Genomic DNA, 115,343 nt, shown 5'->3' with positions numbered 1-115,343 from the left:
GAGGCCAGAAACCACCCGCACCTGCTTTGATAGGCAGGAACAGTACACCCGCGCCAACAGCAGTACCGAAAAGTGATAGCGCCCATGTTACGTCTTGATACGTCCATCCTGCTTTTGCAGCAGTAGTCGCTGCGGTGCTTGTAGATGTTTGCATGATTATATATCCAAAGTTAATTACGGAACGGAAATTAGGAACGGAGCGCATTTTCGTGATTTATTGCAGGAAAACTTTGATCGAGATCTCGTTCTGTAACGGGGCTAAATTGCAATACAATTTAGTGTGACTTGGGTCACATTGAGTGGCGGGGTAAAATTAGGGCGATTAACGTGTCAGATTAGATTTTCTCATACCAAAGCTGATCTGACAGTACTTTGAGCATTTGGGCTGTAGCCCCCCAGATTGAATACTTGCTGAATGGAATTGAATAAATATTGTGATTATTGCCTCTGAAAGTAACTTTTTGTATCCGTATATTCATCGGGTTTAATACGTGCTCAATAGGTGCTTCGAACAACTCATCAACCTCGTTAGGATCCAGCTGTGGCCTGTAATCTGGTGAAATCACCGATAAGTATGGTGTGACGATATAACCGCTGATTGTTGGTAAGCTTGGTAGCTGTCCAATAATACTGTCACGGTTGCATAAAATGCCAATCTCTTCTTCTGTTTCCCGTAACGCAGTATCAATTAAATCAATATCTTGTGGCTCATATCTACCGCCAGGAAATGAAACTTGTCCCGGGTGGTGTTTTAGGTGGTCAGCCCTACGGGTGAAAATCATACTGAAAGAGCCGTGGCGGGGAACCAGAGGGATCAAAACAGCAGCAGGTTTTAACGGACGGTTTTCAAGGTTGTACTGGCGAACACGAAGCGTGTGGCTTTTATCGTAGTTGGCTTGCGGGGCCAATAAGAAGCGGGTGATGATCTGTTGTTGAAAATTCATAAACCTTCCGTGGTGTCGCTATTACGGCATACTAATAACTATAGATGTTGCAACAGCCACTTAGCGAATTTCTTTTGACTCATTGTTGTTTCAGCGCTGCGGATCCATGCAGCTTTGGATAAGCAAGACTATAGATAAAAATGTGCAAATACAAACAAACCCACCGATAACCAAAACGAAAAGACCAAGACAAACACAGTGTTTTTCTTGGTCTTTATTTTGTTCTTAGTCGGTGTTTTTTGCTCAGACTAGTTTTCGAGTACAGGCAGGATGCGGCTCAGTTTGTCGAGTGTTTCCTGGTACTCGCTATCGACCTGGCTGTCGGCAACAATGCCACCACCAGCCCAGACATGGAGTAACTGGTCATTAGCAACCAAGGTGCGGATTGTGATGCTGGTATCCATCTGTCCGCAACGGCTGATATAGCCAATACTGCCACAGTAAGCACTTCGACGATTTGGTTCTAGCTCTTCAATGATCTCCATGGCCCTGACTTTCGGTGCCCCGGTAATCGAACCTCCTGGGAAGCAGGCTCGCAGCAGATCGGTAGCTGTATATTGCTGATCAAGCTTGCCAGTCACCGTGCTTACCAAGTGGTGAACAGCAGGAAAGCTTTCGATATCGAAGAGTGACGGGACTTTCACTGAGCCTGGTTTGGCAACACGGCCGATATCGTTTCGCAGCAAATCGACGATCATCAGGTTTTCAGAGCGATCTTTTTCCGCAGAGCGTAGGTCGTCTGCCAAAGCTTCATCAACAGATGGGTCTGTGTTCCGTGGTCGGGTTCCTTTGATCGGCTTGGTTTCAATATAACCATCTCGATGCTGAAGGAATCTTTCCGGTGATACAGAAAGGATGGCGCTGTCACTGGTGCGGAGAAAACCTGAAAAAGGTGCTCCGTTGCGCTCTTCCAGTAACCGATACGCCTGCCATTCATCACCCTGATAACTGGCGGAAAAGCGCTGGGTTAAATTGATTTGGTAACAATCCCCTGACAGCAAATACTGCTGGATACGGTCGAATTTGTTGCAATATTCGTCTTTATCCATGTTGGCTTGCCATGGCGATGTTAATGCAAAAGCAGCAGGCTGTTGCGAATTCGTCGCAGCGGTTGTTTGCTCTACAGATAAGCGGTGCTGTTGCAGCCATTGCATGCGATCACTGCCTTCCGGACAGACGAGGTAAAGCTGCTCGGTTTGATGATCGGCAATAAGCGCCCAGTCGTAAATGCCCACAGCCATGTCAGCGGTGGCAATATCATGCTGGGCTGTGGTTGCTATTTTTTCGACCCGCCGTCCTAAATCATAGCTGAACAAGCCAATGGCACCGCCGATAAAAGGGACATCTTTCAAAGGGGTTGTCGATGGAGCTAACTGTGATTGTATCGCTTGGATTAGAGTGAATGGGTCGTCGTTGCTCGTTTTTTCATCACCATTTGAAAAAGTAATACGGGTTGTTTCACCATATGTCTCTAAAGTGGCCAAAGGATCAGCAACTAATATGTCGAATCGATTATCAGGATGATCCGAAGCTGCTGAGCGTAATATCATAGCCCACGGCAGTCCCGCAAACGATTCAAACCACGTTAGCGAGGCGTCTTTGTGGTACTCGAGTTGTTCAATACTCAGTTCTGGATGTGATTTACAAATCATTTTCTTTTTTGTGACAGGTGTACGTCTGGCGCATGGCGCGAAATTATTCGCAAGAGTATCATAAACACAGAATTTAATCCGACGCCCAAGGACGTCCTGAAAGCATTATTTTTAGTGAGTAGCACTTAAATAAGCTGAATGGAGAAATGCCATGAGGATCATGGCCGTGTGGTTGCATTTCATTACTGAGAATGTGAATCACAACCTACACTGGAAGCAGAAAATCGGGCGCCAGGGAATGATAAAAAATCAACGAGGGCAGATATGACCGTCATCCATAAACAAGATGTAATTAGTAGTGTGGCCGATGCGCTGCAGTACATTTCTTACTACCATCCGCTCGACTTTGTTCAAGCTTTGGAAAAAGCTTATAACAAAGAGCAGAGCCAAGCTGCGAAAGATGCGATTGCTCAGATCCTTATCAACTCGCGTATGTCAGCTGAAGGTCGCCGACCAATCTGTCAAGATACCGGTATTGTGACCTGCTTCGTTAAAATTGGTATGAATGTACAATGGGATAGCGATCTAACTGTACAAGAAATGATTGATGAAGGTGTACGCCAAGCGTATACCAATCCGGAAAATCCGCTACGAGCCTCTGTCGTAGCCGATCCAGCCGGTAGCCGAAAAAACACCAAAGACAATGCGCCTGCTGTTGTGCATATTGATATGGTTCCGGGCGACAAAGTTGAAATTCAAGTCGCGGCCAAAGGGGGCGGCTCTGAAAACAAAACCAAGATGGTGATGTTAAACCCGTCAGATGATGTGGCTGAGTGGGTTGAAAAAACAGTTCCTCTAATGGGAGCTGGTTGGTGTCCTCCGGGTATGCTGGGTATTGGTATCGGTGGTACTGCTGAGAAAGCAGCGGTATTGGCGAAAGAATCCCTAATGGAGTCAATCGATATCCACGAACTGCAAGAGCGTGGTGCGCATAATGCAGAGGAAGAGCTGCGTCTGGATATTTACAACCGAGTGAATAAGCTGGGTATTGGTGCACAGGGCCTTGGCGGTCTAACAACTGTGTTGGATGTCAAAATCAAAACAGCGCCAACACATGCAGCCTCTAAACCTGTTTGTATGATCCCTAACTGTGCGGCGACTCGCCATGTACACTTCACGTTAGATGGAACGGGTCCTGCTGATTTGTCTCCACCTAAGCTGGAAGATTGGCCTGAAGTGACATGGGAAGTCGGTGACAACGTTCGCCGTGTTAACCTTGATGAAATTACTAAAGCAGACGTGCAAGATTGGCGCTCTGGCGAGACCGTACTGCTATCAGGAAAAATCCTGACCGGCCGTGATGCGGCACACAAGCGCATCCAGGATATGTTGGCCAAGGGTGAAGATTTCCCGGTTGATTTCAACAATCGCTTTATCTACTACGTCGGTCCTGTTGATGCAGTTGGTGATGAGGTTGTCGGCCCTGCTGGTCCTACGACATCGACACGTATGGATAAGTTTACCGATATGATGCTTGAGCAAGCCGGTCTTACCGGCATGATCGGTAAAGCTGAGCGTGGTCCTGCTGCAATCGAATCGATCAAGAAGCACAAGGCGGTTTACCTGATGGCTGTTGGTGGTGCTGCTTACCTAGTGGCTAAAGCAATCAAACAGGCGCGCGTGGTCGCATTTGAAGATTTGGGTATGGAAGCGATTTACGAATTTGACGTCGTAGATATGCCTGTCACGGTTGCGGTTGATGCTGAAGGGGTAAATGCTCACCAAACTGGTCCAGATACCTGGAAAGTGAAAATTGCAGAGTTTGAAAGTTAATAGTTTAACCCTAGAAGGTTAGTACACGTATTTTCATCTATTTAATAAGGAGCCGAAAGGCTCCTTTTTTGTTATCCGTGTTATTGGTTCGTATGACGTCCACTATTGAGTCATACATGAATAGCTATACCAACAGACATAAATACTGTTCAACTACTTATCCAGATTGGTATTAAGCCTGCTTCAAAAAATCAACGAATCGTTTGTATTTAGATTTCTTAACCTGATTTTTTCTGACTTCTGCTGATTTCGTTTTTTGCCTCTCGTTGTCGTCTAACGCTCTGTTAGTTTCGTTGCTTTGTTTAATAAGCTGTTTTTTTGTTGTTTTTCTGATGTTTGTTTAATTTTTGTAGCGATATGTGGGCTATAGTATTAACAAGCATTTTGGTGTTATGTGGTAGCGCTTTGCGTGATTAGCATCATAAATAAATACAACAATAATGAAGAAATACAGAGGATTTTATGGGACGCGTGATGTGGGCCCCGGCCTTGCTAGCATTATTGGTACAAGGATGTGGGGACAAAGAAGTCGTCATTCCTGAACCCGACTCTAGGCCTGTCAAGCTTGAGGCTGTATCAGTAGGCAATACTGAAAGTTTTCGGACATTCCCCGCGGTTGTAGAAGCGGGAGATAAAGCCGTACTGGCTTTTCGAGTATCCGGACAATTAGACAAGGTCAACGGCAAGCCTGGTGATGTTGTCAAGCGGGGACAGGTCCTCGCTCATCTTAATACCGATGAACTAAGCCTTAAGCTTGAACAGGCAATGGCCGATTATGAATTGGCCTATGTACAATACAAACGAGACAAAGAGTTACTCAAAACCAATGTGGTATCGGAACTGGACTTCGACCGCTCGGAAGCTGAATTAAATCAGGCTAAGGCCGATTTAGACAAAGCCAAAGCCAATCTCAATTATGCTAGCTTGGTTGCGCCATATGATGGAACGTTGTCACTTTCTTTGGTGGAAAACTACGAATATATTACGGCTAAGCAACCAGTGATGCACATTCAAAGTGCCGGTTTGATTAACGTGACTTTCCAGTTACCGGATCAGTTGCTTGCCCGTTTCCAGCACCATTCTGACTTTGAGCGGGATCCCACCGTAACCTTCGATACTATTCCCGACCAGACTTTTTCGGCAGAGTTTAAGGAAATCGATACCGAAGCCGATGAGAAAACCTCAAGTTATAAAGTCACCCTATTTATGGAACGTCCACAAGGCTTCAACTTGCTACCCGGTATGGCTGGGCATGTACGTGTGATTATTCCGCTAAATGCCAGTGGTTCAATTCCTTCTCGAGCGATTTTGACCGAAGGCGAAAGCACGTTTGTTTGGCATGTTGATGACCAAGGGATTGTCTCTAAGGTGCCAGTCCAGCTTGATGATAGAAGAAGGGTTTTAAGTGGCTTGAACGACGGTGACTTGATTGCGACATCTGGCGTACAGGAGCTGCAAGAGGGACAAAAAGTGCGTAAGTGGGTCAAGGAGCGGGGACTGTAGGATGAAGATGTTAACGCTAATACCTTTAGTGCTGGGAGTGACACTCGTTACTGGTTGTGAAAAGGCAGCCGTAGAGCCTCGCACCGTTGTTGCACCCGTAGCCATTGCTGAAGTGCACATGGCGCAGTCGGCGCCTCAGTTGATCTTTCCGGCAGTAGCGGCAGCAGCAGATAAATCGAGCTTGTCATTTAGGGTACAAGGCGAAGTGAGCTTTATCGGGGTACGCCCCGGCGATCAGGTTAAAAAAGGCCAGTTATTGGCCCGCATTGACCCGACAGATTACAAGCTAGAAGTAGATGATGCCCAAGCCAAGTTCAATGTGTCTGATAGCCAATACCGTCGTTCGGCCAAACTGGTCAAGCAAGGCTTTTTGCCGCAATCGCAATTTGATGAGTTAAAAGCACAGCGCCGGATCGCCAAAGCCAATTTGGATTATGCCAAGCTCAACCTCGGTTTTACTGAACTTAAAGCGCCTTTTTCAGGAGTGATCTCACGGGTGCCCGTTGAACAGTTTGAGAGTGTACAGATAGGCCAGTTAGTGATGAACCTGCACCTTGCTGACAAGGTCGATATCATCATTCAGGCACCAGATCTGATTTATTCGCAAAGCACGGCGGTGGAAGTTCAGGAGTCTCAACCGGGAGCGACAATCTTGCTTGAAGATGGCTCTGAATTTAAAGCCTATTTGAAAGAGTTCACCACCGAGCCTGATCCTGATTTGGGCTCATTCCTTGTTACGTTATCTATGCCGATGCCTAAAGATCGCTTTATTCTTGATGGAATGGCTGTTGAGGTGAAAGCGGATGCCCAAAAGTTAAAAGTTTACCCTAAGGGAGAAGCGGTCATACCGCTTGAAGCCATCTTTAATGAGGATGGTGATGATTTGGCGATGGACAATAAATTCGTCTGGGTTGTTAACGACGATAACACAGTGACCAAACGCAAAGTTGTTACTGATAAGGTGGTGCCAGAAGGTGTTCGCCTGTTGGAGGGACTAGAGACAGGCGAGCATATTGTTGTCGAAGGGGCAAACAGATTACGTGAAGGCCAGTCGGTCACCATAGTAGACAAGGAGGCAGGCTGATTATGAAACAGGATATTGCAGCTTATTTTATTCGCAACAAAGTGATCAGCTGGATGCTGACACTGATTTTCCTGATTGGCGGGACCATGGCCTTCTTCGGGCTGGGGCGTTTGGAAGACCCGGCATTTACGATTAAAGATGCTATGGTGATCACAGCTTACCCAGGGGCGACACCTCTGCAGGTTGAAGAAGAGGTGACTTATCCGATAGAAAAGGAGATCCAGCAGCTGATCTATGTTGATGAAGTCAATTCGGTTTCCAGCCGCGGGCTTTCTCAAATCACCGTCACCATGAAAAACAATTATGGACCGGATGATCTTCCGCAAATCTGGGATGAAATGCGGCGTAAGGTCAACGATCTCAAGCCTTCATTGCCGCCGGGCGTGCAAGAGCCCTCGGTGGTGGATGATTTTGGCGATGTGTTCGGTATGCTGCTGGCCGTTACAGGTCAGGGCTACAGTTACAAAGAGCTGAGCGATTATGTTGATTATCTGCGTCGTGAAGTTGAACTGGTGGATGGTGTCGGTAAGGTATCGGTTACCGGTACCCAGCAAGAACAGGTGTTCATTGAAATATCGATGCAGCGCTTGAGTAGTTTGGGGATTTCGCCGCAAACAATCTACAGCACGCTCGAGACCCAGAACCTTGTCACCAGTGCAGGGGCGGTGCGTATCGGGTCTGAATATATCCGCGTCCATCCAACCGGTGAGTTTCAGAATGTCGATGAACTGGGTGATTTGATCATTACAGATAGCGGCGCCGAAGGATTGATTTACCTTAAAGATGTCGCCGAAATAAAGCGGGATTTCCAAGATGTCCCGAGTAACTTGATCAATTATAACGGGCGGCAGGCACTCCATGTTGGGATTTCCGCTGTTGAAGGGGTCAATGTTGTTGAAGTCGGAAAACGGGTTGAACAACGGCTACGTGAACTCAAAGAGCAGCAGCCCGTCGGTATCGATATCGGGGTGGTGTACAGTCAACCGACAGAGGTCGACAAATCGGTCAGCGGCTTCGTCATCAGCCTAGGTCAAGCCGTTGCGATTGTAATCATTGTCTTGTTGTTCTTTATGGGGTTGCGTTCTGGCCTGTTGATTGGCTTGATCTTGTTGCTGACCGTGTTAGGCACATTTGTCTTTATGAGTTGGCTGGCGATCGATTTGCAGCGGATCTCATTGGGGGCACTGGTTATTGCGCTGGGTATGCTGGTGGATAATGCGATAGTGGTGGTCGAAGGGGTGCTGATCGGCATGCAGAAGGGGCGAACCCGGATGCAGGCGGCTTCAGATATAGTGACCCAAACCAAATGGCCGCTGCTTGGCGCGACGGTGATTGCCGTGATGGCGTTTGCACCGATTGGCTTATCTCAGGATTCAACCGGTGAGTACTGTCGAACGTTGTTTACCGTCTTGCTGGTTTCACTCATGCTGAGCTGGTTTACGGCAATCTCACTGACGCCGTTTTTCAGTGACCTGTTCTTCAAAAGTGTTAAGACCGGTAATGATGACCCTGATGCCGACCCTTACGCCGGCAAGCTTTTTGTTTGGTATAAGACCTTCCTTGAGTTCTGTATGCGCCGGGCGTGGATGACCGTGATAGTACTGATTGCCATGCTAGGGGCGAGTTTGTATGGCTTTACCTTGCTTAAGCAGTCTTTTTTCCCGTCATCGACGACACCTATGTTTATGGTGGATGTTTGGTTACCGGAAGGCACTGACATCCGTGCTACCAATGCGACGTTGAAAGAGCTGGAAGGTTTTGTGGCGCAGGATGAGCGGGTCGATTACGTCAGTACCAGTGCTGGTAAGGGCTCACAGCGTTTCATGCTGACTTATACGCCAGAGAAGAGCTATTCTTCTTATGGTGAGCTGGTTATTCGGGTTAAGAGCTTCGAAGATGTGTTGCCGGTAATGGCGACTATCGGGGAGACGCTGGATACGAAACATCCTGAGCTTGAATATAAGCTCAAGCAGATCATGCTGGGCCCATCATCCGGTTCGAAAATCGAGGCACGCTTGGTTGGACCTGATCCTACCGTACTACGGACCCTTGCCAAACAGGTTGTGGATATTCTCAATGCTGATCCTGGTGCATTTAATATCCGCCATGACTGGCGTGAGCGTAATAAGGTTATTGAACCTATCTTTAACGAAAGTCAGGCCCGTCGCTACGGGATCACCAAAAAAGATGTCGATGATTTGTTGCAGATGTCCTTCTCTGGTTTAACTGTCGGAATCTACCGAGACGGGACGAACTTGATGCCGATTGTCGCTCGTTTGCCTGACGAAGAGCGAGTGGATATCAGCACTATTGAAGGGATGAAGATTTGGAGCCCGGCAACGGAAGGATATATCCCTCTTCAGCAGGTGATTAATGGCACAAATGTGATTTGGGAAGACCCATTAATTGCACGAAAAGACCGTAAGCGAATGCTTACAGTGATGGCTGACCCTGATCCATTAGGTGACGAAACTGCTGCAACCGTGCAGGCTCGCATCCAGTCGAAGATTGAAGGGTTGGATTATCCTCCAGGTTATTCGTTGGAGTGGGGCGGTGAGTATGAGTCATCGGCTGATGCGAAAGCCTCTCTGTTCCAAACCATGCCAATGGGCTATTTGGTGATGTTCTTGATCACGATTTTCTTGTTCAACAAGGTCAAGGAAGCCCTGATTGTCTGGGCGACAGTACCGTTGGCAGTCATTGGGGTAACGACAGGCTTGCTGTTGCTCAATACACCATTTGGTTTTATGGCCTTGCTCGGTTTCCTCAGTTTATCAGGCATGTTGGTGAAAAACGGAATCGTCTTGTTGGATCAAATCGAAATCGAGATAGCCAGTGGTAAGGAAAAATACCGAGCGGTTGTAGATGCGGCTGTGAGTCGTGTCAGACCGGTGTGCATGGCGGCCATTACCACCGTTTTGGGTATGGTGCCATTGCTACCGGATGTGTTTTTCAAACCAATGGCGGTGACCATTATGTTCGGCTTGGGCTTTGCTACGGTACTGACGCTAATCGTGGTGCCTGTGCTTTATCGCCTGTTCCACCATTTGCCGTTGCCGGGTACCAGCCCTGCAGCGCCGGAGCCAGTACCTAGCTAAATCCAATTAGGATTTAGCTAGGTTGAATGAACAAAAGGGGCGCAATATGCGCCCCTTTGTTGTTTAGCAGATTGTTTGCTGAAGAGTCTTCGACAGCCTGCTTGTCTTATTTTGTCTGACTGCAGGTTAAGCCGTTACTGTCCACGTCATTTCTTCGCCAGCGCGAATCGGTACCACGACATCGTTACCAAAAGACATGGTCTCAGGTACAGCCCAGTTTTCTTTGGTCAGTGTGATGGTATCGGCGTTGCGAGGAAGACCATAGAAATCCGGACCGTTGAAGCTGGCAAATGCTTCCAGCTTGTCTAATGCGCCTGCTTGTTCGAAGACTTCGGTGTATAACTCGATGGCAGCATGCGCCGTGTAAGAGCCAGCACAGCCACAAGCCGATTCTTTGCGCTCTTGGGCGTGTGGTGCCGAGTCAGTACCTAGGAAGAACTTCGGGCTACCGCTAGTGGCTGCTTCTACCAGCGCCTGCTGATGGATATTGCGCTTAAGGATTGGTAGGCAGTAAAAGTGCGGGCGGATCCCGCCGACTAGCATATGGTTACGGTTGAACATCAGGTGGTGTGCCGTGATGGTGGCAGCCACATTAGGGCCTGCATTGTTAACAAACTCTACCGCATCTTTGGTGGTGATATGTTCAACCACGATTTTTAGGTTTGGCATCTGTTTAACGATAGGGCCCAGCACTGTATCGAGGAATTGCTTCTCGCGGTCGAAGATATCGACATCGTGAGTGGTTACTTCACCGTGGATCAGCAGAAGCATGCCTTCTTCCTGCATTGCTTCGAGCGTCGGTATTAATTTGTCGATGGATGTGACACCCGAATCGGAGTTAGTGGTTGCACCTGCAGGGTAAAGCTTGGCGGCATAGATATGTCCGGTTGCTTTGGCTTTGCGAATTTCGTCTGGCGTGGTGTTGTCGGTGAGGTAGAGGGTCATGAGAGGAGAGAAATTGCCTTGAGGCTTTTCGGCAAGGATACGATCTCGGTAAGCAAGAGCTGCTTCAGTATCGGTTACCGGCGGAACCAAGTTTGGCATGATGATGGCTCGACCCATATAGCGGCTGGTATCGCGAACAGTGTCATTAAGCACGTCGCCATCCCGCAAATGTAGGTGCCAGTCATCAGGACGTGTAATCGTAATAGTCGTCATTGTTGCTTCCCTCCCAAAAAAAATCGACCGATTCTAAAACCTCAGCTGGAGCTTGTAAAGCGGCATCTTCAAACTATTGAATTAATTGACGCAGAAAAGAGCAAACGATTGCTTACTATAGTTAATTCAACGGTTTTTTTTGACTATACAGATGAATCAAAAGCCAGCGGGATTGAACTGCCCCCCAATAGTTGGACAACCATTATTGGGGGCTTTTTATTGAGTTAAGAAGCAAATGCTAGAGCTTGAAACGGTGAACTAGGTCATTTTGCTGGTGAGCTAGGTGATCAAGCTTGCCACTGGCTTCAGCAACATCCTCCATGGAGCGGTAGTTTGAATCGGCTATATGGCTGATATCTTCCAATGAGCGGGCAATAGACCCTGTCGTACTGTGCTGCTCTTCAGCTGCTTGGGCGATTTGGGTGCTCATCTGGCTGATTTCGAGAATAATCGCTTGGATCTCTTCCATCGCGCTATTGGCATCTGACGCTTGGGTAATGCTGTTATCCATTTCACTGACACAGCTCTGCATGACTTCGACAGCTTGTCCCGAGCTGGACTGTAGACGCTGGATCATCTGCTCGATTTCTGATGTTGAGTCGGTTGTCCGCTTGGCCAGTACCCGCACCTCGTCAGCGACCACGGCAAAACCTCGACCTTGCTCACCAGCTCGTGCCGCTTCAATGGCGGCATTGAGTGCTAGCAGATTGGTTTGATCGGCGATATTACGGATCACATCGAGGATCGAGCCGATATTGCTGCTCATCACCTGTAGATCTGAGACGGCGTGAACCGATTTATCCAAACGCGTAGAGAGCTGGTGGGTTGTGTTGATATTGCGGCTCATGACTTCGCGGCCGGTGCTTGATGCTTTCTCAACCTCGTGGACGCGCTCCATGGTGATCTGCGCGCTGTGGGAAACGTCAGCGACAGACTGCTCCATCTCGGTCATCGCAGTGGCGACAGAGGCCGTCTGCTGGCGTTGCTCAAGCAGTCGATTCTTGGCCTTGGTGGTTGTAGATTGGTTTTCTTCAGCGACAGCCGTGAGATCACTGGAAGCCTGGCTGAGCTTGCCGAGGATCTCTTGCAGGTTGTCGGCAAGTGTATTGATGTAGTTACCCAGTTTGCTGAACTCAACGAATTGGTTCACTTGGCTGCGTTTGGTCATATCACCTTTTGCTAATGCTTCAAGGGTCGATAATGTTGCATTCAGCGGTTTGCGAACGCTTTGTGCGAGATACCATCCGATGAACAGGGCAAACAGGGTGGTACCAACCCCAAGTAAGGTCGCATTGCGGTAACCTTGACTGTAGGTCCTGTCTGCATTGGTGATAGCGGTATCCATTTGGGTACTCGCCTGAGCACTGAAACTACCAAGCAACTCCATCGCTTGGTCTATTTCATTCGCAAGGATGGCAATATTCTCATAGAGGCGGTTGCGTGCTTCGATATACTGGAAGTGTGTATCAAGCACACCGCCGGATTGGCCAATATCCTGGGTGTACTGAGTTATTGGCTTATCAAATATCGGTTTGAGCTCAGGCATCATTGCCAGCAGTGAGCGGTAGGCATTATTGAGGTGATTGATATTACGCCTGTTACTTTTCATCGCTTTATCAATGATATCTATATCTTCTGTTGCCAGTGCATCTGAAGTGACGACTTCGGTTTCCTGCAGTTTGACAAAATAGTTCTTGGCGATCATTTTGACCGAAATGCTTTCTTGATCGTCAACATAATCTTTCATCCTGCTATTGAGACTACCGTGCAGCTGCTGGAAGCGTCGGGCTGATTGCTGGCGCTCTGCTTGGGCAATCAGTTGGGTCCGGTAATTGTCCATCGCAGTATGAGCTTCGCGAAAGTAACGATTTTCCAGCGCGATAAGTGCTTCAAGCTGGCTGCTGAGAGCCATATTATCCTGCGCGGCACTTTCGAGCTGTTCAAAGGCATCGAGAAATTGTTGGTGAGCGTGGCCGAATTGGTTTGCATAAGTATCCATTCGCGCCAGATCTTGGCTGGTGAGATAATCCTTGTAGATTTTATCGGCAGCTAAAAGCCTGACACTGACTTGGTTTGACAATGATACCAAGGGTAAAGATTGGTTGGTGACGATTTGGAGTTGTTGATGGATCCGACTGGTGCCGTCGAGCATCATTACCAGTGTGGCAGCAAAAAGCATGACCATGACGGCGATACCGGTATACATACGTCGAATGACGGAGGTCTGTTTCGTTGTCTTCATAATATCCCTAAAAAAATACAAGCAAGCGACAGCCGATCTTACTTATGGCAATGTAATACGAAGTTAGAGTTATGGTTTTGGTCTTCGTACAAAATGTGACGCTTAAATTTTCGGAAGCAAAAAAGCAGCCTAAAATGCGTCAAAATTGACTCTGTTGAGTAATAAATCCTTGATATGGTTCTTGATGTTCGTGCCAAATAGTAAATGATTTCGCTTCTTACATTCTTTGACCGCTGCATCAAAAAATAACTTTGTTATCTAGCCTGTTGGTATTTGTTCAAGGCTACGTTCGATGGACGACGAAAGGTGTTTGGAGTAAGTGAATGTGACGGATAGAAAAAAATCACTGGAAAAAAGATTAAAAACAACGTTCAATATTGCTCTTGTTTATCTAGTCGAGCATACTGCAAGTGTAGATTCGATAACGATATATGGAGCAAGACATGGCTGAAGAGACCATTTTCAGTAAGATTATTCGCAAGGAAATCCCAGCTGATGTTGTGTATCAGGACGATTTAGTGACAGCTTTTCGCGATATTAACCCGCGTGCACCAAGCCACATACTGATCATCCCTAATAAATTGCTACCGACCGTCAATGATGTGGAAGCAGAAGACGAGTTGATGATGGGGCGCCTGTTTACCGTTGCCCGTAAATTGGCAGAGCAGGAAGGTATTGCTGAAGACGGTTACCGTTTGATCATGAACTGTAATCCACATGGCGGCCAAGAGGTTTACCATATTCATATGCACCTGTTGGGCGGTCGCCCGCTAGGGCCAATGCTTGTGGGTTAACACAAGACTTGGTTAGCCAGCGGGCTAACTGAGGACGCGTGAACTTCTGTTCCAAGTTGAAGTCTGAGTGCGTGTATTTATACCAACCCACATACATATTTGATCAGTCTTGCTGGTTAAAATCGCTGTTCTCTGCGTTAGATATTTTGTAATTAGAGCCACTAGTGACTGCAATATCTGCCTTGATAACAACGATTTTTCCAGTGCAAATACTTGATCAACGACTTATCCAGATTGGTATTACGGCGATTTTGCCGGTGGTAAGGGCACTCAGGCTTTTTATTAGGGTTAGTTATAAGATGTTGAAACATGCCGTTGTTGCGGTACTGTCTTTGGGGTTGGTCGCTTGTGCGAACCTGTCGACCCAGAGCTTATTTAGTCATTATAGTGCGGCAAACAGCAAGACCCATCAGGCAATGCAGCAGGGCTTGTACCAGCAAGCGTTGGACGTATTGCCTGATGCGCCTGCAGGTGAAATCCTTGATGGAATGGAAAAAGGGCGGGTCGGTTTTGTCGCTGGCCAGTATCCGCAAAGCTATGGTGCACTTCAGTCTGCTGACAATGCGGTAAAAGAGCAGCAACGCCAGGCCAGTATCCAGATATCGGAAGGGTTCAATCAGGTTGGCTCGTTACTGACCAACGACAATATGATCACCTACCAGCCTGCGGACTATGAGCTGGGTTTTTTGCATTTATATTTGGCGCTTAATTACCTGCAACAACGTGATCTTGGTGGTGCTTTGGTCGAAGTACGACGGGCTAATCAGGTACAAGAAGCTGCCAAAAGACTGCGGGAAGCTGAACTCAACAAAGCAGCGAAAGAAGCACGCCGCAAAGGGATGGAGCAAAACCTTGGAGCCGTTTTGGCTCGGTACCCGGATGTTGGTAGTCAGTTAGGCAACATTCAGAACGGCTACTTGTTTTTTCTCTCAGGGGTGTTGTACGAAGCCGACGGTGATCTGAACAGTGCATACATCGACTATAAGCGGGCACTGGCCGTGGCACCAAACAACCCGTTTGTTGCCGAAACAGTACTGCGTTTGGCAACACGTATGCGTATGGATCAGGACCTACCATCTTTGCAAGCGCGATATGGCATATATCAAGCACCTTCTGCCAGTACTGGCAGGGTGGTCGTGTTTGACGAACAAGGTGTGGTATCGGCAAAAGACGGCTGGCGTTTGCCTATTTGGCTGACAGACAGCCGAGGTGATGGTGTCATTTACAATCTGGCGTTGCCTTATTATGGAAACCCGTCCAAAAAAGTTTATTCGCCATTGCAACTCAACGGCAAACCGCTGGTTGACAGCACCGTCGCCAATGTCGATGGGATGGCACGTTACAGCTTACAGGAAGATCTACCCGTGATTGTGCTCCGACAGGCTTTGCGAGTCGCAGCCAAGAACGAAGTGCGCAAAACTGCGGCGAGGAAAGGGGATGATATCGGCAACGTGTTGACCAATATTTTCAATACCCTAACTGAACAGCCAGATACTAGAAGTTGGCAAAGTTTGCCGGCCTCGGTAGCAATTGCTCAGCAAGATATCGCGGCAGGGCAGTATGCTCTTGCTTGGAATGGCCATCAGATAGATGTTGATGTAAAAGCAGGCAGAACAACCATGGTTTGGGTGTCACGCCAGGGAAATCAGCTGACCGGTTGGTCAGTCTTATTGGGGAATAACTAATGAGAATATTACTTGTATTAGGGATGGTTTTGGGCTTAGCCGCTTGTTCCACGACAACCTCCGGGATCAGCATTGAAAGCAGTAACCAAAGCGTGGTGATTGGCAACTCTCACTTGGCCAGTCGCCTATCGATTGAACAAGCCAGGATTTCTGACGTCAACGGACTGATGAAGGCAGGGGTGCCGGTGACCAGCCAGATTGATTCTGATCTCAACCTGCAATACCGCTTTTATTGGTATGACGCTCAGGGCCTTGAGGTTAGCGGTAGCGATACTCCATGGCGCCAGGTTGTGCTGCACGGTAAAGATACAATGACATTACAAGCGGTTGCCAGACATCCTCAGGCAACGCAATACCGGATTTATATCCGAAAAGCAGACTATTAATTTTGGGATTAGCACCGTAGTAAGTGCTGTTTGACTGATAAAGGTAAGACAATGAAAAAAAGCGTAATCGCATTAATGGGTGTGGCTGCACTGATGGGCGGCTGTGCCCAGAAGGTGAGCTATGGTGATGCTCAGCAGGCTGAAACAACCACTATTGAGTTTGGTTCGACAGATTTACAAAAGATTGCTGAAGAAATGACAGACAGCATGCTGACATCTGGCTCGGTTGCTTACATTACCGGTAATGGCCAGCGCCCAATCATTGTTGTTGATAGCATCAAGAATAAAACCAGCGAGCATATTGATACCGAGTCGGTAACCGACTCGGTCAGTACGCGTTTGCTAAACTCGGGTAAATTCCGTTTTGTGGACATGACTCGTGTCGAAGATGTACGCAAACAGCTTAACTTCCAGAATAACGATGAGCTGGTTAACCAGAGCACAGCTATTCAGTTTGGTAAAATGGTCGGTGCGGAATACATGCTTTACGGTAACCTGTCGAGCATTGTGAAGTCAGCGGGTAGTGACAAAGATGTTTACTACAAAATGACCATGCGCTTGATGGACTTGGAAACTGGCCTGATTGAATGGGCTGACGAAACCGAGATCCGTAAGCAGGAGTCGAAGAGCCTTCTGGGCTGGTAACATAGGCCTTCCGGTGACATGAGTATCGAAAACTTACAGGCTCTGCTTGGAGCTAGGATGCCGGAGTACCATTTAGACAGAGCCAAACCTCTCAGCGGCGGTCTCAGCAACCGCTGCTGGCAGGTCGTTATTACGCACTGTCAGACCGGGCGGTGCCAAACCCTTGTATGGCGGCCTTGCTCTGCGTCATCAAAGGCTTTTGGAGTATCACGCCAGCAAGAGCATGATGTACTCCAGGCCATTTCCCCTTATGGCAAACATGATATAGCACCGCGCCCCTTTGCCCTTCTCGCTGAGGGGCTATTCGTTGAGTGGGCCGACGGTCAAACCGCTACACCAGATCTCCCTGTTAAAACCGTCATGGACTTATTAGGGACTATACACCAACTTCCTTCTCCTTCGTGGCGGCTGGACTGTCAGCTCCGGGGTGCACATTATTGGCAGTATGTCGGTGGTGCAGTGGAGGAGTCTCAACTTTGCCGTATCCATGCTTATTTCCAATCTCTGCCTATTAAGACATGGTTTGCTGACACGTGCTGTCATCATGACTTGGGGTGGTATAACGTGATTGTTGCACCAAACGGTCAGCACCAAGTGATTGATTGGGAGTATGCGGCCGCAGGCGACCCGTCATTGGATTTAGCGCTGACTATTGCAGCCAATCAGCTTGAAATATCAGAGGCTATCTCTCGCTATTGTCAGTGTATGGGCATTACCGATGCTACCGAGCAGGCGCGGTGGTTGTCGGCCGTTACGTATTGGCAGCCATGGTGTGATTATTTGGCTATGCTATGGTTTTACGTTGGATCACAATATTTTTCTGACCAAGAGCAACCCGATGAAGGCTATCTTTCGCAAGCTCGATTATTACAAGAAAAGCTGTGGAACGATCTGCAATTATCTGATTAGTTGATACTTTTAACTTTCCTTCGTCTACAATCAGAAACGGTAAGTAATTTGTGTCCATAGGGCTTGTATACTGTAGTAATGATTCTATATGACGTTCAGCTGCGTCATTTCGCTAAGTGGGTACTAAGCATCAAGGTTCGATGAGGGGAATGTGATGAGTACGAAGATCCCAAAATGGGCAGCGTTCACCTTGAGTGTGGTAATGGTTGCGGGGTGTACCACTCGCTTGGCCTATAACAACCTCGATGTATGGTTAAGCTACCGTCTTTCTTCATATGTGACGCTTAATTCTTCCCAAGACTCGACATTTGACCGTGGATTGGATCGTGCTCTAGCACTCCACCGACGGCAGGAGCTACCCAAAATCCACCGTGCGATTGATCGTCTGCAGGCTGATCTGCTTTCTCCCATGACATACGGTCAGGTGCAGGAATACTACACAGTGTTTACCCAATTGGGGCAGGACTCGGCAGCAATTCTGGCCGAGCCTTTAGCGGATGTATTCTCCCAGTTTAGCAACACTCAAGTTGCGCAAGTTGAAGCGAGTTTGCGCCAGCGTTTTGCTAAATTTGATCAAGAACGCAGTAAATTAAGTGACTCTCAAAAATTAGCCAAACGCGTAGATCGGCTACAAGATTTTACCCAAGACTGGGTAGGATCACTGACTAGCAGGCAAAAAGAGTTACTGACAGAATTGGCAGGCTACCAATTGGAAATGGCGCCAATCTTTCGCTCAATGCGCAACGGCTATTTTGAACGTTGGCAGCAATTGATGAAAAACCGTACCCAACCTGAGTTCAAGATACAACTGACTAAGCTGGCACGAGACATGATGGCGCTGAACAGTCCACAGTATCAAAGTGAGATCCGCTTCTACCTCAATCGCCGCTTTGAGCTAATGCGACGCCTCAACCATACCATGTCGCCGTCACAGCAATCTTACCTGAACCGTAAGCTGGTCGACCTACGGAAGGATGTTGCATTGCTGATCAATCAATAACGGATATTTACTGTGAAAGTAGTGTCAACAAACCCTACAAAACGTGGTAGATTGATTTTACTGATAATCACAATAGGGAAGAATAATGATTATTTATCTGCATGGCTTTGACTCAACAAGCCCGGGGAACCATGAAAAGGTATTGCAGCTTCAATTCATTGATCCTGACGTACGTTTTGTGAATTACAGTACCCTGCACCCCAAGCATGATATGCAGCACTTACTCAAAGAAGTGCTCAAGCTAAAGGAAGAGTCTGCTGATAAGCAACCGCTGATTTGTGGCGTGGGACTTGGCGGATATTGGTCTGAGCGCGTTGGCTTTCTTTGTGGCATGAAGCAGGTTATTTTCAACCCAAACCTGTCCCCAGAACGCAATATGGAAGGTCGCATCGACCGCCCTGAAGAGTATGCTGATATTTCCACCAAGTGCGTAACAGATTTTCGTAGCAAAAACGCAGGTAACTGCCTGTGCATACTGTCCACAAATGATGAAGTCTTAGACAACAATCTCACTAAAGATGCGCTAGGTGACTTTTATCAGATTATTTGGGACGAGAACGAAACGCATAAATTCAAGAAAATTTCTCAGCACCTGCAAACAATAAAAGCATTCAAAGAAGCCTCCTAACTTCTATTTGTAAGCAGACGGTATGTGTCCGTCTGCTTTATGCCTGTCCTATCTATGTCAATTGTGGCATCTACTGCTCGCTTCTTTCGTCAACAAATTAGCATGGGTGTTATTTGCCGTGCCTCAGTACGCCATACTATGCTCTGGGGAGCATGGCGAACCCGATTGTGCTGCTAGTTTTGATCTTAATCAATTATTTCTTGCCTTGAAATAATATTTGCTTATAATGAAAATCTTAACTTTTTTTGAGATTAATCAAAAAAAGTTAAGATAACCAAATAAAGAAGGTGCAGTAAGCATCCTGAGTGTACCTGAACTTAAATTATTGATAGTAAAGAATTATACTGACTGGATTTAGTTCGGGTCAGCTTGAATTTGTAAGTTTTTAAATTTGTGAAAGGAAGTAGTGATGACACGTATTATTGTTGTCGGTGGTGGTGCTGGTGGTTTGGAGCTAGCAACTAAGCTGGGTCGTACCTTGGGCCGTAAAGGCCGTGCTAAAGTGACGTTGGTCGACCGTAAGGGGAGCCATTTGTGGAAACCACTGTTGCACGAAGTCGCAACAGGCTCTATGGACGCAGGTGTTGATGCGCTTAGCTATCGTGCACATGCGAAAAACCACTCGTTTGATTTCCAAATGGGTAGCCTGAAAGATATCGACCGTGAACGTAAAGTGATCACACTTGCTCCATTGCATGACAAACAAAATGAATTGCTGATGCCTGAGCGTGAGCTAGAGTACGATATCCTTGTGCTGGCTATCGGGTCTACTTCTAACGACTTCAATACTCCTGGCGTGCGTGAGAGCTGTATTTTCTTGGACAGTCCAGAGCAGGCGCACCGTTTCCGTACAAAAATGAACAACCAGTTCTTGAAACTGCATGCAAACAAAGAGCAAAAAACGGTTGATATCGCAATTGTCGGTGCCGGTGCAACCGGTGTTGAGCTCTCTGCTGAACTTCATAATGCAGTGCAAGAACTTAAAAACTATGGTTTTGGTGATCTGGACAGCTCACGCTTGAATGTTAACTTGGTTGAAGCTGGTGAGCGTATCTTGCCTGCACTACCACCGCGTATTTCTTCAGCTGCCCACAGTGAGCTAACCAAGCTTGGTGTAAATGTTCGTACTGCGACTATGGTAACCAAGGCTGATGAAACTGGCCTGACAACCAAAGATGGCGAGCATATCCCTGCCCAAATCATGGTATGGGCGGCAGGTATCAAGGCGCCTGATTTTATCAAGGATATCGCCGGTCTTGAGACTAACCGTATCAACCAGTTAGTGGTTAAGCCGACCCTGCAGACAACGCGCGATGACGATATCTACGTGATTGGTGATTTGGCTTCCTGTGCACAGGAAGACGGTAGCTTTGTCCCACCACGAGCTCAGGCCGCTCACCAGATGGCAAGCCGTTGTTTCTCTAACATTGTGGCAAAAATGACAGACCGTGAACAGAAGCCATATACCTACAGTGATCATGGCTCGTTGGTTTCGTTGAGCCGCTTCTCAACGGTTGGTAGCTTGATGGGGAACCTGACCAAAGGCTCGATGATGGTTGAGGGACGCATTGCTCGCGTGGTGTATATTTCCCTTTACCGCATGCACCAAATCGCGTTGCACGGTGTGGTGAAAACCAGCCTGATGATGCTGGTTGGTCGTATTAACAGGGTTCTTAGGCCTAACCTCAAATTGCATTAATCGATATAAAGTTACATTAATCGCAATTACATCAGAACCGGAGCGGCTGCTCCGGTGATGTTTTATACCTCATCAAATACACAGTCGCTTAATTGGGGACGATGATTATCGTCCATCCGTTACTTGAAGCTCTACCTTGGATGTAATTGCTTCTAATGATTCATAGTAATAACGTTCTAATGCGACTGGCGTTTCTAGGCCTGACATAATTGATTGATATCGAGATGCATCACCTTGTGCAGATTGAACAATCTCTTGGTACTTGGCTTTACTTTGTAGTTCTATTTGATTAATGGCGCTTCGTGCCGCGACTTGTGCTGTTTCCCTGTTTGCCAGGGCTTGTTCTATCCGCTGCATTTTTTCAGCGGGTGCGGCCTGGACTCTATCAAAAGCGCGTTTGGCAGAGCTAGGGGGCTCCAACCGGCGAATGGTAATCGAGTTAACTCGTAACCCCATCTTTAAGTCATCAGCCATAAATTGCACATTATCACGCAGTTCTGATTGCAACTGAGAGCGGCCCGTTGTCAACAAGGTTTCAAAATCTTGTTTGGTCGTGTAGTAGATAGTCTTTGACATGGTGACTTGCTTAAGCAAGTTCTCAACATCATCTGCAGCGTAATAAAAGAGTGCAGGCTCTGCGACGGTGTACTGTATTTCCAAGCGCATGTTGACTAAATCTCCCCCACGGGTGGTCAACTCCGATTGCAAATAGGCGGCTTGATACTCTCTAGAAAAGTCGATAACGAGTGATCGCAGTTCAGTCACCGAGATTAATTCAACGTCATCAATCGGGTAGGGTATACGGTAATGCATACCTGGCAATACATTGTCATTGATTACTTTTCCGAGACGTGTCACCACGCCTCGTTGTTCGGCATCAATCAAATAAAAACCGCTTAACAGATATATGACCGGAAAGGCGGTCGTTATAATCATCAACCAACGCCGAGCCGATTGAAATGTGTGAACGATATCATGACGCAGGTTCATCTGTACCTCCAGATGGGCGATTGAAGAGTGGTTCAAACATTTCCAGATCTGCAGGTAACACTATGCGGCTTCCTTCGCCAAACATAGATTGATAGGCTTCCATAGAGCGGATAAGTCGGTATAGTTCTGGATTACTCTCAAATACATCCGTAAATAATTCGGCCGCTTGCGATTCGGCTTCACCCAATAAATGCTGATCATCACGGTAGGCTTTCGCTCTCATCTCTCGTATTTCAAGCTCTGTTTCCGCCTGAATCTTCGAGGCGGTTTCCATTCCTTCTGCACGATATTGCCTTGCGAGACGATCCCATTCTGATGCCATACGCTCGTAGATAGCTTGCAAGTTTTGGATTGGATAACCGAACTGATAAGGCGCCACAGATACAACCTCAATGCCAAGTTCGCGCATTGCTTTGGTCGTGACGGATTCAGTGACACGCTCGAACAGTGCATCGATCTGGTTATCTGTTGCATCGGCACTGAATATGCCTGAGATTGGAACCGATGCTATCTCAGAGCCAATTTCACCATTGGCCAGTGTTTCTAAGCGCAGTTGTGCAACTTCAATACTACGAGCACTTGTTAGAAAATGAATGGGATCTTCGATACGCCAGACGAGATAAGCACCCATCACCACATTTCTACGGTCACGAGTACCGTATTCCGTCGATGGAAGTGACAATGTTTGTAATCGCTTATCAAGGCGTACTGTCGTTTCAATCGGATCAGGCCATTTTAAGGCGGGACCAGCGCTAGAGATAACCGAATTAGGCCGACCAAATTGACTAACGATGACTATCTCAGACTCTTTGACTTGAATGATGCTCGATATTACTGCGATGCCTGTCAGTAAAAATAGAATCGCAATAGTAAGGTACTTGTTCATGGTTATTCTGTTTCCGGTAATGACAATGGCGTACGTAAGTCCCACTTGTCGACATCTGGATGTAAGAGGGTGATAAAGGCGTCTTCAAAGCTATTCTCTAGCGTATCTGCAAGCAAGTTAAATGCGAAGGCATCAGGTTTAGCACGCTGGATGTCGCCGAGAGGCTTAAGTTTGGCAATCTCTCCATCTGCCTGATAAATCCTTTCAGCGGCAATGGCTTGGTTGCGCTTTTGTTGCAGAACGAGTTCAGATCGAGCAATCGGTATGTCGTGTAATCGCGAGGCAACGGCTTGGTTAACCATATCTCTGCTTTCATGAAATGCATTGTGAACATCTCTATACACATCGGCCAATCCTGCTGGGGGCTGTAAGCGATTGATGGTCACACTTATAATTTCAATGGGTAGCGCTAGGTTAGCTAGGTTCTGCTGAATTTTATTTGCGACTTTCGTGTTGAAATCAGAATAACGTTGACCAACGAAGTGTGATTGCCTTTCGATGGCTACTGACTGCCACAGTGCATTGCTCGCAGTCATTTTTATTAGTGACTCAACACCAGCCACATTTCGTTCTACGCTAATAACATCACTGATACGGTATTGCACTTCAACCTGTACGAACATCAGCGATTCGTCACCGGTTAATAGGTAATCGGTTCCATCGCTGCTATTGGCTTGGTTTTGAGTCTGTAGCCACAGGTTTTCACCAGGCGCTCGCGCTCCATTGCCTATGACCGAACCGACTTGAATCGATAGTACTGAGCCATCTTCCCATTTTTGTAATACACCTAGTGGGTATGGCAAATTATATTGCAGTCCCGGCTCTAGGTACTCATTGATTGGTTTTGATAAGAAATATGACACACCGGTCTCACCAAGGTTTACTAGGGAGAAGCCTGAACATAAATAAATACTGATACTTGTAATGTAAATATGTTTTGAGTGTTCTTGTATATGTTTTTTCGCTAATAAATATCTATTCTTTACTCTACGAAATTGCAGCCTGTATTTAGATCTTAAAGAATGAAACCTATGTAATCCCAATCCGAAAAAAGAATGTAACGATGAGTATAATAATTTCAATCCAGAAAGTGTTATTAGCAATAAAATAACAGAGGCAACGTATTTGTCTATGTTAAGGCTGACCATTTCACCGATTAAGGAAAGTAGCACTGCAACAGAGGTCAGTAAGTCCATATGACTGTGATGAGCATCGGCCTCTAGCGCTAAAGAGCCTGTTTGTTGTCCTACATACCACTTGAATTTTGATATTAATAATAAAGCAATAATAACGACGATGGTGCCAACTATACCAATAGCGGGATTAGTGATCTGTTCGCCTAAACCTGCTCTTAATTGTCCCCATAAATAAAAAGGTGCTGATAGCAATAATATTGCAACACCCATAGACAATAAAGATTCTAGCTTATCAGCTCGTTGATCTGCTCTATCACGGCACTTGGAGTGCAAGTAAGTCCGGTAGAGAAGCCCCGCCAGTAGTACAATAGAGACGAAAAGGTCACCTCCAGAATGTATTGCATCAGCCCATAATGCAGCACTCGTTGTGATCACCGCTAATCCTAAACGTAGGATTGTTAGGAATAGGTCTGTTCCAATAGCAATCAGCGAAGTTCGTATACGTCGGTCAAACATAATTAATTCAAATGAAATGTGAGAAGCGCATGTTAGTTATCTATTGTGAAGGAAATATTACGATTAATTAAGTTTTACTATATTTATCGACAATATTAATTGTGTCGGTAACTGTTTGTTGGTTTGATTTTATGCTCGTAATTATGCTCGTAATTATGCTCGTATTGTTTCGGCGGTTGTATATTTTTAACATCATAGATTTATCTGTATTATAAATGAAGTAAAACTGAAACTATTTTTGTATACGATTACATCCCGCAATATCACGCATAAGTTGTAATCATTTAGGGAATATAATGAAGTTTCAATTGTCAACCATCGCAGTATTAACTGTTGCGCTTCTTGCTGGGTGTAATTCTAGCTCTGACTCGTCAACCAATACCGTCATTCGTGATGGAGATCCTATCACTCCAGATATGAAAATTGGATTATTGGCTGATACCCAAGGATTCACATCCACTAATGGCCACGGTACTGCCATTGCCCAGCTGACAGAAGTTCTGCAATTATATAAGGATAATGGCGTTACTCATGTTATTGCGGTTGGTGACTTGACCGATTGGGGTTCAATAAATGAATATGAAGATTGGATACGATTAGCAAAGGATTCGGGAATGAAATTCCTATCTCTCGCAGGTAACCATGAGCAAAATGGTGGTAGTGCGGGGGATATGACGCCAAAAGAACGTTTTACGCACTACATGAAGCCATTTATTGATGATGTCGTAGCTGATGGCGGAACACTAGTGCATTACGATGATGAACAGCCGTATTACTCTTATGCAGCAACCTTCGGTAATGCCATGGTAATTAACCTATCTTGGGGTGATTTCACGGGCGCTTTTGAGTGGGTTAAAACTCAAATTGAGAATCGTCCGGAACATATTCAGCATGTGTTTGTCGGCTCTCATGAAACATTCCTTGGTGGCAACCGTGGAGGTATGGCATGGAGTGCGCTAAATGGTGGCGGTATCGCAGAGAACTTCGATAACTGGCGCCAGTTGTTTGCCCAGAACAACGTAACACTTGTGACCGGACATGACCATATTTACAGCCGTTCGGCTATTTGGACTGAAGGCGCGGCAGAGCAAGGACTTAACATCGGTCAGGGTGACTATTTCACGGAAATCGTCGCTGGTAGTGCATCTGATAAAGCTTATGTTTATGAAAAACAGCAAGAGCGTCTGCAAAGTACTATGATGGCCCGTAACCTATTGATTAATGGTTGGGGAATCGGCGGTGATATGAGAGATGACTGGGATGCTGATATCTTCGCTCAGGAAGGTTTGAAACCTACTCAGCAACAGGTTAACGCATCCTGGTTTACGATCACTAATGACGAACTAAGTTTTGAAGCTTATTACGATGATTTTGAACAGTCTCACACATGGCAAGATATGGGTGTGACGTGGAAAATGCTAGATCGCTTCACCGTGGGCGGTGAACGTTGTGAAAAACTGGTTCACCCTAGCCACATTGGAGAAACCGTAGCGGAGCAAGGGTACTATGACTTCCGCTACACGACTGAAGATTGCTGGTCACCAGAAGGCACTAAAGCCAGGCTCATTGATGGTAGTAATGAGGTCTATAGTCGCATTAACAGTATGCTCGCATACGCTCGTAATCAGTCTGGCAACAAGGGCGATACGTGGATAGAAAACTGGTATGACTGGATGGTTTATGATGCCGAAATCCCAATTGGAAGCAACAATAATTCAGGAAAGCACTACCAAGTTGATGTAACTAAGCCATTCAATACAGGCCATCCAAAATTTACAGAACTAATGACTACAGGCCAGGACTTGAATGATCTTTACATGATCTCTCAAACTCATGATATGAAAAAGCTAGTTCAGCTTAGCTGGTCGGCACAACAAACCAATACCGTGAGTGAAGTACTAACCATCAGTGGTATTCAGGGTCAAACAGGTAGCTTTGCTAACTCTTCTGGTTATGCACTAGATATTACTCAAGATCGTGCTCGTCACGGTACAACCGTTGTTGACGGTGGTGACCCACAATATATGGATGTGACCAATAAGCCATTACTTGATCCGACTTTGCTAAATGAAAAGTCACCTAATCGCACTAAGACAGGCCATGAGTGGGAACTTGACCATGATATGCGTAATGGTTTCCTACGCGCCGATGACTACGTGTTTGAATTCAGCATTCCTGCTGGTCTTGATGCACAAGATGTGACACTTGCGCATTTAAGCATTGATAACAAGTGGGTACCGTTACTTGATAGCGATCAGTGCTTGAGCAAAGAGAGTTACTCTTCAGAATTCTTGAGCGTCCTCCCTAACGACATCGCGAGTAACGGTTGTAGCCAAGATCTCGTTATGGGCTTAAAAGACAACACGTTCTGGGCGAAAGTCGATTTCGAAGGTAAGTTTGCGATCGTAAGTAAATAAGCATTGTTCTTTACCGAGTAGCCACCTGTGATGTGCTACTCGGCATTTCCGTATATTTGAAGATATAAGAGTTTTTTGATGAAAAATAAAGTAGCTTTGGCAGTTTCATTAGCTTTAGTTGGCACATTGGCTGGCTGTAACAGTTCAAGCAGTGATAGTGATGGTAGTTCTAACTTATCGGCACCATTTGATAAGCCTGTAGATTTAGTCATTGTTCCAGGTATGGAGTTGAGTGTCGAAAATTGTACGCCACGTGCAAAGTTTGAACACAGAGTATCCCTTGCCCACTCTGTTGCAAGCGAAATGGCTAACCCTGTATATTTTGTAACAGGAAAAGGCAATAACGAAACAAGTGTAAGCTGCTTTGATACCTCTGAAGCGGAAATTATGCAAGATTGGTTAATCACCAACTATAAAGTTTCACCTGACCGTATTGTTATGGATGCCGAGTCAATTTGGACTGCGGATAGAGCTGCCGCCGCGAAGCAGTTTGTAGATGAGAAAGAAAGTCTTGGTGCTGAATTTTCGTCTCTTCAGCTGGTTTCGAGCCATGCCCACCTTTATCGTGGACGCAATACCGGTGTTGACTCCTCTGCAATGCTTATTTTTAACAATGCATTTGGTCATGATGCGTTTAATTTTGAAAATAGCCATGCATCTAGTGCGTTTGGCGCCGATGAGGAGTGGAGTGATGAGTTCTCTACTAGTAATGGGTGGACTCCCACTAATACGAAATTTGTATTAGCTGATGTAACCAATAACGGTCTTGACGACTTAGTTGCTATCAGAGATAGTGAAATATTCGTTGCTCCCTCTGACGGAACTCAGTTTATGCAAGGTGAGGCATGGCTACAAAACCATTTACCTCCTCAGGCAGCAATGTGGTCTGATACGATGACCCGGCTACTTGGCGATGTAAATGGTAATGGGTTTGTCGATCTAGTATCCATAACGAATAGTGGCGTTTATGTCAACTTTGGCAATGGCCAGCACTTTGGTGATTTTTTTGCTCAATGGAGTGACGAGTTTAAAACATTAGGCTCTGAGCATACGCCACACACTGATGATGCGTGGGATGCCCGTAAACATCAATTCCAGTTAGTTGATATGAATAATAATGGCATGGCAGATCTCGTTGCTTTCGGTGATGACGGTGTTTACGTAGCCTATTCTGAAGAAGACAAGTTTTCTAGTATTATTAAAGTACATGATAACTTTGGTGCCGATCAGCCATACCACCCCGATTCTGATGTCACGTTTGATGAAGACCGAATTCAAGACGATCGCGTCATTAGGACAATTGTTGATGTTGATGGTGACGGGTATCCAGATATTGTGGTTCATGCTCAGTTCGATATGCTGGTTTCTCTTAACGATGGAAACGGTAACTTTGGTGAAGCTAAACCATGGCTGATCAACGATGATGGTGAAGGTCATATTACGGGAACAGAAGGACGTGATTTTATTCATGGTCCTAATGATATGTTCTTTTCAGATATCGTAGATATGACAGGTAACGGTCGTGGCGACATGCTTGGCATGCTTGAATATGGTATTTTTGTTGGAGACTCTACCGGCAGTCGTTTTGAAATGATTGATGTCAATAACTATTCTACTCGTGACCGGATCGCAGAAGTTGCTGATGAAAACAATCAGTTTGTAATGAGAGCTGATTGGAAAAAAAGCAGCCACTTCTGGTTGGTTGGTGATGTAACCGGTAATGGCTTGAATGATATCGTTGGTGTTGGTGAAGATTACACCTACGTTGCTCCTAACCTAGCACCATAATCTTTAGACTAAGCGATTAAGCTGGTAAGTGTAGTGATAACAACCCGTCAATACTGGCGGGTTGTTTCGTAAATGGTGAAGCTATTTCTGGAAGATAGCGGCTATCGTATCTCTTACAAGTAAACACTTCGTTAGTCAAAAAAACGCCAATCAGGCGTTTTTTATTTTTAATGCGGTGTTATACCAACCTATAAATATTTGAGAACTGCGATTAGTTGATTTTAAACAGCTCAACATCAAAAATCAGCACGGAGCCTGGTGGGATAGATCCAATAGCGCGGTTGCCATAGGCTAGGTCGGCCGGGACGAAGAAACGTGTCTTCTCACCCTCAACCATCAACTGCACACCTTCTGTCCAGCCCTTGATAACCTGATTTAGGCCAAACTGGATGGTTTCCCCACGCTCTACTGAGCTATCGAATACCGTGCCATTGAGCAGTGTGCCATGGTAATGGACGGTCACTTTATCACTTGCTTTAGGGTGTACCGAACCTGTTCCGTCTTGAAGAACTAAGTACTGTAGGCCTGATGCCGTTGTTTGTACTCCTTCCTTTTCCTTATTTTCGGCAAGGAACGTTTCACCAGCTGTGATGTTTTCGGCTGCAGCCTGCTTATTACCTTGCGAGCGTTGCATAAAGAAGATAACCAGCGCAATAAGGGCGATACCAAGAATAATTTTAAACACGTAAGTTCCTTATTTTGTAATATAAAGCTGAATATACTCGACGATAGTAGCAGAGCTGACCTACAGGTGAAAGGTAGGTTAACGGGTACTTAAGCTAAGGTTATAACTCGTTAGGCGTAGTCATAGTCTGGGCGGCGTGGAATTGGTAATGTCACTGGGGATCAGCGAAAACAGCAGACCATCGACGGGCCCGTCTTGGGTGACAATGCGGTTTCGTGCTGTGCATTCGAAATGGGCCTTAGTGGCAAGGGCGGTGCGCTGGCTAGCCAGGTTGCCGGGGTGGCTAACAATTTCAATGCGTGTCAGGCCGACGGTATCAAAAGCAAACTGAGCAATCGCCTGGCAAGCTTCTGTGGCATAGCCTTTTCGTTGTGCGCTGGAGCGGATCCAGTACCCCAATTCAGCCGAATTAGTGAGCTCGGATACATTGCTCAAGGATGTACTGCCAAGAAATATATCGGTAGTGCGCTCAAAGATGGCAAATTCATAGCTGATGTCATACACCCAGTTCTGCTGGCTGGCATGAATCCACTCATGGGCGTCGTGTTGGTTGTATTGAGGGTGGCACCAAGGCAGCCAAGGAGAAAGGCTTTGTTGTGAGCGGTGGATCGCATCGAGCAAATCCAATAGATCAACATTCTTATAGGGGCGAAGTAGCAAGCGTTCGCTTGTTAATTGGTAGTCTGCTTTCATCCTGTCAACAGTCTCCGTCGAAATACTTTCCTAGCATAAACCGGGGTAGAGTGAAAGTCGTGGGTGTTGTTGGAATTGGTGCTTAAAATGTGAAAAGGGCTGCGTTTACAGCCCTTTATCTAGATAGTGAGCGGGTTAACCGTCGATGCGACGGATTTGAATTACCATACCCATCAGTGGATGGTCAAGGTAGTGGGTTTCGCCACTGCGCATCTTACGCTGTTGCTGGAATGGGTAGGATTTGAGGAATTCTTCCACTTTCACCTGTTTTTTGACTTCCTGCAGATGGCCGATTTGGACGTTACCTTCCGGCTCTAATGCACTTTCCATTGGGTCAAGTGGCTCAGCTCCGATGATGACTTCGCGCCGGCTTGGTTCGCGCAGAGCAAAATTGGCTTCAGTAAACAAGAAGTGCTGAACATAGACACGCAATGTGCCGTCAAGCTCACGTAATGCACTTGCTTGCTCCTCGGCTTCATCAGACGCAGTATCCAGTGATTCTTCGGTAAACCCTTGGTCTGAAGGAATGTCCTTTTGCTCATCGGCTTGGGCTGACTTCAGTGTACCATCTGCTAAGAACTGAGCGGAAAAGTCTTTACCTGCAGTAAAGTGAATGCGCGGCGCTGCCGCACGGCTCAGATCACCCTGGCGCCAGCCAAAGTGGGCGAGAGGGGTGAAACCTGCATGTTGCTTTAGCTTGCTATACTGGCTATTGAGCTCGAACTGGGACGATGGCATCGGAGTGAGCCCTCGTGCTTGAAGGCGAGCGGTATCACCAAAGTCTATTGAACCTTTTAGGTTGACAGGCTTCGGGTTGTCCGGCCAAGATTCGCTCACTTGCTCTGGTGCGATGTTACGCTTGAACAAGATCACTTCAATATCGAACTGTCGCGCTGCAAGGCTTGGCCAGCTAATGGCGAACAGCAGCAAATAAATGAGATTTTTCAAGATAATACTCCGCACTTAAGTGCTATCTATTATAGAGCGTTTTCGGCCAACTTTGTTAGAAGACCGTCAACATACTTTATTCTGTCTTTTCTGTCACTCATCGGGGCCATGACTTTCAACTTGGTTGGCCCTTCCATCCGGAAATGTTGTGGCTGTGACTGAAGTAAACCGACGATGAGACTCGGGTCGATATTGGCATTCGGATTAAACTCGATAAATCCGCCTTTTTCACTCGCTTCAATCTTGCGTACACCAATATTTGCAGCTTTAAGCTTGATCTTATTGAGCACTAGCAAGTTACGTGTTGGATCTGGCAATAGTCCAAAGCGGTCGATGAGTTCAACTTTGAGCTCATCCAGTGCTTTTTCACTGTTTGCGCTGGCGATGCGTTTGTACAACGACAAGCGGGTATTGATATCCGGAATAAACTCTTCGGGTAGCAATGCCGGTAGGCGAAGTTCCACCTCGGTTTGCTGGCGTAGCAGGTCATCTAGCGAAGGCTCTTTACCTTCTTTCAGTGCTTCGACAGCTTGCTCGAGCATCTCCATGTACAAGGTGAAACCGACTGATTGGATTTGGCCACTTTGCTCGTCACCGAGTAGCTCACCAGCCCCTCGAATTTCAAGATCGTGCGTTGCAAGTGTAAAGCCTGCACCCAAATCTTCCAGTGAGGAAATGGCCTCAAGTCTCTTCACCGCATCTTTGGTCATTCGCTTAGGGTGCGGCGTCAGCATGTATGCGTAGGCTTGGTGGTGCGAACGTCCGACGCGACCTCGTAGCTGGTGAAGCTGGGCCAGACCAAGGTGATCTGCACGGTTGATAATGATGGTATTGGCAGTGGGAACGTCAATACCGGTTTCGATTATAGTGGTACATACCAACAGGTTAAAACGCTGGTGGTAGAAGTCACTCATGATTTTCTCAAGCTCACGTTCGCGCATCTGGCCATGAGCAAAGGTGACTCGTGCTTCTGGGATCAGCTTGGCGAGATCTTCTGCCATCTTCTCGATTGAGTCGACATCGTTATGCAGGAAGTAGATCTGACCGCCACGCATCACCTCGCGTAAAACAGCTTCTCTGACTAGGGCATCATCTGACTCGCGAACGAAGGTCTTGATGGCCAAACGGCGGGCCGGTGGCGTAGCAATGATCGAGAGATCGCGCATGCCGCTCATCGCCATATTCAGCGTGCGCGGTATTGGCGTTGCGGTCAGGGTCAGGATATCGACATCGGCACGGATCGCCTTGAGCTTTTCTTTCTGGCGAACCCCAAAGCGGTGCTCCTCATCGACAATCAATAAACCAAGATCATGGTACTTCACCGAGGCATTGAGCAGCTTGTGTGTCCCGATCAGGATATCGATTTTGCCTTCGGCCATGTCGGCCAAGATTTGTTTTTGCTCTTTGGCGGTTTTGAAGCGTGAAAGGACTTCAACCCTAACCGGGGTGTTGGCAAAACGGTCGCGGAAATTCTCAAAGTGTTGTTGAGCAAGCAGGGTCGTCGGCACCAGTACGGTGACCTGCTTGCTGTTATCGACGGCAACAAAGGCTGCGCGCATGGCGACTTCTGTTTTACCAAAGCCGACATCACCACAGACTAGGCGATCCATGGCTTTGGCTTGGCACATATCAGATAGGACAGCATTAATAGCCAGTGCCTGATCATGAGTTTCTTCGAACGGGAAACCGGTACTGAAGTCGGCATAGGCTTCGCGATCAAGTGTGAATTTGTGGCCCGGTTTCATTTCTCGCTTGGCGTAGACATCGAGCAGCTCGGCGGCAACATCACGGACTTTTTCAGCCGCCTTGTTTCGAGCTTTCACCCACGTTTCACCGCCTAGTTTGTGGATCGGAGCGGAATCTTCCGCACCGCCCGAGTAACGGCTGATCAAGTGCAGTGAGGCTACCGGGACGTAAAGCTTGGCACCACCTTGGTATTCCAAGGTGACGTATTCGGTTTTCATTCCGCCAGCTTCAAGTGTCTGCAAGCCCTGAAAGCGACCGATACCATGATCTAGGTGGACCACCGGCTGGTCGACCTTGAGTTCAGCAAGGTTGCGGATAATGGTATCGGCATTGACCGATTTTTTTTCATCCCGGCGACGGCGCTGAACCACGCGTTCACCCAGTAAGTCACTTTCACAAATCAGGGCGACTTCTGGCTGTTCGAGCAAAAAGCCTTGTTCAGCCGAGCCAATAACTAGGCTAAATTTGCCCGGTGTCGCCAAGGCTTCTGTCAGGGTCGGTGCTACTACCGGGCGCAGCTTGATTCGGGCTAGCAGGTCAAGCAATGCTTCGCGGCGGCCTTCAGAGGCGACCGAGAAGACAATTTTGCCCTGATAGCTTTCCGAATAACGTCGAAGTTCAGCCAATGGCTCTTTGAGCTGGTGGTTGATGGTTAGCTCAGGAACCGCTTTAACTGGCAGGTTGTAGCGGCCAGCTTTGTCGGGCTCGCTTTCTTGGCGGATACGCACTTGAGGCAGCGTTTTGAAATGAGTGAACATTTCCTCTTTGGTCAACCATAGCTCGTTAGGTTCGAGCAGTGGGCGAAGAGGATCGACTCTGCGCTGGTCGTAGCGGTACTCGGCATCGGTTAAAAATTGGTCAACGGCGGACTCAAGTGCCCCGATGGTGAGCAGCAGGCTATTTTGCGGCAAGTAATCGAAAAGTGTTTCGGTGTGCTCGAAGAACAAGGGTTGCCAATATTCGATACCGGCAGGCCAAGTACGCTTGCTGACCTGTTGGTAGATAGATTCTGGCTCACGGCGGGCCTCGAAGCGCTCACGCCAGCGCATACGAAAATTCTCGATGGCAATTTCATCGGTTGGGAATTCGTGGGCTGGCAATAGGCGGATTTGTTCAATCTCACCGGTAGAGCGCTGGTTTTCGGGGTCGAACTGGCGAATAGAATCGACTTCATCATCAAAGAAGTCAATGCGGTACGGTTGGTTACTGCCCATTGGGAACAGGTCAATCAGTGAACCACGACTGGCATATTCACCGTGTTCGATAACCTGATCAACGTGACGGTAACCTGAGGCTTCGAGTTGTAGGCGTAGTTTATCCAGCGATAATCTATCACCATTACGAACCATCAGCGCATGCTGGTGGATGAAAGCCCTTGGTGTCATGCGCTGCAGCAGGGTGCTGATTGGTACTAGCACCACCCCGTTAGCTTGCTGGGGGAGGTTATATAAGCGAGTCAGCCTATCTGAAATGATATCTTGGTGCGGCGAAAAGTTATCATACGGCAAGGTTTCCCAGTCTGGGAAGACACTGACTTCTAATGAGGTAAACTGACTGACTTCGGGTTGTAGGCGTAATGCGGTCTGGGTGTCTGGCACCACAGCCAAAATAGGGCCTTGATGATCGTGGGCTACTTCTGCAACAGAGAGCGCCAGCGCAGCACCGGATACATTACCGACGAATCGGCTGTCACCCGGCTTGGACGGTAATGGAAGAGAGAGAATAGACTGTGCTTTCATGGTTAACTTTTATTATCTGATCGCTGTTGGGCGCGTTGGCGCAGAATTTTTTGCTGGAAATACAGGGCGGCTCGGATCAGCAGATCCCTGTCATCTTCCATTAAGCGTACGTACTTCAAGGCAATTTCGTAGCTGCCGTCTTGTTGAGGTTGGCATTGGGTTACTTCAGCATAAGCGTAAACGGCCGCCGCGGGGTTATCAAGAAACAGCTTGAGCCTTACCTTGCCGCTTTCGATTAACGCCTCTGTTGAAAAGTAGGACAGTTGACTAGCGCCGAAAGTGTGCGTGGTAAAGCGAAGCTCGGCATCATCTTGTTGGGCTAGCACGAAAGATAATAATAAATTTATCTTGTTGTTTTGCACGGTAAGGTAATTCGAAAGTGCTTTGAATTCGTCTTTTTTTAGTTGGGATAATGAATGCTCTAAACCGTCATCTAAGCTGCTGCATTCACTGGCGATACGAAACAGGGGCGGGATTTCTTGCTGGAAAGCCAGCATCTCGGGAATATTTTCACCGGGTTGGAGTGGTTCTACATTGATGGTCAATCCGGCATGGACTGAAAAATACTCGTCCTGATTCATGTCGCACTCGATATAAATTAACTATTCTTCGATTATCACCCACCTATTGCTTTGGGACAAGTAAAGTGGTCGCAGAGTGGGGTTTTTACCCGCTGTTTTTACATTAGTTTTACTGTGCTTAATGGTAATCAGACGCGGCAACGGGTATGCTTTCGAACAGTTTTTATAAGGATGGTATCTTTCTTATCTATGTTTCATCCCGTCTCATTTTTTATCGGCCTGCGTTATCTCAGAGGACGTTCTGGTGATAGGTTCAGCCGTTTTGTTTCTTATATGTCGACCGCGGGTATTACCGTTGGGGTATTATCCTTAGTTACGGTCTTGTCAGTGATGAATGGTTTTGAGCAGCAACTCAAGGAGCGGATCCTTGGGGTGATGCCTCAAGCTGTTATCTCGACTCCCGATGGTCACTTATCTCGTACAGAGCAACCGCCAGAATTTCTTAAGGGGATCCTAAAAGTCGATATGGTGTCACCGCTTACTCGTAGCGAGGCGATTTTGCAAAGTGCTAAATCGTTAGCGGCGGGGATGCTGCTGGGTGTCGATCCTGACGCCTTTGAGCCGGTCGGCTATTACATTAACCATGGCGATATCAAGGATTTGGAAGCGGGCAGCTATAAAGTTATCCTGGGCCAAAGCCTGGCCAATCAACTGGGCGTCAAAGTTGGTGACAAGGTACGCTTGATGGTCACTAGCGCCAGCCAGTATACCCCGCTCGGTCGAATTCCTAGCCAGCGAAACTTTGAAGTCGCGGGCTTATACAATACCGGGTCGGATGTTGACGGCCAGATTATACTGACTCATATCGAGGATGCTGGACGATTGTTACGCCTGAAACCCGGTGAGATAACAGGATGGCGCTTGTTTGTCGATGATCCGTTCGTGGTCGCCGACCTGGCTAACCGGCCTTTACCCGATGGAATGACTTGGTCAGATTGGCGAGAACAACGCGGTGAGCTATTCCAAGCAGTGAAAATGGAAAAGAACATGATGGGCTTGATGTTGGGACTGATTATCGGTGTCGCAGCTTTCAATATTATATCGGCATTGATCATGGTGGTGATGGAGAAACAAGCCGAAGTGGCCATTTTGAAAACACAGGGCATGAGCAGCCGCCAGGTCTTATTGGTGTTCATGGTACAAGGCGCCAGTAGTGGTGTGATCGGCGCTATCATAGGTGGAGTATTAGGCACCTTATTGGCACTGAACTTGAATTCTTTCCTCACTGTTATTGGCGTGAACTTGATCACCGCTGGCGGTCAGCTACCGATTGTAATATCACCACTACAGATTGCTTTAGTTATTGTCGGCGCGATTGTTTTGAGTTTGCTGGCAACTGTTTTTCCTTCCTACCGGGCGGCATCTGTTCGTCCAGCAGAGGCACTTCGTTATGAGTAATGCATTATTGGTTTGCCAGGGCCTGAGAAAAGTTTATCAAGAAGCCCAACTTGAAACAGAGGTGCTAAAAGGGGTGGGTTTCCACCTTGATGCTGGTGAGCTTATCGGTATTGTCGGTGCGTCAGGTTCGGGCAAGAGTACGCTGCTGCATTTACTTGGAGCATTGGATGAGCCTACCGAAGGCGAAGTGTTTTTCAAGGGGCAAAAACTCAATGCAATGAGTGCCAATAAGCAGGCTAAGCTGCGTAATCAGGAGATTGGCTTTGTCTATCAGTTCCACCACTTGTTGGCTGATTTCAGTGCGTTGGAAAATGTGGCTATGCCATTGCTGATTGGCGGTGTTGCCGCGAATAAAGCACGCGCGCAGGCCCACAGTATCTTGGATCTGGTTGGACTTGGTCACAGGCTGGAGCACCGTCCTTCCGAGCTCAGTGGCGGTGAGCGTCAACGGGTCGCTATTGCAAGAGCACTGGTTAACAAACCGTCTTTGGTTTTGGCCGATGAACCAACGGGTAACCTGGATCATAAAACCGCACTGGAAATCTATGATTTGATGCGCAAGCTCAACAAGGAGTCGGGTACCGCCTTCTTGGTGGTAACCCATGATAATGAGTTAGCTGGCAAACTGGATCGCTGCATGCACATGCAAGACGGCGAGTTGCAGCTAGTAGAGGTGGCTTGATGTTCCGACCGCTTTCTCTATACATCGGCAGCCGCTTCAGCCGCGCCAAGCAAAGAAACCGGATGGTATCGTTTATTTCGATTTCATCGACGCTGGGTATTGCGGTAGGTGTTGCCGTGATCATTATTGGTCTTTCGGCGATGAATGGTTTTGAGCGTGAGTTGCAAAACCGGGTCCTATCGGTGATCCCCCATGGCGAACTGGAGGCGGTGACACCGCCTTTTGAAGATTGGCAACCCGTTCTCGATTTGGTCGAGCAGCACCCAAGGGTGACTGCGGCGGCCCCTTATATCAACTTTACTGCCTTGCTTGAGAAAGGTAACAGCCTCAAGGCGGTGGAAGTGCGTGGCGTGAACCCAGAAAAGCAACGTGACGTCAGTGTGTTGCCGCAATTTGTCAAGGATAATGCTTGGGATAGCTTTGAAGCGGGTAAGCAACAGGTTATTTTGGGGCAAGGCGTGGCCGACAAGCTGGGTATCGACGTGGGAGATTGGATCACGGCAATGATCCCTAACCCAGATCCGAGCTTGAAGCTTAAGGCACCGCATCGTATCCGACTTCAAGTCTCTGGCTTACTTGCGCTGGCTGGACAGATTGATCACAACTTTGCATTAGTGCCTCTCAAAGATGCTCAATCGTACCTATCGATGGGCGAGGGGGTAACCGGAATCGAGCTTAATGTTGACAAGGTGTTGGATGCCCAAAGCATCGTGCGAGAAGTCGGTTTTACTCTGCCTGTTTACGTATACCTAAAAAGCTGGAACCAAAAGTATGGCTACTTGTACCGTGATATCCAAATGGTTCGTACCATTATGTATCTGGTGATGGTGCTGGTGATCGGGGTCGCGAGTTTTAATATCGTGTCTACGTTGATGATGGCTGTAAAAGACAGGGCGGCGGACATTGCGATATTGCGTACTATGGGGGCGACTGATAAGTTGATCCGATCCATTTTCGTATGGCACGGTGTGTTGTCAGGTGTTGTTGGTAGCTTGGTAGGCTCGTTGCTGGGCTCTTTGGTCGCTGTCAATCTCACCACTCTCATTAGGGGGCTGGAAACCCTAATTGGCCATCAGTTCTTGTCTGGCGATATCTATTTTGTCGATTTTCTTCCGACGCTACTGTCTATGCAAGATGTATTGCTGGTGACAACAACAGCGGTGATCTTGAGTTTCTTGGCTACATGGTATCCCGCTAAGCGAGCCGGTGCACTTCAGCCCGCAATGGTATTGAGTGCAAAATAGACAGTCCGGGCATCAAATAAAGCGTTGGCTTCCCTCTTGGTGAGTCTTAAGGGCTGCTGCTGAAATGGCGCTTTGGGGGAAAGGTCGACTTTTTGATGAATGAGATATGGCAGTTTTCAGTTTTCTGCAGACCGCCTCGCTAATTCGATAGTGCTATTTGAGACTGCCTTATTATAGAGCTAAAAAAACCTCGCATCTGCGAGGTTTTTTGTTTTAGCTGCCGAAAATTATATTTGCACAGAACTATTTCAGCATGCGGAATCGACGTTTTTGCCAGCTTCTGACCACTGAGTAGCGCCAAAGTCCGCGGATGCCAAAGTAGCCGAGAGTTGAAAAGAACACGGCACAGACGGCACAGCCCAATAGAAAAGGTGGACCAATCTGATTCATTTGGTGCAGCAAAAACGCCCAAGACAGTTCAAAGTGGAAGGCTTGGTGCGGTGTATTCATCAGCCAGGCACCGACTTTGTATGCACCATAAAACATGACAGGCATGGTGATTGGATTGCTGATCCAAACCAGACAGATCGAAAGTGGCAAGTTGACGCTGAAAAATATGGCGGCGCCGGCAGCCATGATCATCTGACTGGGAAGGGGGACGAACGCCATAAACAAACCGACTGCAAATGCACCCGACGCCGAGCGGCGGTTGAGACACCACAAATTTGGGTTATAAAGCACATTGCCGAATATCTTCAACGCTTTTTGGCGTTTGATGACATCATGGCTTGGCATCATTCGTTTAATTACTTGTCTTGGCATTGTAATTCTTTTGTTCACAGGCAGGTTTGAAATGAACACAAGCGCTGCCGGGGTTGCAATTGGACTGCTATCGCTTCACTTATGGTTGGCATTACCAACCTACCATGGATTTATTACAGCCTTAATGATAGGCAGTGTAGTGTGTTTCTATTCCAAATGGCGATTATTGATCTATATCGCCATCGGCGCTTGTTTGGCAAATCTCGCCGCAACATCCTATCTAAAAAACGTCCAACTGACTTTTATTGAGCCGAGGAATATTACCATAGTTGGGGAAGTTAGCAGCCTATTAAATCGTAAGAAATTAGATACTTTGTTTGATTTTGTAACGTCAGAATTACGTCAGCCAGATTTTAGGCTGAGTAAAAAGCTGCGTTTAAGGTTGAGTTGGCAAAATCAAACCAATATGCCGGTGATGAAGCAGGGAGAGCGCTGGCAGTTGCAAGTGAGGCTAAGGCCACCACATGGTCGCGTTAACAGCGCCGGTTATGATCGTGAACGGCAGTTTGTTGGTAAGGGAATCCACGGGGTAGGTGTCGTGACCGGTGGTGTTCGCTTGGCCAGTGGCCAACATTCGTTAGCTGGCCTTCGTCAAATGGCTTTTGACCGCGCTCTAGAATATACCGATGAACTCAACCATCAAGGGTATCTGTTGGCGCTGGGTTTTGGTTTTCGCGGGGCATTAGAGGCACAAGATTGGGGACTACTGCGTGACAGCGGTCTTGCTCACCTGATGGCGATTTCCGGCTTGCATATTGGCCTTGCCATAATGCTGGGGTGGTGGGGCGGTGGCGTTTTGCGAAATCTGTTTGGTGATTGGCCACATGCAATATGGCTACCGTTATGGGTGGGGTTGACCACTGGAGGGGTATACGCTTGGCTTGCAGGATTTACCCTGCCGACGCAACGAGCCTTGTTGATGAGCTCGGTCGTACTGCTGTTACTTCGGTTTCGAGTAGTTTGGCCGAGTTGGCAAGTGTTGTTATTGGTTTTTACGGTTAGTCTGGCGTTGGATCCGCTCGCCTCATACAACGCTGGATTTTGGCTTTCATTTGCCGCGGTCGCGGTTATCGCTATGGCACATGTCGGCGGCGTAAGATTCGAGGAAAGCTCAGAGATGAAACTTCACCAGAGGTGGCTGGGTAAATGGCGGGCGCTGCTGTTGCTCCAGTTATCATTGCTGGTGTTGATGCTGCCGGTTCAGTGGCTATGGTTTGGTGGTTTTTCACCTTGGGCACCGTTGGTACTGGCAGCTATCGTGTTTTCTTCCGTTGAGCAATTGGCTATGGTGTGCTGGCAGATGGCTAACATGACATTATCACCGGTACTGTGGATAGCTGAATGGGCTCGTGGCGGCTGGTGGGTGTTAGCAGATAGCGCTGGGCGTTGGGTCTTGGCGGCATCGGCGATGTCGGTTTTGCTCTGGTTACTGCCGCTAAGGCGCTTTGCGGCTTTGTTAACCGTGCTTTCAATGGTGGTTATGCTGTGGAATCAACCAGCTGTCATTCAAGGCACACAAATGGCAGAAACAGATGATAAGCCAACGTCTCATGATCCCTTTGTCTCAATTAAAAATCGAGAGCCATGGCAGATTGATTTACTCGATGTCGGGCATGGCTTGGCGGTATTGATATCGACCCAGAATCGCAGTGTACTTTACGATACCGGTAACCGCTGGCCTGAAGGCTCTATTGCGCATTCAGTCATCGAGCCGGTATTAAAGCAGCGAGGACAAACGTCACTGGATGGTTTAATCCTGAGCCACGCCGATAGCGATCATGCCGCTGGTGCCGACTATTTGGTGGAGGTTTTTGACCCGGATTGGAAGCGTAGTAGTGACTTCCGTGAGGGCTACCAAGCTTGCGTACGTGGTGAAAAATGGCAGTGGTACAGCTTGCGCTTCCGTGTGCTGTGGCCACCAAAACAGGTGGCGAGAGCAGCTAACCCACATTCTTGTGTTGTTGAGGTGAAGCAAGGTGTGGGTGGCAGTATGGCAAACGACACCTCTTTGCTACTGACCGGGGATATCGATGCGATATCTGAGCTGTTGTTGGCAAGGCTTGAGCCTAACTTGTCACCGGACATTCTCTTGGTACCGCATCATGGCAGTCGCAGTTCGTCAACGGTAACTTGGCTTGATCAAATGGGCTGGTTCGACCGGATGGATCCTAAGTATGCACTGGTCTCGGTTGCAAGGTTTAACCCTTGGGGTTTACCATCAAGCGATGTGCAGCAGCGTTACTTAGACAGAGGCGTTAACTGGTTATCTACGGCTGAATTAGGTCAGGTTTCGCTGCATATTAATGGTGAAGAGGTCGACGTCGTTCGGTACCGCCAAGACCGGAAAGCGGCTTGGTTCAGGCCTGCCACTTCACAAGAGTAGCAAGGAAACCTTTCTTCCCAATATGACTGATTGTTTGAAAATCAAGCAGTATTGTGCCTTGTTCAATGAACTTATTTGGTCTCCGGCATTTATGCGAGTAGAATGGGAAAATTGTCTTTAAGAAAAAATGGTTTCCATGACTACTTCGAACGATCAAACCACTTGGGAGACGTTTAAGCGACTTTGGCCTTTAGTTGGGCTTTATAAAGCTGGTCTTTCTGTTGCTGTTGTTGCTTTGATTATTAATGCTTCAAGTGATGCCTTAATGATTTCTATGATTAAGCCGCTGCTAGATGAAAGTTTTGGCGGGATTGATGGTATTGAATCGAATTTTCTGGCAATGATGCCATTTTATTTGCTGGGTCTGATTATCTTACGCGGCATCAGTGGCTTTATCTCTACCTACTGCCTTTCTTGGGTTTCTGGCAATGTGGTTATGAGTATGCGTAGGCAAATGTTCAACCACTTTATGAAAATGCCAGTTAGCTTTTTTGATAAAGAGTCCACGGGCAAGCTTCTTTCTAGAATTACCTATGATTCTGAGCAGGTAGCGTCTGCAACGAGCCATGCTCTTGTGAATCTGGTACGTGAAGGTGCAAAAATAATCGCCTTGATGGTAATTATGTTTTACAACAGTTGGCAGCTGTCAGCTATTTTGCTGGTGATTGCTCCTGTTGTGGCTATTTGTGTTCGGGTTGTATCAAAGCGGTTCCGTCGTATTTCCAAAAATATGCAAGATGCGATGGGCTCGGTGACATCCTCCGCAGAGCAAATGTTGAAAGGCCACAAAGTGGTGTTGAGCTACGGCGGCCAGCAAGTAGAGAAGGAGCGCTTTGAACAGGTGAGTAACCGCATGCGTCAACAAAGCATGAAGTTGGTTTCGGCACAAGCCATAGCTAACCCTGTTATTCAGGTGATTGCTTCATTGGCACTGGTTGTGGTTCTGATTCTAGCCAATACTGATTCATTGCGACAATCGTTGACACCGGGAACCTTTGCCTTGGTTTTTGGCTCCATGTTTGGCTTGATGGCTCCGCTTAAGTCTCTTACCAATGTGACTTCTCATTTTCAGCGTGGTATGGCAGCCTGCCAAACCTTATTTGGCATTATGGAGCTGGAATCAGAAAAAGATAACGGCCAACACGAAGTCAAGCGAGTGAACGGTGATATCCATATTAAAGATGTTACTTTCACTTACCCGACCAAAGATACTCCAGCACTGAGAAATGTGAGCTTTGATTTGCCTGCTGGGCAGACGCTTGCTTTGGTGGGGCGTTCAGGCTCAGGTAAAAGTACTATTGCCAACTTGCTCACCCGTTTCTACGACATTGACTCGGGCAGTATTATCATCGATAACCACGATATTTGTGACTACAAGCTGTCCAATCTGCGTGATCAGGTTGCTGTTGTGTCGCAGAACGTTCATCTGTTTAACGATACCGTCGCCAACAATATTGCTTATGCAAGTGGTGATACTTACAGTCGAGCGGATATCGAAAAAGCAGCCGAACTCGCCTATGCGATGGACTTCATCAACGGCATGGAGAATGGCTTGGATACCATGATTGGCGAGAACGGTGTGAGCCTGTCTGGCGGTCAGCGTCAACGTATCGCAATTGCCCGTGCCTTGCTGCGTAATGCACCGATTCTTATCCTTGATGAGGCAACCTCAGCACTGGATACCGAATCAGAGCGTGCGATTCAGTCTGCACTGGATGAACTGCAGAAAGACCGGACGGTATTGGTTATTGCCCATCGCTTGTCGACCATTGAAAAAGCTGACCAAATCTTGGTGGTTGACGATGGTGAAATCGTAGAGCGTGGTGTACATGCTGAACTTTTGGCGCAAAACGGCGCTTATGCCCAGCTACACCGTATCCAGTTTGGTGAATAATGGCTTCGGTTATTGAACAAATTTGGTTTGAAGGGCATCCGGCGGGAACGGTGTTAAAGCCGTTTCTGTGGCCATTGAGTAAACTGTTTGGCGCAGTGAGTCAGCGTCGTCGGTTACAATATCAAACTGGTCGGAAAGCGGTATACCGCTCTTCTGTTCCGGTTGTGGTGGTAGGTAATATCACAGCAGGAGGAAATGGTAAGACGCCTGTTGTGATTTGGCTGGTTGAACAGCTCAAGGCGGCGGGACTCAATCCCGGTGTGGTCTCCCGAGGTTATGGTGCTAAAGCACCGCATTACCCGTATCGGGTTGATAGCCAGAGCACCACGGCTGAAGTTGGTGATGAGCCAGTGCTGATATTTCGCCGTACTGGTGTGCCTGTCGCCGTATCGCCCAAGCGCGCTGAGGCAGTACAACTGATTGAGCCGGATGTTGATGTGATCATTACCGACGATGGCTTGCAGCACTATGCACTGGCAAGGGATATCGAAATTGTGGTGATTGACGGTCAGCGCCGATTTGGCAATCAACAGTTGATCCCGCTGGGGCCACTGCGTGAAGGCTGTGATCGCTTGCAAGAGGTTGATTTTCTTATTTGTAACGGCGGCAATGCCGAAGAGAATGAAATCCCAATGCAACTGGTCCCGTCCGATTTGGTTAATCTTAAGACCGGTGAGCGCTTAGGCGTGACCAAACTGCAAGGTGATGTCGTCGCCATGGCGGGGATTGGCCATCCGCCCCGATTTTTTAATACACTAGAGCAGCTCGGCATCACACCGGTAAAGTGCCAGCCTTTTGCAGATCATCAGGCATTTGCCGAGCAAGAATTACAACAGCTGTCCGAGCTAGGCCAGCACCTCGTCATGACAGAGAAAGATGCGGTGAAATGCCACACTTTCGCTCAGTCTAATTGGTGGTATTTACCGGTTGATGCCGAGATGCCCGCCGAGCAGGCTGATAGCTTGATTAACCGGATTATTAAGGTAAAGGAAGAGTATGGATCATCGTCTGCTTGAAATCGTTGCGTGCCCAGTTTGTAAGGGGAAATTGAACTTCGATAAAGACAAAAATGAGCTGATCTGCAAGTTTGATCGTCTAGCTTATGCTATTAAAGATGGTATCCCTGTATTGCTTGAGCCAGAGGCACGTACTCTGAGCTCGGAAGAGGTGAAGTAATGTCTTTTACGGTGATTATACCTGCTCGTTACCAATCATCACGCCTACCAGGCAAACCGTTGGCTGATATTGCTGGTAAACCAATGATTCAATGGGTTTATGAGCAGGCCAGCAAAGCGGGTGCCGAGCAAGTCATTGTTGCAACTGACGATCAGCGTATTGTCGATGCGGTGAAGGCGTTTGGTGGTGAAGTTTGTATGACTCGCGATGACCATGAATCAGGCACTGAGCGTCTCGCTGAAGTGGTTGCCAAATACCAATTGGCCGATGATCATATTGTGGTTAACGTACAGGGCGACGAACCGCTGATCCCGGAAAGCATTATCCGTCAGGTGGCGACCAATCTTGCTGGTAGCAATGCACCGATGGCAACGCTGGCGGTTGAAATCGACCATGCTGATGAAGTGTTCAACCCTAACGCGGTTAAAGTGGTTACAGACAAAGATGGTTATGCGCTGTATTTCAGTCGGGCTTCTATCCCTTGGGACCGCGATAACTTCGCCAAGCGTCCGCAGGAAGTTCACCAGGATCTGATGCGTCATATTGGTATCTATGCCTACCGTGCAGGCTTTATCAATACTTACATCAATTGGGAGCCGAGTACGCTGGAGAGAATCGAAGCGCTGGAGCAACTCCGTGTGCTTTGGTATGGCGAGAAAATCCATGTCGAGGTTGCTATTGATGCGCCCCCTGCTGGCGTTGATACACCGGAAGATTTGGAAAAAGTGCGCCAATTGGTTGGTTAATGTTCAAGCAAAAAAAGCGGGAGAGCCTTGGCTCTTCCGCTTTTTTTTGAGACTCATTTATGAGTCAATGACGGCTTCATTGGTTTTTCGGTTAAATAAGCGTTGCCATTTCACCGGCATCATAGGTACCACAATCAACAAGATCCCCATTACCGTAAGTAGATCTGGGATTTCATCAAACCACATCACGCCAAAGGCGGTAACGAACACTAGACCTGAATATTCAGCCAAAGCAATTTGCCCTGCTGCAGCCTTTTTATAGCCAATCACCACCAAGGCGTGATAACCCAAGACAAACAGGTTTATCGCCATTATCCAGCCGACATGACGCCACTCAATGGCCGCCCATTGCGGGACAGCAAGTGCTAGCGATAACGGTAAGGTCATTACCCCGGTCCAGAACAAGGTCGATACCAAATGCTGATCTTCCGGTAATTTACGGATCAAGATATTTCCCAGCCCCATGGCCAGTGCACTTCCTAGGCCTACGATAGCAGCCCAGTGAAAGTGCTCGGGACGCAGAACAACCAACACACCGGCAAAACCAATACATGTCGCAATGACTTTCGCCCTGGGTGGCGTTTCCTTAAGTAAAAACACTGATAACGGTAACATCAGTAGAGGGCCGACATAGAACATCGCATTGGCGGTTGCTAGGGGCAAGAAAGTGATGGCGACCATAGCACAGGCGCTGCCCATCAGAATGAGTTGGGCTCGCCAAAAAGCAATCTTGCAGCAGCCTTGCTGGCGTTTGGCCTTCGGCAGTGCAAGCCAAAGTGGTAGTAGCATGATAACGCTAAGTAGCTGGCGGATGAAAACATACTGAAAAGTGGGCACTTCACCGTTGAGGATTTTCAGGGAAACATCCGAGAAGGACGCCAGCAAGTTGGCGGCAATGAGAAGGACGATCGCTTGGTTAACTGGATTACGCATTGAGACTCAGTGGCAGAATTGGTTAAGTGATAGATTATTTATGCCATATTGTATGGCAAGTGGGCGTATTCTACCGATCACCAATGAAAATTCACTGAGTATTTTTACTTATCACGTCAGGTAAAAGTTTACTGATTGATTTTTAATAAAAAAGCCACCCTTCAATAATGAGGGTGGCTGATATTTTTTGTCTCGCGTCTGGCTTTAAGCTGTTGCTGTTTTCTCTTCGATATCTTCGTCAGATTCGAATACGGTATCGTCAGCTTGGCCTAACACTCGAGAAGTAATCGTGCCGGCAGTCATCGCACCGCTTACATTAACAGCAGTACGGCCCATATCAATCAATGGCTCAATAGAGATAAGCAGACCAGCAAGGGCAACAGGCATATCAAGTGCTGACAGTACAATCAGCGCTGCAAAAGTTGCACCACCACCCACACCAGCAATACCAAATGAGCTAATGGTAACAATGGCAATCAAGGTCAGCATGAAGCCTGGGTCCAACGGGTTAATACCTACCGTTGGTGCAATCATCACTGCTAGCATAGCAGGGTACAGACCGGCACAGCCGTTTTGACCCATGGTTGCGCCGAAAGAGGCTGAGAAGTTTGATACCGCATCGCCATTACCCAGCTTCTTCACCTGCGTCTCAACGTTAAGAGGAATGGTACCGGCACTTGAGCGCGAGGTGAACGCGAAAGTTAACACCGGTAGGATCTTCTTCAGGTAACGGATTGGATTCATACCAACGAAAGCCACTAGTACCATGTGCATGACCAGAATCAGGGCAAGACCCACGTAAGAGGCGACCACAAAGTTAATCAGGCTCAAGATATCGTCGTAGTTTGATCCCGCAACAACTTTGGTCATCAGTGCCAATACACCATATGGTGTTAGGCTTAGTACCATGCGAACCAAGGTACGTACGACTTCTTGGGCAACATTGATGAACTTCTCGAAGCTGGCACCAAGCTCAGGCTGAGTGCGGATCACCGTCAGACCAGCGACACCGATAAAGGCTGAGAAAATTACCACGGCAATGGTCGAGGTTGGACGACTGCCTGCGAGATCAGCAAATGGGTTGGCTGGGAAAAAAGAGATAATCATGTCAGCGAAAGACATTGCTTCCACTGAGGTCAGACGGGTTTCCAGCATTTCACCACGGGCAATCTCGCGCGCGCCCTGAACGATACCTTCAGCACTCAGACCGAACATACTGCTAACCAGAATACCTATCAGCGCGGAAGCGGCTGTGGTCGCGAGAAGAATACCGATACTCAGCCCGGATATTTTACCTAGCGAGCCAGAATCTTTAACCTTGATGATGGCGCCAATGATAGACACGGTGATCAACGGCATGATGATCATCTTCAACAGGCTGACGTAGCCCGCACCAACAATGTTGACGTATTCCAGCGTCTCTGTGATGACTTTGCTGCCGCCACCATAGGTAAGCTGCAATGCGCCACCGAAAAGCACACCAAGACCCAGTGCGGTAAAGACACGCTTTGACAGTGTTTGTTCTGTTTTCTGTTGTTTAACTAACAGGGCAATAATAATGGCGAAGACCGCCAAGTTGAGTATCTGGAACATCGAATCTAATCCTACCGTTGTTATTAACTCGCAATTCCGTTTTGCTAAGTCATCAATCACTAATTGGCAGCAATAGTATGATGTGAGTCGCAGAAGCTGAACCGGTTTTGGTTGATTTTGATATGAGTAATTGGCATTTAATAAAACCAAAAGGAATAAAGTTCAAAAGATAAACAAAATAGCTGTTTTATGCGAAAAACTGCTCTTGCATTAAGAAATGAGAAAGCTTGGTCGTTGCTATAGGGGGGAGAAACACGTGATACCCAAGTAACTTGGCGTTACTTGGGTACGAGTTTTAGCACCGCTGGTAAGGTGGGCCTGCGGAGTAGGGAAGGCTATTGAGCAACAGTGTGTTGGTCGCTTCCTTCACCGCTCAGGGTACGTATTTGCTGCCACCAACGGCCGAGTGTTTCATGCCAGTAGCGTTCAGTTTGCTCTAAGTATTTCGCCTGAGGGCGGTAGCGCTCCCAGGGTTGCTCGATTTTGTTACTGGCAAGGAAGTTGGTCGGGGCCGCTGTTGGGGTTAACCCAACACGGAAAAACTCTTCCATTGCTCTTGTCATATGGCTGGCTGATGTAACAACGACTAATTTGTCATCGCCGACAACAGAAGCTGCCTGGAAGGCTTCCTCCCAAGTATCCTTTGCAGTCTCTAGCAGCAAGATATCATTTTTATTGACCCCAAGTGCCAAAGCGACCTTCGCCATCATGCGTGCTTGGCTGATATCGGTGCCGCCGCCATAACCGGACAGAATCAGCTTTGACCCCGGGAACAAACGGTGAATCCGCACGCCTTCATTTAAACGCATTAAAGCCGTGCGTGAGAGTTGCGAGGTGATTGGCATTGCGTGATCAATTACATGCCCACTCCCCAGCACCATGACATAGCCCACCGACTGGCCAGACGGCACATAAGGTGGGTAGGCTTTTTCCAACGGGCGCAGTAAGCTAGTTGCTATCGGCTGGAAGGAGACGAGAAAGATCCCCAAGAAAGCAAAGCTAATGAAAAAGGTTGCCAGCCCCTTGCGGCGGGTAAACCAGAGTAGTAACAGCCCAAACAAGCCGAGTATAAGCATGGCTGGTAGGGGCATGAGTAAAGCAGAGACAATTTTTTTTAGTTCAAACATGCAATGTCGTCCGAAAAATCAGCAGTTGAGCTCGAAAAAGCACCACAAGCCTTTATTCCTTTATCGCTTGTGAGAAAATAAGCCACATTTTTAGAACCGCTATCATAACGTAAAGCTGACGTGATCGAAGATCGAAATTTTGACGACTTAGCGCAAAAATTTGCAAAAAATATTTACGGAACTGGCAAAGGCCAGATCCGCCAAACGGTAGTTTGGGAAGATCTTGAGCAAATTTTAGCCCTATTGAAGAGCGATAAACCATTGCATCTGCTAGATGCAGGTGGGGGTGTTGGCCAGCTGTCGCAAAAAGTGGCAGAGCTAGGGCATCACGTTACTTTGTGTGATCTTTCTAGCGAAATGCTGAAGCTAGCGGAGCAAGATATTGCTAAAAACGGCTTGCTTAATCAGTATCGTTTAGTTCACAGTCCGGTACAGGAGATTGGTGAACACTTAGATAGTAAGGTGGATCTGGTTCTGTTTCATGCTGTGATGGAATGGCTGGCCGATCCACAGGCTGCGCTGGAATATCTTTTGGAGCAGGTAAGGCCGGGCGGTATTATTTCTATTATGTTCTACAACTATAACGGCCTGCTGTTTAAGAATCTGATTTGTGGCAACCTGACCCATATCGAAGAAGGGATGCCGCATAGAAAGCGCTTCAAGCTACAACCTTTGCAAGGGATCAAACCCGATGAAGTATATAGCTGGCTTGAAGAGGCTGGTTTTAACATCCTGGGTAAGACCGGTGTACGTACTTTCCACGACTATATGCAGACAACAATGGTCGGGGATTACAGTTTTGAACAGGTGCTGGCGATGGAGCAAAAACTTTGCCGCCAGGAACCTTATTTGTCTCTGGGCCGATATATTCATGTTTACGCCCAAAAGCCGTTAGCGGGCCCAGAGGCTGAGAAATACAAAAGCAATAAGGACAACGGATGAGTGAAGTAACCCAGACCGTTCCCGAGTTGGTCAGTTGGGTTAAGCAGCATAAATTCGAGCTTAACCTGCCAACCGAGCGGCTGGCGTTCCTGTTGGCGATTGCTGTGTTGAGCGGTGATCGTTTTGATGAAGAATTAGGGGAAGGTGAACTGATCGATGCATTTCGCATTGTGAGCGACTTGTTCGAGCAGACACCGGAAACCGTGGCCTTCCGTGCCAACAACGCCATAAATGAGTTGGTTCGCCAACGCCTGATTTCCCGATTTACCAGTGAGGTAAACGACGGTGCAAGTATTTACCGTTTGAGCCCGCTGGCCCTTGGGATCACCGATTACTATGCTCGCCACCGCGAGTATTCAACGCTGAAACTTTCCATTCAGCTTGCCATGGTTGCCGATGAAATTAACAAGGCAGCCACTGCAGCACAGGAAGGAGGCGATGAACGACATTGGCGGCAGAATGTCCATGCGGTACTGAAGTACTCAGTCGCTGAGATCTTTGACCGGATTGATCTCAACCAACGCACCATGGACGAGCAGCAGCAACAAGTTAAGCAAGATATTGCCGAGCTGCTGAACCAAGATTGGCGAGCGGCGATCAGTAGCTGTGAAGTGCTGCTGAACGAAACCTCAAGTACCCTGCGTGAACTGCAAGACACCTTGCAGGCCGCGGGTGACCAGTTACAAACCCAATTGTTGATTATCCAAGAAGAAATTCAGGGTAACTCGGACCTGGAGTTTGTCGATGCAATGGTATTCAACTTGCAGGCCAAGCTGGACCGCATCATTAACTGGGGTCAGCAGGCGATTGATTTGTGGATTGGTTATGATCGTCATGTTCATAAGTTTATTCGTACGGCTATCGACATGGACAAGAACCGTGCCTTCAGCCAGCGCTTGCGCCAATCGGTGAAAGATTACTTCGATGCGCCATGGGTACTGACTTATGCCGATGCCGAGCGTTTGCTCGATATGCGTGATGAGGCACTGGTTCTGCGTGATGACGAAGTGACCGGGATCGTACCGGAAGAAATGGAATTTGAGGAGCTGGATCTGGTTAACGACCAACTAGCTGAACAAATTGCCGCGATGTTGCAGGCCCATAAAGAAACCGGCGCTGCAATTAACTTGAGTTTGCTTCTTAAAGATTATTTGGCTCAGCACCCATACGCCCAGCATTTCGATATGGCGCGTTTGGTGATAGATCAGGCGGTAAGACTGGGTTACTCCGAGTCGGATTTCAATGCCATTCAGCCTGATTGGGAAGCTATTAATGACTATGGAGCCAAGGTACAAGCAAATGTCATTGACAAATATTGAAGAATTTATGCCTGAAAAGCTGGCCAAGGCGATTGCCAACCCGCTTTTCCCGGCACTGGATAATGCCCTTCGCTCGGGTCGTCATATCTCCAGCGAAGATTTGGATAACCACGCCCTGCTGATTGAGTTCGAGCAGGAGTTGGTCATGTTTTACAAGCGCTATAATGCCGAATTGGTGCGTGCGCCGGAAGGGTTCTTCTACCTGCGCCCGCGCTCGACATCATTGATCAGCCGCTCGGTACTGACAGAGTTGGACATGCTGGTGGGCAAGGTACTGTGTTTCCTTTATCTCAGCCCAGAGCGTTTAGCGCACGAAGGTATTTTCAGCAACCAAGAGTTATTTGACGAACTGATCCAGTTAGCCGATGAGAAGAAGCTAATGAAGTTGGTGACTCACCGTGCGACAGGCTCTGATCTTGATCGGGAAAAGCTGTTCGACAAGACCAAGACCTCTCTGCGTCGTCTACGTCGCCTTGGTATGCTTATCCCTATCGGTGAAAACGGTAAATTCCGGATCAGCGAAGCGGTGTTCCGTTTCGGTGCTGATGTCCGTGTCGGTGATGATGTTCGCGAAGCGCAAATCCGCTTGATTCGTGATGGTGAAGCGCTGGTTGTTCATCAGCAGGAGCCAAGCCAATCGAGCTTGCTTGATGCTGACGAAGCATCCGATAAAGAGTTAGACAAAGCCGATTTGGAGGATGAAGCCTAATGGAACGCGGTAAGTATCAATCGTTGACCATGGTCAACTGGAATGGCTTCTTTGCCCGAACCTTTGATATCGACAACTTGGTTACCACGCTATCTGGCGGTAACGGTGCCGGTAAGTCGACGACCATGGCGGCATTTATTACCTCCCTTATTCCGGATCAGAGCCTGCTTCATTTCCGTAATACTACCGAAGCGGGGAGCTCGAATGCTTCACGCGACAAGGGCCTGCACGGTAAGTTGAAACCGGGTACCTGTTACTCGGCACTGGATGTGGTGAACTCGAAGAACCAACGTATTATTTTTGCGGTAAAACTGCAGCAAGTTGCTGGTCGTGATAAAAAGGTGGATATCAAGCCGTTTATCATCCAGGGCTTGCCATCGCATGTTAAACCAACGGAAGTATTGGTTGAGACGTTGTCAGACAACCAGGCCCGTGTGCGTCAAATCAACGAAGTGAAAGAGTTGGTGACTAGCGAGTATGAAGGCGTTGTATTCAAAGCCTTCAACTCGGTCACTGATTATCACGTTCAAATGTTTGAATTTGGTGTGTTGCCGAAGAAATTGCGTAACAGCACCGACCGCTCGAAGTTCTACCGCCTGATTGAAGCCTCGCTTTACGGCGGTATATCCAGTGCCATTACCCGTTCGCTGCGTGACTACTTGTTGCCACACAACAGCGGTGTCAAAAAAGCCTTCCAGGACATGGAAGCCGCATTGCGCGAAAACCGCATGACACTGGAAGCAATCAAGCTTACCCAGAGTGACCGTGATCTGTTCAAACACCTGATCACCGAAGCGACTCACTACGTGGCGGCGGATTACATGCGCCATGCCAACGAACGTCGCCAGAAGCTCGAGAAAACACTGGGTCTGCGTGGCGAGCTGATGGGCTCTCGTAAAAACTTGGATGATCAGCAAACGTCGCTGACTAACATGACTGCAGAGCTGGATGAGCTGACTGAGCGTGAAGGTGCGCTGGAGCAGGATCACCAAGCGGCATCTGATCACTTGCAGCTGGTACAAACCGCCGTGCGGCAGCAGGAAAAGATCGAACGCTACCGTGAAGATCTCGAAGAGCTGACCGAGCGCTTGGAAGAGCAAGTGATGGTGGTTGAAGAAGCCGCTGAACAGCTTGCCATGGCTGAAGAGCAGTCCCTGCTGACTGAAGAAGAAGTCGACAGCCTGAAAACCCAGCTTGCTGACTACCAGCAGGCGCTGGATATGCAGCAAACCCGTGCCCTGCAATACCAGCAGGCGGTACAGGCGCTGGAAAAAGCCCGTGATATTACTGGCGAGCACCAGATGCTGGCCGATCAGGCAGTGCCTTATCTTGCTCAGCTAAAGCAGGATCAAGAGACACAGACTACAGCATTGCTTGCGCTTAAGCACAAGTTGGATATGTCGTCGGCTGCAGCAAAACAGTTCGATAAAGGCTTACAGATTGTTACCACTATTGCCGGTAGCATCGAGCGTTCACAAGCCGGTAGCAAAGCCCGTGAACTGATAGCCAAAGCCCGCCAGTTAGGTGCAATCACCGAGCGTAGTGATCAGCTAAAAGCCCAGTACCGTGACCTTGAGCGCTCAGTGCGCAATCAACGTCAGGCTCTTGAGCTTGCAGAAACCTATACCAAACGTTTTGCTGTCCAGCTTGACGGTGAACTCGCGCTGGCTGAAGAGCAGGCCCGCCATGAAGCAACACTGGAAGAGCTTGAGCAACAGCAGGAGACCTTGGTCGAGCAGCGCAATGATCTGCGTCGTCAAGAGCAGCAGCTAACCAGCCAGATTTCGACGCTAGAAGCCGCAGCCCCGGCGTGGATCGCCGCATCCGATGCATTGGAAAAATTGTCTGAGCAATCGGAGCGCGAGCTGTACGATAGTCAGGCGGTGATGGATGCCATGCAGCTGACGCTGGACAAAGAGCGCGCAGCCTCTGCGACTCGCGATAAGCTGGCAGTACGAAAACAACAAATCGAACTGGATATCGAGCGCCTAGCACAGCCGGGTGGTAGTGATGATTCCCGTTTGCGTGCACTGGCAGATACCTTGGGCGGCAGCCTGCTGTCGGAAATCTACGACGATATTACCTTGGCCGATGCTCCCTATTTCAGTGCCATGTATGGTCCTTCGCGTCACGCTATCGTGGTGCCGGATCTCAAAGGTATCAAAGAAAAATTGGTTGCGCTGGATGACTGCCCGGACGACCTGTACATCATTGAGGGGGATGCAGACTCTTTCGACGACAGCGGTTTTGATGTCGACGAGATGGAAGGGGCGGTATGTGTTCACCTTAACGATCGCCAGCTACGTTATTCTCGCTTCCCGAAAGTACCGCTATTTGGCCGTGCCGCACGTGAGCAGCGCCTTGAGCACTTGCGTGAAGAGCGTGAACAGTTGGTGGAAGACCATGCCAAGGTTGCATTCGATTCACAGAAACTGCAACGCTTGTACCAGAGCTTCAACAGCTTTGTGGCAACCCATATGGGCGTGGCGTTTGATGATGATCCGGAAGCCGGCCTGAAAGTTGCGCGTGACAAGCGTAACCAGGTAAGCCGCCAGCTGACCGATTCGCAAGCACAGGAGCAGCAGCAACGCAGCCAGCTATCGGCTGCCCGTGAAGCGTTGGGCCTGTTGGGGAAAATCAACCCACTGGTTAGCCTGCTGGAAGATGATACTTTGCAGGCTCGCTTTGATGAAGTGCAGCAGCAGCTGTCACAGCTTGATGAGGCCCGCCACTACCTAGACCGTCACGGTAAAGCAATTGCCGAGCTGGAATCCTTGGTGACCGCCCTGGATGCAGACCCGCAGCAGTTTGGCGCATTGCAGATCAGCTATGATGACGCTGACAAGCAGCTGCAAGCGTTAAAAGCCAAGATCTTCGCTGTGGCTGATTTGGCTGAACGACGTCACCACTTTGGGTACGCCGATTCAATCGATATGCTCAATAAGAGCTCCGAGCTTAACGAGCAACTGAAAGCCAAACTGGCATCGGCTGAGCGTGAGCGTAACCGTTGCCGTGACGCCCTGAAGCAGGCTCGCTCGCAGGCTAACCAGTATAACCAGCTAATGGCTTCGCTGAAGAGTTCTCATCAGGCAAAACTGGAAACAGTGCAGGAATTTGAGCGCGAGCTTCAGGAGCTAGGTGTTCGTGCCGATGTTGAAGCCGAAGAGCGTGCACGCCTTCGCCGAGATGAACTGAACGAGCGTCTGCATACTTCTCGTACCCGTCGTAGTCAGCTGGAAAAAGGCATTACGTCTGTTGAGCTGGAGATGAAAGGATTGGTGAAGCGCCTGCGTAAAGTAGGCAAAGAATACCAAGAGATCCGTAAACTGGTAGTGACTGCAAAAGCGGGCTGGTGTGCCGTATTGCGTTTGGCTCGTGAAAGCGATGTTGAACGTCGACTGCACCGTCGTGAAATGGCTTATATGTCGGCTGACGAACTGCGTTCACTATCGGATAAATCTCTGGGTGCGCTTCGTTTGGCGGTGGCTGATAACGAAAACCTACGCGATGCGCTGCGAGCATCGGAAGATGTCTCTCGTCCAGAGCGAAAGGTACTGTTTTACATTGCCGTATACCAGCATCTGCGCGAGCGTATCCGTCACGACATCATTCGCACCGACGATCCGGTTGAAGCGATTGAAGAAATGGAAGTTGAGCTGGCGCGTCTGAGTGAAGAACTAACGGCCCGTGAACAACGTCTGGCACTTAGCTCAGACTCCGTAGCAAACATTATTCGCAAGACCATCCAGCGCGAGCAGAACCGTATCCGTATGCTGAACCAAGGCCTGCAGAACATCGGCTTTGGTCAGGTCAAGGGTGTGCGCCTGAACGTGAAGGTACGCGATACTCACGAGCAGCTATTGGAAGGCCTGGCTGATCAGCAGGACCAGCACCAAGACTTGTTCGGCAATCACCGCTTGTCATTCTCTGAAGCGATTGCCAAGTTGTTCCAGCGCCTGAATCCGCATATTGATGTCGGCCAGCGCTCACCCCAGATCATGGGTGAAGAACTACTGGATTACCGTAATTACCTTGAGCTGAGCATTGAAGTTAACCGTGGCACGGATGGCTGGCTACAGGCTGAGTCGGGTGCGTTGTCAACTGGTGAAGCTATTGGTACTGGTCAGGCCATCTTGCTGATGGTTGTACAAAGCTGGGAAGAAGAGTCTCGTCGCTTGCGTGGTAAAGATATCATTCCATGTCGCTTGCTGTTCCTCGATGAGGCCGCACGACTGGATGGCAAGTCGATTGCGACTCTGTTCGAACTGTGTGATCGCCTGGATATGCAGTTATTGATCGCTGCACCGGAGAATATCAGCCCAGAGAAAGGAACCACCTACAAATTGGTGCGTAAGATCTTCAAAGATCGCGAGCACGTTCATGTGGTCGGTCTACGTGGCTTTGGTCAGGAGTCGAAATCTCCCGCTAATATCCAAACCATGCTGGAGTTAGATCCGGTGTAACCGCGAGCAAGCTGTTTCCTATTTACTAAAGCCGGTCGTTAGACCGGTTTTTTTCGTCTTGAACATAAGAACTTTTTCTCATTAATTAATTACCTCAACGATAAATTTTTTGCCCTCCCATATCCGCCTAAAATTTTAACTGTCAGATTCGGCCACTTGCCAGCTTGATTAAAACAGGGCTTTGCTAGCTGCCTCGTTTTGATCAGGTATGGTGCACAAATACATAACCAAACACTAAGCGGCCAGCATATTGGTTTGGTACAGGCCAGATTTTATTTTGTCGTAGGGGTGATGACATGAAAAAAATAATACTACCAGTGCTCGCCACGCTCATTGTGGCCGGGTGTAGTGATTCAGATGGGGCAGCGTCAACGTCAGCAAACAATGACGCAGCAGCCAATCAGGATGACGGTTCTTCAGTGCCAATTTCTGTGGATGTTTCTATACCACCCACAGAAGTACCAAAGGGGGCGGATGATCTTCAGGCATGTGTTGCAATTGATGCGGTGCAGGTAACGGATTTAGCTGGGACTATCGTGGAATGGACGACCAAGAGTATGACTGATCCTTACGGGGTCAATTCAACACAATGTATCCCGGCTGATTCTGATATTCCGGTTGATAACGATGGTTATCCGAAGTTTATCGTTATCGACTTGTACGATGTAACGGGAATTGATCTGGTCAACTTAATTTCAGAGCAACTGTTACCTGTGGGTGAGTACACCAGTATGGCTCTTTCCATCTTGCAAGGTAGCTACGGTGACTTCCTTGATACACCGTACTCTTATGTCGGCAATCCAGTCGACAAGATGAAGATGGATATTGTTGATGATCTAACGTTTGATGGTTTAGATATTAACATTGATGTGCCGACTACTTTTACTATGACGTTTGACCTCAAGAGTATGATTCAGCTCATTGAGCAAGCCTATTACCTCAAGAATGAAGGTTTCAAGGTGGTAGACAATATCACAGCAGGAACCTTGTTTGGTGATATCGATGTGTCATCGTGTAGCACTTCGGTAAAAGATGCGTATGTTTATCTTTATGACGCTGACTCTCCTGAATATGGTGATTTAGGTTCGGATTATCCACCGGTAAAAACGGCTAAGGTCAGTGACGACAACGGTTATGAAATGAAGTATGTGCCGGAAGGGAACTACGATGTGGTGCTGGTGTGTGATGCGCTGTTTGATTTACCGAATCAAATCGATCTGGATCTTGACCTTGATGGCGAATCAACGAAATATGAAAACCAGTACATCAAAGCCGGTGACGAGCATTATCGTAACCTGTAATTGATGTAAGTATCTATATAAAAAGCATAATATGAATAACAGCCAGACAATGTCTGGCTGTTTCATTTATAGGGCAATAAAGCCCGAGCCCCCGCATATTATTCTGCTATCAAGCTTTTATTCAGCTTATATCCGTATCTTGTAGCCTATAGAAATCGGATCTATATCTCATTTTTGGTTTTTGACTATATTTTTTTGTCAGCGTTAAGTTGCTGACAAAAGTAATATTAACCCCGTATGTCACCCTTTCTGGTCTCAATAGTCCTCTTTTTTGTGGTTGTTTTTTGACCGCTACTTCTTTAAATTCCTTACCCATAAACCGCAAACGCTTTGAAAGAGACTGAGATATGCCAGCTACCAAGACCCTGAAAAACGTTGTATTCGGTGCCATTTTCGGCCTAGTTGCGTTCGGTGCAACGACAGCCCACGCTTCTATTACCACTTCTCCAGAGCACCACCTGCTATCAACCCTGAACTATGTTGAGCTTGAAGCTGAGCAGGGTGATAAGAATATGCAGCTATTTTTAGGGCGCGCGTACCTTGAAGGCAGCAATGGTCTAAAAGCGGACCCGCTAAAAGGCATGTATTGGTTGGAAAAAGCAGCAGTAGATATGCCAGAAGTCAAAACCTTGATTGGCGATTTGTTTAAGAAAGGTGAAGTGTTGCCTCGTGATAATGAGCAGGCTTTGCATTGGTACTCGGCAGCTGCCAATGAAGGTGATGTACCTGCGATGGTTGAGCTTGGTATGTACTATGCGTCAGGCGCAACAGGATCAACAGATTGTGCAAATGCGATTAAGTGGTTTAACGAAGCGGCAAATGGTGGTTCGTTGGAATCAAAGCGAAACTTAGTTTGGTTGTATGCAACATGTTCGGATGAGCGTATGCGTGACGGTGACCGTGCATTGAAATTGGCCAAACAAGTATTGAGCCGTAATGGTACAGGTGATGCGGGTGACTACGATAATCTTGCTGCTGCCTATGCCGCCTGCGGTGAATTCCGCCGCGCGATTGAAGCCCAGCAAACGGCAATCGGTAAACTGCAAGAGCCAGAAGGCCAGCGTTATGCAAAGTTCGAACAGCGTTTGAAGCTGTATCAACAAAATCAGACTATCTACAGCGCTTCACTGTAATAAGCTGAAAAATATAGAACAAAAATAAAAAAAAGGTGCCAAGTGGCACCTTTTTTTTGTGCTTGTTTTTACCCTCATCACTAATCCTTCATTTTCATTACCAATCACGGGTCCAGTTTCAATCCTTAACTATACTTACTGAAATTAGCTCTTAAGGATTAGGTATAGCCTTACTTAAGAGACAGATAAAAAGAATGGTAGAAGGAAAAAAGCAATGAGCAACCCTGAACCCGTCAGTGACAAAGAGAAAGCCAAATATGAATGGCGCTCTTTTTTGTTTATCACCATTTTTTTGTTTCCCATATTAGCTGTTGCCATTGTTGGTGGTTACGGCTTTATCGTGTGGGCGATGCAAGTGTTTTTCGTAGGACCTCCAGGTCACGGGTAATGTCGATTGCCGAGATATGAACGCCAGGGCAATGAGCAAAGGGTGATATAGGTAAACACTATGATGAGTGCTTTGAAAAAACTGTGGGCGACATTTTGGCGTCCAGCAGTGCATATTAGTTTGGGCGTATTGACCCTTGGTGGGTTTATCGCCGGGATCATTTTTTGGGGGGGCTTTAACACCGCCCTCGAGATGACCAATACGGAGAAATTTTGTATTAGCTGCCATGAGATGCGTGACAATGTTTATGAGGAATTGCAGCAAACGGTACACTGGTCAAATCACTCCGGCGTGAGGGCAACCTGCCCAGACTGCCATGTTCCTCATAATTGGACCGACAAAATCGCCCGTAAAATGCAAGCCAGTAAAGAGGTATACGGTGCGATTTTCGGAACGATCAATACCCGTGAAAAATTTTTGGAAAAGCGTCTAGAACTTGCCAACCACGAGTGGGAGCGTTTTGCATCTAACGGGTCTCTGGAATGTAAAAACTGCCACGACTACGACAGCATGAAATGGGATGAGATGTCGGATCTTGCTCGTACCCAGATGCAGCAAGCGGCTGAGCGGGATCAAAGCTGTATTGACTGTCACAAAGGGATAGCCCATGAGCTACCTGGAAATATGAATCTTTCAGGTGGCATGGTTCAGCAGTTGGTCCAGAAAGCCAGCAATACTTCTTTTAAAGAAGGGGAAAATTACTTCAGTGTTCGCTACCTGCCTATGTACGAAGATGAAGCGCTTACCATCGATGGCGGTGAGCTTAATCCTGCTTCCGAAGTGAAGGTCGTGCAGGTCAAAGACAATGTGGTTCAGGTTGAAATTGCCGGTTGGCGTAAAACCAAGGGCTTTGGCCGGGTGATTAATGAGGATTTCGGTCTGAATATCCCGACGGCGGCATTAAGTAAAGATGCGGCACTGAGTGACACCTTGGTCGAGAAATTTGAAGAGAAAGAAGATGATTTGACTGGCTTGGGTTGGCAGCGGGTAACGGTGAAACTGTGGATGCCAAAAGAGTCATTGATGGATGATGTGGAACCGATTTGGGATGAAGCGAGACCTGCCTATAACAACAACTGTAGTACTTGCCATACTCAACCAGCAGAAAATCACTTCGATGCGAATACATGGCCGGGTATGTTCAACGGTATGTTGGCATTCGTCAATCTGGACCGTGATAGTGAAGCTCTAGTGCTGAAATACCTACAGAAACACTCATCAGATTTTTCTGATGCCGGCCATTAAAAGAAGCGAAGCGAGGTAAGAACATGTCTCTGAGTCGACGTCAATTTTTATCAGGGCTGGTAACAACGAGTGCTGTTGGTGTTATCGGTCCAAGTTTACTCACCTCTGTTGCCCGCGCTGCCGAAGAGGTGTCGTCACCGTATTCGGCGGACGGGGTATGGAAAACGACCGGGTCTCATTGGGGGGCTTTTCGCGCCAAGATCTATAACGGCAAGGTTACTGAGATCAAGCCGTTAGAGCGGGACAAGTACCCGACTGATATGATCAATGGGGTCAAAGGTATTATCTATAATCCTTCCCGAGTCCGTTATCCTATGATCCGCCTCGACTGGCTGAAGAAGCACAAGTACAGCGGTGATACCCGGGGTAATAACCGTTTTGTTCGGGTTACTTGGGATGAAGCGCTAGATATCTTCTACAACGAGTTAGAACGGATCCAAAAGGACTACGGACCTTGGGCGCTGCATGCCGGCATGACTGGCTGGCGTCAAACCGGACAGTTCCATAGCTGTGGTAACCATATGCAACGTGCCGTGGGTATGCACGGTAACTTCATGACTAAGGTGGGGGATTACTCGACCGGTGCCGGTCAGACCATTATGCCTTATGTGCTAGGTTCAACCGAGGTCTATGCCCAAGGTACTTCTTGGCCTGATATTCTGGCCAACAGTAAAACGGTCGTGTTATGGGCCAATGATCCAATCAAGAATACCCAAGTGGGCTGGCAGTGCGAGACCCACGATTCCTATATGTATTACGAGCAACTCAAAGACAAGATTGCCAAGGGGGAGATCAAAGTGATCTCGGTGGATCCGGTGAAGTCGAAAAGCCAAAACTACTTTGAGTGCGATCAGCTTTATGTCAATCCCCAAACCGATGTGCCATTCATGTTGGCTATCGCCCACACCTTGTATAAAGAAGACTTGTACGATAAAGAATTCATCGACACCTATGCCTTGGGCTTCGATGAATTTATCCCTTATGTATTGGGTGAATCGAAAGACAATGTAGAGAAAACCCCGGAATGGGCGGAGCCTATCTGTGGTGTGAAAGCCGATGATATCCGTGAGTTTGCCCGTTTGCTGGCCAGTGACCGTACCCAGTTGATCTTTGGTTGGGCGGTGCAGCGTCAGCAACACGGTGAGCAGCCATATTGGATGGGTGCGGTGATCGCTACCATGCTGGGTCAGATCGGCTTGCCGGGTGGTGGTATTTCCTATTCTCACCACTACAGTGGGGTGGGGATCCCACCTACGGGGGCTGCAGGCCCTGGTGGTTTCCCGCGTAATGTGGATGAAGGTAAAAAGCCGAAATGGGATAACAACGACTTCAAGGGCTACAGCCGGACTATTCCTGTTGCCCGTTGGATTGATGCGATTCTCGAACCTGGTAAGGAAATTAATTATAACGGTGCGAAGGTCATCCTACCCGATACCAAAATGCTGGTGGTCAGTGGTTGTAACCCTTGGCACCACCACCAAGATCGCAACCGGATGAAAACCGCGTTCCAGAAGCTGCAAACCGTTGTGACTATCGATTTTGCTTGGACGGCGACGTGCCGCTTCTCGGATATCGTGCTGCCTGCCTGTACTCAGTTTGAACGCAATGATATCGACTTGTACGGGGCGTATTCGGGCACCGGTATATTGGCGATGCACAAACTGGTGGATCCGCTTTATCAATCACGAACTGATTTCGATATCTTTACTGATTTCTGCCGACGCTTTGGCCGCAACAAGGAATACACTCGCGGTATGGATGAGATGGAGTGGGTACGCTCGCTTTACGATGAATGCCGTGAAGCCAACAAGGCCAACTTTGAAATGCCGGAGTTCGATCAGTTCTGGGAAGTCGGGCAAGCGGGTTGGGTTGATTTTGGTGAGGGTAAGAACTTCGTCCGTCATGCTGACTTTCGTGAAGATCCGGAAATCAATCCGTTGGGAACACCGTCAGGGTTTATTGAAATCTACAGCCGCAAGATTGCCAGCTATAACTACGAACACTGCCAAGGGCATCCGATGTGGTTTGAAAAAGCTGAGCGCTCGCACGGCGGGCCGGGATCTGATAAGCATCCTCTCTGGCTACAGTCCTGCCACCCTGACAAGCGGTTGCACTCACAGATGTGTGAATCAGACGAATATCGCGCAACTTATACGGTACAAGATCGCGAGCCGGTCTATATCAGTCCGGAAGACGCTAAAGCCCGGGGGATCAGCGATGGTGATTTGGTCAGGGTGTTTAACGACCGCGGCCAGCTGTTAGCTGGTGCGGTGGTATCCCCTGATTACCCACCCGGCGTGATCCGTATTCATGAAGGGGCTTGGTATGGGCCGCTTAATGAGAAGCTAGGTGCCATTGATACGTACGGCGATCCGAATACCTTGACTATGGATGTGGGCTCATCCGAACTGGCTCAGGCAACTAGCGCTAATACCGTGGTGGCGGACATCGAAAAATTCAAAGGAGAAGTACCGCCGGTTACCGCATTCGGTGGGCCGATCGTTGAGTCTTGATCGAGCATTGGCATAATAGAAGAGAAGGCCACCATTACCGGTGGCTTTTTTCTGAGATGTCATACAGCACTCATCGTTAAATATTCCGTATAATTAGTCTATTGATATGCCAGATAGCTGTAAGTTGTAGATAGACATGAAGCCATACAGACCCAATGATTACACCGTCCAAGTAAAAACAGCACCCGATTACACGGTAGCAGAGAATACTTTCAACGCGGCAGGCGGTGAAGAAGGGATAAGGACCCTGGTTGAATCATTTTATCGTCATATGGATACGTTACCGCAGGCAAAGAAAGTGCGTCAGATGCACGGTGACGACCTAGCGGAGTCCATCGACAAGCTGACGACTTTCCTTGTTGGTTGGCTCGGTGGTCCTTCGCGCTATGAAGAGAAGTTTGGGATGATGAACCTACCGGGCGCACATCGCCATTTGGCGATTGGTGTCGCAGAGAAAGAAATATGGTTGCATTGCATGCAAAAAGCACTCGACGAACAGGGGTATGACGAACTGTTCATCCGCCATATCATGGTTCAGTTGTCATTCCCTGCCGAAATGTGCCGGAATCGCAATTAAGTTTTACTGCTACAGATCATCAATGATGATATAGGTGGCATGGACTGGGCCATGGACCCCGACAACCTTGATAAGCTCAATATCGGCGGTAGAACTGGGTCCGGAGATAAAGTTCACGCATGAGGGTAGCCTTTCCCCTTGCTGGGCTTTTTTGTACAGCTCAGCGGTTGCTTGGGTCAAGCGGGCCACCAGTGCACTTTTGGGGACGACAAAGACCGAGGCTTCAGGAAGTAGACTAATCGCCCGGCCTTGTGCCGGTTGGCTATACAGCACCATGGTGCCAGATTCTGCCAGCGCTTGCTCGGCATAAACGATCCCCACTTTTGCCCGTTCGGCTATCTTGATATTTGGTCCATAACCCAGCTGGGTATTCCATACATGGACACTATGAACGTCACTATCAAGTTGTTCGGGATCAAACAGTTCGAGCAATCTCGGATCAGCGGACACCAAGGTTTCGCTAGGGGTTTTGGACGGGCTGGCTGCGGTTTCATCATTACAGTAATCGGCACACACCTGACGCAGTGATTCGCTTAAGCCGTCTTTGGTGGTGACCAGAGCATGGGCTCCCAGTGCCTTGCGGGTGTAGTCGATCAGGATGTGTTTGAGTTCATCACTGCTTTTTCCCGCCATGACCTCGTGGTGGCACGTATAGAGCAGGGACGGGCGCTTCACCGGTTTGATTTGTCGTGGACGCCCCAGTTTGGCGGCGATGTTATCGAGAAAGTGCTCGCGGTTGATGATATCGCTCATGTTCAAGACTCCGGGGTTAATTGTCTGTTTTTAAAACTAGCTGCGGAACGGTTGGCCGTCAGGTTGCGGGAGAGCCCTTGCCCAGCGAACACAGCGCAGGAATATCTTTGAACTCCGATCCCAATATATGAGAGCGACCAATATCGACGATGACTAAATGGAACTCTTCCGGGTCGTCGAGGGGTTCGTCTTCGCGCGGACCAGTTTATCCAGGTTGGTATCAGTGCTTCAGGCTGAAAAAAGAAATTTAATTACTGAATGAAAATCCGTATTCTATCGGGCCTCTGGCGTGACAGAAGGCCAAAAGGTGCTTGCCAGTTGCTGTGTTATAACTTGGGTGTTGGGAATAGTATGGAATTTTCTTGGGAAATTATTGGGGCCCTGTTTGTGGTTGCTAGCCTTGCGGGCTTTATTGATGCTATCGCTGGCGGTGGAGGTATGCTTACCGTGCCAGCATTATTAGCTGCAGGGATCCCTCCGGCTCAAGCATTGGCAACCAATAAACTGCAAAGTTCATTCGGCAGCTTCTCTGCCACCTTGTATTTTGTCCGTAACGGCTTGGTTAATCTCAACGATATGCGTTTGGCAATAGTGTGTACGTTTGTTGGCTCTGCGGCAGGGGCATTGCTTGTCCAGTATATGGATGCCGGAACGTTAACTCAGGTGATTCCGGGCCTTCTCGTGGCGATTGCACTCTACTTCCTATTTGCCCCAGACGCGGGTGACGGGGGCGGAACCCCTAAGCTAAGTCAAGCGGGGTTTGCCTTGACGGTGGGGACTGGCATCGGCTTCTACGATGGCTTTTTTGGCCCGGGAACCGGTTCATTGTTTGCTGTCTGTTTTGTCGTGATCGCTCAGTTGGGGATTGTTGAAGCGACCGCAAAAACCAAGGTACTTAACTTTACGTCTAATTTTGCAGCGCTACTGTTTTTTATTTTTGCGGGTTTACCCATTTGGGAAATCGGCTTGGTGATGGCGCTGGGTGGCTTTATTGGCGCAAGGTTGGGAGCGAAAGTGGTGGTTACCAAAGGGCGGAAGTTGATCCGCCCTTTAGTGGTAATGGTATCGATGGTCATGGCCGTTAAGCTGCTGGTCGAGCAAAACCCGAAATGGGTCGATGCTATTATTTCTTTTGTTTAGTTGTGTATATAGAGGTTATCAGGCAACGAGTTCGGCAGAGTCGGCTGTTGCCCAATCAATACATGCTTTTGCCAAGATATTGAGTGAGTCCAGACATTTTTCTGGCTGGTGAAAGCCCGTTTCTGCAAGAGCGACCGGGATTTCAGTACACCCCAAGAGCACGGCATCAGCGCCTTGTTCAAGTAGGGCATCAAAGACCGGTTTCATTAAGCGGTGACCCTGTTCGACATCACCGGCTTTTACGGCATAGATCCCTGCCATCACTGCTTGTTGCTGGTCTTGATCTGGTGCAATGGCCGCAATTTGTTTTTGCGCTAGTTTGGTTTGGTACATTCGGGTCGTCATGGTCGCCGTGGTGGCCAGAATACCGACTTTTTGGTAGCCACGCTGTTGGGCTTCAGTAACAACACTGTCAAGAATGCTGATCATGTGTACCCGGCTGGTATTACTCAGTCGGGGATACCAGTAGTGCGCGGTATTACAAGGCATGACGATGCATTCGGCCCCTGCTTGTTCGAGTTGTTCCATACCTTGTTTCAGTACTTGATAGGGATCGTCGCCGTTACTGAGCAGAAAAGCGGTACGGTCGGGGATCTGAGGATTATTACTAACCAGCATAGGGATATGTTGTTGATCACTGCTAGCGGGTGTCTGCGCGATAATTTTTTGCATGAACTCGACAGTGGCGAGTGGCCCCATTCCGCCCAATATACCTAATTTCCTGCTCATTTTATTGTTCCTACACTATTTTTCACTGAATTCACTATAGGGGAGCGCTGTCGCGCTGAGAAATGCCGTTGCTGAGCCTGTCATGCAAAATCAGTATGGCTATGAGCCAAAACTGTGATCCCAATAGCTTGAAATATTTCTGTGTGTGTACTGGGTTTCGCTATACTGCCGTTGCTTCTGGTTAGGGAAGAGCGGGTTGAACTGTTATGAATATTGAAAGTAAGTGGTTAGAAGATTTTTTGGCGTTAGCCGAGGTGAGAAACTTCTCGCTGGCAGCAGAAAAGCGTAATGTAACCCAGCCTGCATTTAGCCGCCGGATCAAAGCGCTAGAGCAAACGGTCGGTGCAGAGTTGATTGATCGTAGTAAGACGCCGGTAGCGCTTACACCCAGTGGCCGATTGTTCCGAATGACAGCCAGAACCTTGATCAATCAGATTATGGACGGCGTGGGTCAACTTTCAGACTTGTCAAAATTGGGGGGAAACAATGTCCGTGTTGCGGCTGCCCATTCATTGGCAACCAGCCTCGTTCCGTCTATTCAATTGGAACTACTCGCAGGCAAACATAAGCCGGTGTTGAGTGTCGAAGCGATCGATGTCGATGAGGCGATAGAAGAGCTGCAAGAGGGAGGGTGTGACCTATTGCTTGCGTTCGATGATGAATTGCTGCGTTTGCCGCCATACCAGTCTTTGCAAATTGGCCAAGCAGAACTACTACCGGTATGTGCTTGCGATAGTGCGGGCAAACCGCTTTATAGAATTGCCACTAATAAGGAAGTGCCTTGGCTGGCGTACAGCCCGAGCTCTTACATGGGGCGTCAAGTCGAGGCAGTCCGGGATCAGGTCAACTTGCAACCCGTATTCCTGTCATCAATGACAGACTTGTTGAAGTCATTGGTACTGCAAGGATTAGGTATAGCATGGCTGCCGGATTACGCCATAAAGCACGAGCTTGAAAGTGGGAAGGTCGCTATTGTTGGCGATGACTCACTTCGACTTCCCATCACCTATTACGCTTACCGTTACCAAGCCCGTTTGCACCCAGCTGGGGAGCAAGTATGGCAAGCATTGCGTCAACATGCTGATTTGAAACTGAGTTAGCTGCATGAACGGGTCATAGTGAATCAGGCCAACCTATTCCAAACTGGAATGGGTTGTCGTCCGACGTTTCGCTATTCCGAAGTGGATGTGAGTGGTACTTTCCTGCACTCAAAGCTAAACGAAGAGAAGTGAGTAAATGGAATTGTCATTGGAAGTATTGGGTCTGCTGTTTCTTGTAGCAGGACTGGCGGGTTTTATTGATGCCATTGCAGGAGGGGGGGGACTGTTAACGGTACCTGCTTTGCTCGCTGCGGGAGTACCGCCAACACAAGCATTGGCAACCAATAAGTTACAGGGATCATTTGGCAGTTTCTCAGCGTCGCTGTACTTCGTTCGTAATGGGTTGGTTAGTCTGCGTGAAATGCGCAATGCGATAGTGTTCACCTTCATCGGAGCAGCTGTCGGCGCTGAGTTAGTCCAGCGCATTGATGCAGGGTTATTAACGCAACTGCTCCCTATCTTGCTGGTGTGTATTTCTTTGTATTTTTTGTTCGCACCGCAGGTCGGGCAGGGAGGCGGTACGCCGAAATTGTCGGAGAATGTTTTTGCTCTGACCGTGGGTACCAGTATTGGCTTTTACGATGGCTTTTTTGGTCCTGGGGCGGGTGCACTGTACACCATCTGTTTTGTTGCTATCGCTCAGTTTGGTCTGGTAGAAGCGACCGCGCGAACTAAAATTCTGAACTTCACCTCGAATTTTGCAGCTTTGCTGTTTTTTATTTTTGCCGGTCTGCCTGTTTGGGAAATCGGGATTATCATGGCCGTTGGTGGCTTTATCGGGGCGAGAATGGGCGCTAAAGTTGTCATATCTAAGGGACGTAAGTTGATCAGGCCGATGGTGGTGATCACCTCAATGTGTATGGCGGCTAAATTGCTAGTCGAACAGAATCCGCAATGGTTTCAATAAGTCGGCGGATCCGAGTGGATTGGAAACTCGTTTGGCGATAGCAAAGCTGGGCCGGACGGGTTAATTCATCAAGAAAAGGGAAGTGGTGGCAGTGGTGAGGCGCTATTTTAAGGGTTCTAACAATTGAAATTGGCACCAATGCGGCTGCGACACCGCCCAATGCAAGTTGGGCGGCAGCGGTATAGGAGTCCATTTCCATTAGCGGAGCAACTCCCGCTTTTTGCAATGTACTGACTTGGTTGGCATTAGCCGGATTTTTTAAGTCATTAACCAATAACTGATTGGGCTGTTGCTCAAGCGGTTGGTGACTGACAACAGAAAATGGTTCGTCAAACAAATGGGTCACAGCCAACCCGTGTTGCGGTGGTAGGTGACCGGCGCAGAAGCCGACAGCGGCATCCCCAGACTGTACTTTCTCGACAATGACCGGGGTATGGTGAGTGCTTATGGCAAGGTAAGGATCTTGTTGGATGTATTTACCCATAAAAGGGGCCAAATAACCGGCAACCAAAGTTTCCGAGCAAGCGATGTGAATAAGGGTGTGATCATCTACATCGAGTTGATCAAAAATCTGCCCTTTCAATGCCTTGAAACCCGGCTCTACAGCCGTGATCAACTGAAGGGCATCGGCCGTTAGCTTTATACGCCGCCCATCAGGTTCAATAAGCTTCTTACCGATCCGCTTTTCCAGTTTGGCAATACGTTTGCTGACGGCGCTTTGGCTTAGGTACAAACGGCTTCCTGCCTTACTCATGGTACCTTCTTGGGCCAGTACCAGTAGCGTTTCTATACCTTCAAGTAACAATTGAAAATCCTATGCCGCACAGTCGCGTTTATCGTTCTGTTTCTTGCTTAGTAATGCTACCAACTTCTAGCATGGCTGCAACATCAAGGTGTTCGGCATTCATCATTGATGAAATACGTTGTACAGAAGATAGCAGTAATGATTGTTCCCATTCTTCTAGGCGATGGAAACGGGCAACGAAATCTTCTTGCAGCGGTTGCGGTGCTTTTGCTAGCAATTCTTTTCCTTCCTCGGTGAGGTAGGCATGGACTTTACGCTTGTCCAGTTTGCTGCGCTCACGGACCACCAAGTTACGCTTTTCCAATCGGTCCAGAATAGTGGTTGCCGTTGCTTGACTCATATTGGTGTTATTGGAAAGTTGACGGATAGTCACTTCGCCGGAGTCGCGTATCGCACGCATCAACACCAGCTGTGGGCCTGTTAAACCAGCCAGTTTGTTCAATTTGCGGGAATGCAGATCGATCGCTCGGATGATTTGTCGTAGGGCAATCAAGACCTCTTCGTGCTTATCCATTTTACTCTCCTAATTAGTGCTCGGCGAAATTACATCAAACGGGCGAAAGTTGGAAGCCTTACTTTTCATAATGTTGTCTCGATCTGATTTGTGATTGGATATAGATGCAATGTATCGCTTAATAAAAACAATTTACATTCAGTTACAAACTTGGTTATTATTTCCGTAATAATAATAGTTATCACTTACATTGTTGTTTGTGGTTATAAAACAGCTTTCACATGGATGAAAAATATAATGAAGACTCAATTTCCTCGTAACTTAATTATGGCTACATTTTTGGTAACGCCAGCGATGGTTAGCGCCACGACGGTTTCCAAACAAGACGTTGTATCCCACTATGCTGATCTTGCCCACAGTGTATACAGTGACTCGCTAACGACAGCACAAGGCTTGGATAAAGCCATTGATACGTTTATTGCTTCCCCTTCACAACAAACACTCGAGAAAGCACGATTGGCTTGGAAAGCATCTCGCGTGCCTTACCAGCAATCTGAGGTGTTTCGCTTTGGTAACTCTGTCGTTGATGACTGGGAAGGCCAGCTTAACGCGTGGCCGCTTGATGAGGGCTTGATTGATTATGTGGCTGATGATTACCAGTATGAACTCGGTAACGAAGGTGCCAAGGCTAACATTGTGGCCAGCAGGTCTGTTCAAGTCGGTAATCAACAACTTGATACCGCTAAGATCACGCCAGCGTTATTGGCTGACCTCAACGAAATTGGTGGCTCGGAAGCAAACGTGGCTACTGGCTATCATGCGATCGAGTTTTTGTTGTGGGGCCAAGATCTGAATGGCACCAACCCAGGGGCCGGTCAGCGTCAGTTCACTGACTTTGCCTACGGTGATGCATGTACCAATGGTAACTGTGAGCGCCGCCGAGAATACCTCAAAGCGGCATCGGTTCTGCTGCAAAATGATTTGAGCTGGATGACCCAGCAGTGGTCTCCGGAAGTTAACGATAATTACCGTGCAGAGTTGCTGGCTGATTCAGCGGATAACGGCTTGCGCAAGATGCTATTTGGTATGGGCTCGCTTTCGCTGGGTGAATTGGCCGGTGAGCGGATGAAAGTGGCTCTGGAAGCAAACTCCACCGAAGATGAGCATGATTGCTTCTCGGACAATACCCACAACTCTCATTATTACAACGAGCAGGGTATTTACAACGTTTATACCGGCACCTACAAGCGTGTGAACGGTACCCTGGTATCAGGTCCGAGCATCCATGACCTCGTCGCTAATAAAGACAAAGCCGCGGCAGAGGCTATTCAGGCTGAGTTCGATCGTGCCCGTAGTCAGGTTTACACCTTGGTTGAATCTGCAGAGAAACAAAACCAAGCGTTTGATCAACTTATCGCTGCAGGTAACCAGGCGGGTAACGCGTTGGTGAACGAATCTATCATGGCATTGGTTAAGCAGACTGAGAGCATCGAGCAAGCAGCGTCAATTATCGGGGTAAGCAACCTTAACCCTGATACGGCTGATCACCAGTTCTAATGTGAAAACGCATATCACGATAGACAAAGGGCTCGGATGAGCCCTTTCGTCATCATAATAATTATACTTTGAGCGATGAAAATGACGTTGTCTTTTAATTTATTTGCAGCGGGAGTGCTGCTCTCAACCGTATTTTCTTTTTCTGTGTTTGCCCAAACGAAAGATAACTCTCTGTCAGCAGAAGATATTCTGGCGATGAAGTCGGGCGGTGAAACGACGGTTAGAAAAAGCGGTAGCAATGCTTTTTCCCTACCAGCGGCCAACTTGCCCCTTTCTAAGCGGTTAGATTTCAGTGTCGGCAACAGTTTTTTTCGAAACCCCTGGGTACAAGCGCCGGCAACAACCGATGCCCGTGATGGTTTAGGCCCACTATTCAATACTAATGGTTGCCAGAATTGCCATATCAAAGATGGCCGAGGTCATCCGCCTCAAGATGGCGATACCAACGCGGTGTCGATGCTGGTTCGTTTGAGTATTCCAGCTCAAACCGCCGAACAAAAGCAGGCCATTATTAAAAATGGGGTGATCCCCGATCCGATTTATGGTGGTCAGTTACAGGACTTTTCACTATCCGGCGCCAAGCCTGAAGGGCAAATTCAACTGGCCTATCAGGCTGTACCGGTAACAATGGCTGGTGGCGAGGTTATTACCTTGCGTCAGCCGCAATTATCGATTACCGATTTGCAGTATGGCCCAATGCACCCACAGGTGATGATGTCAGCACGGGTGGCACCTCCTATGATTGGTCTTGGTTTGCTTGAGCTTATCCCCGAGCAGACTTTAGAGCAGATTGCCAAAGAGCAACGAGCTGAAGCAAAAGGTATTTCGGGCAAACTCAATCGAGTATGGGATGTTGAAGCGCAGGCATTTGCTGCGGGACGCTTTGGTTGGAAAGCCGGACAGCCAAGCCTGATGCAGCAAAATGCGGCGGCGTTCAATGGCGATCTTGGCCTGACAAGCGAACTGTTTCCGGTCGAGAATTGTTCCTTGCTGCAATCGGTATGTGATGAACTGCCTAATGGTGGTAAGCCAGAAGTGAGCCGCAATGTCCTGACATTTGTTGAGTTCTACTCTCGTCATTTAGCCGTTCCTGCTCGTCGCAATGTCAATGACCCACAGGTGATCAAAGGTGAAGCGCTGTTTGCCGAGGTAGGGTGCCAAAGCTGTCATGTCACTCAAATCAAAACAGCGAAGACGACCGTTTCCCCTGCATTGTCGGAGCAGTTAATCAACCCTTATACCGATTTGTTGCTCCATGATATGGGGGAGGGGTTGGCAGACAACCGCGGCGAATACCTTGCCAATGGTCAAGAGTGGCGTACGGCACCGCTATGGGGGTTAGGTTATACCCAGGAAGTTAACGGTCATACCAACTTGCTGCATGATGGCCGCGCCCGCAATGTGATGGAAGCGATTCTTTGGCACGGTGGTGAAGCCCAGCAAAGCCGTGATCAGGTTGTCGCACTCTCCAAGCCTGACCGAGAGGCATTAGTCGCCTTTCTCCATTCATTATAAGGAGATAGAAGTATGAATAATGGTGCTTTTGCATTAGCGTTCTTGTCGACAGCACTGTTGGTTGGGTGTAACAGCGATACCAACAAGACAAGTCAAACCATTCACCAGCAACACCTCGCCGCCGCCAATCAGTTTTCAGCAGCGGCGAGTAGGCTGAACACCTCGATGGCCGCACTGTGCCAGAAAGACAGTACCGCATCGTTGGAAACAGTACAGCTGGCTTGGGCTCACACCATGCAGAGCTGGATGCCGTTTCAAGGTAGAGAGAAAGGCAGTGAAGCGGCACTGGCACTCAGTTGGCAAATTCAATTTTGGCCAGATAAGAAAAATACCACCGGACGTAAGCTTAGCCAGTTATTGAAACAGGATAACGTGTGGACTGTTGATGATCTTACCAGCCAAAGTGTTGCTGTTCAGGGGCTGGGGGCTGTCGAATGGTTTTTGTATGACAACCCGCAAGCATTACAGTCAGAGAAAGGCTGCCAGTTAGCTGAGGCGGTGACTACTCATGTCAATCAGAGCGGGAATACATTGGTTAGCGCATGGCAAGAAAACCCATGGCAAACCATGACGCCTGAGCTGGCATTAGGGGAGTACCTTGGGGCGCTGAACAATCAGCTTGATTACAGCATTAAGAAGCTGCAGCGGCCAATGGGTAAGCCCGGTACTCCTAAGCCCTATCAGGCTGAGTCATGGCGCTCTGGCACGTCGATGATGAACCTAAAGACCAATGTAACCGCTATGCAGCAACTATATCTTGCTGATGGGTACGGTCTGGATCAGCTGTTACGTCACAAAGGCTATGCAGAAACAGCTGATCGTCTCGTTGACCAATTTACCAATTTGCTGGCCACTTGGCCGAAAGAGCCGTCGATGACTAGCATGCTTAAAAGTCGTGAGGGTTACCGTCAGCTGATCGCCATTTTTAATGGACTGGAGTATATCCAGCTAACGCTGCAAGACGAGGTCGCTCCTGAGTTGGGTATCGTGGTGGGGTTCAATGCAACCGATGGTGACTGATAAAACGCGGCGCCGGCTATTACTTGGTGCATTGGGCAGTGTCGCCCTTCGGCCTTTGTCTGCCATCGTGGCTGGAGGTGCTTTGGGCGGGTGTAGTCGTACGATCTCTAATGGTATTGCAGTAAGCTCCGTCAATGATGGGAAAGCCGCAATTGTCGGCTGTAGCCGCCAAACAGATGGTCGCTACAGTGTGGTGGTTGCGAGTGATGATGGTGCGCCGCTCTATCAAGTACCGTTGCCTGATCGCGGCCATGGGGTGGCATTGCAATCTAACGGGCCCTTGGCGGCGGCATTTAGTCGTCGGCCGGGCAGCTATTTACAGATCTTCGATTATCGTCAAGGTCGGGCTTGGCCGCTTTACGTTGCCCCTGCCAATCGTCATTTTTATGGCCATGGCGTGTTTTCCCCTGATGGTCAGTACCTCTACGCCACTGAAGGGGGGCGTCAAACCAGTCAAGGTATCATTGGTGTCTATGAGGTGGGTAGTTTAGCGTCGGGGCGACTTGAAAAGGTAGAAGAGTTCAGTGGGTTCGGGATCGGGCCGCACGAAGTGGTACTGGCTGATACCCACACATTGGCCATTGGCGTCGGTGGTGTTCATACTCGTGGCCGGACACCACTGAATCTAGATACCATGCAACCCGCGCTTGTCTACCTTGATAGAACAACCGGGGAAATCGTCGATAAGGCTGTATTGGCCGATAAGCAGTTAAGTATTCGTCATTTGAGTGTGACCGATACCGGCGGGATTGCCTGCGGGCAACAATATCGAGGTCTTCCTGAAGAGGCTGCTCCGCTCGTGGCGCTCCATCGAAAAGGGGAGGGGGAAACGCTTAAACCTCTGTTGGCCGAGGAAGAGCAGTGGCTGCGTTTCAACCACTATATTGCCAGTATTGCGAGTCTGGATGGTTACCTATTGGTAACGTCTCCCCGCGGTAATTGTTATGGGATTTGGCATGAAGCCAGCCGTGAGCTGATTGAGCTGCGCCCTTTGGTTGATGCCTCTGGAGTCGGCGTCAAGGGCGGGAAATGGTTAGTTGGCTCGGGCGCAGGAAAAGTTTTATCGATTAATCCTCCTAAGGCGGTAACCATGGTGCAAAGTCCGGTGATATGGGATAACCACTGGAATATTATCTGAAATGAAAGGGGCGGTAATTTAACTGCATAAGTACAATTGGTAGATTGTTGCCCTATTAATAGCAAAATATGTCAAATATCCTGACAGTTGTCAGGATTTGAAACATTACCAACTGGTAATGACGGCTAAATTTAGTCCGTTATAGATCAAACTTGCCATAATTATGATAACGGCAATGAGGAGTCAGTTGGTAATGTTAACGCTCAGTCGTGTGGGGCTTGTCCTAATGTGTGTCTTCTCTCAGGTGAACCATGCTGAGGAAGAGGCCTGGCCGGTACAGCCATTATCTGCAAGAGATCAGCTGGAGCAACAGTTTTCAGATGATATCCTGCAGCAGAAGAAAGCCCGTCAATGGGTACATGAAGTTGCTAACGATATAGCGGCCATTCGCTATATTGATGAACTGGCAGATCTGTACCAGAGTATTGGCTTTGTTCCGCTGTGGCAGGATACCTTTACTGCCAGTGATTTCGAGCAGCAGCTACGCATGGTGGTGCTGTCGAATATCAGTAGTGATTTCAACCGCCGCTACTCACTTCTCCAGCATTACAAACAAGCAAACGACTGGCGCCAGTATGACTTGCTGGCTACCGATACTCTGTTTGCCTACATGAGTTATGTCGAGGGGATCCCATCTTATGGTAAAGGGTGGTTATTTGGTGCAGGGGTCGATCCCCAGTTACCAATGCCATCTGAAGCGACCTTATCCCGGTTGTACAACGCAATTGATACCGAGCGATTGCGCTTTTATATCAATACTCTCAAGCCAGACGATGAAAACTACACCCGTTTATTATTGGCTATTGATGCTCTCGAGCCATCAGCCAATGATAACTGGCCTGGGTTCTATCAACCGGGGATCATCCGGCTTGGCACTCGGTTGAAAAACCCGGAATCGCTTATCACAGTATTGGAGAAGTTGGGCGATTTGCGTGACTTCGAAGCTGACCAGATCCGTGCAGCAGGGGTGCGAACCTATAACGTAGACCTAGCCAATGCAGTGAAGAGTTTCCAGCGCCGCCACGGGCTGAAAGTCGATGGGGCAATTGGCCCGCAAACACGTCAATGGTTGGCGATATCACCCAAGTCCCGTATTCGTGTTCTAGCCCTTAATGCCCAGCGTACCCGGTTATGGCCTTCGGACGCTTCGTCACTGCTGGTGGTCAATATTCCTAATTACGAGTTAAGCCTGTGGCTGAATGATAGGCATGTGCTCGACAGTAAAGTCATAGTAGGTAGACCTAGTCGCCGGACTCCGTTGATGACTACCAATGTTTCGTCTGTGGTGTTCAATCCATACTGGAATGTGCCGATGTCGATCATGCGCAAGGATATCCTGCCCAAGGCACGAAGAGACAGAGGGTACCTGCACCGTAATGGCTTTGCCGTGATAAGAAGCTGGCAGAGCTCAGAGCAAATTCCTATCCATACCATTGACTGGCGTATCGTTAATGCTAAATCCTTCCCATACCGGTTACGGCAAAAGCCGGGTAATAGAAATGCACTGGGTCGGTTTAAATTCAACATGCCAAACGACCAAGCAATCTACCTGCATGATACCCCAGCCAAAAGCTTGTTCGCCAAAGAGTCCAGGGCATTCAGTTCCGGCTGTGTCAGGGTAGAGCAGGCTGGCAACTTGGCAATGATTTTACTCAATCATTCTGGCGTGACGGAGCAGCGAGTGAATCAGCTCAAGGCACGTACGAAAACCAAGACAGTTGGCTTGTCCAATAAGGTGAAAATACAGGTGATCTATCAGACTGCGTGGGTTGATAATGATGGCTTGGTAAATTATCGCAACGATGTTTACGACTATGACAAGTTTATCGCCATGTCGCAAAACCAAGAATTATTTACATCTATTTACACTGAATAAAATGCTTTCGTGTCAATAATTAGGCGGCCTTTGGGTGAGAAGTCGCCGTTTTTTTGTCATTCCAAGGTTTGACTGAACAATATCTGAACGTTATCTTGCTTCTCCATTAAGGGAGCCCGGTTGGGGTTGCGTGACAAAGCCTGAAAAAGGCAAGAAGTTAGTTGTTGTTGAGTTATGTCTGAAATTGATTACAAGCGCCGTCAGTTACTGGCTGCTGGTGGAGTAGCGCTTGGGGCATGTTTATTGCCAAGTTGGGCGATAGCAAGTCCGTATAAAGCAGGGAGTGCTCGCCAGATATCGTTGCACAATATCCATACCAGTGAAGATCTCGAAACGGAGTACTTCAATGGTAAGCTGTATGTCAAAGAAGAATTACAGAAAATTAACCATATTTGTCGAGATTTCAGGCGTAATGAAGTTGCGCATATGGATCGCCGTTTATTTGATGCGATCACCGAAATCCAAGCTGGTCTAGGCCACAAAGGGCAGGTACGGATCATTTCAGGCTACCGTTCGCCAGCGACCAATAAAGCGCTGCGGAAAAATGGCGGTGTTGCGACAAAGAGCTATCATATGAAAGGTCAGGCCATCGACTTCAATCTGGAAGGTGTCTCTCTGTCACGGATCCGTAATGCCGCACTTGAAATGCGCCTCGGTGGTGTAGGATATTATCCTCGTAGCGGATTCGTCCATATTGATACGGGTCCTGTGCGTCGCTGGAATGGGTAATTAGCCTGTCAGCATACGCTTGGAAGCAAACCGAATAATTACAAAGCCGACACTGCCTCCCTCTCTTGGTAGTTGTCGGCTTTGCTGTCTCTGTACTCCCATTTTTGCTCTACTGAATACCGCAATTTGAAGTCACTTATGTATATGCTATCCTGCGGCAAGAACTGAAACCGCTAGGGAAAATCAATGAGTCTTCAATTTGAAATTGTGCCGGTCACCCCATTTCAGCAAAACTGCTCCATCATCTGGTGTGATGAAACCAAAGAAGCAGCAATGGTTGATCCGGGGGGTGATATCCACCTTCTTAAGGAAAAAGCACAGCAATTAGGGCTGACCGTTACCAAACTGATCTTGACTCATGGTCACCTTGACCACGTTGGTGGCACAGCCCCACTGGCGAAAGAGCTGGATATTCCGGTGATTGGTCCGCATAAGGAAGACGCATTTTGGCTACAGGGCTTACCTCGTCAAAGTGAAATGTTTGGCTTTCCGCTAACCGAAGCGTTTGAACCTGATCAGTGGCTGGAAGAAGGCGACACCGTAACAGTGGGTAACCAGACGCTCTCTGTGCTGCATACGCCAGGCCACACACCTGGTCACGTGGTGCTTTTCAGCAATGATGCAAACGTGGCGTTTGTCGGTGATGTGCTGTTCAATGGGGGTATTGGCCGTACTGACTTCCCGAAAGGTGATTACCAAACTCTGATTGACTCAATTAAGGGTAAGCTGTGGCCATTGGGTAATGAGGTAACCTTTGTTCCAGGTCACGGTCCGATCTCGACCTTTGGCCGTGAGCGTGCATCAAACCCATTCGTTGCCGACGAAATGCCGCTGTACTAAAGCATTCATTCCACAGCCCAGATTTATCTGGGCTGTCCTCCTCTATCTCCTCGTGATTTTTGCGACTACCTTCATGTTTCTCTCTTTCTTCGGCTGGAACTAGGAAATGGTTATTGCCTTGAGCCTGCTTATCAAGCCACGCTCTATTTGTCTCCCTACAATGCCTGCCAATTAATTGGGCTGCTGCTATTGCCTTTCCTCAAGCACAGGCGACACGGAACGTACGACATCATAATTCAGCTTGCTGCTAGATACCGCCTCGCCAAACCAGCGAAGTCGGCCGCAGGGCGGTCTAAGAAGTCTTCGGAGATAAAGAAATCATAGCCAATGAGCTCACGGTTATAATGCATTCGGTTGGCCAGCATGGCTTGTAAGCCCTTTAGCACCTTACCCGATTGGGTGAGGTAGTGTTTATCGTCAAACAGGATGTCTTCGATCTCAAAGCGTGGGTTATCAATTCCTTTGTGGGCCATGATTAACAGGATCCGTTGATCGATGAGGAGCTTGGTGGCGACCCGAGGACAAATAGCCGCGATAAACTCTTCATAGTCTTTGAGCTTAACGCCCACCCAAGGAATAGGCTGGTGCCAGCCGTCTTTGGCAATACTGGCTTGGGAGATAGTGTCGATATTTTTCCAGCGAGCCAGCCAACCACCGCAAGGGCTGTGAAATTGGATATGCATATATGTCAGGGTGAAAGACAGCTCTGGGCCTAGTGAGTACTTGTACCCAATGAGCATCGTAATGCATGCGCCGATCAATAAAATGGCGACAACTGGTGGAGCTACGGAAGGGAATACCAGACCTATGAGCGTGGCAACAACGAACCCTGCAATGCCTGCAATAAACAGGTTCGCTTGAGAGGGAGTAATGCCTGTGGTGATATACCGTGTTTTCAAACTGTCACGCATGGACAATACCTAATTGTTTTTATCAATTTAAGTATTGCCGAACTGGCAAAAACGATCACTTAAGTTGTGATTTTATTCAATACACCATTAATTGCATATGGTTTTTTATCCAGATTTTTGGCGAAGATGCAGAATTATCCCTGCATAGTTTGATAACATCTTTTTATTTCGGGGTTTTTCCTGTCAGATCTAAACATCAAAAATGAGAGCTTGTCGCCTGTTTTTGAGTTAAATCACCTTTTGTTGCGGATGAAATAACCGTTTGCTGGTATTTCTCTGACATCCTTGGTATAACACGCGCTTACTTTTTCCCGCTGGAAGTATCGGCCTGTTATGTTTTCAGGTTGATGAATGGTGGTGACTGAAAGTAGTGCAACGGAGTAGGAAATTTAATGAGAATCTCTCACAAACGTAAAGTTCAGCTGAAACTACAAAAACGCCTTAAAGGTCTTGTTGTTGAAGCAAAACCAGCAGCAGTTAAGTCTGTTGTGAAAAAAGCACCAACTGCAGAAACAGTAAAAGCTGCTCCAGCGGCGAAACCTGTTGTTGAAGAGCAGAAGCCAGTTGAAGCAGCAGCACCCGTTGCTGTAAAAGTGTCTTTGACTCCAAAACAGCAGCAAGTGCTAGATATTGTTGTTAAGAACGCTGAAGGTATCAATCCGAAAGGTATTGGTCTTGAAGCGGGCCAAGAAGACACCAAAGCGGCTTCTTGGGCCACTGGTGCACTGAAAAAACTGACCGAAGAAGGTTTGGTTGAGCGCATCCAACTGGCAGGCAACAAGGTGCTTTACAAAGCACTTTAATTTCATAATGACGAAGCGCGCTGCTTAAAGCTGGGCGTCTCTTGACTGTTTTGAAATTGCAGCCAGGCCCGTTCCTGATTTTGTCAGGGGCGGGTATAACCCTCTTCATTCTTTGTTATATTTCCCCGTTCAAACCGCCATCCTGCAACATTTGTAATTCTGTCTCAATAATGCGCTAATGTATCCTTCAATGATAAACATGTTGCATTATCCTGTCGTTATGTCTCATCTCTGCTATAACTTATTATAAATAGACACCTATCAGTAACGTCTTGGTTTTCAAGATGTGTTATACGGAGGCGAGTTTATGACAATGATAAGTGCTAGAGAGTTCGCCGACTGGTTACGCGTTCGTTTCGCTAGCGATGAGCAAGGCGTGAGTTTAACAAGGGGTGATATTAACCAACTGACGGGCCGCCAGAGTTTTTCGCTAGGATTTGTCAACGACATCCACTATGAACTCATGCAACATGGTATGGCATTTGTCACTGATACATCGCGAGAGACTTTTTATTTGGTTCCTGTGTCGAACAAACCATGGCGCGAACAGTTGGAGCACCAATACGAACGAGAGCTGTTCTGCAATGTGCTACCGTTAGACAAGTCTGGCTAATCGATATTGCGCAATATCAGTATCAAAAACGGGCGCAAAAGCGCCCGTTTATAGTCTTAGCATTTGAAGTAATGGCTGAGGTTAAAGAACCGCGGCAATACCTTTACATAACGGCTGCATATTGGCTTTGGTCATCCCGGCGACACTGATACGGCCAGAGCCAACGATATAAATACCGAATTCGTCTTTCAGGCGGTTCACTTGGTCTTTATTCAGACCAGAGAAAGAGAACATACCGTTCTGGCGTTCAATAAAGCTGAAGTCAGCGTCGACACCGAAATCTTTCAGAGTCTGAACAAACAGCGTGCGCATTTCTTGAATGCGATCGCGCATGTCAGCCACCTCAATTTCCCACTCAGCGCGTAGAGCTGTATCGTTCAAAATTTCGGTAACAATCGCGGCACCGTGTGCTGGCGGATTGGAGTAGATCACGCGAGCAATACTCTTAACTTGGCTAAATGCTGTCGTTGCTTCAGCACTGTTTTTCGCTACGAGAGTAAACGCACCGACACGTTCGTTGTACAGACCGAAGTTTTTCGAGAATGAGCTGGCGATAAGAAGTTCTTCACACAGGTCTGCAAAAATACGAAGCCCTTGAGCGTCTTCTTCCACTCCTTTGGCAAAGCCTTGGTAGGCAAAGTCAAACATAGGTAGTAGCTGCTTCTCTTTGCACAAATCAGCCAATTGTTGCCATTGTGGTGCTTGCGGGTCAATACCCGTTGGGTTGTGACAGCAACCATGAAGTAGCACGATATCGCCAGGTGCGGCATTGGCTAGATCAGCTAGCGCTGCGTCAAAGTCCATGTCTTTGCTTTGTGCATCGTAGTAGCTGTACTGCACAGTCTCAAGACCAGCAGCGGTGAATACACCGTTATGGTTAGCCCACGTTGGGTTACTGATCCAAACTTTTACATCGCCAAGCTGGCGTTTGATAAACTCAGCGGCTAGGCGAAGAGCACCCGTACCACCAGGGGCTTGTGCTGTCTGTGCACGCTTGGATGAAATTATTGGCGAATCGGCACCGAACAACAATTGCTGTACAGCCAGACCGTATTCCGCCGTGCCAGGAATACTGAGGTAAGACTTGGTGGTTTCTTTTTCTAGCAAAATCGCTTCCGCTTTCTTGACGGTGGCTAGAACCGGTGTGTTACCTGATTCATTTTTATAGATACCTACACCAAGGTTGATTTTTTCAGGGCGGGTGTCTTTTTTAAATTCTTCAGTTAAACCAAGAATTGGATCGGCGGGTGCAGCAGAAATTTTCTCAAACATTGTCAATCATCCATGCTGGTAATAGTAAAAGATTAATATGTTCTTTATACCTTTTATCACCGGCGGTTGACAAGAAATTGTAACATCTTGGCCAAATAAAATGTGACAGCAGTGAATTGTTACTAGTTTTCACTAACATTAGAACAAAATGGCCAAAGTCTCATCAATGTTGTTTGCAAGAAAATTACAACAAAAAACAAGAAAGTACTGGTTTTTTGTGCGTCAAGTCTCATGTAATTTGTATAAATTTTATCTAAAAACGTAATTTTATTATAAAGCCAATGCAAAAGTGTGATTCTATGTGAAACTGATCACAGTTGGTAGGGGTGGGGTTGTCATAGCATTGCTTCCCGATGGAAATCGGTCAAATGTGATGATCATGGTCTGAATTAGCGATGTAAACATAGAAAAATCCTGTTTTCAGTTTGATTAGTTCAGAAACATACTAATATACCTAAGTTATCTCTAAGTCTCTTATTTTGAGGTCACTTGGGTTTGAATATATAAACGATCATTTGTTTTGTCCGATTGTTGTAAATCTGCTGCTGTTTCAATGAGTTTTGTAGCAGGCATTATCGGGGAACACTTAATGGAAAAGCCACGCCTTACGTTTTGGCAGATATGGAATATGAGCTTCGGCTTTATGGGAATTCAATTTGGCTTCGGCTTACAAAATGCCAATGTCAGTCGAATTTTTGAAACTCTGGGAGCAAGCATTGATCAAATCCCGATCCTTTGGATTGCAGCACCGTTAACCGGATTGCTCGTCCAGCCAATTATTGGTTACTTCAGTGACCGCACCTGGACGGTACTTGGCCGCCGTCGTCCTTATTTTCTTTGCGGGGCTATCGCGTCCTCATTGGCATTGATTATCATGCCTTATTCGCCGTATTTGTGGGTGGCCGCAGGTATGCTGTGGATCTTGGATGCGTCCATTAATATCTCAATGGAGCCGTTCCGTGCCTTGGTAGCAGATAACTTGCCTTCTGAGCAGCGCACACAAGGCTTTGCTGTCCAAACGTTCTTTATTGGTGTTGGCTCGGTGGTCGCATCCGCCATGCCTTACTTGCTTAGCAATGTTTTCAACGTGGCTAATACGGCACCGGCGGGGGTAGTGCCACCCTCAGTGAAGATCTCATTCTTGTGCGGTGCCTTGGTATTTGTGGCATCGATTCTTTGGACGGTGCTCAGAACCAAGGAATACTCACCGAAAGAACTAGCGGCATTTCACGGTGAGGTCTCTGAGCCGGAAGAAGAGAAGGCCAGCCTGAAAGCGATTGCGGCTGATATCAAATCGATGCCAAAGACCATGATGCAACTGGCTGTGGTACAGTTTTTCTCTTGGTTCGCGCTGTTTGCTATGTGGATTTACACCACCTCGGCGGTGACCTCGCAAATTTTCGGGACCACTGATACTAGCTCGACCCTGTATAACGAAGGGGCTGACTGGGTCGGCTTGTGTTTTGCCACCTATAATGGGATATCAGCACTGGCTGCCTTTGCCCTGCCTTGGCTGGCACAGCGTACCAGCCGTAAGTTTGTTCACAGCCTGTCGCTGATCATTGGCGGCCTGAGCCTTGCGTCTATCTCTCTTATCGACAACCCTGCAATGTTGATGGTTAACATGGTCGGTATTGGTTTAGCTTGGGCAAGTATTCTTTGTATGCCATATGCTATTCTTGCCGGTGCATTGCCCGCGCACAAGATGGGCTTCTATATGGGGGTGTTCAACTTCTTTATTGTACTGCCACAGATCTTGGCCGCCGGTATTCTGGGCTTCTTCACCCGCTGGGCGTTTGATGGTAATACGATGATGGCGATTGTTCTGGGTGGGGTATCAATGATATTCGCTGGGCTTGTCGTCTGTATTGTGAAAGATGAAGATGAGCCCAACCAGGTTGAGCAAGGTGCATCGGAAAAAGCTGTTACTGCTTAAATTCAAACCGTGAAGTGATGGAAAGGCCAGCAGCTTGCTGGCCTTTCTATTTCGATATGATGAGTCATTTGTCAGTAGCCACTTAGCTAGCTAAATTGAGCCGGCCTTTTTTCCAAAAAGGCACTGACCGCCTCCTTGGCCTCTTCACTCCTTATCCTTTTTATTAGCTCGACGTTTTCGTTTTCTATTGTTCGCAGCAGGCGTTCTTTATCTTGTTGTCCGAGCATGCTTTTACTTATTTGCATTGCTTTGGGAGGAAGTAGAGCAATTTGCTCAGCACATTGCAGAGCGGCGTCATCTGGCGTGTTGCTGATTTGGTTGACAAAGCCCAGTGTCAACGCCTCTTCGGCGGTCATCGGTGCACCCAGCAATAGCATTTCTTTGGCTTTTCTTGGGCCGACCAGTTTGGAAAACTCGGTGCTCGAAGCCATTTCTGGACAAAGTCCCAATTGTACAAACGGTGTTTTGAATACGGCGGATGGTGAGCAATACACAACATCGACAAACTGCAACATGGTGGTTCCGATACCTATTGCAGGGCCTGAAACAGAGGCAACGATCGGTGTTTCGCACTCTACCAGTGATTTCATAAACCGCTCGCCATGAAAGTCTGCCATGCCTTGTGAAATAGCCACAAAGTCCTGCATATCATTGCCTCCACAAAAGATGTCCGATAATCCTCGCAATACAATTACACGAGTCTCTGAGGAATTGTTACCCTGTATAATGGTATCTGCCAAGGTGTGATACATGGCTTGATTAAGAGAATTTTTGGCCTCTGGGCGAGTAAGTTGAATATCCAGAATCGGCCCGTTGTGTGTAAGTTGAATATCCATTTCAGCTTTCCTTGAGTGGTAGGAGGAGTCGTATGATTCAATTAATCATGGACAAAGTTCAGCGGGATGCCAACCTACAGCGCAAAAAGTGAGATCGAACGAGGGAAGGCAGAGCTCAATCAAGAGCTATAGTTAATCGAACGGCGTGGAGTGGTTAGGAGGTGTTTATGTTTTGTCCTAGGAGGATACTGAAGCAATTAACACACTATAACCGTGTGTATGCGTGTTCTATCCATGGTCCTTGGACTCGTTGGTCAATGAGTCCGGTATAGCCATGCTGACTCGCCAAAGGAAGCGTGCCAGCAGTTACTTGCTCTGGTCGACGAAGGCAACTAGATAATAAAGGTATCGAGATACAGTTGCTCAACCTCTTTCCTTGCCCATTCAGTACGACGCAAGAACTTCAGGCTCGACTTGATACTCGGGTCGCTGTTGAAACAACGTATTTTGACGATTTTTCCAAGTTCTTCCCAGCCATAATGGTCGACGAGCTCTTGCACGATGTTTTGCAGGGTTAGGCCGTGTAATGGGTTGTTTGGTTGGTGCTGGTTCATTGAGTCTGCTTCATGGTTTGATCTGGGAATGGCACTATACCAGCTTGGGTTGCACGATTGAATCTTCAGCGATTAATATCTGTTAGACTATAGAAGAACTTCGCAGCGAGCCATATTGGCAAGGCTGCATTATTTTTAGGATTTATTGTGCTCAATAACGATATCTTGCGACGTATCCGCTACACCTTTGACTTCAACGACTCAGCGATGATCAATATTTTTGCTGCAGCGGAACACGAGGTGACACGTGAGCAAGTTAGTGATTGGTTGAAAAAAGAAGACGATCCTGCATTTAAAAAATGCACAGATCGTGAGTTAGCTATCTTTCTAAATGGTTTGATCAATGAAAAACGTGGCAAAAAAGAAGGCCCACAGGCTGAGCCAGAGTCGCGTCTGACCAATAACATGATCTTCATGAAACTGCGTATTGCGCTGAACTACAAAGCGGAAGATATTCTTGAAATCATGGAGAGTACTGATTTCAATCTGAGCAAGCATGAACTTAGCGCTTTCTTCAGAAAGCCGGACAATAAGCATTACCGTGAGTGTAAAGATCAAATCCTGCGCAACTTTTTGCTTGGTGTGCAGAATAAATTCCGCCCGGAAGCGGCAGAGTAATTCTGATATTAAATCTATCGACGAGTTTGATTAAACCTGATTTGGTTAAGCTTTGAACGATGAAAGAAAGGCTGCCAGTGAGCAGCCTTTTTTATGTTTGTTAGCTGGTTTGCTCATCTAGGCTAATATCACCGTCATGCTGATTTAGCAGCATTTTCTGAACATTGAAGCCGCACAGCATCAAGATCAGGCACCAGTTCAAGAAAGGCAGTGTCCCTTTTTCTAAACTTTCAGAAAGCTGTGCTGGTTTCCATTGAAAAGTGTCGCAAAGGCTTTCAATTGTGATCCCTGTAAAGGTGTTGTCGCCGATTACACGCTTGAACTCTTTTTCCGATGGCATTTCAAAAGCGCTCTTGCTTTTAAATGCGGTTGGTTTGAACGCACGCATCACTTTTCTGGCATCGACTTCAAGAGGCTGACCATTGTTTTGAATATTTGGTCGGCCAACCAGAGCGGCGAGGAAACACCAGCAAGGGTAAGGGATATCCGACAGATTCTCAGGTTCACGCTTGTAGCGAGACATCCAAGCAGAGAGCTTTTTCTCTGGTAGACCCGTTAATTGCGCAAGGGTTGCGCCATCGTAACCATACTCTTTAAGCAGGTTGATAATTTCAGCCACCTCGGAAACGAAGGGTTTTTTCCATTGGTTGGCAGGGGCTAGGGTGACATCTCTGATCATAGTAGGCTCATTGGGTATCTGGCTGTAGCTTGATAGGTTCAAGCGGATTGGCATAAGCTTATGCGAAGCCAATAACTAAGTCTATTGGCTCGTGCCTCCTTGGTATCATTAACCCCATATTTGCTGTTTTCACCAGCAGGTATACCAACCTACATAAATAGTTGATCAGTCTTGCAGGTTAAAATCGCTGTTCTCTGCGTTAGATATTTTGTAATTAGAGCCACTAGTTACTGCAATCTCTGCCTTGATAACAACGATTTTTCCAGTGCAAATACTTGATCAACGACTTATCCAGATTGGTATTAGGTATGTGAAGAAGCTGGGTGAGGGGCTTTGTTCCGACGACGTTGAAATAACATCAAGGGTAAATACAGCACAGCGTTGAGCCCAAAAGCAATGACCACACAGATAGCAATACTTTCTATATCAACCGGAATACCTGGCTTGAAATGGATTAATACCCGCTGAAGTTCGTTGCCCCTTAATGGGTTAAACATATAAAGCGCTTTTTCGATTAAGTGGCCTTTTGAAAGGGTGGCCATCGCCTGTTCAAGTAACTGGTGCTGTTGGAGAACGTTACGCTTTTGTTCTGCATCGACCCGGACAATAGAGCTCTTTTCCTGTAACAGTGCATTGATCAGACTCTCGGCACTGTCAAAGCCGTGTTGGCGAGCATTGTCTTCATAGCGACTAACTTGCTGCTTGTTAGCATCATAAAAGCCGGAAAGGTACTGCAGGTAATGATCGGCCAGCATGGGGATTTGCAATGTTGCTACCAAGAGCCCACCGAAAATGAGCCTATCAAATATCCGTTTAAACATGTGTACTCCTTGCTGCAAATTGCTCTGAAATTATACCAATCGGCTGTAGTGAGAAAAGCAGCCAAGCCATTGAATATTATTTATAGCGTATTACGACGTATCGATGTTCGGTGGTTGTTAAAAGTGCAGGGGAGAGTATGTGGGATTTTACGAGGCGGAAAACAAACAGGACGAGCATAAAGCTCGCCCTGTGGGGTATGTTTACCTATATCGAAATAGGCTTAGCTTCTCTTCTAACGCTAAGTTAGAAGTTAGCAGAGCGTGGTGCACGTGGGAATGGGATCACATCACGGATGTTAGCCATACCTGTCACGTAAGTGACTAGACGCTCGAAGCCCAGACCGAAACCAGCGTGTGGCACAGTGCCGTAACGGCGCAGATCGCGGTACCAGTTCATGTGCTCAGGGTCGATGTTCATTTCAACCATGCGCTTGTCTAGAAGCTCTAGGCGCTCTTCACGCTGGGAACCACCGATGATCTCACCGATACCCGGTGCAAGAACGTCCATTGCAGCAACTGTTTTGCCATCTTCGTTCATACGCATGTAGAACGCTTTGATGTCTTTCGGGTAGTTCTTAACAACAACCGGTGCCTTGAAGTGTTCTTCAGCTAGGTAGCGTTCGTGCTCAGAAGACATGTCGATGCCCCACTCAACGTCGAACTCGAAGTCACGGCCAGAATCTTTTAGGATCTGGATAGCGTCGGTGTAGTCAACTTGTGCGAAGTCAGACTCAACGAAGTTTTCTAGGCGAGAGATTGCTTCTTTGTTGATGCGTTGAGCGAAGAACTCAAGGTCATCACGGCGCTCTTCAAGAACAGCTTTGAATACATACTTCAGCATGTCTTCTGCAAGCTTTGCTGCATCATCAAGATCTGCGAATGCAACTTCCGGCTCAACCATCCAGAACTCAGCCAGGTGACGGCTTGTGTTCGAGTTTTCAGCACGGAACGTTGGGCCGAATGTGTAAACCTTGCTTAGGGCACAAGCGTATGCTTCAGCGTTCAACTGGCCAGAAACCGTCAGGAAGGTTTCTTTACCAAAGAAGTCTTTGTCGAAGTCTACTTCACCAGCGTCTGTCATTGGTGTGTTCACCAAATCCAGCGTTGAAACGCGGAACATTTCACCAGCACCTTCTGCATCAGATGCAGTGATCAGTGGTGCAGACATCCAGAAGAAGCCTTGCTCGTGGTAAAAACGGTGGATAGCCTGAGATAGGCAGTTACGAACACGTGCAACCGCACCGATTACGTTGGTGCGAGGGCGAAGGTGGGCCACTTCACGAAGGTATTCGATAGAGTGACGAGTTTTCGCCATTGGGTAAGTCTCAGCGTCTTCAACCCAGCCAACCACTTTTACTTCAGTTGCTGCTAGTTCGAAATCTTGACCTTTAGCTGGTGATTCAACAATCTTACCTGTGACCTCAACAGAGCAACCAGTTGTCAGCTTAAGCACTTCTTCCTGGTAATTATTTAACTCATTAGGGACCACGGCCTGAATCGGGTCGAAACAAGAGCCGTCATAAATGGCAAGGAAAGAGATTCCAGCTTTGGAATCACGACGTGAACGGATCCAGCCGCGAACAGTGACTTCACTGTCAACCGCTAGCTTACCGCTAAGTACGTCTGTTACAGGCGCGTAAGTCATGTGTAAATTATTCTCCGTTAAGGCACTTTATTAGTGTACTGCTGGGTATTTTACCCCAATACACAGTCCAAGGAGTCCATATTACCTGTCTTACGTTTAGCATCAACCCTTGTTATTGCTTGAAAGGGTAAATTGATGCAGTAATCGCTCTAATTGTTCTGCTAAGTGTTCAATATTTACACTAATTGCTTTTGATGCCTGGGCATGAGTAGCGGTATCTTCTGCGTGTTGGGTGTCAGTAATGGTCTGGATATTACTGGAGGCTTGATGGGGGCGGGGAGGAAATATTTCGCACAATAAGGTTGATTGAGCGTGAATTATGCAAGGCGGTGATTTGCCTTGCATAATATTTCGTTAGCACACGGAGATCTTCGACTTGTAAGTCGATGTTATGCCGGAGCAAAAAATTGTGCTGCTGTAATACCGTAATAAACTTTATCATCAAACCCTTGTTCGAGTTTGTAATAGTCCTTTTGGCACCCTTCACGTTGGTAGCCACACTTTTCCAGCGTTTTGTACGAACCAACATTTGCCCCGTAGCAGTCTGCACTGATCTTATGGCTACCGAATACGGTGAAGCCAAGTTCCGTCATTAGCTGGCAGGCACTGGTCGCGATGCCTTGTCCCCAAGAGTGAGCCGGTAGTTGGTAACCGACTTCATAGTTGCCCTCACAGAACATCACTTGGGTGATAGCTGCCATGCCCATGTACCGACCCTGCTGATCGCGAATGATGAAGATCGGGTTGTCAGGCCATTCCCCGTTGGCCATGGCTTCTTGGGTATTTTCAATAATGGGTGTGAAGAATCCTTGGTACAAACTCTCATCTGCGGGAGCAAAAAATAGGTATTGGTTTACCTTCTCATCGCCAAGCATGGTGATGATATCGCTCAAGTCCGATGGCTGGATAAGCCGGATGGTCAATGCCTGGTGAAACGCCACTGACTCGCCTTGTTTTAATTTTGAATAAAATCCTGAATTTTCATTTAAATTTGACATGATTACCTCGTTTTCAGGTGGCCATAATAGCGAACCTGATTGGGTAGTAATTGGATTTTTGCGACAAAAAGATAAATAACACCAACCTACATAAATATTTGATCAGTCTTGCAGGTTAAAATCGCTGTTCTCTGCGTTAGATATTTTGTAATTAGAGCGACTAGTTACTGCAATATCTGCCTGGATAACAACGATTGTTCCAGGGCAAATACTTGATCAACGACTTATCCAGATTGGTATAAAAGGGCTGTGGGTTATTCAAAATCACCATAGATGTCGATAGTCAGATCTCGGTTTTCCAGGTAATGGGAAGGTGTACGCTTGAGCTGTTGTTTTAGTTGTCTGATCAGGTGGGACTGGTCGCTAAAGCCAAACTGTTGGGAAAATGCGGTCCAATCGATATCTCCCTGTTTATTGTAGAGAGCTAAAATCATTTGCTCCAGCTTCATCATTAGCTGGTATTTCTTGATGCTTAACCCCGTGACTTGCCGAAAGCTACGCTCCAGAGTACGTCTAGAACACGCGCATTGCTTTGCTAGATGATTAATATCTAAATTGTTCTCAGTCAATTGGTTTTGAGCAGCATTGCTGTGATCCGAACCGCTTTGTTGTTGCTCTAAAAGTGCAATGGTCTTTTGTGTGACGGTGAAGGGCTTATCGATATTATTGGTCAAACTCAATGTTTCAATTTGGTGATTAACACAATCGATGATGTTTTGCTTCGTGTTGCATTGCCATAAAACATTTTGAAAGTGGCTATCAAACATGGGGGGCAGCCAGTCAAACCAGCCACATTGATTAATTAGCCCTTCGGTCGCTTTATTCAGAAGATAGAGCCCTTCGGGGCGAAAGGTAATACCAATGCGCTTGAGCGGCGCGTTATCAACCAGCGTAAGTAGTTGTTCACTGGCTGCAAGCAGGTGGCTCCCGTGACCGGCAATCTGCTCATCACCTTTTTGATAGCAATAGCCTTGGTCCTCCGGAGTAAAGAGAAGGTGCGCCCTAGGATTAGGAATGAGCTGTGGTAGTTGCTCAATAATGTCATCTTGTTCTAATTCTAGATACCAGATCTGGTGGATTAGCCATTCATAGCCTTTAAGTGGCTGCTTCCAAGTGATCATTCACACTACCTTTTCATTGACGCACCGATTTTCTCTTTCTCGAATATTCTAATTCATCCACTGTCAAAATTCGTTGATTTCGAGCTTTGGACATAAAAAGCCCCCCAATAATTGGTGTCCAACTATTGGGGGTCAGTTCTCTTCTCGGGCTTTTTGTTCGTGGTATCGCTAAATTATGGAGCTGTATCCTCAGGGTTATCCAGATAGGCACAAGTCTGGCCATCATTAAGGATGGTTCCCCCTGGAGGGCCTGCTGGTTCTTCCTCTACTGGTGGCTCTTCTCCCTCAGCAGGTGGTGTGGGCGGTGGCGGCTCAACAGGCACAACATCAGGCACTTGGCTCGCATCGATCAAGGTGACGATGTCACTCCAGATCTCTCCTTCATCACTGCCATAGTTCAAAGTCTCATCGGTTTCCCAGCGGGTCTGGTGGTTAAAGGCTTTGACCGCCAATTTCAAACCGTCGGTATCGGTGATTTGGATCCGTTCGTTCATCGAGCCGTCTACGGCTTCATAGTACAGAGTTCCGTCGTCTTCTATTTTCCAGCGAATGGCGAAGTTGAAACCACAGCCACTTCCATCAACATAACTTCCCTCGAAAAAATCACCATCAAAGTCATCGCTTAATTTTAGGTAACGAGCGGTATTTTCATTACTGTGATTTCCAGTATCACCTCCACTGTCACTAGCAAAAGTCAGGGCTTTATCATCGCTGTTGTTACCAGTCTGGCCAACCAACAGCGCTTCAGTGAAAACAGGGTCGCGACCAAACCAGATTTGTTTACATTGCTGAACTTGGTTGTTGTAGTTGCTTAAGCTTTCCTTGACCGTTGGTGTCGTGGTTTCTGGATCCCAACCGGAGTCACCATCAAGGCATGCCGCTAATGAATCAGGTGCATACTCACGGGCCATCAAGCTGGAAATTTGTGCTTCTTGCCCCTGTTGGCTGAATACCTTAATCGCGAGTAGGTTTTGCTGGTAGTCGTAATTTGTCAGAGACCAGAAATCGAATTCGTCTTCGAGGTTGGTGTTACCAACAAGCTTTAAGTAACCGTCTTCCGTCAGTGACCATGCACGTGATCCGGATTCTTCGTTGGTATTGCGGTAGTGATCCCAGCTGTTGTCACCACGGAGAATGTGGGCGCTGATTTCCCCATCATCACTGATTTGTACCAAGGTCTTATCGACCAAATCATTAACAGATTGAGTGGTGAACCGTTCATCACCGCCACACTCGGTAACCGCATTGAGAAATAGCCCCTCATTGGCTAACTCAGTGTTCCCGAAAGCACACTCGCCAAAGGGTGGCAAGTTATCGCGGGTTGCAGCCGCAAAGATCTGTGCTTTGGCGTCATTGTCGAATCCTGAGAAGTTAAACTCTGCTAATTCAAGAAGTACTTCACCTATATTGACAAAGCCTCGGTCCTCAACAAGGAATAGGTTACGACCATTGAAGGCGTAGTCATCGGAGAGCTGTCTAACAATATCGGGGATATCAAAACGTATAACAGATTTGCCAGCTATAGTGGTTGGCGCCCATACACTGGTATCTTGGATTGTCCATTCGTTAGCAGCAATGCGGCTCCAGTAGCGGACGGTGAAGAAATCATCGTCGATAAATTCTGCTACGATATTGTCACTGAGTTTGAAGCCATTGACTTGTTCGATGGTTATTCCAACATCAAACAAAGAGGTTTTGATATCTTCCAAACTGGTATAGGCGGCTTCTGGTGTTAGGATAGGAGAAACCCGGCAGGTATCTTGATCGTTGGTATTATCGCACAATAAATAAGTTTCGCTTTCTGGTCGCCATGTGAAATAGAAGCCAGAAGAGCCTTCAGTAAAGGTTGTGTCATCGGGTATATAGCGGGTCAGGTAATGGTTGTCCTTGCTGGAAAGAAAGTCGTGCATTTTCTTGCCAGATAGTGAGTAAACCTTGGCTTCCAAGGTGACGCCTCTTTCATCAGAGAGGTTAAGGGCGGCATCTGTCAGTAGGGCATTACGGTCGGTAGCAAATTGTACCTTGAGGTACTCAAACAGCCCCATCCAGCCTTGATCTGTTAATACTTGAGATTTGACATCTTCGGTGCCAAAGCTCGTTGAATTACTCAGGTAGGTGAACATTTCGGTGAGGGTGATATCGTCACTGCCCCTTTTATCCCAATTGTACTCAGTGACGGTGGTTTCGTTGCCGTCATAAGACGTGTTGTCGGCAAAAATCCCTTTACCGTCGTTACCTTCCGTTGTGCTTATTTCCCAGTAACCATCATTTAAGATAGCCAGTATATTGGCGATGGCTGCTGACTGTTCGGTAAAGAATCGCTCCAGCCTGCCTTCGGTCATGGTTTGCACTATGGTGAGGCTCATAAGATCTTTGAGTGATAGACCTTGAACGCCGATTTTAGGGAAGAGCGTGTCACGAATATCAATGGCGATCTTGTTGATGTCTTCAAGGGCGAGGGCGACAGCCCCTTGCGCACCAGATTCAAATACATCATTGAATACTCCCCAGTTTTCGTCTGCAGCCACACGCTGAGCTAGAGCATAGTAGGTGAGCGATAATTCTAGGGATACAGCGAGTCGTTCGGCGGCCAGTGGTGTCATAAATAAGCCATCTGGTAAATTTTCACCGAGCGTAAACTCAGGTACACCGTCGAGGTCAACTAATAGCACCGCATTGATTCTGGCTCGGGTTCCAGCATCAAGCTCGTAGATCCCGTCGCCTTTTGCTTCGAGCCGGGTAATTTCAATTGATTCAAAGACTTTACCTTTGTCATCTAGCCATACAGCGGCAAAGTTCTGTTCGGTAAGGTCTTTCACAGCATTGGCATAAGCCGGCTGAATAAAAGAAAAACGTTGTTGGTTGGCAAGAAGCATACCATCAGGAGCATCGACAGACACCGTGAAGGTTGTCGAAACAGGCACTGGAGTACCCGCGGCAGGCTCGGTTGTGTCACTGCCGCCTCCGCAGGCCGCAAGCAGCAGACTGCTGATAAACAGCAGGATATATCCCATATAACTGCGCATATTAAATTCCCCAAGAGGTCATGAATCTTTTGTTGGTATTTGTTTTCTGCTGAGTATAGATAGGACAAAAAGGTGCAAAGTTAAGAAAGAAGATGGGTCTCGGATATAGGGCGGCTGTCCTGAAAATAAGACTGCCGCTCAAGGTCTGCTGAAATGCGAGGAAGTGTCAGGTTAGTTATGCAATAGCCAAATACTTGTGGGTTTGGATCGATAGGCGCCAGTTGCGTTTGATACAGGTATCGATGCACAACTCTGTCGCTCTTGGCTTCTGGCTAATCGGCTGCAGTGCGATTTCAACCTCGGTTTTGAGTTGCTTGCCGGCAAGCAACTCATCAAGTTGTTCGATATCTTTTTGGGTACCGACTGGGTGCTTGATCTCATCGGCTCGCCCAAGCGCACTCGCAAGTACTGGCAGCTTGGCCTTCATGTTAATCTTTGGAGACACGGTAACCCAGGTGTTTGGTGTTGCCTGTATTTCGGATGTGCCGCTGGTTTCAATCTGGCAACGGAAGCCGACCTGTTCCAGCGCGGTGGTTAGTGGCAGTAAGTCATAGATACAAGGCTCACCACCAGTAATAACTACGTGCTTGGCGGTGTATTGTTGCTCAGTGAGCAAATTAACGATGCCTTGAGCATCTAGCTCTGTCCAAATAGGTGAATCACCTGTCTTAGCCATGACGTCGACGACAGAGCCGTGATCTTGAGGTTCGGCGCTCCAAGTTTGTTTGGTGTCACACCAGGCACAGCCGACAGGGCAGATTTGGAGCCTGACAAAAATGGCTGGCACACCAGTAAATACGCCTTCGCCTTGGATAGTTTCAAAGACTTCGTTAATTTTGTACACCGTTAACCTCATGGTGGGGGATTTTTGCGACCGGCGATTATCGCAAAATTGCAGCAGGCTGTCTTTAAATAGGTTAATTTTTGCAGTTAAAAAAAAGGAAATATTTTTGCGGTATAATGAGAGCCAGGGCAAGAATTGCGGTGTTTTTCATGATTCGATGTGACCATTGTCACGTACTCAACATAATCGGCTTCACAATTACTTCGCAAAGTAAAAAAATTAAAATGTAATATTAAACAATGACAGATTTTATCGGGAGTTTAGGCATGTATGTCGCTCAGCCAGGTCATATTGACCATATCAAAAGAAATAATGCCGGCAGCGTTTACAAGCTTATTGACTTGTTTGGCCCAATCTCCCGCATTGAGCTTTCCAAACGTAGCCAATTAGCGCCTGCAAGTATAACAAAAATCACTCGTGAATTGATTGAAGCTCACCTGATCAAAGAAACGGCGATCCAAGAGTCGTCCAGTCGAGGCCGGCCTGCTGTAGGCTTGGTGCCGTCCAATGAAGGTTGGCAGTTTATGTCTCTTCGTTTAGGACGGGGTTACCTAACTATTGCGCTACATGAGTTGGGAGGAGATATCTTGGTTGAAGAGCGTCAAGATATAGATGTACTTCATCAAGATGAAGTAATGAAAAAGCTCATCGCTGAAATTCATACCTTTTTCGCCAACCATGTGAGTGAACTTGATCGCATTACTGCTATCGCGGTGACCTTACCGGGGTTGGTTAACTCTTCGACCGGTACAATTATTCAGATGCCGCATTATGATGTTCATAACCTTGAACTCGGGCCAGCGATACATCAAGCGACGGGGTTACCAGTATTTATCGGTAATGACACCCGCTCGTGGGCACTTGCTGAGAAATTGTTTGGTAATTCGCGTGATGTCGCCAATTCCATTTTGGTTTCTATTCATCACGGCGTAGGTGCAGGGATTGTACTTGATAATGTGGTATTGAAAGGAAGGATCGGTAATGTCGGCGAACTTGGCCATATTCAAATTAAGCCTTACGGTAAACGCTGTTACTGCGGTAACCATGGCTGTTTGGAAACGGTAGCGAGCCTGAAGGCCGTTATCGAGCAAGTTGAGCAGCGTTTGCGTGAGGGCCACCCTTCATCACTGCACGGCAAGACTCTGACAATTGAACGTATCTGTGATGCTGCGATGGCAGGAGATACTTTGGCAAGGCAGGTGATAGTTGAATTGGGGCATCATTTAGGGCAGGCCATTGCCATTATGGTGAATTTGTTTAACCCGGAGAAGATCCTTCTCGGCGGTGAATTCAACCGGGCAAAAGATATTCTTTATCCGGCGATTATGGAGTGCGTCCGTAATCAGTCATTACCAGTTTACAATCGTGATTTAGTTATCGAGCAAAGCTCGTTTTATACCCAGGCGACCATGCCAGGTGCGGCTTTAGTCAAACAGGCGATGTACGATGGTCACTTATTGATGAAGTTGATTGAAGGTTAACGGCTTCGACGCGAAGTCATCATGTCTTTGTAAAACTTTCACATCCACAGACATGAGCTTGCATATTATTATTGCCTAACACTCTCTTTTAAGTTGATCGTCAATGACATTGTGCAGAAACGAAAGTGCTGCACGGTGGTCATTGCGACTCATAAACCACTGCTTCTGGTTGGTTTCCAGAGGCAACAATTCAAGCCAGCGTTGGCACACCCAAGTCATGTCATTGTAATCCGGCAACGGATAATTCTCTGCATGTTCGGGGTATTCTTCAAATAGTGCTTTTAAGCTATTGGATATGTCTCGGTCAACGAATTTAATTTGACTTGGCGTCCAGTTGGACATCGATGTGACATCGCCAAACCGCAATCCGTCTTCCTCTTGCCAATGCTTATTGATTACGAATTTTTCCACACCTCTAATGGTAATGCCCAGTAGGCCATCAGGGAGTTTTTCGAAATCCGTTATGATCACTCGGGTTCCGAAATGGCACAGAGAGTCTCCATCTTTCATACAGAGGCCGAAACCGTTGCCGTCACCCATAGCTAGTTTGACTAACCGGGTATAGCGAGGTTCGACAATCCTCAGTTTACTTATCCCACCAGGTAGTAGGTATATCTGTAACGGAAATAGTGGTAATTGCATAGTTCTAGCCTTACTGACGTTATTCATTATAAATACGAGCCAACCATAAGTTGGGATTGCTATAACGTTCAGGAAAAGTATAAGCAGACAATCATTAGAAGTTGTCTGCTTTTCGATACTACTTAAGTGCTAGCTTGATCGCCGAAGTGAGTTGGCTAAGTTGTTGTTGGTTAATGATAAATGGAGGCATTATGTAGACAAGTGTGCCAAAAGGGCGAATCCAGACGCCACTGTCTACAAACGTTTCCTGAATCTTGGCCATATCGACAGGCTCATAAAGCTCAACAACACCGATAGCCCCCAGCCAACGAACAGTCTTGACTTTGGCCAGTTTTTCAATCTCTGGCAACGACTCAGATAATTGTTTTTCAATGTTTTTTACTTGATCATGCCAATGGCCTTGGGCGAGGATATCCAAGCTGGCGTTGGCGACCGCACAGGCCAGCGGGTTACCCATGAATGTTGGTCCGTGCATGAAACACCCGGCTTCTCCGCTGCATACCGTATTTGCGACATGGGTACTGGCGAGGGTGGCGGAAAGTGTCATGTAGCCTCCGGTTAATGCCTTGCCAACACACATAATGTCGGGACTGATACCGGCATGTTCACAAGCAAATAATTTTCCTGTACGCCCAAAACCGGTCGCAATTTCGTCAGCGATAAGCAAGATCCCGTATTTGTCGCATAATTGACGTACCCGCTTGAGGAAGGTTGGATGATAGATCCGCATCCCACCCGCGCCCTGAACGATAGGCTCGATAATGACGGCAGCAACCTCCTTCTGATGTCGTTCTAGTTGATAGCGGAAATCGTCAATATCCGATTCTTGCCATGGTTCGAAAAACCCACATTTCGGTGATTGGACAAAAATATGCTCAGGCAAGAATCCTTTGTACAGGCTGTGCATAGAGTTGTCAGGGTCGGTGACTGACATCGCGGCAAAGGTGTCACCATGGTAGCCGTGCTTGACGGTGAGGAATTTCGGCCGGCGTTCACCTTTGGCATGCCAATATTGCAACGCCATCTTTAGGGACACTTCCACCGCGACAGAACCAGAGTCAGCCAGAAAAACATGCTGGAGAGGCTCCGGTGTGATCTCAACCAGTTTGCGGCAGAGCTCCACTGCAGGCTGGTGAGTAATGCCACCAAACATAACGTGTGATATCTTGTCGAGCTGGGCTTTGGCTGCTTCTGTCAGAGTTGGGTGGTTATAGCCATGGATTGTTGACCACCATGACGACATCCCGTCAATAATTTCCCTGCCGTCCTCAAGTTGCAAATATACCCCATTGGCACTGATCACCGGATAGCATGGCAGTGGGGTGAGTGTTGACGTGTATGGGTGCCAGACATGCTGCTGGTCAAATTCCAAATCGACCTTGTTGTTTGCTTTTTGCACAGTTGTAAACCTTGCTCCTTGTTGATGGTTGACAGTCTACCGTCTCGAAGTAGACTAGCCAAGTAACAAGAAGCAATGAATGCATAACTCCAGTGGCAGCGATAAGGGGTTGCTGGACACATAATAAGAGGTGATTACACGTGGAAGTACGTCACGACTGGACAGTCGAGGAAGTTCAAGCGCTATTTGACCAGCCATTTATGGATTTGGTGTTTGCCGCGCAGCAGGTACACCGTCATTACCACGATCCCAATAGGGTGCAGGTGAGTACCCTGCTGTCCATTAAGACGGGCGCTTGCCCGGAAGATTGCAAGTACTGTCCACAAAGTGCGCATTACCGCACCGATGTTGATCGCGAGCGACTGCTAGAAGTTGAGCGGGTGCTCGATGCGGCGGAAAAGGCAAAAACTTCCGGGGCAACGCGTTTCTGTATGGGGGCGGCATGGAAAAATCCGAAAGAACGCGATATGCCTTACCTGCTCGATATGGTACGCGGGGTGAAATCGATGGGGCTCGAAACCTGTATGACGCTCGGTATGATCACCGGTGATCAAGCTAGCGAGCTGGCTGAAGCCGGTTTGGACTACTACAACCACAACCTTGATACCTCGCCGGAATTCTACGGCAATATCATTACCACCCGTACTTACCAAGATCGCCTTGATACTTTAAGCCATGTGCGTGAAGCGGGGATGAAAATTTGTTCTGGCGGGATTATCGGTATGGGGGAAAGCTCCCGAGACCGAGCGGGGTTATTGGTTGAGCTTGCCAATTTACCGACCCACCCAGAGAGCGTACCGATCAACATGCTGGTTAAGGTTAAGGGCACGCCGCTAGAGTCTGTTGATGACGTTGACCCGTTCGACTTTGTTCGTATCATCGCGGTTGCCCGTATCATTATGCCTCAGTCGGCTGTTCGTTTATCGGCAGGCCGTGAGGACATGAACGAGCAAATGCAGGCGCTGTGTTTTATGGCCGGTGCTAATTCGGTGTTCTATGGCTGCAAATTATTAACGACACCAAATCCAGGTGAAGACAAAGACATGCAACTGTTCGCCAAGCTGGGTATTAATCGCCAGGAACAAAGTGCCAAACCTGATGAAATACAGGCACAGGAACTATTGGGACAGGTTGCTCAGCGGGTTGCAGCGCGACCAACTAAGGATGATCTGTTCTACGATGCATCGGTTTAACCAGCGGATAACGTCAGCCCTTGAAGAGCGACAGGCACAAGGGCTGTACCGAAAACTGAATTGCTTAGGGCGCGGACAGGCAATGTCAGTGCAGCATGAAGGTCAATCGTTGCTAAATTTTTCAAGCAACGACTATCTAGGTCTAGCACAAGACCCTGAACTGGTTAGAGCTTGGCAAGACGGCCTATCTCGCTTCGGTGCAGGGAGTGGTGCGAGTCCACTGGTTACGGGCTTCCACTCTCCCCACCAGAACTTACAGGCACAGCTCTCGGAGTGGCTGGGTTATGAACATGCATTGCTGTTCAGCAGTGGTTTCAGTGCCAACCAAGCGCTACTGTTTGCCTTGCTGCAAGAGGGTGATCACCTGCTGCAGGACAAGCTCACTCATGCATCTCTCATTGAGGCGGGAATGCTGTCACCAGCAACGATGCGGCGCTTTGCCCATAACGATCCTTCATCCTTGTCTCGCTTGGTCTCTCGCCTTGGTGAACACGCTCCCAAACTAGTGGTAACTGAGGGAGTATTTAGTATGGACGGGGATCTCTCGCCACTCAGTGATATCGCAAGTGTTTGCCAGCAAAGCCAGAGCATGCTGGTGGTTGATGATGCTCATGGTTGTGGAGTACTTGGGGAGTCAGGCCGTGGCAGTTGTGATCACGCTGGCATCAAGCCGGATATTTTAGTCGTGACCTTTGGTAAGGCTTTTGGTCTCCAAGGAGCTGCCATATTGTGTAGCCAAACGATGGCAGAATATCTTGTGCAGTTTGCCCGTCATTTTGTTTATTCAACCGCGATACCACCCGCCCAAGCTCATGCACTATCTAAGGCGTGCGATATCATTCAGCGTGACGAATGGCGCCGTGAGAGACTCACCGCACTTGGAGAAACCTTGTCGGAACACTTATCACCTGATGTAGAGATGCTCGAAACCCAAACGCCGATTAAACCCTTAATGGTGGGCAGTAGCGAGCGAGCGGTAAACGTTGCAGAAAAATTGCGACAGCGGGGACTGTGGGTCAGTGCTATCCGGCCGCCGACAGTCCCTGCTAGTGCCGCAAGGTTGCGGGTAACTTTGACCGCTGCCCACCAAGACGCAGATATTCGTTTGTTGGCACAGGCTATCAATGAGGTATGGCATGAAGAGTAATACAGAAACGGCAGTCCCTGTTCTGAATGATGCTGTTGTTACCGATAAGCAAGCCATCGCCGATGCATTTGGCAAGGCCGCGAAACATTATGATCAATCAGCGGCTTTTCAACGTCAGGTTGGTCATCATTTATTGGCTAAACTACCCGTTCTTAATGTCGCGGGTAGCCAAGTTCTTGATCTAGGTTGCGGGACTGGTTATTTCAGTCAGCAATTGCAACAGCGAGGTATGCAAGTTTGCGCGACAGATCTGTCTAGCCTGATGCTTGAGCAAGCCAGGTTGCGCTGTGGTGAGGGGATTAGCTACGTAGAAGGTGATGCGGAATGCTTGCCATTGCCGGACAATCAGTTTGACTTTGCTTTCACTAGCTTGGCCTTGCAGTGGTGTGATGATCTGTCTGTACCGCTTCGTGAACTGCGACGCGTGGTAAAGCCTGGGGGGAAAATCGTGTTTTCCACCTTGACCGAAGGCTCCCTGCACGAGCTTGTTCATGCATGGGAGCAGGTTGATCAATATCAACATGTAAACCAGTTTCTTTCGCAAAAGGCCATAAAACTTGCGCTGGCGCAAGCGGGGTGTACAGAGGTTGACCTAGAATTCGAGCCAATCACCATGTATTACCGTTCGGCAGTTGACCTTATGAAAGATTTGAAAGGTATAGGGGCAACACATATTCATCAGGGGCGAAAAGCAGGCTTGGCCAGTCGAAAGACATTTAAGGCATTAGAGAGCGCTTATGATGAGTTTCGACATGAGGATAACCAGCTGCCGGCAACATACCAAGTCTGTTTTGGAGTAATTATTAATGACTAACGCTTTCTTTGTAACAGGTACAGATACTGAAGTCGGTAAAACTGTAGCCTCTCGCGCCATTCTTCATGCTGCAGCTAGCGCGAATATCAAGATGGCGGGTTATAAGCCGGTCGCATCCGGAAGTGCACTGACAGCCAGTGGTATGCGTAATTCAGATGCCTTGTATATTCAAGACGCATCGGTTGTTGAGTTAGAGTACGATGAAGTTAACCCATACGCTTTTGAAGCTGCCATTTCTCCGCATTTGGCCGCTGAACAAGAAAAGCGTGTTATTGAGTTTGATGTTCTTTCGCAAGGGCTAGATAGCCTAAAGCATAAATCCGAGGCAGTGCTGGTAGAAGGCGCAGGTGGCTGGCGTGTCCCTGTTTCTTGGAATGACTACCTGTCGACTTGGGTTAAGCAGGAAAAGCTGCCTGTTATCTTGGTTGTTGGGGTGAAGCTTGGCTGTTTGAGCCACGCTATTCTAACGGCTGAAGCGATTCAAAATGATGGCTTGGAAGTGGTTGGCTGGGTAGCAAACCGTATTAATCCAGGTACAGAGAATTACGCGGACATCATCCGCATGTTGGAAGAAAACCTACCGGGTAAAAAATTGGGTGAAATCCCCTATATGCCGGGCATCAAAAAGCGTAACCTGTCGAGCTACGTCGACTTGTCACCGCTTGGTCTTTAACCGTTGCGGTATTCGCGTGATAATAAACCTGCCAACTGGCAGGTTTTTTTTTGCGTATTGACCGATAGTAAATAATACGATGAACCGGTAGGTTTCTTGCGAAAATTCCGTCTAGGAATTTTCCCCAATATTATTTTGGAACGTAAGGACATCAAAATGGACGGTTAAAGCAAATTGATCCAACAGTAGCGCAAGCAAAATGAACAGGGGAACGTTTTAATCAGTGGTTGGCGGTATAGCGTACCCGTGTGCTGTATATGGTCTCGAAGGAAGCACTGCCTGTGTTTGCTTGCTCGTTGAATAACAGTTTATTTGCGATCTGGTTCTCAATATGTATGAAAAAACCTCTCTTTTCAGAGAGGTTTTTGGTGAATCTGGTTATAAGCAGAAGTGCTTAATTATTGCCAGTCAGGCCAATAAGCGCTTCTTGAGTATCAGTAAGCTTTTTGTTGTTTCCGTCTAGCCCCAGCTCTTTGCGTGCTTCATCTGCAGACAGACCAAGATGACAGCGTAAGATGTCAATCGCTACCTGGTAGTTTTCGTGATCGGCCATCATTCCTCCTTGATAATTGAATACCATGCATCATCACTAACGAAATACGACAATAGAATATCCTAGTCTTAGATACAATAAGACCAAAGTCTAAACTAATCTGGTCTTACCACTTCTCTGTGTTTCATCTTTGCCGTTGGTCTGCCAATTACGTTGTGGTGTATTCATTTGATCAATGAGTACGTTTCCTATGTTAAGCCCCAATTAAAGCTGAATCTATTATCATAAGGAAGATTGTTTAATAGTATTGGGTTGTTTAATAACAAAAATGAAACGTAACAATTTTTCACTTTCACTTGTTTTCTGTTTCAACGACCATACTATACATATCAATAACAAATGGATGATGCCTCCGTTGCCCTAATCATGGGGATAACAGGGGAACAGCACCTTCTTTTCTGGAGAAAGAGTATTTTATGAAGCGTATTGCATTGTTTTTGGCAACTAACCTAGCTGTAATGCTGGTTTTCAGCGTTGTCTTGAACGTCGTTTATGCGGTGACAGGCATGCAACCGGGTAGCCTTTCTGGGCTATTGGTGATGGCTGCCTTGTTTGGTTTTGGTGGTTCATTGATTTCACTGTTCATGTCGAAGTCAATGGCTCTGCGCTCTGTGGGCGGGATGGTTATCGAACATCCGCGTAATGAGACTGAACACTGGTTGATGGAAACCGTTGCCCGTCAGGCACAACAGTCAGGTATCGGTATGCCAACGGTCGCTGTTTACGACTCTGCCGATATCAACGCCTTTGCCACTGGCGCAAAGCGTGATGATTCGCTGGTGGCAGTGTCGACAGGTTTGTTGCATAACATGACCCGTGACGAAGCCGAAGCAGTATTAGCACATGAAGTTAGCCACATCTCAAATGGTGACATGGTAACCATGACCCTTATGCAAGGTGTGGTGAACACCTTCGTTATCTTTGTATCTCGTTTGGTGGCTGGCGCGATTAGTGGTGTCAATAACAGCGACGAAGAAGGTGGTGGCGGTAGCTACATGACCTACTTCATTGTCTCTTCTATCATGGAAGTTCTGTTCGGTTTCTTGGCGAGCATCCTGACTATGTGGTACAGCCGTCACCGTGAGTTCAAGGCCGATGCAGGTTCTGCACACCTAGTGGGTAAAGAGAAGATGATTGCTGCACTTGAGCGTCTGAAGATGAGCCACGAGCCTCAGCTTGAAGGTTCGATGATGGCTTTTGGTATCAACGGTAAGAAGTCACTCTCTGAGCTGTTCATGACGCACCCACCATTGGACAAGCGTATTGATGCGCTGCGTCGTGGTGAGCACCTGTAAGTAAATTAAAAGCAACCAATGACTGTTGCTTCAATGATAAAAAAGCCTCCGGTTTCTGACCGGGGGCTTTTTATTTGCTGATAGGCTTTTACAATCGTTATGCGACAGCGGGCTGGCGAACAATTGGCTTGTCGTTGATCGGAATATGCAGAAGCGCGGCAATGAGGGCAAACGCAACGGTTGACCACCAGATTGGCTCATAGCTGCCGTAGTAATCGTAGATGCGACCACCGAACCATGCACCAAGGAAACTACCGACTTGGTGGGTGAAGAAAACCAATCCGTATAGTGTGGATAGGTAACGCGGGCCAAAGATCTGGCGAACCAAGCCAGAGGTTAGTGGCACGGTACCTAGCCAGCAAAAACCAATAGCACCTCCGAAGATCGCAGCCGTATCTGTTGTTACAGGTAAAGTAACAAAGGCTGCAATAACCAAGGTACGCATAATGTACAGGGTAGACATCACATAACGCTTGTTGAATTTGTCACCCATCACTCCCCAGAAGTAGCTACCGAAGATATTGAAAATACCTACATAGGCCAGTGCCATGGCGGCAGTGGAGCCCGGTAACCCTTTATCTGCTAGATAGCTTGGCAGGTGAGTCGCAATGAACATAACGTGGAAGCCACACACGAAAAAGCCCATATGAATGAGCCAGTATCCACGGTGGCTAAAAGCTTCTTTTAACGCTTCTTTCAGTGTTTGCTTCTGCTCTGATGGTGCCGTTGAGGCTGTGCTTTGTTTGTTGGCTTTCATGAAGAATGAGAACGCCATCATCAGCGCACACAGCATGGCGAACACTTGTAGGGCGGTTTGCCAATCGAATTCACTTAGCATGTATTGGGCTCCCGGGATCACCGCGAACATACCGAAAGAGCCAGCTGCGGTAGTCAGACCGAAGGCTTTAGCTGTATGCTCAGCGGGGACTACACGCGCAACGGCACCCAGTACGATAACGTAACTAGTCGCACTTAAGCCAAGGCCAACCAATGCGCCGAGGGAGACAAATAACCAGCTTGGTTCAACTGCAAGAGAGGTGAGGTACAAACCTAAACCATAGGCAATGGCACCGGTCCAGATCACTTTTTGCGCGCCCCACCGGTCGGCAGCCATGCCGACAAACGGCTGGAACACACCAAAGAGTAGATTTTGAACTGCGATAGCCAGACTAAAAAACTCACGGCCAGTATCAAAATGCATAGAAATCGGCATCATGAAGATACCAAAAGACTGCCTGATCCCTAGGCTGATAATTAGTGTTCCAATGCCCATCCACACAAGCAGTGGAAAGCGAAAAATACTCATTGTTAAAGTCCAGTCAAAGTGTGGTCATTTGAGTTTTGCTGATGGCAACCGCCGCTCATGGCATGCTCAGCCAACGAGTCCAACAATGGCTGGCAGTGGTGAACCGCGATCAAGGTCAGAGTAAGCAGCAGTACCATACGCATTAATTGGGCTGTGAGTGATTGTGAAAACATCAGTGCCTCAAGTGCAAAAAAGAGCGGGGATGGTAGTGGAATTCAACCTATGACACAAATGAGAAAATAACAAAGATACTATGCATAATATGCATGCAGCACTGACCCAGAGCCTTACTGGGTTGTGAGGTTGATGTTCTTGTTTCAACAGGACAAACTGTAACACGGCTTAGTGATGATAATGGGTTGAGCTTATTTACTTGGATGAGGCCTTAGTCGGTAAATGGTACCAGAGTCGGCCGAGAAATATAGCCAGCCCTGCTCGTCTAACACCAGTGCTCTGATCCGCTCGTCCAATTCTTCAAGTAATCGCTCTTCATTTTCTAGTTTTCCAGTGTCAGTAACGCTCACCCGGTTTAAATGGCGCAGTTTCAGTGCGCCACTAAATAGGTGACCTTGCCAGTTGGGAAATGCGGTACCTCTGTATAGCAGTAGGCTACCCGGAGCGATGGAGGGGATATATACCTTGAGTGGTGAGATGATGCCGTCTTTCTCGGTGCCTTCCCCGACAGCAATTGGCCCCCAGTATTCTTTGCCATGCGAAATCTTGGGCCAACCATAGTTTGCGCCGGCAGTGATTAAATTGATTTCGTCTCCGCCACGAGGTCCGTGTTCATTGGACCACAGGCGATGGGTTAGCGGATCGAACTGCAATCCCTGTGGATTGCGGTGGCCGTAGCTCCATATTTCCGGTAAGGCGTTGGCGGTATTGACAAAAGGATTGTCTTTAGGCACAGAGCCATCGAGGTTGAGCCTCAGGATGCTGCCGGCATGGGTAGAGAGATCTTGCCCGTTAGGCCGGTGTGCCCGATCACCGATAGAAAAAAAGACGTGTTCCTCGTCATCGAAAGCGATACGGCTACCGAAGTGACGAGAAGCATCGCTGAGTGATTGAGTGAACAATAAATCTTGCCACTGTGTTAACCGGCGACCTTCTAGTTGAGCACGGGCGAGGGTCGTTGCCGCCTCTCCGCCCTTGGCCTTGCTATAGGTAAAATAATACCAAGTTTGAGCAGCATTGTTGTCATTAACGATCGTCAGTTTCGCGACATCTAACAGCCCACCTTGGCCGTATTGGCTGATAGCGGGTTGTCCAGAAACATCTTGTATTGTGCCGTTGGCTGGATCAAGGAGGCGAACAGTGCCGTCGCGGTAGGTGATCAGTAATTGATTGTTGGGGGTGAATACCATACCCCATGGCACACCATCGGTTTGTGCGATTTTTTCGACGACGTAGTTCATCCCTTGACTACTGCCTTGAAGTGCAACAGCTGGGGCCGAAATAACCTTGGGTGCCGATGTTAAGCCGATACCGCATAGCAGCGTGATGAATACAGAGTTTACCGTGGCAGATAAAGTATGACCTGAAATCATGAAGGCTCCTTCCTCTATTCATTAGGGTACAAGTAGTGTAGCAGTTTGGTTCAGGTGTCTCCGGTCAGAGGGATGATTTGTCTCGCAATGATCGTAGCCAGTTGCCTTAGCCCGCGTTGCCAGGTGTCGTCTTCGCGAAAGTTGGCAAAGCTTAAGCGTAGGCAATGGGCATAGCGCTTGTTGGTGCTGAACATGCTGCCAGGTAATACGCTGATCCCTTGTTTTAGTGTTTCTTGGTAGATGGCTTGGCTGTTTACCTCTTCGGGTAAGATGAGCCAGCATAGGAACCCACCAACTGGCTGAGTAAGATGATATTGTCCCTGTAGTTGCGGATAGTGATCCAAGGCTTTGGTTAGTTGCCGAGAAAATAGCTTTTGTTTTTTAGCATAGCTGCGACGAATTTTTCCAAGATGCTGACGGTATTTTCCCCCTTCAAGGAATTGGGCTACGGCAGAGTGGATTAGGTTGGGGCTGCCCATGTTGTCAGTCAGTAGTCTTTTTTCAATCACAGTTTGGTATTGTCCGGCAATGACCCAGCCGATACGAAGACGGGAGTCCAGGGTTTTCGATAAAGAGTTGCAATAGATCACCCGATTATCTTGGTCGAGGGTTTTCAGTGGCAGGGGACGTTGCTGATAGGCTAGCCCACCAAAGACATCATCTTCGATGATCGGGATCCCACTGGTTATAGCAAGAAAGCGAAGCCTATCAGCCGTCGACATCACATACCCGGTGGGGTTGTTGAAACTGGGGTTGATCAAAATAGCTTTGACTGACCATTCTTTAAGAGCTTGCTCTAGGGCATCAAGGTGGATCCCCGTTACTGGGCTAGCTGGAATTTCGATCACTCTCAGGCCAAGAGATTCCAACAACATCAAGTTACCAAAGTAACTGGCAGATTCGACTAAAACAATATCACCAGTAGAGGTGATAGCTTGCAAGCTCAGGCTGATTGCTTGCTGGGCACCGTGGGTTAACAGCAATGATTGTTTGGAGGTGGTAATACCCAGCTCTCGGTTTATTCCTACTAATTGTTTCAATAACAAATCGTTGCCGGGGGGGAGCTGGTAGTGACTGGGGATATGGCGTTGATAGCGACTATGACGGCCAATCTCAGCATACAGGCTATTGATGGCAGGGAAGTCTGTATCAGGATGAGCTGAGCCCATCGGCAGTACCTCACGGGATATTGGTAGCCCCATAATTTTCTTGCTCAAGGACATTAAATCGACAAAACCGGGTTCTGGTACTGGCTTGAGGCTGGTTGAAGCTATGGCGGATGTATTGACTCGGTAGCCAGAACGAGCCAGAGCGGTGATTTTCTGGTTGGCCTCAAGTTGCTGGTAGGCACGGATCACCGTGTTTTTGCTTACTGACAGTTGTTGACTCAGATCCCGAATAGACGGCAAGCGCTCTCCGGGTTGAAAATTTTGTTTATCAATGCGCTCTGCAATCCATCGATATACATAGTGGTATTTTGTTTTCAACTGGCTATGGCTGTCATCCATTCATCTGTACCCTAAAAAATACACAAATCTGTCCCTACCAAGTTTTTTGTACCCCTATAAAGTAAAAGCTATTGAGGGAAAAAGAAAGTGAGAGGGTCATGATGACGCGTTTTATCCCATTTTTGTTTGTTGTGCTTTGGAGTTCCGGCTTTATTGGCGCAAGGTTGGGTTTACCCTATGCTGAGCCGGCGACATTCTTGCTGTTGAGGATGGTGGCGAATATCACCGTGTTCTTGTTGCTGGTTGTTACTCTCAGAGTCCGAGTCCCCACCGGGAAGGCAATGGCCCACTGCATGGTCGCAGGGTTACTGATCCACGGCTTTTATTTGGGAGGAACCTATTTTGCCATTGGTTTGGGTATGCCTGCAGGGCTGTGTTCGCTGTTGGTCGGGTTGCAGCCGATAGTGACCGCCGTGGTAATGTTTGGTTGTGTCGGAGAGCGTATGCGGGCATCACAGTGGGTTGGACTCGTCATTGGTTTTATCGGGATTAATCTTGTCTTACAAGGCAATATGGCTTGGCACCAGGACGGTAGCCGTGAGATGGCTTATCTCTTCACACTCTTGTCTTTAGTGGGGATCACCTTTGGTACCTTATACCAGAAAAAATTCTGCCAGGGGATAGATATGGTGGGAAGCGCGGTGTGGCAATACAGTGCGGCTGCATTACTGTTCTTACCGGTGGCATTGACGACCGAGACTATGGAAGTTAACTGGACCCCGACATTTGTGTTTGCTTTGAGTTGGTTAGTCTTGGTGTTGTCAGTCGTGGCGATTTTACTGTTGCTGTACATGGTTAAGCATGGTGAGTCATCTAAAGTCGCCTCGACTTTTTATCTCGTGCCGCCAATGACCGCTTTCCAAGCCTGGCTGATTTTTGGTGAAAGTTTTGATGAGTTGGGTGTTGCTGGGTTTGTTTTGGCCGCCGTTGCCGTGTTCCTTGTTACTCGAAAACCGAAATTACCAAAGTCGGAGACATATACAGCATCAGCTAAATCGGCTCCCTAATGTGAAGGAGGCGCAACTTGCCTCTCTATTCCTATGTAGTTAAGTGAATCCAGCTCTATGTATATATGGGGTGGCAGAATATTGAGTGTATGCATAATGTAGAGTAAAGCTCACTCGTTCAGCCTGCATTAATTGAACGTCGTTTAATTGGTTGTCATTATGAAATTAATGTTCGGGGTTGAGGTTGCATGATTATGAATAGTGTAATAACGACAGGTTTGTTAGGTATGGCTCTAGGCTGCTCGTTACTTGTTGTCAGTCTGGAGCAAGATGGACCGCAAGCTGGTGAAGGGAGTCGGAGTCAAAGTTATGCTGCTCAGAGTCAGTCTCAAAGCCCGTCAGTACAAATCCAGCAGGATTACATCGCTGAACTGTACAGGGCACGTGAAAAGCTTAAAATGTTAGGTGAAGAAAATTCTGCACTGTTTTTGTCGATCGAAAATGCCATTGCTATTAATGAAGAATTGTTTGATGACGCTGGCTATTGGCGGGCTCATTACCTGAGCCCTTCTTCGTAGAGAAACGCGTTATGTACTTGTTGGAGCCAATAAATACGGAGAAAAGATCTCCCTTACATTGACTTTTGCTTTGAGTCGAGCAGCCAGAAGGTAAAGCCCACCTAATTTACGGTGGAAGAATATTGCATCCGCAGGTGGGGCGTGCCAGTAATTCTCCTTCATGCTCAGTGCGCTGCCTGCATCTCGAATACGCTTAGCTAAGTCGGTTTGGCCGAAGTCAAACACGCCTTCTGTCATGATCGGTTCGCAGGCTTCCAAGCAAAGATCAATCACGGCACTTTGCTGTGAGGGGGTAATTGGTTGGCTGAAAAAGCCGATTTGTCGTAGCGCATCACTCATACACGTTTTGTCGTGATAAAGGGCGGCGCTAAGCAGTTGTTGGTACCCTTCTGCAACATGGGTGGGGTAGGCACGAGTCGCCCCGAAATCTAACAAAACCAATTGTTGGGTCTGTTCTTTGAATTGGAAATTTGCAAAATTTGGATCGGTTTGTACCAGTTTGAATTCAAACATTTCTTTGAACAGCAATTCGAAAGCAAGCTCCACGACTAGGTCACGGGTATGCTGCGGCTGATCCGCCAGTGACTCCACTGGCAAGCCGTCGACAAATTGCATGGCAAGGATGTTTTCAGTCGTCAACTGATCGAAAACAGAGGGGACGAGGTAACGAGAATCATTAGCAAGGTGCTGTTGGTATTGCTTGAGTAATGAGGCCTCGAGTTGATAATCGGCTTCAGCATGAAGCTGCTGTTTTGCCTCTTCTAGCAAATCTTTATAATCGACATCCTTGGGTAATAGACCTGATACCCGTAGTAATGTCGCGACATTATCGACATCACTGTCGATACTTTCTTTTATACCTGGGTACTGGATTTTCAGCGCTATCTTTTCGCCATTGAGGTTAGTGGCTGAATGAACCTGACCAATTGAAGCTGCTGCAACGGGGTAGAAAGAGAAGGTTTGGAACCTGTCTTGCCAATCAACCTCCCATTCATCCTGCAGGACTGCGTTGAGTTGGCTGATGGGCATGGCTTTAGCTTCTGCCCGCAAACGGGCGAGCAACTCAGTCAACTCGGGGGGTAGCAGGTCGCCAGCGTCCATAGAAAGTAGCTGCCCCACCTTCATTGCCGCCCCCCGAAGTTGAGCTAATTGCTCTGCGACACGCTTGGCATTGCTTGGGGTAAGTAATAACTCACTGGCTTTGGGGCGGTTTCCCTGGGCGAGTTGTTTAACCCCTTCGGTGACCATGCTGCCAGCAACACGCGTTGCCAATGAACCTAGTTGTCCCAAACGAGAGAGGCGCCCTTTGGGGACTTTTGCGTATTCTCTTGCCGTACCTGGCTTACCTTTGTTAATCATCATCTCCGATTTCATATTGAGCTACCCACGAAACTGAATACATATAATTACGTGCGGTCAAGGCAGTTAGTTCATAGAACAAGAGTAACGAGAACACTGAGGAAGGAAGAAAGATATTAGGGTACGAAAGGGGCGAAGGTGCTGTATTCTTTGCACGATGCAATAGATGATTAAAGGCCAGCAACCGGTTGCTGGCCAAAACTACGCAATGCCAGGCTTATCGCATCGGCGATGCGATAAGGAACAGCAAGCATCATACTACTTTTTAAAATTAAGAGCATTGAATGCTTTTGCACGCTTTTCAGGCAATTTAAAATAATCAGGAGCTTTAGCGTAGATAACCTCTCGACTGCTATGTCGAAAAAGCTCAACGGCTGTCGAGGTTAATGTTATAACCTTATCCGCTTCCATGCCTAATAAAGACATAATTTCCGCAGGAAAGCTTGGGCGAAGAACCGATGCATGAGGAAAGTGCACAGTATAGTCCGTTTGATCCGCTGGATGAGGTTTGATAATCAATTTTGACTCATCTATGTCTAAGTTTTTAAGTAGAGTCTTATAGCCATCAACCTTACTCTGCTCAGAATAACCCGAAATAACTTCATTCAAAGGTTGCGTGAAGAGTACACTGTAACTATTGTCGAAGCATTCAAACTCATTCGCATCAACATCAAACAATTCAAGTATCTGGGCTCGCTGCTCTTCAGTTTTTTCTGCCCACAAAGCATTTAGATCAAGAACTTCGATCTTTTCTTTGAACTCAGCTTTTACTTCAATGTCTTGGCTGAGATAAAACTTTCCAATTTTAGAAATTTTCGTGGCTTCTTTGAGAACGAGTCGACTCAGAAAGCGATTTAACACGCTTTTATTCTTTGGACCGTTAGCCAGTTCCACATGAGTTGTTCCCACGCCGTCGTCAATTTGAACTCGGTCTATGTTTATCAAAGGGTTGTTTATTTCACGTGCATTGCCAACACAAATATCATAGCTTCTAAAAATCTGCTTTTGCTCAATCTTTCTCTTAAAGTACCGAATCGGCGCTTTATTCAACTTAGGTATTACCCTAGGCAAATAATGGTAGGAGCATGCTAATACGTTTACAGTGTTTGCCATTCGCTTCACGCAGTTCAACGTAAATCGATTCCCCCAAAAGATATAATCACTATTTTGCCAGTCATCATCTAAAAGCACATAAATGAACAAACTAAAATAGGTATTTTCGAAAACGATTTTTTTCTTGGCTGGTAAAAAAGACATAAAATTAATCCATCAACCCCAGATATTGCTTAGCCACCACTTCTGATGCCACTTTGCTTTCAATACCACAATCAGTCAAGTCTATCGTTCTTGACAACAATAGATCGGCTTTTTGGGCCAGTTTCTCTGGATCACGTCTCGGCACCAAATATTCAGCCAAATTATCCAATAAAATCTCCTTTGGGCCATGTGGGCAATCAGTGCTTACAACGGGAGTTCCACATATCAGAGACTCAATTAAAACTGTTGGAAGTCCTTCAAAATCAGAGCTTAATAACATTCCTTTAGCTGCTCTAATCCATGGGTAGGGATTATACTGAAATTCTGGGATAATCAAGCGATCTTCAACACCGTATTTTCTCGCCAGTTTCCTTGCTTGCTTGGGCTTATGGCAAAGCAAAACAATAGGGAGATTGTTTTCCATCTTTGATAAAGATGCAAAAAGGATGTCATGTCTCTTTTGTTGTACAAAACGCCCAATATGAATCCAATACTCGCCACTAGGAATTTCTGGGTTAGGTTCTAGTGACTTAGATACAATATCCTCAATATCAAATGGGTTGTATATTGTGGTGATCGATGCTGGTTTAATTCTACCCTTAGTTCTAATCTCTTCTTCAATACCTTTTGAAACGGTGATCAAATGGTGGCCATTAAGCGCTAGTTTTGACCTGATTTTTTTTACATATTTTAACGGCCCCAACATTGCGTGTCTTTTGAGCTCTTCTTCCACTGATGCGTGTATAACAAAAAATAATGGTTTAACTGATGTTCTGGACATCAATAAATTTGTTTTGTCTAGGTTAGACAAAAACAGGTCAAATTGGCCGACCTCAGATTCGATTTTCGCAATTTTTTCATTTAGTTCATTAGCGACCTTATCGAGGTTGAATAATCTGTTAAGCCTTTTGTCATTACTCTTAAAGAGGTAATGAACATTGATTTCTTTAGGCAGATTGTAGATATTTTCCTCAGATATCAAAAGAAAATGTGGTTCATGACCAAGTGTCAACAACTCATTTGCCAGTGATAGCATCACCTTCGGCGCTCCGCCTTTAGATAACCGATCAATCGCGATAGCTACTCTCATACTCTTACTATTTCCAAATTACTCACAACATATCCAAAGTTGATGTCTAACAAAAAGTGCAAAATGCATATGATACCGCCTCTAACTTCAAATTTCTGTGGGGTTAGGGGCTGTTATCTTTTTATGGTTGAATTCTCTTCGATGGAGACGTCTAGTCAAAAGCGTGTGAATCAAGGCAAGAAGTGTACCGACTAGCCATTTTAAGTCAAACACCTCTCAACAAAGAGTAAACGCTTTTTGCCACCCATTTGGGCAGCACTTGAATTCCTTTTTACAGCGTTAGTGGCTTGTCAGATAGAACAATTACAGTTCAAAGTCTTTACTGTATATAAATAGCCTACAAGTAGCTGCAAAAAATGGCTTCAAAGATCAACAGTTACGAGTTACCAACTCGTTATAATTTGTTCCATTTGTGTTGTTTGGTATTTAAAATTAAAGCCCCATCCATGTCATCATGCTCACCTTGGGCGTTACTGCCTAGGCTCTGCATTTCAAGCATCAGATCTTGAAGCTCATCTCATTGAACTACGAAGCTTAAACGTTAAAAATCAATGCTTTATTTGGAGGTGTCAATTGCAGTACTATATGAGAAGATAAATATTACGATTCATACAAGTCACCAAGCCAATCAAAGCATTTAACTCTTAACCTTATCAATTGTAGTCTTAATGAAGACTTACCTATACGCTATGTTCCTTTTAACTGTTGCTGAAGACTTAACATCCTGTTTTCGTTAATTTCTTCAGTCACATCCATGTATCGATGCCAACCAAGGTAATGCTCTAAGTATTTCGTCGCTACTCCGTGGAATCGTTTCATCCAACCCTTTAGGCGGCTGTGGTAAGCGTTAACATTCTGAATGTGAAACACTTTATCTATCACCCTGATCCCTGCTGATACATTCAGCCTTTTATGGATCAAATCATTGCGTAGGCTTATGGCGACATACGGTTGCAAGCCATCGGTGCAAAGGACACTATCTTTTTGCAGCTTTCCCTTCAATTCGTTGGCTAATGCCTCTTCTGAAACATTAGGGAGGAGCGCTTCAAAGGTATGTTTACCTCGATCACGAACGGTGAGGACTGGAACCCAATCTTCTTTGGAGCGGCCACGCTTCGATGCTTTCATGCCCCGTATTCTGGGTTTTCGTGTCAGTGTCCTTGAACCTTTCTCTGAGTATGCGAACAATGTTTCATCAGCTTCGATAATTCCTTCAAGTCCTGATGCATTAAGGGTTGTAGGTAATTCCAGAAATCGGTGTCGCCAGCGGAATGAGGTCTTGAGATTAATACCGCACTCTCGGGCGCTGACACGAAGCACTTTGCTCTCCAGCATGCATTTCATGTAGTGACCCCATTGTTCTTTGTAATGAAGACGAGCCAACGGTGTCCCTGTCGTAGCCATAAAGGTTTTCAAGCAATTCTTACAGCGATACCGTTGCATGCTGTTCACTTTTCCGTG

Annotated in this window: 97 protein-coding genes (1 of these 97 running past the window's edge); 54 read left to right on the top strand and 43 right to left on the bottom strand. The window is 47.5% G+C overall.

What is annotated here, in order from left to right:
• The 3 genes from NHN17_RS04515 to pabB form a co-directional block, all read right to left on the bottom strand.
• Nucleotides 1-154: the beginning of an aromatic amino acid transport family protein gene (locus tag NHN17_RS04515; RefSeq protein ID WP_255040940.1), read on the bottom strand. The gene continues 1,100 nt to the left of window position 1, outside the view; 154 of the gene's 1,254 nt are visible here — the first part of the coding sequence; the start codon lies at nucleotides 152-154; the stop codon falls past the left edge of the window.
• Between the two features lie 181 nt (nucleotides 155-335).
• A complete protein-coding gene (locus NHN17_RS04510; RefSeq protein WP_255040939.1) occupies nucleotides 336-944 on the bottom strand; it encodes a CoA pyrophosphatase in 609 nt (202 codons plus the stop codon).
• Between the two features lie 248 nt (nucleotides 945-1,192).
• Entirely contained in the window at nucleotides 1,193-2,596 is a 1,404-nt protein-coding gene (pabB, locus tag NHN17_RS04505; RefSeq protein ID WP_255040938.1) for an aminodeoxychorismate synthase component I, read from the bottom strand.
• 264 nt (nucleotides 2,597-2,860) lie between these two features.
• On the opposite strand from pabB, the gene NHN17_RS04500 reads away from it, so the two are divergent.
• The 4 genes from NHN17_RS04500 (at nucleotide 2,861) to NHN17_RS04485 (ending at nucleotide 10,054) form a co-directional block, all read left to right on the top strand.
• Nucleotides 2,861-4,369 (top strand): fumarate hydratase, encoded by a 1,509-nt coding sequence (locus NHN17_RS04500; protein WP_255040937.1) that lies wholly within the window; start codon nucleotides 2,861-2,863, stop codon nucleotides 4,367-4,369.
• A 462-nt stretch (nucleotides 4,370-4,831) separates the two neighbouring features.
• Complete coding sequence (locus NHN17_RS04495) at nucleotides 4,832-5,872, top strand: efflux RND transporter periplasmic adaptor subunit (RefSeq protein WP_255040936.1); 1,041 nt, start codon at nucleotides 4,832-4,834, stop codon at nucleotides 5,870-5,872.
• A 1-nt stretch (nucleotide 5,873) separates the two neighbouring features.
• The gene (locus NHN17_RS04490; protein WP_255040935.1) at nucleotides 5,874-6,956 is read left to right on the top strand and encodes an efflux RND transporter periplasmic adaptor subunit; all 1,083 of its coding nucleotides are present in this window, start codon (nucleotides 5,874-5,876) and stop codon (nucleotides 6,954-6,956) included.
• 2 nt (nucleotides 6,957-6,958) lie between these two features.
• A complete protein-coding gene (locus NHN17_RS04485; RefSeq protein ID WP_255040934.1) occupies nucleotides 6,959-10,054 on the top strand; it encodes an efflux RND transporter permease subunit in 3,096 nt (1,031 codons plus the stop codon).
• Nucleotides 10,055-10,180: 126 nt separating this feature from the next.
• Here NHN17_RS04485 and pyrC read toward each other — a convergent pair whose 3' ends face one another.
• Together pyrC and NHN17_RS04475 are read right to left on the bottom strand one after the other, a co-directional pair.
• A complete protein-coding gene (pyrC, locus tag NHN17_RS04480) occupies nucleotides 10,181-11,212 on the bottom strand; it encodes a dihydroorotase (RefSeq protein WP_255040933.1) in 1,032 nt (343 codons plus the stop codon).
• A 238-nt stretch (nucleotides 11,213-11,450) separates the two neighbouring features.
• Nucleotides 11,451-13,454 carry a methyl-accepting chemotaxis protein gene (locus tag NHN17_RS04475; RefSeq protein ID WP_255040932.1) on the bottom strand — a complete coding sequence of 668 codons (2,004 nt, stop codon included), beginning with the start codon at nucleotides 13,452-13,454 and terminating at the stop codon, nucleotides 11,451-11,453.
• Nucleotides 13,455-13,897: 443 nt separating this feature from the next.
• Between NHN17_RS04475 and hinT the strand changes: the two genes are divergently transcribed.
• The 8 genes from hinT to NHN17_RS04435 all read left to right on the top strand — a co-directional run bounded on the left by hinT (nucleotide 13,898) and on the right by NHN17_RS04435 (nucleotide 21,200).
• Nucleotides 13,898-14,248 (top strand): purine nucleoside phosphoramidase, encoded by a 351-nt coding sequence (hinT, locus tag NHN17_RS04470; RefSeq protein ID WP_107348449.1) that lies wholly within the window; start codon nucleotides 13,898-13,900, stop codon nucleotides 14,246-14,248.
• 299 nt (nucleotides 14,249-14,547) lie between these two features.
• A complete protein-coding gene (locus NHN17_RS04465) occupies nucleotides 14,548-15,933 on the top strand; it encodes a COG3014 family protein (RefSeq protein ID WP_255040931.1) in 1,386 nt (461 codons plus the stop codon).
• A complete protein-coding gene (locus tag NHN17_RS04460) occupies nucleotides 15,933-16,319 on the top strand; it encodes a YcfL family putative periplasmic lipoprotein (RefSeq protein WP_255040930.1) in 387 nt (128 codons plus the stop codon). Before NHN17_RS04465 ends, NHN17_RS04460 begins: the two co-directional genes overlap by 1 nt.
• 51 nt (nucleotides 16,320-16,370) lie before the next feature.
• Nucleotides 16,371-16,964 carry a penicillin-binding protein activator LpoB gene (lpoB, locus tag NHN17_RS04455; protein WP_255040929.1) on the top strand — a complete coding sequence of 198 codons (594 nt, stop codon included), beginning with the start codon at nucleotides 16,371-16,373 and terminating at the stop codon, nucleotides 16,962-16,964.
• A 57-nt stretch (nucleotides 16,965-17,021) separates the two neighbouring features.
• A complete protein-coding gene (locus tag NHN17_RS04450; RefSeq protein WP_255040928.1) occupies nucleotides 17,022-17,873 on the top strand; it encodes a phosphotransferase in 852 nt (283 codons plus the stop codon).
• A gap of 154 nt (nucleotides 17,874-18,027) precedes the next feature.
• Complete coding sequence (locus NHN17_RS04445) at nucleotides 18,028-18,873, top strand: DUF6279 family lipoprotein (protein ID WP_255040927.1); 846 nt, start codon at nucleotides 18,028-18,030, stop codon at nucleotides 18,871-18,873.
• Nucleotides 18,874-18,958: 85 nt separating this feature from the next.
• Nucleotides 18,959-19,501 carry an alpha/beta hydrolase YcfP gene (gene ycfP, locus NHN17_RS04440; protein WP_255040926.1) on the top strand — a complete coding sequence of 181 codons (543 nt, stop codon included), beginning with the start codon at nucleotides 18,959-18,961 and terminating at the stop codon, nucleotides 19,499-19,501.
• Between the two features lie 409 nt (nucleotides 19,502-19,910).
• Nucleotides 19,911-21,200, top strand: coding sequence for an NAD(P)/FAD-dependent oxidoreductase (locus tag NHN17_RS04435; protein WP_255040925.1), 1,290 nt, complete (start codon nucleotides 19,911-19,913; stop codon nucleotides 21,198-21,200).
• Nucleotides 21,201-21,305: 105 nt separating this feature from the next.
• Here NHN17_RS04435 and hflK read toward each other — a convergent pair whose 3' ends face one another.
• Genes hflK through NHN17_RS04420 form a run of 3 tightly spaced genes read right to left on the bottom strand, consistent with a single transcriptional unit; the run spans nucleotide 21,306 to nucleotide 24,728 of the window.
• Complete coding sequence (gene hflK, locus NHN17_RS04430; protein ID WP_255040924.1) at nucleotides 21,306-22,190, bottom strand: protease modulator HflK; 885 nt, start codon at nucleotides 22,188-22,190, stop codon at nucleotides 21,306-21,308.
• Complete coding sequence (hflC, locus tag NHN17_RS04425) at nucleotides 22,174-23,076, bottom strand: protease modulator HflC (protein WP_255040923.1); 903 nt, start codon at nucleotides 23,074-23,076, stop codon at nucleotides 22,174-22,176. Before hflC ends, hflK begins: the two co-directional genes overlap by 17 nt.
• Before the next feature lie 2 nt (nucleotides 23,077-23,078).
• Nucleotides 23,079-24,728, bottom strand: a complete 1,650-nt coding sequence (locus NHN17_RS04420) for a cation efflux transmembrane domain-containing protein (protein ID WP_255040922.1) — start codon at nucleotides 24,726-24,728, stop codon at nucleotides 23,079-23,081.
• Nucleotides 24,729-25,024: 296 nt separating this feature from the next.
• On the opposite strand from NHN17_RS04420, the gene NHN17_RS04415 reads away from it, so the two are divergent.
• The gene (locus NHN17_RS04415; RefSeq protein WP_255040921.1) at nucleotides 25,025-27,145 is read left to right on the top strand and encodes a metallophosphoesterase family protein; all 2,121 of its coding nucleotides are present in this window, start codon (nucleotides 25,025-25,027) and stop codon (nucleotides 27,143-27,145) included.
• 78 nt (nucleotides 27,146-27,223) lie between these two features.
• The gene (locus NHN17_RS04410) at nucleotides 27,224-28,933 is read left to right on the top strand and encodes an ElyC/SanA/YdcF family protein (protein ID WP_255040920.1); all 1,710 of its coding nucleotides are present in this window, start codon (nucleotides 27,224-27,226) and stop codon (nucleotides 28,931-28,933) included.
• 211 nt (nucleotides 28,934-29,144) lie between these two features.
• Here NHN17_RS04410 and bamJ read toward each other — a convergent pair whose 3' ends face one another.
• The 5 genes from bamJ to NHN17_RS04385 all read right to left on the bottom strand — a co-directional run bounded on the left by bamJ (nucleotide 29,145) and on the right by NHN17_RS04385 (nucleotide 35,325).
• Nucleotides 29,145-29,618, bottom strand: coding sequence for a BamJ family beta-barrel-assembly machinery protein (gene bamJ, locus NHN17_RS04405; protein WP_373689541.1), 474 nt, complete (start codon nucleotides 29,616-29,618; stop codon nucleotides 29,145-29,147).
• Nucleotides 29,619-29,738: 120 nt separating this feature from the next.
• Nucleotides 29,739-30,311, bottom strand: coding sequence for a GNAT family N-acetyltransferase (locus tag NHN17_RS04400; RefSeq protein ID WP_255040919.1), 573 nt, complete (start codon nucleotides 30,309-30,311; stop codon nucleotides 29,739-29,741).
• 135 nt (nucleotides 30,312-30,446) lie between these two features.
• Entirely contained in the window at nucleotides 30,447-31,259 is an 813-nt protein-coding gene (locus NHN17_RS04395) for a peptidoglycan binding protein CsiV (protein WP_255040918.1), read from the bottom strand.
• A gap of 29 nt (nucleotides 31,260-31,288) precedes the next feature.
• Nucleotides 31,289-34,744, bottom strand: a complete 3,456-nt coding sequence (gene mfd, locus NHN17_RS04390) for a transcription-repair coupling factor (protein ID WP_255040917.1) — start codon at nucleotides 34,742-34,744, stop codon at nucleotides 31,289-31,291.
• 2 nt (nucleotides 34,745-34,746) lie between these two features.
• The gene (locus tag NHN17_RS04385) at nucleotides 34,747-35,325 is read right to left on the bottom strand and encodes a PilZ domain-containing protein (protein ID WP_255040916.1); all 579 of its coding nucleotides are present in this window, start codon (nucleotides 35,323-35,325) and stop codon (nucleotides 34,747-34,749) included.
• Between the two features lie 189 nt (nucleotides 35,326-35,514).
• On the opposite strand from NHN17_RS04385, the gene lolC reads away from it, so the two are divergent.
• Genes lolC through lolE form a run of 3 tightly spaced genes read left to right on the top strand, consistent with a single transcriptional unit; the run spans nucleotide 35,515 to nucleotide 38,649 of the window.
• On the top strand, nucleotides 35,515-36,723 hold the full coding sequence (lolC, locus tag NHN17_RS04380) for a lipoprotein-releasing ABC transporter permease subunit LolC (RefSeq protein ID WP_255040915.1): 1,209 nt from the start codon (nucleotides 35,515-35,517) through the stop codon (nucleotides 36,721-36,723).
• Nucleotides 36,716-37,405, top strand: coding sequence for a lipoprotein-releasing ABC transporter ATP-binding protein LolD (gene lolD / locus NHN17_RS04375; protein ID WP_255040914.1), 690 nt, complete (start codon nucleotides 36,716-36,718; stop codon nucleotides 37,403-37,405). The genes lolC and lolD overlap by 8 nt, the downstream gene beginning before the upstream one ends.
• Nucleotides 37,405-38,649, top strand: coding sequence for a lipoprotein-releasing ABC transporter permease subunit LolE (gene lolE / locus NHN17_RS04370; RefSeq protein ID WP_255040913.1), 1,245 nt, complete (start codon nucleotides 37,405-37,407; stop codon nucleotides 38,647-38,649). The genes lolD and lolE overlap by 1 nt, the downstream gene beginning before the upstream one ends.
• 243 nt (nucleotides 38,650-38,892) lie before the next feature.
• On the opposite strand, the gene NHN17_RS04365 is transcribed toward lolE, so the two are convergent.
• Nucleotides 38,893-39,411, bottom strand: coding sequence for a DUF2062 domain-containing protein (locus NHN17_RS04365; protein ID WP_255040912.1), 519 nt, complete (start codon nucleotides 39,409-39,411; stop codon nucleotides 38,893-38,895).
• 31 nt (nucleotides 39,412-39,442) lie between these two features.
• Here NHN17_RS04365 and NHN17_RS04360 point away from each other — a divergent pair, with 31 nt between their 5' ends.
• The 5 genes from NHN17_RS04360 to kdsB all read left to right on the top strand — a co-directional run bounded on the left by NHN17_RS04360 (nucleotide 39,443) and on the right by kdsB (nucleotide 45,610).
• Nucleotides 39,443-41,794 (top strand): DNA internalization-related competence protein ComEC/Rec2, encoded by a 2,352-nt coding sequence (locus tag NHN17_RS04360; protein WP_255040911.1) that lies wholly within the window; start codon nucleotides 39,443-39,445, stop codon nucleotides 41,792-41,794.
• A gap of 136 nt (nucleotides 41,795-41,930) precedes the next feature.
• Complete coding sequence (gene msbA / locus NHN17_RS04355) at nucleotides 41,931-43,688, top strand: lipid A ABC transporter ATP-binding protein/permease MsbA (RefSeq protein ID WP_255040910.1); 1,758 nt, start codon at nucleotides 41,931-41,933, stop codon at nucleotides 43,686-43,688.
• Nucleotides 43,688-44,704, top strand: coding sequence for a tetraacyldisaccharide 4'-kinase (gene lpxK, locus NHN17_RS04350; RefSeq protein ID WP_255040909.1), 1,017 nt, complete (start codon nucleotides 43,688-43,690; stop codon nucleotides 44,702-44,704). Before msbA ends, lpxK begins: the two co-directional genes overlap by 1 nt.
• Nucleotides 44,685-44,864 (top strand): Trm112 family protein, encoded by a 180-nt coding sequence (locus NHN17_RS04345; RefSeq protein WP_107348429.1) that lies wholly within the window; start codon nucleotides 44,685-44,687, stop codon nucleotides 44,862-44,864. Before lpxK ends, NHN17_RS04345 begins: the two co-directional genes overlap by 20 nt.
• Nucleotides 44,864-45,610, top strand: coding sequence for a 3-deoxy-manno-octulosonate cytidylyltransferase (kdsB, locus tag NHN17_RS04340; protein WP_255040908.1), 747 nt, complete (start codon nucleotides 44,864-44,866; stop codon nucleotides 45,608-45,610). The genes NHN17_RS04345 and kdsB overlap by 1 nt, the downstream gene beginning before the upstream one ends.
• 57 nt (nucleotides 45,611-45,667) lie before the next feature.
• Here kdsB and NHN17_RS04335 read toward each other — a convergent pair whose 3' ends face one another.
• From NHN17_RS04335 to elyC, 3 genes are all read right to left on the bottom strand, one after another.
• Complete coding sequence (locus tag NHN17_RS04335; protein WP_255040907.1) at nucleotides 45,668-46,543, bottom strand: DMT family transporter; 876 nt, start codon at nucleotides 46,541-46,543, stop codon at nucleotides 45,668-45,670.
• A 204-nt stretch (nucleotides 46,544-46,747) separates the two neighbouring features.
• A complete protein-coding gene (locus NHN17_RS04330) occupies nucleotides 46,748-48,136 on the bottom strand; it encodes an L-cystine transporter (RefSeq protein ID WP_255040906.1) in 1,389 nt (462 codons plus the stop codon).
• A gap of 335 nt (nucleotides 48,137-48,471) precedes the next feature.
• Nucleotides 48,472-49,263, bottom strand: coding sequence for an envelope biogenesis factor ElyC (gene elyC, locus NHN17_RS04325; RefSeq protein WP_255040905.1), 792 nt, complete (start codon nucleotides 49,261-49,263; stop codon nucleotides 48,472-48,474).
• A gap of 120 nt (nucleotides 49,264-49,383) precedes the next feature.
• Between elyC and cmoM the strand changes: the two genes are divergently transcribed.
• The 10 genes from cmoM (at nucleotide 49,384) to NHN17_RS04275 (ending at nucleotide 63,853) form a co-directional block, all read left to right on the top strand.
• Complete coding sequence (cmoM, locus tag NHN17_RS04320) at nucleotides 49,384-50,205, top strand: tRNA uridine 5-oxyacetic acid(34) methyltransferase CmoM (protein WP_255040904.1); 822 nt, start codon at nucleotides 49,384-49,386, stop codon at nucleotides 50,203-50,205.
• Nucleotides 50,202-51,524, top strand: a complete 1,323-nt coding sequence (gene mukF / locus NHN17_RS04315; RefSeq protein ID WP_255040903.1) for a chromosome partition protein MukF — start codon at nucleotides 50,202-50,204, stop codon at nucleotides 51,522-51,524. Before cmoM ends, mukF begins: the two co-directional genes overlap by 4 nt.
• On the top strand, nucleotides 51,505-52,233 hold the full coding sequence (mukE, locus tag NHN17_RS04310) for a chromosome partition protein MukE (RefSeq protein WP_255040902.1): 729 nt from the start codon (nucleotides 51,505-51,507) through the stop codon (nucleotides 52,231-52,233). The genes mukF and mukE overlap by 20 nt, the downstream gene beginning before the upstream one ends.
• Nucleotides 52,233-56,696: a chromosome partition protein MukB gene (mukB, locus tag NHN17_RS04305; protein ID WP_255040901.1), complete on the top strand. Its 4,464-nt coding sequence runs from the start codon at nucleotides 52,233-52,235 to the stop codon at nucleotides 56,694-56,696. Before mukE ends, mukB begins: the two co-directional genes overlap by 1 nt.
• 296 nt (nucleotides 56,697-56,992) lie before the next feature.
• Complete coding sequence (locus NHN17_RS04300) at nucleotides 56,993-57,997, top strand: membrane lipoprotein lipid attachment site-containing protein (RefSeq protein ID WP_255040900.1); 1,005 nt, start codon at nucleotides 56,993-56,995, stop codon at nucleotides 57,995-57,997.
• Between the two features lie 347 nt (nucleotides 57,998-58,344).
• Nucleotides 58,345-59,130: a tetratricopeptide repeat protein gene (locus NHN17_RS04295; protein WP_255040899.1), complete on the top strand. Its 786-nt coding sequence runs from the start codon at nucleotides 58,345-58,347 to the stop codon at nucleotides 59,128-59,130.
• Between the two features lie 214 nt (nucleotides 59,131-59,344).
• On the top strand, nucleotides 59,345-59,518 hold the full coding sequence (gene torE, locus NHN17_RS04290; RefSeq protein ID WP_255040898.1) for a trimethylamine N-oxide reductase system protein TorE: 174 nt from the start codon (nucleotides 59,345-59,347) through the stop codon (nucleotides 59,516-59,518).
• A gap of 60 nt (nucleotides 59,519-59,578) precedes the next feature.
• On the top strand, nucleotides 59,579-60,763 hold the full coding sequence (torC, locus tag NHN17_RS04285) for a pentaheme c-type cytochrome TorC (protein ID WP_255040897.1): 1,185 nt from the start codon (nucleotides 59,579-59,581) through the stop codon (nucleotides 60,761-60,763).
• A gap of 23 nt (nucleotides 60,764-60,786) precedes the next feature.
• Nucleotides 60,787-63,276 carry a trimethylamine-N-oxide reductase TorA gene (gene torA, locus NHN17_RS04280; protein WP_255040896.1) on the top strand — a complete coding sequence of 830 codons (2,490 nt, stop codon included), beginning with the start codon at nucleotides 60,787-60,789 and terminating at the stop codon, nucleotides 63,274-63,276.
• Nucleotides 63,277-63,412: 136 nt separating this feature from the next.
• Nucleotides 63,413-63,853, top strand: a complete 441-nt coding sequence (locus tag NHN17_RS04275; RefSeq protein ID WP_255040895.1) for a group II truncated hemoglobin — start codon at nucleotides 63,413-63,415, stop codon at nucleotides 63,851-63,853.
• Nucleotides 63,854-63,862: 9 nt separating this feature from the next.
• Here NHN17_RS04275 and NHN17_RS04270 read toward each other — a convergent pair whose 3' ends face one another.
• On the bottom strand, nucleotides 63,863-64,606 hold the full coding sequence (locus tag NHN17_RS04270; RefSeq protein WP_255040894.1) for a LutC/YkgG family protein: 744 nt from the start codon (nucleotides 64,604-64,606) through the stop codon (nucleotides 63,863-63,865).
• Nucleotides 64,607-64,957: 351 nt separating this feature from the next.
• Between NHN17_RS04270 and NHN17_RS04265 the strand changes: the two genes are divergently transcribed.
• The gene (locus NHN17_RS04265; RefSeq protein WP_255040893.1) at nucleotides 64,958-65,746 is read left to right on the top strand and encodes a TSUP family transporter; all 789 of its coding nucleotides are present in this window, start codon (nucleotides 64,958-64,960) and stop codon (nucleotides 65,744-65,746) included.
• Between the two features lie 18 nt (nucleotides 65,747-65,764).
• Here the strand turns inward: NHN17_RS04265 and cuyB are convergent, their stop codons facing one another.
• The gene (cuyB, locus tag NHN17_RS04260) at nucleotides 65,765-66,475 is read right to left on the bottom strand and encodes a cysteate racemase (RefSeq protein WP_255040892.1); all 711 of its coding nucleotides are present in this window, start codon (nucleotides 66,473-66,475) and stop codon (nucleotides 65,765-65,767) included.
• A gap of 206 nt (nucleotides 66,476-66,681) precedes the next feature.
• Here cuyB and NHN17_RS04255 point away from each other — a divergent pair, with 206 nt between their 5' ends.
• A complete protein-coding gene (locus NHN17_RS04255) occupies nucleotides 66,682-67,575 on the top strand; it encodes a LysR substrate-binding domain-containing protein (protein ID WP_255040891.1) in 894 nt (297 codons plus the stop codon).
• Between the two features lie 136 nt (nucleotides 67,576-67,711).
• Nucleotides 67,712-68,482: a TSUP family transporter gene (locus tag NHN17_RS04250; RefSeq protein WP_255040890.1), complete on the top strand. Its 771-nt coding sequence runs from the start codon at nucleotides 67,712-67,714 to the stop codon at nucleotides 68,480-68,482.
• Here NHN17_RS04250 and NHN17_RS04245 read toward each other — a convergent pair.
• Both NHN17_RS04245 and NHN17_RS04240 read right to left on the bottom strand, forming a co-directional pair.
• A complete protein-coding gene (locus NHN17_RS04245) occupies nucleotides 68,442-69,287 on the bottom strand; it encodes a LysR family transcriptional regulator (RefSeq protein ID WP_255040889.1) in 846 nt (281 codons plus the stop codon). The genes NHN17_RS04250 and NHN17_RS04245 overlap by 41 nt on opposite strands.
• A 28-nt stretch (nucleotides 69,288-69,315) precedes the next feature.
• Nucleotides 69,316-69,801, bottom strand: coding sequence for a MarR family winged helix-turn-helix transcriptional regulator (locus NHN17_RS04240; protein ID WP_255040888.1), 486 nt, complete (start codon nucleotides 69,799-69,801; stop codon nucleotides 69,316-69,318).
• A gap of 237 nt (nucleotides 69,802-70,038) precedes the next feature.
• Here NHN17_RS04240 and NHN17_RS04235 point away from each other — a divergent pair, with 237 nt between their 5' ends.
• From NHN17_RS04235 to NHN17_RS04205, 7 genes are all read left to right on the top strand, one after another.
• Nucleotides 70,039-71,298: an imelysin family protein gene (locus NHN17_RS04235; protein WP_373689540.1), complete on the top strand. Its 1,260-nt coding sequence runs from the start codon at nucleotides 70,039-70,041 to the stop codon at nucleotides 71,296-71,298.
• 75 nt (nucleotides 71,299-71,373) lie between these two features.
• Entirely contained in the window at nucleotides 71,374-72,813 is a 1,440-nt protein-coding gene (locus NHN17_RS04230) for a di-heme oxidoreductase family protein (protein WP_255040887.1), read from the top strand.
• 12 nt (nucleotides 72,814-72,825) lie between these two features.
• A complete protein-coding gene (locus tag NHN17_RS04225) occupies nucleotides 72,826-73,833 on the top strand; it encodes an imelysin family protein (protein WP_255040886.1) in 1,008 nt (335 codons plus the stop codon).
• Nucleotides 73,823-74,971 (top strand): DUF1513 domain-containing protein, encoded by a 1,149-nt coding sequence (locus NHN17_RS04220; RefSeq protein ID WP_255040954.1) that lies wholly within the window; start codon nucleotides 73,823-73,825, stop codon nucleotides 74,969-74,971. Before NHN17_RS04225 ends, NHN17_RS04220 begins: the two co-directional genes overlap by 11 nt.
• Before the next feature lie 193 nt (nucleotides 74,972-75,164).
• Nucleotides 75,165-76,847, top strand: coding sequence for a L,D-transpeptidase family protein (locus tag NHN17_RS04215; protein ID WP_255040885.1), 1,683 nt, complete (start codon nucleotides 75,165-75,167; stop codon nucleotides 76,845-76,847).
• A 174-nt stretch (nucleotides 76,848-77,021) separates the two neighbouring features.
• A complete protein-coding gene (mepK, locus tag NHN17_RS04210; RefSeq protein ID WP_255040884.1) occupies nucleotides 77,022-77,576 on the top strand; it encodes a peptidoglycan L,D-endopeptidase MepK in 555 nt (184 codons plus the stop codon).
• Nucleotides 77,577-77,762: 186 nt separating this feature from the next.
• Nucleotides 77,763-78,416: an MBL fold metallo-hydrolase gene (locus NHN17_RS04205; RefSeq protein WP_255040883.1), complete on the top strand. Its 654-nt coding sequence runs from the start codon at nucleotides 77,763-77,765 to the stop codon at nucleotides 78,414-78,416.
• Between the two features lie 236 nt (nucleotides 78,417-78,652).
• Here the strand turns inward: NHN17_RS04205 and NHN17_RS04200 are convergent, their stop codons facing one another.
• Nucleotides 78,653-79,327 carry a DUF2982 domain-containing protein gene (locus NHN17_RS04200; protein WP_255040882.1) on the bottom strand — a complete coding sequence of 225 codons (675 nt, stop codon included), beginning with the start codon at nucleotides 79,325-79,327 and terminating at the stop codon, nucleotides 78,653-78,655.
• Between the two features lie 392 nt (nucleotides 79,328-79,719).
• Between NHN17_RS04200 and NHN17_RS04195 the strand changes: the two genes are divergently transcribed.
• Together NHN17_RS04195 and NHN17_RS04190 are read left to right on the top strand one after the other, a co-directional pair.
• Nucleotides 79,720-80,130, top strand: a complete 411-nt coding sequence (locus tag NHN17_RS04195) for a MarR family transcriptional regulator (RefSeq protein ID WP_255040881.1) — start codon at nucleotides 79,720-79,722, stop codon at nucleotides 80,128-80,130.
• Nucleotides 80,131-80,437: 307 nt separating this feature from the next.
• Nucleotides 80,438-80,743, top strand: a complete 306-nt coding sequence (locus NHN17_RS04190) for a hypothetical protein (RefSeq protein ID WP_255040880.1) — start codon at nucleotides 80,438-80,440, stop codon at nucleotides 80,741-80,743.
• A gap of 81 nt (nucleotides 80,744-80,824) precedes the next feature.
• Here the strand turns inward: NHN17_RS04190 and NHN17_RS04185 are convergent, their stop codons facing one another.
• Nucleotides 80,825-82,015, bottom strand: coding sequence for an amino acid aminotransferase (locus tag NHN17_RS04185; protein ID WP_255040879.1), 1,191 nt, complete (start codon nucleotides 82,013-82,015; stop codon nucleotides 80,825-80,827).
• A 589-nt stretch (nucleotides 82,016-82,604) separates the two neighbouring features.
• Between NHN17_RS04185 and NHN17_RS04180 the strand changes: the two genes are divergently transcribed.
• Nucleotides 82,605-83,951 carry an MFS transporter gene (locus NHN17_RS04180; RefSeq protein ID WP_255040878.1) on the top strand — a complete coding sequence of 449 codons (1,347 nt, stop codon included), beginning with the start codon at nucleotides 82,605-82,607 and terminating at the stop codon, nucleotides 83,949-83,951.
• An 86-nt stretch (nucleotides 83,952-84,037) separates the two neighbouring features.
• Here the strand turns inward: NHN17_RS04180 and NHN17_RS04175 are convergent, their stop codons facing one another.
• Nucleotides 84,038-84,787 (bottom strand): enoyl-CoA hydratase-related protein, encoded by a 750-nt coding sequence (locus tag NHN17_RS04175; RefSeq protein ID WP_255040877.1) that lies wholly within the window; start codon nucleotides 84,785-84,787, stop codon nucleotides 84,038-84,040.
• 332 nt (nucleotides 84,788-85,119) lie between these two features.
• Entirely contained in the window at nucleotides 85,120-85,341 is a 222-nt protein-coding gene (locus NHN17_RS04170; protein ID WP_255040876.1) for a VF530 family protein, read from the bottom strand.
• A 147-nt stretch (nucleotides 85,342-85,488) separates the two neighbouring features.
• On the opposite strand from NHN17_RS04170, the gene NHN17_RS04165 reads away from it, so the two are divergent.
• A complete protein-coding gene (locus NHN17_RS04165; RefSeq protein WP_255040875.1) occupies nucleotides 85,489-85,959 on the top strand; it encodes a YehS family protein in 471 nt (156 codons plus the stop codon).
• Nucleotides 85,960-86,059: 100 nt separating this feature from the next.
• On the opposite strand, the gene NHN17_RS04160 is transcribed toward NHN17_RS04165, so the two are convergent.
• From NHN17_RS04160 to queE, 7 genes are all read right to left on the bottom strand, one after another.
• On the bottom strand, nucleotides 86,060-86,638 hold the full coding sequence (locus NHN17_RS04160) for a hypothetical protein (RefSeq protein WP_255040874.1): 579 nt from the start codon (nucleotides 86,636-86,638) through the stop codon (nucleotides 86,060-86,062).
• A 302-nt stretch (nucleotides 86,639-86,940) separates the two neighbouring features.
• Complete coding sequence (locus NHN17_RS04155) at nucleotides 86,941-87,459, bottom strand: DUF2937 family protein (RefSeq protein ID WP_255040873.1); 519 nt, start codon at nucleotides 87,457-87,459, stop codon at nucleotides 86,941-86,943.
• A gap of 244 nt (nucleotides 87,460-87,703) precedes the next feature.
• On the bottom strand, nucleotides 87,704-89,104 hold the full coding sequence (asnS, locus tag NHN17_RS04150; RefSeq protein ID WP_255040872.1) for an asparagine--tRNA ligase: 1,401 nt from the start codon (nucleotides 89,102-89,104) through the stop codon (nucleotides 87,704-87,706).
• A 389-nt stretch (nucleotides 89,105-89,493) separates the two neighbouring features.
• Nucleotides 89,494-90,102 (bottom strand): GNAT family N-acetyltransferase, encoded by a 609-nt coding sequence (locus NHN17_RS04145; RefSeq protein ID WP_255040871.1) that lies wholly within the window; start codon nucleotides 90,100-90,102, stop codon nucleotides 89,494-89,496.
• Between the two features lie 254 nt (nucleotides 90,103-90,356).
• Complete coding sequence (locus NHN17_RS04140) at nucleotides 90,357-91,223, bottom strand: helix-turn-helix domain-containing protein (RefSeq protein WP_255040870.1); 867 nt, start codon at nucleotides 91,221-91,223, stop codon at nucleotides 90,357-90,359.
• Nucleotides 91,224-91,396: 173 nt separating this feature from the next.
• Nucleotides 91,397-94,249, bottom strand: coding sequence for a hydrogenase expression protein HypA (locus NHN17_RS04135; RefSeq protein ID WP_255040869.1), 2,853 nt, complete (start codon nucleotides 94,247-94,249; stop codon nucleotides 91,397-91,399).
• A 175-nt stretch (nucleotides 94,250-94,424) separates the two neighbouring features.
• Nucleotides 94,425-95,105: a 7-carboxy-7-deazaguanine synthase QueE gene (gene queE / locus NHN17_RS04130; RefSeq protein ID WP_255040868.1), complete on the bottom strand. Its 681-nt coding sequence runs from the start codon at nucleotides 95,103-95,105 to the stop codon at nucleotides 94,425-94,427.
• A 254-nt stretch (nucleotides 95,106-95,359) separates the two neighbouring features.
• On the opposite strand from queE, the gene mlc reads away from it, so the two are divergent.
• Nucleotides 95,360-96,574: a sugar metabolism global transcriptional regulator Mlc gene (mlc, locus tag NHN17_RS04125; protein WP_255040953.1), complete on the top strand. Its 1,215-nt coding sequence runs from the start codon at nucleotides 95,360-95,362 to the stop codon at nucleotides 96,572-96,574.
• 75 nt (nucleotides 96,575-96,649) lie between these two features.
• Here the strand turns inward: mlc and NHN17_RS04120 are convergent, their stop codons facing one another.
• Nucleotides 96,650-97,216 carry an LON peptidase substrate-binding domain-containing protein gene (locus NHN17_RS04120; RefSeq protein WP_255040867.1) on the bottom strand — a complete coding sequence of 189 codons (567 nt, stop codon included), beginning with the start codon at nucleotides 97,214-97,216 and terminating at the stop codon, nucleotides 96,650-96,652.
• Nucleotides 97,217-97,334: 118 nt separating this feature from the next.
• A complete protein-coding gene (gene bioA, locus NHN17_RS04115) occupies nucleotides 97,335-98,615 on the bottom strand; it encodes an adenosylmethionine--8-amino-7-oxononanoate transaminase (protein WP_255040866.1) in 1,281 nt (426 codons plus the stop codon).
• A gap of 140 nt (nucleotides 98,616-98,755) precedes the next feature.
• Between bioA and bioB the strand changes: the two genes are divergently transcribed.
• From bioB to bioD, 4 genes are read left to right on the top strand one after another with little or no spacing between them, the layout of a single operon-like run.
• Nucleotides 98,756-99,808, top strand: a complete 1,053-nt coding sequence (gene bioB / locus NHN17_RS04110; RefSeq protein WP_255040865.1) for a biotin synthase BioB — start codon at nucleotides 98,756-98,758, stop codon at nucleotides 99,806-99,808.
• Nucleotides 99,795-100,955 (top strand): 8-amino-7-oxononanoate synthase, encoded by a 1,161-nt coding sequence (gene bioF, locus NHN17_RS04105; RefSeq protein WP_373689539.1) that lies wholly within the window; start codon nucleotides 99,795-99,797, stop codon nucleotides 100,953-100,955. Before bioB ends, bioF begins: the two co-directional genes overlap by 14 nt.
• Nucleotides 100,945-101,769: a malonyl-ACP O-methyltransferase BioC gene (gene bioC, locus NHN17_RS04100; protein WP_255040864.1), complete on the top strand. Its 825-nt coding sequence runs from the start codon at nucleotides 100,945-100,947 to the stop codon at nucleotides 101,767-101,769. Before bioF ends, bioC begins: the two co-directional genes overlap by 11 nt.
• Nucleotides 101,762-102,442, top strand: coding sequence for a dethiobiotin synthase (gene bioD / locus NHN17_RS04095; protein WP_255040863.1), 681 nt, complete (start codon nucleotides 101,762-101,764; stop codon nucleotides 102,440-102,442). Before bioC ends, bioD begins: the two co-directional genes overlap by 8 nt.
• Nucleotides 102,443-102,836: 394 nt before the next feature.
• On the opposite strand, the gene NHN17_RS04090 is transcribed toward bioD, so the two are convergent.
• Nucleotides 102,837-102,998, bottom strand: a complete 162-nt coding sequence (locus tag NHN17_RS04090; protein ID WP_255040957.1) for a hypothetical protein — start codon at nucleotides 102,996-102,998, stop codon at nucleotides 102,837-102,839.
• Between the two features lie 413 nt (nucleotides 102,999-103,411).
• Between NHN17_RS04090 and htpX the strand changes: the two genes are divergently transcribed.
• Complete coding sequence (gene htpX / locus NHN17_RS04085) at nucleotides 103,412-104,290, top strand: protease HtpX (RefSeq protein ID WP_255040862.1); 879 nt, start codon at nucleotides 103,412-103,414, stop codon at nucleotides 104,288-104,290.
• A 97-nt stretch (nucleotides 104,291-104,387) separates the two neighbouring features.
• On the opposite strand, the gene NHN17_RS04080 is transcribed toward htpX, so the two are convergent.
• From NHN17_RS04080 to NHN17_RS04065, 4 genes are all read right to left on the bottom strand, one after another.
• Nucleotides 104,388-105,596, bottom strand: coding sequence for an MFS transporter (locus NHN17_RS04080; RefSeq protein WP_255040861.1), 1,209 nt, complete (start codon nucleotides 105,594-105,596; stop codon nucleotides 104,388-104,390).
• A 2-nt stretch (nucleotides 105,597-105,598) separates the two neighbouring features.
• Nucleotides 105,599-105,769: a hypothetical protein gene (locus NHN17_RS04075; protein WP_255040860.1), complete on the bottom strand. Its 171-nt coding sequence runs from the start codon at nucleotides 105,767-105,769 to the stop codon at nucleotides 105,599-105,601.
• A 192-nt stretch (nucleotides 105,770-105,961) separates the two neighbouring features.
• Entirely contained in the window at nucleotides 105,962-107,143 is a 1,182-nt protein-coding gene (locus NHN17_RS04070; protein WP_255040859.1) for a PQQ-dependent sugar dehydrogenase, read from the bottom strand.
• A gap of 50 nt (nucleotides 107,144-107,193) precedes the next feature.
• A complete protein-coding gene (locus tag NHN17_RS04065) occupies nucleotides 107,194-108,651 on the bottom strand; it encodes an aminotransferase-like domain-containing protein (RefSeq protein ID WP_255040858.1) in 1,458 nt (485 codons plus the stop codon).
• A 98-nt stretch (nucleotides 108,652-108,749) separates the two neighbouring features.
• Here NHN17_RS04065 and NHN17_RS04060 point away from each other — a divergent pair, with 98 nt between their 5' ends.
• Nucleotides 108,750-109,658: a DMT family transporter gene (locus NHN17_RS04060; protein WP_255040857.1), complete on the top strand. Its 909-nt coding sequence runs from the start codon at nucleotides 108,750-108,752 to the stop codon at nucleotides 109,656-109,658.
• Between the two features lie 194 nt (nucleotides 109,659-109,852).
• On the top strand, nucleotides 109,853-110,176 hold the full coding sequence (locus NHN17_RS04055; RefSeq protein WP_255040856.1) for a hypothetical protein: 324 nt from the start codon (nucleotides 109,853-109,855) through the stop codon (nucleotides 110,174-110,176).
• Between the two features lie 9 nt (nucleotides 110,177-110,185).
• Here the strand turns inward: NHN17_RS04055 and NHN17_RS04050 are convergent, their stop codons facing one another.
• The 4 genes from NHN17_RS04050 to NHN17_RS04035 form a co-directional block, all read right to left on the bottom strand.
• Complete coding sequence (locus NHN17_RS04050; protein WP_255040855.1) at nucleotides 110,186-111,550, bottom strand: ABC1 kinase family protein; 1,365 nt, start codon at nucleotides 111,548-111,550, stop codon at nucleotides 110,186-110,188.
• Nucleotides 111,551-111,793: 243 nt separating this feature from the next.
• Nucleotides 111,794-112,792: a glycosyltransferase family 52 gene (locus NHN17_RS04045; RefSeq protein ID WP_255040854.1), complete on the bottom strand. Its 999-nt coding sequence runs from the start codon at nucleotides 112,790-112,792 to the stop codon at nucleotides 111,794-111,796.
• Between the two features lie 4 nt (nucleotides 112,793-112,796).
• A complete protein-coding gene (locus NHN17_RS04040; RefSeq protein WP_255040853.1) occupies nucleotides 112,797-113,882 on the bottom strand; it encodes a glycosyltransferase in 1,086 nt (361 codons plus the stop codon).
• Nucleotides 113,883-114,569: 687 nt separating this feature from the next.
• Nucleotides 114,570-115,343, bottom strand: a 774-nt coding sequence (locus tag NHN17_RS04035) for an IS1595 family transposase (protein WP_255040852.1), incomplete at its 5' end; no start/stop codon positions are given.

Origin of the sequence: Photobacterium pectinilyticum (assembly GCF_024357955.1) — a bacterium.
GTDB lineage: Bacteria > Pseudomonadota > Gammaproteobacteria > Enterobacterales > Vibrionaceae > Photobacterium > Photobacterium pectinilyticum.
This window is presented reverse-complemented; position numbering and strand designations above follow the sequence as displayed.

Coding starts and splice junctions, on each gene's coding strand:
- msbA (WP_255040910.1), top strand. CDS start 41,931: ATGACTACTTCGAACGATCAAACCACTTGGGAGACGTTTAAGCGACTT.
- NHN17_RS04045 (WP_255040854.1), bottom strand. CDS start 112,792: ATGTCTTTTTTACCAGCCAAGAAAAAAATCGTTTTCGAAAATACCTAT.
- NHN17_RS04400 (WP_255040919.1), bottom strand. CDS start 30,311: ATGAAAGCAGACTACCAATTAACAAGCGAACGCTTGCTACTTCGCCCC.
- NHN17_RS04365 (WP_255040912.1), bottom strand. CDS start 39,411: ATGCCAAGACAAGTAATTAAACGAATGATGCCAAGCCATGATGTCATC.
- lolC (WP_255040915.1), top strand. CDS start 35,515: ATGTTTCATCCCGTCTCATTTTTTATCGGCCTGCGTTATCTCAGAGGA.
- bioD (WP_255040863.1), top strand. CDS start 101,762: ATGACTAACGCTTTCTTTGTAACAGGTACAGATACTGAAGTCGGTAAA.
- NHN17_RS04215 (WP_255040885.1), top strand. CDS start 75,165: ATGTTAACGCTCAGTCGTGTGGGGCTTGTCCTAATGTGTGTCTTCTCT.
- NHN17_RS04360 (WP_255040911.1), top strand. CDS start 39,443: ATGAACACAAGCGCTGCCGGGGTTGCAATTGGACTGCTATCGCTTCAC.
- torE (WP_255040898.1), top strand. CDS start 59,345: ATGAGCAACCCTGAACCCGTCAGTGACAAAGAGAAAGCCAAATATGAA.
- NHN17_RS04445 (WP_255040927.1), top strand. CDS start 18,028: ATGAGTACGAAGATCCCAAAATGGGCAGCGTTCACCTTGAGTGTGGTA.
- NHN17_RS04225 (WP_255040886.1), top strand. CDS start 72,826: ATGAATAATGGTGCTTTTGCATTAGCGTTCTTGTCGACAGCACTGTTG.
- NHN17_RS04485 (WP_255040934.1), top strand. CDS start 6,959: ATGAAACAGGATATTGCAGCTTATTTTATTCGCAACAAAGTGATCAGC.
- torA (WP_255040896.1), top strand. CDS start 60,787: ATGTCTCTGAGTCGACGTCAATTTTTATCAGGGCTGGTAACAACGAGT.
- NHN17_RS04465 (WP_255040931.1), top strand. CDS start 14,548: ATGTTGAAACATGCCGTTGTTGCGGTACTGTCTTTGGGGTTGGTCGCT.
- NHN17_RS04055 (WP_255040856.1), top strand. CDS start 109,853: ATGAATAGTGTAATAACGACAGGTTTGTTAGGTATGGCTCTAGGCTGC.
- NHN17_RS04120 (WP_255040867.1), bottom strand. CDS start 97,216: ATGCAATTACCACTATTTCCGTTACAGATATACCTACTACCTGGTGGG.
- NHN17_RS04050 (WP_255040855.1), bottom strand. CDS start 111,550: ATGAAATCGGAGATGATGATTAACAAAGGTAAGCCAGGTACGGCAAGA.
- NHN17_RS04185 (WP_255040879.1), bottom strand. CDS start 82,015: ATGTTTGAGAAAATTTCTGCTGCACCCGCCGATCCAATTCTTGGTTTA.
- NHN17_RS04160 (WP_255040874.1), bottom strand. CDS start 86,638: ATGATCAGAGATGTCACCCTAGCCCCTGCCAACCAATGGAAAAAACCC.
- NHN17_RS04250 (WP_255040890.1), top strand. CDS start 67,712: ATGGAATTGTCATTGGAAGTATTGGGTCTGCTGTTTCTTGTAGCAGGA.
- htpX (WP_255040862.1), top strand. CDS start 103,412: ATGAAGCGTATTGCATTGTTTTTGGCAACTAACCTAGCTGTAATGCTG.
- NHN17_RS04335 (WP_255040907.1), bottom strand. CDS start 46,543: ATGCGTAATCCAGTTAACCAAGCGATCGTCCTTCTCATTGCCGCCAAC.
- NHN17_RS04510 (WP_255040939.1), bottom strand. CDS start 944: ATGAATTTTCAACAACAGATCATCACCCGCTTCTTATTGGCCCCGCAA.
- NHN17_RS04065 (WP_255040858.1), bottom strand. CDS start 108,651: ATGGATGACAGCCATAGCCAGTTGAAAACAAAATACCACTATGTATAT.
- NHN17_RS04220 (WP_255040954.1), top strand. CDS start 73,823: ATGGTGACTGATAAAACGCGGCGCCGGCTATTACTTGGTGCATTGGGC.
- mukF (WP_255040903.1), top strand. CDS start 50,202: ATGAGTGAAGTAACCCAGACCGTTCCCGAGTTGGTCAGTTGGGTTAAG.
- hflK (WP_255040924.1), bottom strand. CDS start 22,190: ATGAACCTGCGTCATGATATCGTTCACACATTTCAATCGGCTCGGCGT.
- NHN17_RS04145 (WP_255040871.1), bottom strand. CDS start 90,102: ATGTCAAATTTAAATGAAAATTCAGGATTTTATTCAAAATTAAAACAA.
- NHN17_RS04500 (WP_255040937.1), top strand. CDS start 2,861: ATGACCGTCATCCATAAACAAGATGTAATTAGTAGTGTGGCCGATGCG.
- NHN17_RS04490 (WP_255040935.1), top strand. CDS start 5,874: ATGAAGATGTTAACGCTAATACCTTTAGTGCTGGGAGTGACACTCGTT.
- kdsB (WP_255040908.1), top strand. CDS start 44,864: ATGTCTTTTACGGTGATTATACCTGCTCGTTACCAATCATCACGCCTA.
- mukB (WP_255040901.1), top strand. CDS start 52,233: ATGGAACGCGGTAAGTATCAATCGTTGACCATGGTCAACTGGAATGGC.
- NHN17_RS04180 (WP_255040878.1), top strand. CDS start 82,605: ATGGAAAAGCCACGCCTTACGTTTTGGCAGATATGGAATATGAGCTTC.
- NHN17_RS04070 (WP_255040859.1), bottom strand. CDS start 107,143: ATGATTTCAGGTCATACTTTATCTGCCACGGTAAACTCTGTATTCATC.
- lpoB (WP_255040929.1), top strand. CDS start 16,371: ATGAAAAAAAGCGTAATCGCATTAATGGGTGTGGCTGCACTGATGGGC.
- NHN17_RS04330 (WP_255040906.1), bottom strand. CDS start 48,136: ATGTTCCAGATACTCAACTTGGCGGTCTTCGCCATTATTATTGCCCTG.
- mlc (WP_255040953.1), top strand. CDS start 95,360: ATGTATGTCGCTCAGCCAGGTCATATTGACCATATCAAAAGAAATAAT.
- asnS (WP_255040872.1), bottom strand. CDS start 89,104: ATGACTTACGCGCCTGTAACAGACGTACTTAGCGGTAAGCTAGCGGTT.
- NHN17_RS04435 (WP_255040925.1), top strand. CDS start 19,911: ATGACACGTATTATTGTTGTCGGTGGTGGTGCTGGTGGTTTGGAGCTA.
- bioF (WP_373689539.1), top strand. CDS start 99,795: ATGCATCGGTTTAACCAGCGGATAACGTCAGCCCTTGAAGAGCGACAG.
- NHN17_RS04240 (WP_255040888.1), bottom strand. CDS start 69,801: ATGGATAAGCACGAAGAGGTCTTGATTGCCCTACGACAAATCATCCGA.
- mukE (WP_255040902.1), top strand. CDS start 51,505: ATGTCATTGACAAATATTGAAGAATTTATGCCTGAAAAGCTGGCCAAG.
- pyrC (WP_255040933.1), bottom strand. CDS start 11,212: ATGACGACTATTACGATTACACGTCCTGATGACTGGCACCTACATTTG.
- NHN17_RS04090 (WP_255040957.1), bottom strand. CDS start 102,998: ATGATGGCCGATCACGAAAACTACCAGGTAGCGATTGACATCTTACGC.
- mfd (WP_255040917.1), bottom strand. CDS start 34,744: ATGAAAGCACAGTCTATTCTCTCTCTTCCATTACCGTCCAAGCCGGGT.
- NHN17_RS04295 (WP_255040899.1), top strand. CDS start 58,345: ATGCCAGCTACCAAGACCCTGAAAAACGTTGTATTCGGTGCCATTTTC.
- pabB (WP_255040938.1), bottom strand. CDS start 2,596: ATGATTTGTAAATCACATCCAGAACTGAGTATTGAACAACTCGAGTAC.
- NHN17_RS04140 (WP_255040870.1), bottom strand. CDS start 91,223: ATGATCACTTGGAAGCAGCCACTTAAAGGCTATGAATGGCTAATCCAC.
- hflC (WP_255040923.1), bottom strand. CDS start 23,076: ATGAACAAGTACCTTACTATTGCGATTCTATTTTTACTGACAGGCATC.
- NHN17_RS04345 (WP_107348429.1), top strand. CDS start 44,685: ATGGATCATCGTCTGCTTGAAATCGTTGCGTGCCCAGTTTGTAAGGGG.
- NHN17_RS04475 (WP_255040932.1), bottom strand. CDS start 13,454: ATGAAGACAACGAAACAGACCTCCGTCATTCGACGTATGTATACCGGT.
- NHN17_RS04385 (WP_255040916.1), bottom strand. CDS start 35,325: ATGAATCAGGACGAGTATTTTTCAGTCCATGCCGGATTGACCATCAAT.
- NHN17_RS04170 (WP_255040876.1), bottom strand. CDS start 85,341: ATGAACCAGCACCAACCAAACAACCCATTACACGGCCTAACCCTGCAA.
- NHN17_RS04415 (WP_255040921.1), top strand. CDS start 25,025: ATGAAGTTTCAATTGTCAACCATCGCAGTATTAACTGTTGCGCTTCTT.
- bioC (WP_255040864.1), top strand. CDS start 100,945: ATGAAGAGTAATACAGAAACGGCAGTCCCTGTTCTGAATGATGCTGTT.
- NHN17_RS04300 (WP_255040900.1), top strand. CDS start 56,993: ATGAAAAAAATAATACTACCAGTGCTCGCCACGCTCATTGTGGCCGGG.
- NHN17_RS04080 (WP_255040861.1), bottom strand. CDS start 105,596: ATGAGTATTTTTCGCTTTCCACTGCTTGTGTGGATGGGCATTGGAACA.
- ycfP (WP_255040926.1), top strand. CDS start 18,959: ATGATTATTTATCTGCATGGCTTTGACTCAACAAGCCCGGGGAACCAT.
- NHN17_RS04155 (WP_255040873.1), bottom strand. CDS start 87,459: ATGTTTAAACGGATATTTGATAGGCTCATTTTCGGTGGGCTCTTGGTA.
- lpxK (WP_255040909.1), top strand. CDS start 43,688: ATGGCTTCGGTTATTGAACAAATTTGGTTTGAAGGGCATCCGGCGGGA.
- NHN17_RS04270 (WP_255040894.1), bottom strand. CDS start 64,606: ATGAGCGATATCATCAACCGCGAGCACTTTCTCGATAACATCGCCGCC.
- NHN17_RS04060 (WP_255040857.1), top strand. CDS start 108,750: ATGATGACGCGTTTTATCCCATTTTTGTTTGTTGTGCTTTGGAGTTCC.
- hinT (WP_107348449.1), top strand. CDS start 13,898: ATGGCTGAAGAGACCATTTTCAGTAAGATTATTCGCAAGGAAATCCCA.
- NHN17_RS04265 (WP_255040893.1), top strand. CDS start 64,958: ATGGAATTTTCTTGGGAAATTATTGGGGCCCTGTTTGTGGTTGCTAGC.
- lolE (WP_255040913.1), top strand. CDS start 37,405: ATGTTCCGACCGCTTTCTCTATACATCGGCAGCCGCTTCAGCCGCGCC.
- cuyB (WP_255040892.1), bottom strand. CDS start 66,475: ATGAGCAGGAAATTAGGTATATTGGGCGGAATGGGGCCACTCGCCACT.
- elyC (WP_255040905.1), bottom strand. CDS start 49,263: ATGTTTGAACTAAAAAAAATTGTCTCTGCTTTACTCATGCCCCTACCA.
- NHN17_RS04450 (WP_255040928.1), top strand. CDS start 17,022: ATGCCGGAGTACCATTTAGACAGAGCCAAACCTCTCAGCGGCGGTCTC.
- NHN17_RS04040 (WP_255040853.1), bottom strand. CDS start 113,882: ATGAGAGTAGCTATCGCGATTGATCGGTTATCTAAAGGCGGAGCGCCG.
- NHN17_RS04190 (WP_255040880.1), top strand. CDS start 80,438: ATGACAATGATAAGTGCTAGAGAGTTCGCCGACTGGTTACGCGTTCGT.
- NHN17_RS04135 (WP_255040869.1), bottom strand. CDS start 94,249: ATGCGCAGTTATATGGGATATATCCTGCTGTTTATCAGCAGTCTGCTG.
- NHN17_RS04195 (WP_255040881.1), top strand. CDS start 79,720: ATGAGAATCTCTCACAAACGTAAAGTTCAGCTGAAACTACAAAAACGC.
- torC (WP_255040897.1), top strand. CDS start 59,579: ATGATGAGTGCTTTGAAAAAACTGTGGGCGACATTTTGGCGTCCAGCA.
- NHN17_RS04275 (WP_255040895.1), top strand. CDS start 63,413: ATGAAGCCATACAGACCCAATGATTACACCGTCCAAGTAAAAACAGCA.
- NHN17_RS04255 (WP_255040891.1), top strand. CDS start 66,682: ATGAATATTGAAAGTAAGTGGTTAGAAGATTTTTTGGCGTTAGCCGAG.
- mepK (WP_255040884.1), top strand. CDS start 77,022: ATGTCTGAAATTGATTACAAGCGCCGTCAGTTACTGGCTGCTGGTGGA.
- queE (WP_255040868.1), bottom strand. CDS start 95,105: ATGAGGTTAACGGTGTACAAAATTAACGAAGTCTTTGAAACTATCCAA.
- NHN17_RS04230 (WP_255040887.1), top strand. CDS start 71,374: ATGAAAATGACGTTGTCTTTTAATTTATTTGCAGCGGGAGTGCTGCTC.
- NHN17_RS04200 (WP_255040882.1), bottom strand. CDS start 79,327: ATGCGTGACAGTTTGAAAACACGGTATATCACCACAGGCATTACTCCC.
- NHN17_RS04235 (WP_373689540.1), top strand. CDS start 70,039: ATGAAGACTCAATTTCCTCGTAACTTAATTATGGCTACATTTTTGGTA.
- NHN17_RS04420 (WP_255040922.1), bottom strand. CDS start 24,728: ATGTTTGACCGACGTATACGAACTTCGCTGATTGCTATTGGAACAGAC.
- NHN17_RS04410 (WP_255040920.1), top strand. CDS start 27,224: ATGAAAAATAAAGTAGCTTTGGCAGTTTCATTAGCTTTAGTTGGCACA.
- NHN17_RS04460 (WP_255040930.1), top strand. CDS start 15,933: ATGAGAATATTACTTGTATTAGGGATGGTTTTGGGCTTAGCCGCTTGT.
- lolD (WP_255040914.1), top strand. CDS start 36,716: ATGAGTAATGCATTATTGGTTTGCCAGGGCCTGAGAAAAGTTTATCAA.
- NHN17_RS04075 (WP_255040860.1), bottom strand. CDS start 105,769: ATGTTTTCACAATCACTCACAGCCCAATTAATGCGTATGGTACTGCTG.
- NHN17_RS04495 (WP_255040936.1), top strand. CDS start 4,832: ATGGGACGCGTGATGTGGGCCCCGGCCTTGCTAGCATTATTGGTACAA.
- NHN17_RS04205 (WP_255040883.1), top strand. CDS start 77,763: ATGAGTCTTCAATTTGAAATTGTGCCGGTCACCCCATTTCAGCAAAAC.
- NHN17_RS04175 (WP_255040877.1), bottom strand. CDS start 84,787: ATGGATATTCAACTTACACACAACGGGCCGATTCTGGATATTCAACTT.